General features: G+C 56.2%; 123 protein-coding genes and 1 tRNA gene (1 of these 124 cut by a window edge). 75 read left to right on the forward strand and 49 right to left on the reverse strand.

Features of this window, described 5'->3' with window-relative positions:
* Positions 1-83 precede the first annotated feature (83 nt).
* The 14 genes from tssH to CYR52_RS07160 all read left to right on the forward strand — a co-directional run bounded on the left by tssH (position 84) and on the right by CYR52_RS07160 (position 21,658).
* Positions 84-2,744, forward strand: a complete 2,661-nt coding sequence (tssH, locus tag CYR52_RS07095; protein ID WP_101828277.1) for a type VI secretion system ATPase TssH — start codon at positions 84-86, stop codon at positions 2,742-2,744.
* Positions 2,744-5,116, forward strand: a complete 2,373-nt coding sequence (locus CYR52_RS07100) for a type VI secretion system Vgr family protein (protein ID WP_101828278.1) — start codon at positions 2,744-2,746, stop codon at positions 5,114-5,116. The genes tssH and CYR52_RS07100 overlap by 1 nt, the downstream gene beginning before the upstream one ends.
* Positions 5,117-5,138: 22 nt before the next feature.
* Positions 5,139-5,408: a PAAR domain-containing protein gene (locus tag CYR52_RS07105; protein WP_101828279.1), complete on the forward strand. Its 270-nt coding sequence runs from the start codon at positions 5,139-5,141 to the stop codon at positions 5,406-5,408.
* Positions 5,409-5,442: 34 nt separating this feature from the next.
* Positions 5,443-8,208: a T6SS effector BTH_I2691 family protein gene (locus tag CYR52_RS07110; protein ID WP_146001326.1), complete on the forward strand. Its 2,766-nt coding sequence runs from the start codon at positions 5,443-5,445 to the stop codon at positions 8,206-8,208.
* Positions 8,205-9,227 carry a putative type VI secretion system effector gene (locus CYR52_RS07115; RefSeq protein ID WP_101828281.1) on the forward strand — a complete coding sequence of 341 codons (1,023 nt, stop codon included), beginning with the start codon at positions 8,205-8,207 and terminating at the stop codon, positions 9,225-9,227. The genes CYR52_RS07110 and CYR52_RS07115 overlap by 4 nt, the downstream gene beginning before the upstream one ends.
* A 41-nt stretch (positions 9,228-9,268) precedes the next feature.
* Positions 9,269-10,252, forward strand: coding sequence for a DUF4123 domain-containing protein (locus tag CYR52_RS07120; protein ID WP_146001327.1), 984 nt, complete (start codon positions 9,269-9,271; stop codon positions 10,250-10,252).
* A gap of 50 nt (positions 10,253-10,302) precedes the next feature.
* On the forward strand, positions 10,303-11,475 hold the full coding sequence (locus CYR52_RS07125) for a hypothetical protein (protein WP_146001328.1): 1,173 nt from the start codon (positions 10,303-10,305) through the stop codon (positions 11,473-11,475).
* A complete protein-coding gene (locus tag CYR52_RS07130; protein WP_420912792.1) occupies positions 11,454-14,876 on the forward strand; it encodes an ImcF-related family protein in 3,423 nt (1,140 codons plus the stop codon). The genes CYR52_RS07125 and CYR52_RS07130 overlap by 22 nt, the downstream gene beginning before the upstream one ends.
* Positions 14,877-14,879: 3 nt before the next feature.
* Positions 14,880-16,478 carry a type VI secretion system protein TssA gene (gene tssA / locus CYR52_RS07135; protein WP_101828285.1) on the forward strand — a complete coding sequence of 533 codons (1,599 nt, stop codon included), beginning with the start codon at positions 14,880-14,882 and terminating at the stop codon, positions 16,476-16,478.
* 130 nt (positions 16,479-16,608) lie between these two features.
* Complete coding sequence (gene tssF, locus CYR52_RS07140; protein ID WP_101828368.1) at positions 16,609-18,372, forward strand: type VI secretion system baseplate subunit TssF; 1,764 nt, start codon at positions 16,609-16,611, stop codon at positions 18,370-18,372.
* On the forward strand, positions 18,336-19,418 hold the full coding sequence (tssG, locus tag CYR52_RS07145; RefSeq protein WP_101828286.1) for a type VI secretion system baseplate subunit TssG: 1,083 nt from the start codon (positions 18,336-18,338) through the stop codon (positions 19,416-19,418). The genes tssF and tssG overlap by 37 nt, the downstream gene beginning before the upstream one ends.
* Positions 19,396-19,932: a type VI secretion system lipoprotein TssJ gene (tssJ, locus tag CYR52_RS07150; protein ID WP_101828287.1), complete on the forward strand. Its 537-nt coding sequence runs from the start codon at positions 19,396-19,398 to the stop codon at positions 19,930-19,932. The genes tssG and tssJ overlap by 23 nt, the downstream gene beginning before the upstream one ends.
* Positions 19,932-20,366: a type VI secretion system baseplate subunit TssE gene (gene tssE, locus CYR52_RS07155; RefSeq protein WP_101828288.1), complete on the forward strand. Its 435-nt coding sequence runs from the start codon at positions 19,932-19,934 to the stop codon at positions 20,364-20,366. The genes tssJ and tssE overlap by 1 nt, the downstream gene beginning before the upstream one ends.
* Before the next feature lie 41 nt (positions 20,367-20,407).
* On the forward strand, positions 20,408-21,658 hold the full coding sequence (locus CYR52_RS07160; RefSeq protein ID WP_101828289.1) for a VasL domain-containing protein: 1,251 nt from the start codon (positions 20,408-20,410) through the stop codon (positions 21,656-21,658).
* Positions 21,659-21,910: 252 nt separating this feature from the next.
* Here the strand turns inward: CYR52_RS07160 and CYR52_RS07165 are convergent.
* The 3 genes from CYR52_RS07165 to CYR52_RS07175 form a co-directional block, all read right to left on the reverse strand.
* Positions 21,911-21,987 (reverse strand) — tRNA-Pro (locus CYR52_RS07165).
* A gap of 78 nt (positions 21,988-22,065) precedes the next feature.
* Positions 22,066-23,847, reverse strand: coding sequence for an LPS biosynthesis-modulating metalloenzyme YejM (gene yejM, locus CYR52_RS07170; RefSeq protein WP_101828290.1), 1,782 nt, complete (start codon positions 23,845-23,847; stop codon positions 22,066-22,068).
* A gap of 24 nt (positions 23,848-23,871) precedes the next feature.
* A complete protein-coding gene (locus CYR52_RS07175; protein WP_072933631.1) occupies positions 23,872-24,099 on the reverse strand; it encodes a YejL family protein in 228 nt (75 codons plus the stop codon).
* 198 nt (positions 24,100-24,297) lie between these two features.
* Between CYR52_RS07175 and yejK the strand changes: the two genes are divergently transcribed.
* Positions 24,298-25,308, forward strand: a complete 1,011-nt coding sequence (gene yejK, locus CYR52_RS07180; RefSeq protein ID WP_072933634.1) for a nucleoid-associated protein YejK — start codon at positions 24,298-24,300, stop codon at positions 25,306-25,308.
* Between the two features lie 96 nt (positions 25,309-25,404).
* Here the strand turns inward: yejK and rplY are convergent, their stop codons facing one another.
* Positions 25,405-25,689, reverse strand: a complete 285-nt coding sequence (gene rplY / locus CYR52_RS07185) for a 50S ribosomal protein L25 (protein ID WP_072933636.1) — start codon at positions 25,687-25,689, stop codon at positions 25,405-25,407.
* A gap of 171 nt (positions 25,690-25,860) precedes the next feature.
* Entirely contained in the window at positions 25,861-27,621 is a 1,761-nt protein-coding gene (gene radD / locus CYR52_RS07190) for a DNA repair helicase RadD (RefSeq protein ID WP_101828291.1), read from the reverse strand.
* A 249-nt stretch (positions 27,622-27,870) separates the two neighbouring features.
* Between radD and rsuA the strand changes: the two genes are divergently transcribed.
* The 3 genes from rsuA to CYR52_RS07210 all read left to right on the forward strand — a co-directional run bounded on the left by rsuA (position 27,871) and on the right by CYR52_RS07210 (position 30,636).
* Positions 27,871-28,575: a 16S rRNA pseudouridine(516) synthase RsuA gene (rsuA, locus tag CYR52_RS07200; protein WP_072933642.1), complete on the forward strand. Its 705-nt coding sequence runs from the start codon at positions 27,871-27,873 to the stop codon at positions 28,573-28,575.
* Positions 28,576-28,633: 58 nt separating this feature from the next.
* Positions 28,634-29,842: a Bcr/CflA family multidrug efflux MFS transporter gene (locus tag CYR52_RS07205; protein ID WP_072933644.1), complete on the forward strand. Its 1,209-nt coding sequence runs from the start codon at positions 28,634-28,636 to the stop codon at positions 29,840-29,842.
* 449 nt (positions 29,843-30,291) lie between these two features.
* A complete protein-coding gene (locus tag CYR52_RS07210; RefSeq protein WP_072933657.1) occupies positions 30,292-30,636 on the forward strand; it encodes a YejG family protein in 345 nt (114 codons plus the stop codon).
* A gap of 60 nt (positions 30,637-30,696) precedes the next feature.
* Here the strand turns inward: CYR52_RS07210 and CYR52_RS07215 are convergent, their stop codons facing one another.
* The 10 genes from CYR52_RS07215 to CYR52_RS07260 all read right to left on the reverse strand — a co-directional run bounded on the left by CYR52_RS07215 (position 30,697) and on the right by CYR52_RS07260 (position 41,376).
* Positions 30,697-32,265, reverse strand: a complete 1,569-nt coding sequence (locus CYR52_RS07215; RefSeq protein WP_101828293.1) for a cyclic di-GMP phosphodiesterase — start codon at positions 32,263-32,265, stop codon at positions 30,697-30,699.
* A gap of 241 nt (positions 32,266-32,506) precedes the next feature.
* Complete coding sequence (gene mepS / locus CYR52_RS07220) at positions 32,507-33,082, reverse strand: bifunctional murein DD-endopeptidase/murein LD-carboxypeptidase (RefSeq protein WP_072933648.1); 576 nt, start codon at positions 33,080-33,082, stop codon at positions 32,507-32,509.
* Between the two features lie 439 nt (positions 33,083-33,521).
* Complete coding sequence (locus tag CYR52_RS07225) at positions 33,522-34,229, reverse strand: phosphatase PAP2 family protein (protein WP_101828294.1); 708 nt, start codon at positions 34,227-34,229, stop codon at positions 33,522-33,524.
* 61 nt (positions 34,230-34,290) lie between these two features.
* A complete protein-coding gene (locus CYR52_RS07230) occupies positions 34,291-35,274 on the reverse strand; it encodes a CobW family GTP-binding protein (protein WP_101828295.1) in 984 nt (327 codons plus the stop codon).
* 304 nt (positions 35,275-35,578) lie between these two features.
* The gene (locus CYR52_RS07235) at positions 35,579-36,823 is read right to left on the reverse strand and encodes a biotin carboxylase (protein WP_101828296.1); all 1,245 of its coding nucleotides are present in this window, start codon (positions 36,821-36,823) and stop codon (positions 35,579-35,581) included.
* Entirely contained in the window at positions 36,820-37,983 is a 1,164-nt protein-coding gene (locus tag CYR52_RS07240; protein ID WP_072932900.1) for an ATP-grasp domain-containing protein, read from the reverse strand. The genes CYR52_RS07235 and CYR52_RS07240 overlap by 4 nt, the downstream gene beginning before the upstream one ends.
* Complete coding sequence (locus tag CYR52_RS07245; RefSeq protein WP_072932898.1) at positions 37,980-39,227, reverse strand: ATP-grasp domain-containing protein; 1,248 nt, start codon at positions 39,225-39,227, stop codon at positions 37,980-37,982. The genes CYR52_RS07240 and CYR52_RS07245 overlap by 4 nt, the downstream gene beginning before the upstream one ends.
* Positions 39,228-39,253: 26 nt before the next feature.
* A complete protein-coding gene (locus CYR52_RS07250; RefSeq protein ID WP_072932896.1) occupies positions 39,254-39,988 on the reverse strand; it encodes an iron-containing redox enzyme family protein in 735 nt (244 codons plus the stop codon).
* A gap of 4 nt (positions 39,989-39,992) precedes the next feature.
* A complete protein-coding gene (locus CYR52_RS07255) occupies positions 39,993-40,271 on the reverse strand; it encodes a 2Fe-2S iron-sulfur cluster-binding protein (protein ID WP_072932895.1) in 279 nt (92 codons plus the stop codon).
* Complete coding sequence (locus tag CYR52_RS07260) at positions 40,243-41,376, reverse strand: hypothetical protein (RefSeq protein WP_139300368.1); 1,134 nt, start codon at positions 41,374-41,376, stop codon at positions 40,243-40,245. The genes CYR52_RS07255 and CYR52_RS07260 overlap by 29 nt, the downstream gene beginning before the upstream one ends.
* A gap of 139 nt (positions 41,377-41,515) precedes the next feature.
* Between CYR52_RS07260 and CYR52_RS07265 the strand changes: the two genes are divergently transcribed.
* Positions 41,516-42,904 carry an aminotransferase-like domain-containing protein gene (locus CYR52_RS07265; protein ID WP_072932893.1) on the forward strand — a complete coding sequence of 463 codons (1,389 nt, stop codon included), beginning with the start codon at positions 41,516-41,518 and terminating at the stop codon, positions 42,902-42,904.
* A 64-nt stretch (positions 42,905-42,968) separates the two neighbouring features.
* Here the strand turns inward: CYR52_RS07265 and CYR52_RS07270 are convergent, their stop codons facing one another.
* The gene (locus tag CYR52_RS07270; RefSeq protein WP_072932892.1) at positions 42,969-44,441 is read right to left on the reverse strand and encodes a mannitol dehydrogenase family protein; all 1,473 of its coding nucleotides are present in this window, start codon (positions 44,439-44,441) and stop codon (positions 42,969-42,971) included.
* A 376-nt stretch (positions 44,442-44,817) separates the two neighbouring features.
* Here CYR52_RS07270 and uxuA point away from each other — a divergent pair, with 376 nt between their 5' ends.
* Positions 44,818-46,014 carry a mannonate dehydratase gene (gene uxuA, locus CYR52_RS07275; RefSeq protein WP_101828297.1) on the forward strand — a complete coding sequence of 399 codons (1,197 nt, stop codon included), beginning with the start codon at positions 44,818-44,820 and terminating at the stop codon, positions 46,012-46,014.
* Between the two features lie 68 nt (positions 46,015-46,082).
* Here uxuA and yeiP read toward each other — a convergent pair whose 3' ends face one another.
* Entirely contained in the window at positions 46,083-46,658 is a 576-nt protein-coding gene (gene yeiP / locus CYR52_RS07280; protein WP_101828298.1) for an elongation factor P-like protein YeiP, read from the reverse strand.
* 127 nt (positions 46,659-46,785) lie between these two features.
* A complete protein-coding gene (gene mtr / locus CYR52_RS07285; RefSeq protein WP_101828299.1) occupies positions 46,786-48,024 on the reverse strand; it encodes a tryptophan permease in 1,239 nt (412 codons plus the stop codon).
* Between the two features lie 299 nt (positions 48,025-48,323).
* Here mtr and CYR52_RS07290 point away from each other — a divergent pair, with 299 nt between their 5' ends.
* Positions 48,324-48,578: a YkgJ family cysteine cluster protein gene (locus CYR52_RS07290; RefSeq protein WP_072932916.1), complete on the forward strand. Its 255-nt coding sequence runs from the start codon at positions 48,324-48,326 to the stop codon at positions 48,576-48,578.
* Positions 48,579-48,584: 6 nt separating this feature from the next.
* On the opposite strand, the gene CYR52_RS07295 is transcribed toward CYR52_RS07290, so the two are convergent.
* Together CYR52_RS07295 and CYR52_RS07300 are read right to left on the reverse strand one after the other, a co-directional pair.
* Complete coding sequence (locus CYR52_RS07295) at positions 48,585-49,841, reverse strand: sugar efflux transporter (RefSeq protein WP_101828300.1); 1,257 nt, start codon at positions 49,839-49,841, stop codon at positions 48,585-48,587.
* A gap of 187 nt (positions 49,842-50,028) precedes the next feature.
* Complete coding sequence (locus CYR52_RS07300; RefSeq protein WP_072932888.1) at positions 50,029-50,454, reverse strand: nucleotide triphosphate diphosphatase NUDT15; 426 nt, start codon at positions 50,452-50,454, stop codon at positions 50,029-50,031.
* A gap of 247 nt (positions 50,455-50,701) precedes the next feature.
* Here CYR52_RS07300 and fruB point away from each other — a divergent pair, with 247 nt between their 5' ends.
* From fruB to fruA, 3 genes are read left to right on the forward strand one after another with little or no spacing between them, the layout of a single operon-like run.
* Complete coding sequence (gene fruB / locus CYR52_RS07305) at positions 50,702-51,832, forward strand: fused PTS fructose transporter subunit IIA/HPr protein (protein WP_101828301.1); 1,131 nt, start codon at positions 50,702-50,704, stop codon at positions 51,830-51,832.
* The gene (gene fruK, locus CYR52_RS07310; protein WP_101828302.1) at positions 51,829-52,767 is read left to right on the forward strand and encodes a 1-phosphofructokinase; all 939 of its coding nucleotides are present in this window, start codon (positions 51,829-51,831) and stop codon (positions 52,765-52,767) included. Before fruB ends, fruK begins: the two co-directional genes overlap by 4 nt.
* 14 nt (positions 52,768-52,781) lie before the next feature.
* Positions 52,782-54,503: a PTS fructose transporter subunit IIBC gene (gene fruA, locus CYR52_RS07315; protein ID WP_072932883.1), complete on the forward strand. Its 1,722-nt coding sequence runs from the start codon at positions 52,782-52,784 to the stop codon at positions 54,501-54,503.
* A gap of 64 nt (positions 54,504-54,567) precedes the next feature.
* Here fruA and nfo read toward each other — a convergent pair whose 3' ends face one another.
* Together nfo and CYR52_RS07325 are read right to left on the reverse strand one after the other, a co-directional pair.
* Positions 54,568-55,431 (reverse strand): deoxyribonuclease IV, encoded by an 864-nt coding sequence (gene nfo / locus CYR52_RS07320; protein WP_101828303.1) that lies wholly within the window; start codon positions 55,429-55,431, stop codon positions 54,568-54,570.
* 79 nt (positions 55,432-55,510) lie between these two features.
* A complete protein-coding gene (locus CYR52_RS07325) occupies positions 55,511-56,593 on the reverse strand; it encodes a YeiH family protein (protein WP_101828304.1) in 1,083 nt (360 codons plus the stop codon).
* Positions 56,594-56,904: 311 nt separating this feature from the next.
* On the opposite strand from CYR52_RS07325, the gene yieE reads away from it, so the two are divergent.
* From yieE to CYR52_RS07345, 4 genes are all read left to right on the forward strand, one after another.
* A complete protein-coding gene (gene yieE, locus CYR52_RS07330) occupies positions 56,905-57,792 on the forward strand; it encodes a DNA-binding transcriptional regulator YeiE (protein ID WP_072932912.1) in 888 nt (295 codons plus the stop codon).
* 188 nt (positions 57,793-57,980) lie between these two features.
* Entirely contained in the window at positions 57,981-59,453 is a 1,473-nt protein-coding gene (locus CYR52_RS07335; protein ID WP_072932878.1) for an amino acid permease, read from the forward strand.
* 293 nt (positions 59,454-59,746) lie between these two features.
* Entirely contained in the window at positions 59,747-60,829 is a 1,083-nt protein-coding gene (locus tag CYR52_RS07340) for a FecCD family ABC transporter permease (protein WP_072932876.1), read from the forward strand.
* Complete coding sequence (locus CYR52_RS07345) at positions 60,826-61,617, forward strand: ABC transporter ATP-binding protein (protein WP_072932873.1); 792 nt, start codon at positions 60,826-60,828, stop codon at positions 61,615-61,617. Before CYR52_RS07340 ends, CYR52_RS07345 begins: the two co-directional genes overlap by 4 nt.
* A gap of 1 nt (position 61,618) precedes the next feature.
* Here CYR52_RS07345 and CYR52_RS07350 read toward each other — a convergent pair whose 3' ends face one another.
* The 4 genes from CYR52_RS07350 to puuD all read right to left on the reverse strand — a co-directional run bounded on the left by CYR52_RS07350 (position 61,619) and on the right by puuD (position 64,922).
* Positions 61,619-62,101, reverse strand: a complete 483-nt coding sequence (locus tag CYR52_RS07350) for a GNAT family N-acetyltransferase (RefSeq protein ID WP_241522400.1) — start codon at positions 62,099-62,101, stop codon at positions 61,619-61,621.
* Between the two features lie 44 nt (positions 62,102-62,145).
* Positions 62,146-63,423, reverse strand: coding sequence for an NAD(P)/FAD-dependent oxidoreductase (locus CYR52_RS07355; protein WP_072932855.1), 1,278 nt, complete (start codon positions 63,421-63,423; stop codon positions 62,146-62,148).
* Positions 63,424-63,568: 145 nt separating this feature from the next.
* Positions 63,569-64,126: an HTH-type transcriptional regulator PuuR gene (gene puuR / locus CYR52_RS07360; RefSeq protein WP_072932852.1), complete on the reverse strand. Its 558-nt coding sequence runs from the start codon at positions 64,124-64,126 to the stop codon at positions 63,569-63,571.
* A gap of 13 nt (positions 64,127-64,139) precedes the next feature.
* The gene (gene puuD / locus CYR52_RS07365; RefSeq protein ID WP_072932850.1) at positions 64,140-64,922 is read right to left on the reverse strand and encodes a gamma-glutamyl-gamma-aminobutyrate hydrolase; all 783 of its coding nucleotides are present in this window, start codon (positions 64,920-64,922) and stop codon (positions 64,140-64,142) included.
* Positions 64,923-65,203: 281 nt separating this feature from the next.
* Between puuD and CYR52_RS07370 the strand changes: the two genes are divergently transcribed.
* On the forward strand, positions 65,204-66,622 hold the full coding sequence (locus CYR52_RS07370; RefSeq protein ID WP_072932848.1) for a glutamine synthetase family protein: 1,419 nt from the start codon (positions 65,204-65,206) through the stop codon (positions 66,620-66,622).
* Between the two features lie 493 nt (positions 66,623-67,115).
* Positions 67,116-68,498: an APC family permease gene (locus CYR52_RS07375; RefSeq protein WP_072932846.1), complete on the forward strand. Its 1,383-nt coding sequence runs from the start codon at positions 67,116-67,118 to the stop codon at positions 68,496-68,498.
* 179 nt (positions 68,499-68,677) lie between these two features.
* On the opposite strand, the gene sbcB is transcribed toward CYR52_RS07375, so the two are convergent.
* Complete coding sequence (sbcB, locus tag CYR52_RS07380; protein ID WP_101828305.1) at positions 68,678-70,108, reverse strand: exodeoxyribonuclease I; 1,431 nt, start codon at positions 70,106-70,108, stop codon at positions 68,678-68,680.
* Between the two features lie 180 nt (positions 70,109-70,288).
* Here sbcB and CYR52_RS07385 point away from each other — a divergent pair, with 180 nt between their 5' ends.
* On the forward strand, positions 70,289-71,470 hold the full coding sequence (locus tag CYR52_RS07385; RefSeq protein WP_101828306.1) for a tyrosine-type recombinase/integrase: 1,182 nt from the start codon (positions 70,289-70,291) through the stop codon (positions 71,468-71,470).
* Here CYR52_RS07385 and CYR52_RS07390 read toward each other — a convergent pair.
* From CYR52_RS07390 to CYR52_RS07445, 15 genes are all read right to left on the reverse strand, one after another.
* Positions 71,451-71,642, reverse strand: coding sequence for a helix-turn-helix transcriptional regulator (locus CYR52_RS07390; RefSeq protein ID WP_101828307.1), 192 nt, complete (start codon positions 71,640-71,642; stop codon positions 71,451-71,453). The two genes, CYR52_RS07385 and CYR52_RS07390, sit on opposite strands and share 20 nt — an antisense overlap.
* Positions 71,643-71,745: 103 nt before the next feature.
* The gene (locus CYR52_RS07395; RefSeq protein WP_072930011.1) at positions 71,746-72,042 is read right to left on the reverse strand and encodes a hypothetical protein; all 297 of its coding nucleotides are present in this window, start codon (positions 72,040-72,042) and stop codon (positions 71,746-71,748) included.
* 281 nt (positions 72,043-72,323) lie between these two features.
* Positions 72,324-72,524: a DUF551 domain-containing protein gene (locus CYR52_RS07400; protein ID WP_241522401.1), complete on the reverse strand. Its 201-nt coding sequence runs from the start codon at positions 72,522-72,524 to the stop codon at positions 72,324-72,326.
* A complete protein-coding gene (locus tag CYR52_RS07405; protein WP_101828308.1) occupies positions 72,521-72,754 on the reverse strand; it encodes a DUF4060 family protein in 234 nt (77 codons plus the stop codon). Before CYR52_RS07405 ends, CYR52_RS07400 begins: the two co-directional genes overlap by 4 nt.
* Complete coding sequence (locus CYR52_RS07410; RefSeq protein WP_101828309.1) at positions 72,738-73,016, reverse strand: DUF5405 family protein; 279 nt, start codon at positions 73,014-73,016, stop codon at positions 72,738-72,740. Before CYR52_RS07410 ends, CYR52_RS07405 begins: the two co-directional genes overlap by 17 nt.
* A gap of 87 nt (positions 73,017-73,103) precedes the next feature.
* Positions 73,104-73,346, reverse strand: coding sequence for a hypothetical protein (locus CYR52_RS22355; protein ID WP_146001329.1), 243 nt, complete (start codon positions 73,344-73,346; stop codon positions 73,104-73,106).
* Positions 73,346-73,588, reverse strand: coding sequence for a DNA polymerase III subunit theta (locus CYR52_RS07415; protein ID WP_101828310.1), 243 nt, complete (start codon positions 73,586-73,588; stop codon positions 73,346-73,348). The genes CYR52_RS22355 and CYR52_RS07415 overlap by 1 nt, the downstream gene beginning before the upstream one ends.
* Before the next feature lie 44 nt (positions 73,589-73,632).
* Positions 73,633-74,157 (reverse strand): hypothetical protein, encoded by a 525-nt coding sequence (locus CYR52_RS07420; RefSeq protein ID WP_146001330.1) that lies wholly within the window; start codon positions 74,155-74,157, stop codon positions 73,633-73,635.
* Between the two features lie 17 nt (positions 74,158-74,174).
* Positions 74,175-74,516: a hypothetical protein gene (locus CYR52_RS07425; RefSeq protein ID WP_101828312.1), complete on the reverse strand. Its 342-nt coding sequence runs from the start codon at positions 74,514-74,516 to the stop codon at positions 74,175-74,177.
* A 19-nt stretch (positions 74,517-74,535) separates the two neighbouring features.
* Positions 74,536-74,997 carry a single-stranded DNA-binding protein gene (locus CYR52_RS07430; RefSeq protein ID WP_101828313.1) on the reverse strand — a complete coding sequence of 154 codons (462 nt, stop codon included), beginning with the start codon at positions 74,995-74,997 and terminating at the stop codon, positions 74,536-74,538.
* A complete protein-coding gene (locus CYR52_RS07435) occupies positions 74,998-75,621 on the reverse strand; it encodes an ERF family protein (protein ID WP_101828314.1) in 624 nt (207 codons plus the stop codon).
* Positions 75,618-75,767 (reverse strand): hypothetical protein, encoded by a 150-nt coding sequence (locus CYR52_RS22610; protein WP_165699074.1) that lies wholly within the window; start codon positions 75,765-75,767, stop codon positions 75,618-75,620. Before CYR52_RS22610 ends, CYR52_RS07435 begins: the two co-directional genes overlap by 4 nt.
* Positions 75,764-75,967, reverse strand: a complete 204-nt coding sequence (locus CYR52_RS07440; protein ID WP_101828315.1) for a thioredoxin reductase — start codon at positions 75,965-75,967, stop codon at positions 75,764-75,766. Before CYR52_RS07440 ends, CYR52_RS22610 begins: the two co-directional genes overlap by 4 nt.
* A complete protein-coding gene (locus tag CYR52_RS23000; RefSeq protein ID WP_277622362.1) occupies positions 75,964-76,095 on the reverse strand; it encodes a hypothetical protein in 132 nt (43 codons plus the stop codon). The genes CYR52_RS07440 and CYR52_RS23000 overlap by 4 nt, the downstream gene beginning before the upstream one ends.
* Positions 76,092-76,220 (reverse strand): protease FtsH-inhibitory lysogeny factor CIII, encoded by a 129-nt coding sequence (locus CYR52_RS07445; RefSeq protein WP_101828316.1) that lies wholly within the window; start codon positions 76,218-76,220, stop codon positions 76,092-76,094. Before CYR52_RS07445 ends, CYR52_RS23000 begins: the two co-directional genes overlap by 4 nt.
* Before the next feature lie 247 nt (positions 76,221-76,467).
* On the opposite strand from CYR52_RS07445, the gene CYR52_RS07450 reads away from it, so the two are divergent.
* Positions 76,468-76,674, forward strand: a complete 207-nt coding sequence (locus tag CYR52_RS07450) for a hypothetical protein (RefSeq protein WP_101828317.1) — start codon at positions 76,468-76,470, stop codon at positions 76,672-76,674.
* Between the two features lie 44 nt (positions 76,675-76,718).
* Here the strand turns inward: CYR52_RS07450 and CYR52_RS23075 are convergent, their stop codons facing one another.
* The 4 genes from CYR52_RS23075 to CYR52_RS07470 all read right to left on the reverse strand — a co-directional run bounded on the left by CYR52_RS23075 (position 76,719) and on the right by CYR52_RS07470 (position 79,035).
* Positions 76,719-76,895: a DUF551 domain-containing protein gene (locus tag CYR52_RS23075; protein ID WP_101828318.1), complete on the reverse strand. Its 177-nt coding sequence runs from the start codon at positions 76,893-76,895 to the stop codon at positions 76,719-76,721.
* 19 nt (positions 76,896-76,914) lie between these two features.
* A complete protein-coding gene (locus CYR52_RS07460) occupies positions 76,915-77,169 on the reverse strand; it encodes a hypothetical protein (RefSeq protein WP_101828319.1) in 255 nt (84 codons plus the stop codon).
* A 200-nt stretch (positions 77,170-77,369) separates the two neighbouring features.
* On the reverse strand, positions 77,370-77,717 hold the full coding sequence (locus tag CYR52_RS07465) for a hypothetical protein (RefSeq protein ID WP_165699073.1): 348 nt from the start codon (positions 77,715-77,717) through the stop codon (positions 77,370-77,372).
* Positions 77,718-78,381: 664 nt separating this feature from the next.
* Positions 78,382-79,035: a LexA family protein gene (locus CYR52_RS07470; protein WP_101815163.1), complete on the reverse strand. Its 654-nt coding sequence runs from the start codon at positions 79,033-79,035 to the stop codon at positions 78,382-78,384.
* An 81-nt stretch (positions 79,036-79,116) separates the two neighbouring features.
* Between CYR52_RS07470 and CYR52_RS07475 the strand changes: the two genes are divergently transcribed.
* From CYR52_RS07475 to CYR52_RS07550, 17 genes are all read left to right on the forward strand, one after another.
* On the forward strand, positions 79,117-79,302 hold the full coding sequence (locus CYR52_RS07475) for a Cro/CI family transcriptional regulator (RefSeq protein ID WP_101828321.1): 186 nt from the start codon (positions 79,117-79,119) through the stop codon (positions 79,300-79,302).
* Between the two features lie 118 nt (positions 79,303-79,420).
* Entirely contained in the window at positions 79,421-79,759 is a 339-nt protein-coding gene (locus tag CYR52_RS07480) for a hypothetical protein (RefSeq protein ID WP_101828322.1), read from the forward strand.
* A gap of 181 nt (positions 79,760-79,940) precedes the next feature.
* Complete coding sequence (locus CYR52_RS07485; RefSeq protein ID WP_101828323.1) at positions 79,941-80,753, forward strand: replication protein; 813 nt, start codon at positions 79,941-79,943, stop codon at positions 80,751-80,753.
* A complete protein-coding gene (locus CYR52_RS07490; protein ID WP_101828324.1) occupies positions 80,753-82,129 on the forward strand; it encodes a replicative DNA helicase in 1,377 nt (458 codons plus the stop codon). The genes CYR52_RS07485 and CYR52_RS07490 overlap by 1 nt, the downstream gene beginning before the upstream one ends.
* Entirely contained in the window at positions 82,126-82,386 is a 261-nt protein-coding gene (locus tag CYR52_RS07495; RefSeq protein WP_101828325.1) for a hypothetical protein, read from the forward strand. The genes CYR52_RS07490 and CYR52_RS07495 overlap by 4 nt, the downstream gene beginning before the upstream one ends.
* 108 nt (positions 82,387-82,494) lie before the next feature.
* On the forward strand, positions 82,495-82,641 hold the full coding sequence (locus CYR52_RS22615; RefSeq protein WP_165699075.1) for a hypothetical protein: 147 nt from the start codon (positions 82,495-82,497) through the stop codon (positions 82,639-82,641).
* The gene (locus CYR52_RS07500; RefSeq protein WP_101828326.1) at positions 82,638-82,817 is read left to right on the forward strand and encodes a hypothetical protein; all 180 of its coding nucleotides are present in this window, start codon (positions 82,638-82,640) and stop codon (positions 82,815-82,817) included. Before CYR52_RS22615 ends, CYR52_RS07500 begins: the two co-directional genes overlap by 4 nt.
* 2 nt (positions 82,818-82,819) lie before the next feature.
* On the forward strand, positions 82,820-83,254 hold the full coding sequence (locus CYR52_RS07505) for a recombination protein NinB (RefSeq protein WP_101828327.1): 435 nt from the start codon (positions 82,820-82,822) through the stop codon (positions 83,252-83,254).
* On the forward strand, positions 83,251-83,802 hold the full coding sequence (locus tag CYR52_RS07510; RefSeq protein ID WP_101828328.1) for a phage N-6-adenine-methyltransferase: 552 nt from the start codon (positions 83,251-83,253) through the stop codon (positions 83,800-83,802). Before CYR52_RS07505 ends, CYR52_RS07510 begins: the two co-directional genes overlap by 4 nt.
* A complete protein-coding gene (locus CYR52_RS07515; RefSeq protein ID WP_101828329.1) occupies positions 83,799-84,014 on the forward strand; it encodes a protein ninH in 216 nt (71 codons plus the stop codon). Before CYR52_RS07510 ends, CYR52_RS07515 begins: the two co-directional genes overlap by 4 nt.
* The gene (locus tag CYR52_RS07520) at positions 83,999-84,166 is read left to right on the forward strand and encodes a NinE family protein (protein ID WP_101828330.1); all 168 of its coding nucleotides are present in this window, start codon (positions 83,999-84,001) and stop codon (positions 84,164-84,166) included. Before CYR52_RS07515 ends, CYR52_RS07520 begins: the two co-directional genes overlap by 16 nt.
* Positions 84,163-84,546, forward strand: coding sequence for a phage protein NinX family protein (locus CYR52_RS07525; protein WP_165699076.1), 384 nt, complete (start codon positions 84,163-84,165; stop codon positions 84,544-84,546). The genes CYR52_RS07520 and CYR52_RS07525 overlap by 4 nt, the downstream gene beginning before the upstream one ends.
* Complete coding sequence (locus tag CYR52_RS23145; protein WP_101828332.1) at positions 84,530-84,673, forward strand: protein NinF; 144 nt, start codon at positions 84,530-84,532, stop codon at positions 84,671-84,673. Before CYR52_RS07525 ends, CYR52_RS23145 begins: the two co-directional genes overlap by 17 nt.
* A complete protein-coding gene (locus tag CYR52_RS07535) occupies positions 84,663-84,863 on the forward strand; it encodes a hypothetical protein (protein WP_101828333.1) in 201 nt (66 codons plus the stop codon). Before CYR52_RS23145 ends, CYR52_RS07535 begins: the two co-directional genes overlap by 11 nt.
* Positions 84,856-85,146, forward strand: coding sequence for a DUF1364 domain-containing protein (locus CYR52_RS07540; protein ID WP_101828334.1), 291 nt, complete (start codon positions 84,856-84,858; stop codon positions 85,144-85,146). The genes CYR52_RS07535 and CYR52_RS07540 overlap by 8 nt, the downstream gene beginning before the upstream one ends.
* Positions 85,143-85,505 carry a RusA family crossover junction endodeoxyribonuclease gene (locus tag CYR52_RS07545; protein WP_101828335.1) on the forward strand — a complete coding sequence of 121 codons (363 nt, stop codon included), beginning with the start codon at positions 85,143-85,145 and terminating at the stop codon, positions 85,503-85,505. The genes CYR52_RS07540 and CYR52_RS07545 overlap by 4 nt, the downstream gene beginning before the upstream one ends.
* Complete coding sequence (locus CYR52_RS07550; RefSeq protein ID WP_101828336.1) at positions 85,502-86,269, forward strand: antitermination protein; 768 nt, start codon at positions 85,502-85,504, stop codon at positions 86,267-86,269. The genes CYR52_RS07545 and CYR52_RS07550 overlap by 4 nt, the downstream gene beginning before the upstream one ends.
* A 260-nt stretch (positions 86,270-86,529) precedes the next feature.
* On the opposite strand, the gene CYR52_RS23150 is transcribed toward CYR52_RS07550, so the two are convergent.
* Positions 86,530-86,649: a ribbon-helix-helix domain-containing protein gene (locus CYR52_RS23150; protein WP_479415233.1), complete on the reverse strand. Its 120-nt coding sequence runs from the start codon at positions 86,647-86,649 to the stop codon at positions 86,530-86,532.
* A 127-nt stretch (positions 86,650-86,776) separates the two neighbouring features.
* Positions 86,777-86,836, reverse strand: a complete 60-nt coding sequence (locus CYR52_RS23080) for a type I toxin-antitoxin system Ibs family toxin (RefSeq protein WP_112041632.1) — start codon at positions 86,834-86,836, stop codon at positions 86,777-86,779.
* Positions 86,837-87,153: 317 nt separating this feature from the next.
* Between CYR52_RS23080 and CYR52_RS07560 the strand changes: the two genes are divergently transcribed.
* The 7 genes from CYR52_RS07560 (at position 87,154) to CYR52_RS07585 (ending at position 89,607) form a co-directional block, all read left to right on the forward strand.
* Positions 87,154-87,546 (forward strand): hypothetical protein, encoded by a 393-nt coding sequence (locus CYR52_RS07560; protein WP_101828338.1) that lies wholly within the window; start codon positions 87,154-87,156, stop codon positions 87,544-87,546.
* Positions 87,530-87,841, forward strand: a complete 312-nt coding sequence (locus CYR52_RS07565) for a hypothetical protein (protein ID WP_241522402.1) — start codon at positions 87,530-87,532, stop codon at positions 87,839-87,841. Before CYR52_RS07560 ends, CYR52_RS07565 begins: the two co-directional genes overlap by 17 nt.
* Entirely contained in the window at positions 87,838-88,305 is a 468-nt protein-coding gene (locus tag CYR52_RS07570) for a lysozyme family protein (protein WP_101828340.1), read from the forward strand. The genes CYR52_RS07565 and CYR52_RS07570 overlap by 4 nt, the downstream gene beginning before the upstream one ends.
* Positions 88,302-88,646 (forward strand): DUF7940 domain-containing protein, encoded by a 345-nt coding sequence (locus CYR52_RS07575; RefSeq protein ID WP_101828341.1) that lies wholly within the window; start codon positions 88,302-88,304, stop codon positions 88,644-88,646. Before CYR52_RS07570 ends, CYR52_RS07575 begins: the two co-directional genes overlap by 4 nt.
* Complete coding sequence (locus CYR52_RS07580; protein WP_101828342.1) at positions 88,643-88,930, forward strand: hypothetical protein; 288 nt, start codon at positions 88,643-88,645, stop codon at positions 88,928-88,930. Before CYR52_RS07575 ends, CYR52_RS07580 begins: the two co-directional genes overlap by 4 nt.
* A gap of 144 nt (positions 88,931-89,074) precedes the next feature.
* A complete protein-coding gene (locus tag CYR52_RS22365; protein WP_146001332.1) occupies positions 89,075-89,356 on the forward strand; it encodes a hypothetical protein in 282 nt (93 codons plus the stop codon).
* 11 nt (positions 89,357-89,367) lie between these two features.
* Positions 89,368-89,607, forward strand: coding sequence for a hypothetical protein (locus CYR52_RS07585; RefSeq protein WP_101828343.1), 240 nt, complete (start codon positions 89,368-89,370; stop codon positions 89,605-89,607).
* Positions 89,608-89,651: 44 nt separating this feature from the next.
* Here CYR52_RS07585 and CYR52_RS22370 read toward each other — a convergent pair whose 3' ends face one another.
* On the reverse strand, positions 89,652-89,846 hold the full coding sequence (locus CYR52_RS22370) for a hypothetical protein (protein ID WP_146001333.1): 195 nt from the start codon (positions 89,844-89,846) through the stop codon (positions 89,652-89,654).
* Between the two features lie 216 nt (positions 89,847-90,062).
* Here CYR52_RS22370 and CYR52_RS07590 point away from each other — a divergent pair, with 216 nt between their 5' ends.
* From CYR52_RS07590 to CYR52_RS07675, 19 genes are all read left to right on the forward strand, one after another.
* A complete protein-coding gene (locus CYR52_RS07590; RefSeq protein ID WP_101828344.1) occupies positions 90,063-90,500 on the forward strand; it encodes a hypothetical protein in 438 nt (145 codons plus the stop codon).
* An 8-nt stretch (positions 90,501-90,508) separates the two neighbouring features.
* On the forward strand, positions 90,509-90,679 hold the full coding sequence (locus tag CYR52_RS22620) for a hypothetical protein (protein WP_165699077.1): 171 nt from the start codon (positions 90,509-90,511) through the stop codon (positions 90,677-90,679).
* Between the two features lie 53 nt (positions 90,680-90,732).
* Complete coding sequence (locus CYR52_RS07595; protein WP_101828345.1) at positions 90,733-91,176, forward strand: terminase; 444 nt, start codon at positions 90,733-90,735, stop codon at positions 91,174-91,176.
* Positions 91,154-92,479, forward strand: coding sequence for a terminase large subunit (locus tag CYR52_RS07600; protein WP_146001334.1), 1,326 nt, complete (start codon positions 91,154-91,156; stop codon positions 92,477-92,479). Before CYR52_RS07595 ends, CYR52_RS07600 begins: the two co-directional genes overlap by 23 nt.
* 4 nt (positions 92,480-92,483) lie before the next feature.
* Positions 92,484-92,729: a hypothetical protein gene (locus tag CYR52_RS07605; RefSeq protein WP_206605015.1), complete on the forward strand. Its 246-nt coding sequence runs from the start codon at positions 92,484-92,486 to the stop codon at positions 92,727-92,729.
* 1 nt (position 92,730) lies between these two features.
* Positions 92,731-94,383 carry a portal protein gene (locus CYR52_RS07610; protein ID WP_101828347.1) on the forward strand — a complete coding sequence of 551 codons (1,653 nt, stop codon included), beginning with the start codon at positions 92,731-92,733 and terminating at the stop codon, positions 94,381-94,383.
* Positions 94,384-94,393: 10 nt separating this feature from the next.
* Complete coding sequence (locus CYR52_RS07615) at positions 94,394-94,714, forward strand: Bbp19 family protein (RefSeq protein WP_101828348.1); 321 nt, start codon at positions 94,394-94,396, stop codon at positions 94,712-94,714.
* The gene (locus tag CYR52_RS07620) at positions 94,707-95,417 is read left to right on the forward strand and encodes a hypothetical protein (RefSeq protein ID WP_101828349.1); all 711 of its coding nucleotides are present in this window, start codon (positions 94,707-94,709) and stop codon (positions 95,415-95,417) included. The genes CYR52_RS07615 and CYR52_RS07620 overlap by 8 nt, the downstream gene beginning before the upstream one ends.
* 24 nt (positions 95,418-95,441) lie before the next feature.
* On the forward strand, positions 95,442-96,437 hold the full coding sequence (locus tag CYR52_RS07625; protein WP_101828350.1) for a major capsid protein: 996 nt from the start codon (positions 95,442-95,444) through the stop codon (positions 96,435-96,437).
* A 10-nt stretch (positions 96,438-96,447) separates the two neighbouring features.
* The gene (locus CYR52_RS07630; protein ID WP_101828351.1) at positions 96,448-96,894 is read left to right on the forward strand and encodes a Bbp16 family capsid cement protein; all 447 of its coding nucleotides are present in this window, start codon (positions 96,448-96,450) and stop codon (positions 96,892-96,894) included.
* A gap of 36 nt (positions 96,895-96,930) precedes the next feature.
* Entirely contained in the window at positions 96,931-97,527 is a 597-nt protein-coding gene (locus CYR52_RS07635) for a phage connector family protein (protein ID WP_101828352.1), read from the forward strand.
* Positions 97,528-99,804, forward strand: coding sequence for a phage tail protein (locus CYR52_RS07640; protein WP_101828353.1), 2,277 nt, complete (start codon positions 97,528-97,530; stop codon positions 99,802-99,804). It abuts the gene before it with no gap.
* Positions 99,801-100,217: a hypothetical protein gene (locus CYR52_RS07645; protein WP_101828354.1), complete on the forward strand. Its 417-nt coding sequence runs from the start codon at positions 99,801-99,803 to the stop codon at positions 100,215-100,217. Before CYR52_RS07640 ends, CYR52_RS07645 begins: the two co-directional genes overlap by 4 nt.
* A complete protein-coding gene (locus tag CYR52_RS07650) occupies positions 100,218-100,682 on the forward strand; it encodes a hypothetical protein (protein ID WP_101828355.1) in 465 nt (154 codons plus the stop codon).
* A 7-nt stretch (positions 100,683-100,689) separates the two neighbouring features.
* Entirely contained in the window at positions 100,690-103,311 is a 2,622-nt protein-coding gene (locus CYR52_RS07655) for a hypothetical protein (protein WP_146001335.1), read from the forward strand.
* Between the two features lie 3 nt (positions 103,312-103,314).
* Positions 103,315-104,973, forward strand: coding sequence for a coiled-coil domain-containing protein (locus tag CYR52_RS07660; RefSeq protein WP_101828357.1), 1,659 nt, complete (start codon positions 103,315-103,317; stop codon positions 104,971-104,973).
* Positions 104,973-107,516, forward strand: coding sequence for a hypothetical protein (locus CYR52_RS07665; protein WP_101828358.1), 2,544 nt, complete (start codon positions 104,973-104,975; stop codon positions 107,514-107,516). Before CYR52_RS07660 ends, CYR52_RS07665 begins: the two co-directional genes overlap by 1 nt.
* A 242-nt stretch (positions 107,517-107,758) precedes the next feature.
* Positions 107,759-110,722 (forward strand): tail fiber domain-containing protein, encoded by a 2,964-nt coding sequence (locus CYR52_RS07670; protein WP_101828359.1) that lies wholly within the window; start codon positions 107,759-107,761, stop codon positions 110,720-110,722.
* A 58-nt stretch (positions 110,723-110,780) separates the two neighbouring features.
* On the forward strand, positions 110,781-112,015 hold the 5' portion of the coding sequence (locus tag CYR52_RS07675) for a glycosyl hydrolase family 28-related protein (RefSeq protein WP_101828360.1). Its footprint extends 370 nt past the window's final position; 1,235 of the gene's 1,605 nt are visible here — the first part of the coding sequence; its start codon is at positions 110,781-110,783; its stop codon lies off the right edge, out of view.

Consider the following 112,015-nt stretch of genomic DNA (forward strand, 5'->3'; position numbering starts at 1 on the left):
CAGCACAACAGTCCCGGGCATCGGCCTTATGCGCTTTGGTTCACAGCGAAGGGCGGTAGCGTGTCTGAAAAGGAGAGAAAATAATGGAACATCAGCAAGCCGTATTACTTCGTCGTTTAAACCCCTATTGCGCCAGGGCGCTGGAGGCGGCGGCCATGCTGTGCCGCACCCGTGCGCACGCTGCCGTGACTGTCGAGCACTGGTTGCTCAAACTGCTGGAGCTGGGCGAGGGCGATATCACGGTGCTGGCGCGCCGTTATGAGTGGGACATGGACGCGCTGTGGCAAAGCCTGCTGGCGCACCTGGATGCGCTGCCGCGCGCGGTGCAGTCCCGTCCGCAGCTTTCGGACGAAGTACAGACGCTGATGCAGGCCGCCTGGCTGAATGCTTCGCTGCAGGACGCTGCAGACACTATCCGCAGCGTGCACCTGCTGGAGGCGCTGCTGGCGCAGCCCATGCTGCTGCGCTGTGAGGGGGCGTGGCCGCTGTTCAGCCTGAGTGCGGCCCAGATTACCCGCCTGAAACCGCTGCTGGATGCGCAGTCTGACGAGCGGCCTGAACGGCAACAGCAGGCGGCCCTGAACCAGACCGCCCCTGTGCTGGAGGATGAGAAGCAAAACGCGGCGGGCAGCACCGGCCACGGGCTGAGCGAGGCGCTGCAGGCCGCACTGGATAAATTTACCCTGGATGTCACGGCAAAAGCGAAAGCCGGGGAGATCGACCCGGTGTTCGGCCGCGACAGCGAAATCCGCCAGATGATTGACATCCTCTCAAGGCGGCGCAAAAACAACCCGATTCTGGTGGGCGAGCCGGGCGTGGGCAAAACCGCGCTGGTCGAAGGGCTGGCGCTGCGCATTGCCGAAGGTGAGGTGCCGGAGAGCCTGAAACCCGTAAGCCTGCGCACGCTGGATCTCGGCCTGTTACAGGCGGGCGCGGGGGTGAAAGGCGAATTTGAGCAGCGGCTGAAAAACGTGATTGATGCAGTGCAGCAGTCGCCGGTGCCGGTGCTGCTGTTTATTGATGAGGCGCACACCCTTATCGGTGCAGGCAATCAGGCGGGCGGCGCGGATGCGGCCAACCTGCTGAAACCGGCGCTGGCGCGGGGCGAGCTGCGCACCATCGCGGCCACCACCTGGAGCGAGTACAAGCAGTATTTTGAGCGCGACGCGGCGCTGGAGCGACGTTTCCAGCGGGTCAGCGTTGAGGAGCCGGATGATGCCGCGGCCTGTTTAATGTTACGCGGACTGAAATCGCGTTATGCGCAGCACCACGGCGTGCATATCCGGGATGCGGCCATCACCGCCGCCGTGACGCTCTCCCGCCGTTTCCTGACCGGGCGCCAGTTGCCTGACAAAGCCGTAGATCTGCTCGACACCGCAGGCGCGCGGGTGCGCATGAGCCTTGACACCCTGCCGGACGCGTTGACGGCCCTTCATGCGGAGCTGGCGGCCCTGCTGCTGGAGCAGCAGGCGATTGAACAGGACCTGCGGCTGATGCCGGACAGCGGCTCAACCCGCCTGCAGGCGATTGAGCAGCGCCGCACGCTGCTGACGACGGAGCAACAGCGGTTGCAACAGCAGTATGATGAAGAGAAAAGCCTGGCCCGGCGCATTATGGCGGCGCGGCAGGAGATAGCCGACGCGGCCCACCTGGCGGCACTGCAGGCAGAGCTGCTGCAAGTGCAGGGCAGTGCGCCGCTGCTGTCGCTGGATGTGGATGTGCGCACCGTGGCCGGCGTGATTGCCGACTGGACCGGCGTGCCGCTCTCAAGCCTGCTGAAAGATGAACAGACCGACCTGCTTCACCTCGAACAGCACCTGGGTGACCGGGTAGTGGGGCAGGATACCGCACTCAGCGGCCTGGCCCAGCGCCTGCGGGCGGCGAAGACCGGCCTGACGCCGGAGAATGGCCCGCTGGGGGTGTTCCTGCTGGTCGGCCCGAGCGGCACCGGGAAAACCGAGACCGCGCTGGCACTGGCGGACAGCCTGTTCGGCGGCGAGAAATCCCTGATTACCATTAACCTCAGCGAATATCAGGAAGCCCATACCGTTTCCCAGCTCAAGGGCTCCCCGCCGGGGTATGTCGGCTACGGCCAGGGCGGCGTGCTGACCGAGGCGGTCCGCAAACGCCCCTACAGTGTGGTGCTGCTGGATGAGGTAGAGAAGGCGCACCGCGACGTGCTGAACCTGTTCTACCAGGTGTTTGACCGCGGCTTTATGCGCGACGGCGAAGGGCGGGAAATCGATTTTCGCCACACAGTGATCCTGATGACCGCCAACCTCGGCAGCGACCTGCTGATGCAGTTGCTTGACGAACAGCCGGACGCCGGCGACGGCGAGCTGCATGAATTGCTGCGCCCGCTGTTGCGTGACCACTTCCAGCCTGCGCTGCTGGCGCGCTTCCAGACGCTGATTTACCGCCCGCTGAGCGCCGCTGCCCTGCGCACTATCGTGGCGATGAAGCTTGCGCAGGTGGCCGGCCGCCTGACCCGGCACTACGGTCTGCACTGCCATATTGAGGAGAGCCTGTATGACACGCTGGTTGCCGCCTGCCTGCTGCCGGACACCGGGGCGCGCAATATCGACAGTCTGCTCAATCAGCAAATTTTACCGGTACTGAGCCAGCAGTTGCTGCAACGCCGCGCCGCGCAGCAGCCCACTACCCACCTGACCCTGGGCTGGGAGGAAACCGAGGGCATTGTGCTGGCGTTTGATGGGGAAGGTATTGATAAGGAAGATGAATAATGAAAAAGAACCCCCCAATATTCTTCGACCACCGCCACCATCTGCTGCGCGTGCGCGGCTGTACCGCGGAGCTGGATATCCTGGGCCTGGCCGCGGAGGAGGCCCTGAGCCGGCCCTTCTGCTACACCCTCACGTTTACCTGCACCGATAAGGCCCTCGACCCCGGCGCCTTTCTGCTGCAGGACGCCACCCTGACCCTGCAGGCCCCGGTTGACCCGGGCAGCGGCATCCGCCTGATGCAGCCGGTGCGGGTAGTGCAGGGCGTGGTGACCCGTTTTACCCGGCTTGCCACCTCGAAAGATGAGAGCCTGTATGCGCTGGCGTTGCAGCCCCGGCTGGCGCTGCTGTCGCGCAGCCGCCAGAACGCCATTTATCAGGATATGTCGGTGCCGCAGATTGTGGAGAAAGTTCTGCGCGAGCGCCATGACATGCGCGGGCAGGACTTTATGTTCACCCTTTCCCACGAGTACCCGCGCCGCGAGCAGGTGATGCAGTATGGTGAGGATGACCTGACCTTTATCTCGCGCCTGCTGGCCGAGGTGGGTATCTGGTTTCACTTTACCCCGGACACCCGGCTGGGCATTGATGTGGTGGCGTTCTGTGACAGCCCGGTCCACTACCAGCCGGGCGTCACGCTGCCGGTGGTGCCGCCCTCGGGCCTGCATGATGAGGGGGTGGAGTCAGTGTGGAGCCTGGTCAGCGCCCATCAGGTGGTGGATAAGTCGGTCAGCACGCAGGACTATAACTACCGGCAGGCCGCGGAGGACCTGCGCGCGCAGGCGGAGGTGGCGTACGGCGAGGTGACGACCTACGGTGAAGCCTACCACTACGCTGATAACTACCTCACCGCCGGCAGTGCCGGACGTGACCCGGAGGCTGAGAGCGGCGCGTTTTATGCCCGTGTCCGCCATGAGCGCTACCTGAATGCCCGGACGCAGCTCACGGCGGTCACCAACTGCGCCGGTATTGCACCGGGGCAGGTACTGACGGTCACCGGCGGCATGGGCGTACCGGAGGCGTTCCGCCAGGGCGTGGTGATTACGGCCCTCACCGCCACGGCCCGCCGGGACAAAAACTTTGAGGTGGAAATCACGGCGATACCCAGCGCGGAGGCGTACGGCTTCCGGCCCCCGAGCATCCCGAAGCCGACGATGGCGGGCACCCTGCCGGCCCGCGTCACCAGCACCCAGCGCAATGACCCCTACGGCCATATCGACAAGCACGGGCGCTATAAAGTCAACCTGCTGTTTGACCGGGCCGGCTGGCCTGCGGGCGAGGAGAGCCTGTGGGTGCGCCAGTCACGCCCCTATGCGGGCGACACTTACGGCCTGCACCTGCCGCTGCTGGCGGGTACCGAGGTGGCGATAGGCTTTGAGGACGGTAACCCCGACCGGCCCTATATCGCGGGCGTCCTGCACGACTCCTCGCACCCGGACCACGTCACTATCCGCAACTACAAGCGCAACGTCTTAAGAACGCCTGCCAACAACAAACTGCGCCTCGATGACACCCGCGGGCAGGAGCACATCAAGCTCTCCACCGACTACGGCGGCAAAAGCCAGCTGAACCTCGGCCATCTGGTCGACAGCGAACGCCAGCCGCGCGGCGAGGGCTTTGAGCTCAGAACCGACAGTTACGGGGCGATACGCGCCGGAAAGGGCCTCTTCATCAGTGCCGATGCGCAACCCAGGGCGCGGGGCAAGGTGCTGGAGATGGAGGCGGCCTTAGCTGAGTTGGAGGCTGCGCGCCAGCTAACGGCAGGGTTAAGGCATGCTGCAGAAGCAGCAGAGGCTGAACTTGCTGACTTAACAAAACAGACAGAGCTGATGAAGATGACTTTAGCGAATCTGAAACAGCGGGCTTTGCTCATGTCGGCACCATCTGGAATTGCCATGGTAACACCGGCAAGTATTCAGTTATCTGCAAAAGAAAATTTAATAGCAACTGCAGGAAGTGACGCGGATTTCAGCATAGTTAAAAAATTCCGAATCGCCGTGGGTGAAGCAATAAGCCTGTTTGCTCACCGGATGGGCATCAAAATGTTTGCGACGGCTGGGAAAATAGAAATTCAGGCACAAAGTGATGCATTAGATTTACTCGCTGAAAAGCAGCTTACCATCGCCAGTCAGAAAAATAAGGTATTAGTCACAGCACAAACAGAACTTCTTCTTAATTGCGGCGGTTCTTATATTCGTCTTAGTGAAGGCGGCATTGAGTTAGGCACAGCTAAGAATGTCACAATGAAATGCATTGTTATACAACGGATGGGCGCGGATACATTGGAAAATGCCGTAAAACTTCCTACAGGATGTAAGCCAGGAATAATTAAAGCTGCACAAGCGCAAGATCCTTTTGTACCCCTATCTTCGTAATTTATCTAATTAGGAAATATTTATGCCGACCAAGAAGCTGGCAGCGTTAGGTGATAAAACCACCTATGGAAGCATTATCTCAGCAACTTCTGCATTTGTTGATGAAGGCAGAGTCATCGCACAATCAGGTGATCTTGCATCATGCAGTAAATGTAAAGGTGCATTTCCTATTAACGGCACTGCCGAAGCCTGGATAGATGAGGGCACGAAACTGGTACAGGATCAAGACCGTGTTTTATGTGGTTGTAACGACCATAACGTTTTTGCACAAACGAAATACTTCAATGGCTGAGCCAGTGGAATAAGCGATGCGTAAGGATTAACTCATGGCTTGTAATAATGAATGTACCTCAACGGGGTTGGCAATTTTACCCGTTCGTTATGCAGTTGTGCCTAAACCTATTACTGCTTCACTGCCCGGGTGGGCTCAAGACCCCACCGTGACAGAGATAAAAGTAGAAAATGATGAGCGGTATGCCTTACGTGCTTTGCGGCAAGGCTATCTGTATCTGTTTTATGAAAAGGGTGCACAGGGGAGTCAGTACTGGCAATGTTTCAGTATTGCCGAGGATGGTTCTCTATGGCGTCAGTATTCAGCAACTAATCCACTGGGAATTACCTCACCTGCTTGTTATTCACAAACGCATGACGGCAGCATGGTAGAGTTTTTTTGTATTGGTTCACCGGAAAAATGTGGTGATGTGTGGCTCGCCTACAGCCAGTTTAAATGGAGTAACACCACGCTGGATCGTTATAAAAATGACAAATCCGCACGTAGTCAACGTATGCAAAAAATTCAGCCGGCCATCTGGGCAAAAAGTCCCACCGGTAAAGGGGTGACAATAGCAACGGCAGAGTCTTTAAAAGCAGTACTGGATTATCAGGATGTCGCTTTTTCTGGCCTGATGCCGGATCAACAATCTGAAGCAAAGCACATCTTAAGTTCAGCACCTAATCTGACTCAAACCGGCTCTCCCACCAATAAATACAGTGTGAATCAGGCCCTGTTGAACAGTTGGTCGACGCTTTATCCCTGGTCTCTAGGGCGCCGGGGGAAACATAGCGTGACGGCTGAAAAGATGAAAAGTCGTTGCGGCGAAGGGTGCTCCCCTATGCTTATCCCCCTGTGGGACGCCGTAGGTATCGCTCATGAACTTAACGGCTGGGGAATGGATGTGCTGGGTCGTCAGGCACAATTTGCATTTGAACGTGATCTTGACCTGAAAACGCATCGGGATCTGGAATTAATACAGGCACTTTTAAGCGATGCAGCCCAAAATAAACTCGACAGGCTTCGCACCCGGATGGGGGAAGGGGCGTTTTATGCCAATCCGGAAACAAGCGCCTTTCGACGAGCCGCTTTGCGTCGACGTTACCAGGATGAGCCGGAACTGCTGCAACAGGCAATGAGTGACTGCGATTTGCTGGAGCAGTGGGGCGCGGAAAATGTTGATGAAGATTATGCAAATGAACTTATCCGCTCTCCTATCGAGCCTCTTGTGCAACACAGAAAAAAGGTCGCACAATTAAAAGAGCAGGTTCAACAGGAGATGGCAGCCAGGGAAAGCGGCTACCAGAAGGCGGGTGACCGGCAGAGAGCAAAAAGCTGGGAACCTTATGCTGCGCTGCTTGATACTGCCCGGCGGGAGGATTTTGTAAAATGCTATCAACAGCTCTGCACCGATATCGCGACAATCTATGAGCAACGAAGCGGCAGCCTGTTAAATTGGCTGGTTGCCCCCTTGTTGATTACCACGCTGGAAGATTTCCACTCTGAAGAGTTCAGCGATGGGCTCAATTATCAAGCTATCGTGACTAAAGCGATTTGCGGCATCGGTAATACGTTGCGTGGGCAAGCATTAATAGAGCGCTGGCGTGACGGGCTGAGCGCTGCCGATTGCACGAATCTATTATGGCGTGCGGTAGCGGCTAACGACCCGGCGATAATCAGTGAGCTGGAGCTGTTATTACAGCAGGCACAGAGTAAAAAAGATGACCATTCACCTATCATACCGGCAACATTGGCACTGGCACTTTCTCAGGCCGGGAATCTGAAGAAATACACAAGTTTTTATCAGAAAGCCAGTAAAGAGCTGGCGAAAGCATTACCTGATGACGCCCACTGGGTGGACAGGCAGCTTTATAAAATAGACGGATTTATGTCGTCAGTCGGTGACCGGGTTTTTAATCTGAAGAATTTTGGCGGCAAGCTGGACAGCTTTAATGAAATGGTGTTTAAAACGATTTTTTCCCTGCGGGCCGGCGTACCGCCTGAACATGTGACAAACCTGCTTAATGCCCAGCTGACAGAGGGGGCAGCCTATCGGGCATCGCTATTACAGGAAATAAAAGCCAGCAAAGGGTTTATGGAGGTGAATCAAGAAAAGATGGCAAAGTATCAGGAAATAACAAAAAGTTGGAATGAATTTTCGGGAAAAGAAGAGGGCAGTGCAGCTATAAAAAACTCCCGTATTGGGCTGGTGATGCTGTTTTTTAACGCCCTGGATTTTGGTTATCTTTACAGCCAAACGAAAGGGGACACTAAAAGCCAGGCGACATTGTTGGCCAGCGGCATGACAATGGTCTATCAGGTTAGTGATATCGTTCTGCCTGCGCTTGAGAAAGGAGAGAGTGCCGGCGCACGGACGATAGGGCTGGTTAAAGGATTGGGTGCTTTTATGGGCGGGGCGGCTTCAGCGATTAGTACATATTTAGATTACTCAAAGGTTAAAGAGGAGTTTAGCAAGAAAAGATTTGGAATGATCTTTTTCTATACATTAAAAACGGGAGTAGATGGATTAGGAACCGTTAAATATGTAGGTATGCTTCTGGGAGCTATAGGGCGGAAAATTATTGAGGAGCGGATTACAGCATTCCTGACCATGCGTATATTGGGAATACGTGTGTTAGCCATCCTCTTGACCTGGGAGTTCGCTGTTGTACTAATTTTTTTGCAAGTGATAATTGCCTGGGTTTCTGATAATGAATTACAAGTCTGGTGCCGGCAATGTTATTTTGGGTCAGAGCCTTTATATCTTGGTTATGATGAACAAGCGGAGCGTTTGAATGCTGCTATTAAGGAAATAGTATGAGAGGGGAGAAGCCGGTAAATTTACGTCAGTTACAGGAAGAAGTTCAAAATAAGAAGGATATGTGGGAGGGAGCACAAAATAGATATCGTAAAAATATCCCCGACGCAACTCTGGAAAGGATTGCGATGAGGGAAGCTGAGTATCAAGAAGCAGCCGCTCGCTTAATGGCACTCCCCCCACCGCCGGTATTACCACCTATTTGCGGACTCTGCAAAATAACCGGGGAACTGGAGGCCTTCAGCCGTCAGCGCTGCGAGGCTGATTTTGAAGTGGATTTCTACCGCACCAACCCTTTGCCCAATGCCGGCGATGCCCAGTGCCTGGCAGGCGGGGCCGCCGCCACGGCAGCAGGCAGCCCGGCCCTGGGGGCACTGCTGGCCTCAGAGGACAAGCCGCTGGTGAGCACCGCGGATTATATTCAGGGCCAGATAAAAGGTATGCCGTTCCGGGGCTGGGTGGGTATGACAGACCTGAAAGCAGGGGATGAGGTAGAGATGGTGGCGGAGTGGCAGACAGACCACTATGAGGTCTATGCCATAGCCTATCCGGCAGAGCGAATCATCTCTGTCTGTCCGCGCTGTGAAATGGGCCGTTATGCCTATGGCTGGTTGCGTGTTAAGTATATGTTAATTTTATTCGCGTTTTTTATGATGCTTTTTTGTCTTGGTATGTCTTCAGTAATTGATGGTGATTATATAACGGCGCTGCGTGAGTTGTTTAATATGCAATATTATGGCGAGTTATGGGTCATTGCTATTGTGGTTTATGCCCTTATTGCAATAGTCATTGCCATCTCCGCTTATAAAGCCTATGCGCCAACCACCTGTAAACTGGCAGAGGATATATTCCGCACCATGGGGTGGGCGTGTCCGGAAAAGATTAATCTAAATAAAACCACCGCAAGACATGAGCGAAAGCTGAAAAGGGCAGGGAAGTGGTATTCCCCTAAATGTAAAGACAAACCCCTGCGGCCTACCAGTAAATGGGCAGGGCAATTTGAGTATTGGTATTATTACTAGGGGTGTTTTTGCCATTATGGATTATTTAATGGAGGTGTAAGTTGTCGTTTGTTTTTTATGATTATAAAGAAGAAAGCATGAAACAACGCGCTGAGGAAATTAAACATGAATTGTCAGAAAAGATTCTCTCTGAGGGGGGGAAGTGCCTGCTGCTGGTAGATCCAACCTTAAAATTCATGTGTGAAGAGAATGAGCTATGGAATAGAATGATAGAAGGGAATGTCTGTCAGGTGAGTTTTGACCATCCTGAGTTGTTTGGTGTTCTTGAGCTCTGGTTAATTCCTGTAAATTTAAACTATAAAGAGGATATTGATTTTTTATATCTAAGTGTAGATGTTGCTCTGAATGAGATTAACCCTGATGCTCTTGAGAAAGGAAAAGGGCGGTTTATTTGTGGCTGGCTAAGCTCCCCAGGTAATATTAAATATATTGTAGAGCATATTTCATCCATCGCCATACAAAAGGTAGCAGGGGAGGGGGAATTTTTATTACGGTTTTTTGATGCCGCTATCATCGGTTTAGTGCTAAACGTACTGGATGAATGGCAGCAATCAAGACTGCTGGGTTCTATTCAACGTTGGTATTATATCGATGGTGATGGGAAGCTAAGCAGTAAAAAAGGGAGTTATACTTATTCCCAACAAATGAGTTATTCCCTTTCATTAAACCCTCAGGCCTGGAAATTGATACAACAAATTCCTAAGATTAATAGTGTGCTGCGAAGATACAGAAAAGAATATCAATATCAGGAAAGATTTAGCGAGCATAAAGCCTGTCTGATGTTACTTACTGCTTTTCATTCGACTCCTGAAGGATTGCTGTTTAACGATGATGATTCCATTCTCTTTGGAATGCATACGCTCACCAAACATCCATTTTTTTATCGGCATAAAGTGATTGAGAATATTTTTCATAAAATGAAACGAGATAAAAATGCGAGCTATTGCTTACTGGTCGATAAAATAACCTCTGATGATTGGAATGTCATTATTAATGAATGCCCGAGTGGAAAAATTAGCAAATAACCTGATATATGTTAATTCGCTTTATCTTGTACGCGAGAAAGGTGGTTTCTATGTGGCCTATTCAAAAATTAACCCTTAAAAAAGAGGTGCCCGCTATACATAAAAAACGCTGGGGGGTGTCATTTGCAATAGTTATCTCTGTAGTTTTATTTTTTTATAAACTAATAGAAGTAATGGCGCTTAGCGATGTTTTTTATGATTCCTGGTGTGCCATATCAATTTTTCTTATCGTATTTTTTTTATTGTTGTTGTCTTTGCGTTGTTATAAATATGGTCTTGACTTAGTGCATCATGAAGCATGGATGAAAGAATCAGAGTTAATTGAGAAGAAATGGAGGGCCTGGGCCAGCAAAAGCCTTTTGATGGTTGACCATGAATTATTATTACCTGGGAAGATTAATAAAACAAAAAAAGTGACAGGCGAGCATCAACCAGTAGTTAAGGGGCAGGAAGTTACATTTAATCCATCCAATATTAATTCCATTACCTACCAAAGTGTTCTGCAAGAATTGCTTTTTGCTCTGCGCGGCCGTTTTCAAGAACTTATACAGTCATTTAACTTTGAAGTGGTTTTTATAAAAAACCCAGACTTAACATCCTGGGATGATTTTAAGCAAAGCTGGAAGTTGATGGGTTTGCCTATAGAAAAATTATCGGGCTATGTTTTTACAGTAGATGCCTATCATAATCAGTTATCGCGGCTATTAGAAAGCCAGCGGTGCACTACTCTGACTATATTAATAAGTATTTGCTTGGTAAGCGAAGGTAATTTGAAGGGTATAAGGACGGAAAGTGGGTGTGTCTTTATTTTTTCTAATGAAGAGGGCGTTGATTTTAAATATAGGGTTTGTAATAGTCGAATATTCAGGCCTTTGTTTGTTAATGAAATGGATGTAAGAAAAGGGTTGAGTGATTTGATTAATTATCAACCTGCTTCAAGCGGCGTTGAAGGGTTTTATTTAAGCAATATAGACGAAGAGAGAAGCGGCGATCTTGTTGTGCAATTAAATGATGCTTTTACATCAAAAAAAACTGGCGGCAAGAGCTATGTAAAAGACATAGATCTTACATCAGGTAATCTGGATGTGTGGGCTGTTATGTCTTTATCTGCATTGTATATAGAAACTAATAAAAAAACAGGGTTGGTTTCTTATGGTGAAAAAAATGGCATCACGTTCAACATTATAACGCCATACAAAGGGTGCGAAGGAGCGGCATTATGATAGGGAAAGGTAATATATGGAGGCTCTCCGGGTTACTCCTTTTTATAACTTTGATTGGGGTGGCTACGGCTTTTTTTTGTTTTTTTTATGCTGGCAGTTGGGGATGGGCTGACGGAAAAGAAAAGCTTAAATTTTGGCTATATATAATGTTGGCTGCTTTACTATTTTTAACATTGTTTTTTACAGGCGTGTCCTTTCAGCAAAGACGCATAAAATGTGTGACTCAAAAAGTCGGTGAGGACTTACATTCCAGTACGCTAACCCATAAACAAACCGACCCTTTAACTTACGATATCAAATCCCATCTCCGCACCCGCTACCACCGGCTCTGGCGTTATAAAGTCCGTTTGCTGTGGGTGATGGGGGAGGAGGCACATATTGCCGCCATCGCCCCCGGCCTTAAGGAAAAACAGTGGCTGGAAGGCGACCGCACGGTGCTGATTTACGGCGGCAGCCCGCGAAATACACTAGATAAAGAGCGCCTGAGTGAGCTGCGCGCACTGCGCCGCAGCCGCCCGTTGGATGGGATCGTGCTGGCGCTCACGCACGACCAGGCGACGCCATCCACGCTGGACACGGCCTTGCGCACCCTGGAGCAGGTTGGTGAATCGCTGCATTACCAACCTGTCGTCTACCTGTGGCAGGTGTGTGATACACCGTGGTCCCAGGATGAACGAGAGGCACAACCCGTGGGGGCGTTGTTCCCCGCGCGCGCCACCCCGGAGATCGTCAGCGAGCAACTCACTGCAATGCTGCCGTTGCTGCGTGAGCAGGGTATGCAACAGGTATGCGACCGCCCCCCACACGATTTTTTGCTGCGTCTTGGTCAGTGCCTTAAAGAAAAACAGATTGCCCACTGGAAGATGCTGCTGACCCCCTGGCTGAAGACGCATCTGAAGCGTGTTCCGCTGCGTGGGCTGATGTTCAGCCTGCCGCTGTCGCAAAAGGAAAACGCGGAAGAGGGGGGGCATGAGCATGCCTGGGGTGCTCCGGCTATCTGGCAGGGTGTGCTGACAGACTGCACCGGTACGCGCGGTGTCTGGGTCGGGTTGCCGTGGCAGCGCACGCTCGGCTTCTCCCTGCTGGGGATAATAGCCCTGTGCGCAGCAGGCAGCCTCATCTCATTTGCGGTGAACCATCAGCAGATGATTTCTGCCGCTGCACAGGCGCAGCAACTGGTACATGCCGTCGTGCTTACTGATGAACACCTTATTGCGATGCATGCGCTGCGTAATGATATCGGGCGTCTGCAACAACGTGAAAAAGAGGGCGCGCCCTGGTATCAGCGCGTTGGCCTGAACCACAACCAGCAGCTCCTGCAGGCACTGTTGCCCTGGTACGGTGCGGCGAATAATCGCCTGATACGTGATGGGTCGGCCCAACGACTGCATGCTGAACTCGACACGCTGGCCGCTCTGCCGCCGGGCAGCCCGCAACGGGCGCAACGGGCAAAACCGGGTTATGACCAGCTTAAAGCCTATCTGATGATGACGCGTCCGGAAAAAGCAGATGCGGCATTTTACATGCAGGTAATGAAAAACGTGGATCCGGCACGTAAAGGCTTGTCGCCCGCCCTCTGGCAAAGCCTTGCCCCCGATCTGTGGGCTTTTTACATGCAGAATTTACCGTCCCAGCCAACCTGGAAAATAACCTCCGATGCCGCGCTGGTGGCCCAGGCCCGGCGGGTGCTGCTGGAACAAATTGGGCAGCGCAATGCGGAAAGCACACTGTATGAAAATATGTTGGTCTCCGTGCGCCGCAACTATGCGGACATGACGCTTGAAGCGATGGCCGGAGATACCGATGCCCGTCGTCTGTTCGCAACACAAGACGTGGTGCCCGGTATGTTTACTCGCCAGGCGTGGGAAGGGGGGATCCAGGAGGCGATTGATAAGGCGGTGGCGTCCCGCCGCGATGAGATTGACTGGGTGCTGAGTGACAACCGCAAATCCGTGTCTGTGGATATCTCGCCCGACGCGTTAAAGAACCGCCTTACCGAACGCTATTTTATTGATTTTGCGGGTGCCTGGCTGGGCTTTCTTAACAGCCTGAGCTGGAACCCGGCGCAAAACCTGTCTGATGTTACCGATCAGCTCACGCTGATGAGTGATGTGCGCCAGTCACCGCTGATTGCCCTGATGAATACACTGGCCTACCAGGGCCAGGCGGGGCGGCAACGCGAGGCACTCTCCGCGTCATTGATGAAATCGGCCAAAGACCTGCTGGGCAAAGAGGAAAAACCCGTCATTGACCAGCGTGCCGCCGGGCCGGCCGGCCCACTGGACAGCACCTTTGGCCCGCTGCTGACGCTGATGGGTAAAAACAGCACGCAAACAGTCATGGCGGCTGACAGTTCCCTCAGCTTACAGACCTACCTCACCCGCGTGACCCGTGTGCGCCTGAAACTTCAGCAGGTGGCTAACGCGCCTGATCCGCAGACAAGAATGCAGCAACTGGCGCAGACGGTGTTCCAGGGCAAAAGTGTTGACCTGACGGACACCCAGGAGTACGGCAGCCTGATTGCGGCCAGCCTTGGTGAGGAATGGAACGGTTTTGGGCAAGCCATGTTTGTTCAACCCTTGTCCCAGGCCTGGGAAACCGTCCTCCAGCCTTCGGCCGCCAGCCTTAACGACGTATGGCAGCGTGCAGTCGTCACTAACTGGGCATCGGCCTTCACCGGGCGCTATCCGTTTGCCGCCGGAAAAACGGACGTCTCGCTGCCGATGCTGGCAGAGTTTATCCGACGGGATACGGGGCGGATAGACCGCTTCCTGACGACGCAATTAGGGGGCGTGCTGCATAAAGAGGGCAGCACGTGGGTAGTGGATGAAACCAGCAGCCAGGGGCTGACCTTTAACCCGGCATTCCTGAAAGCCATCAATCAGCTAAGCCAGTTGTCTGACATTTTGTTTACTGACGGCAGCCAGGGCATCAGCTTTGAAATGCAGGGGGTAGCGATGCCGGGCATCGTGGAGACGCAGCTCACGCTCGACGGCCAGCTACTGCATTATTTTAACCAGTTGCCGGCGTGGCAAAGCCTGCGCTGGCCGGGGGTAATCAATAAACCGGGTGCCATGCTGACCTGGACTGACACCGATGCAGGCGCACGCCTGTTTGCTGATCACAGCGGGGCATGGGGGTTCATTCGCTGGCTTGAGCAAACCCGGCGGGAGAAAGTAGGAGATGGCCTGTACCGGCTGACGCTCATCACACCGGACAACCGGCAGGTGCAATGGTTGCTGCGCACTGCACTGGGCGATGGCCCGCTGGCGTTGCTGAAACTGCGTAACTTTATGCTTCCGGCGGAGATATTCCGTATAGAAACGGCCGCGCTGACGCCGGCTGAGGCAACGCCGGCGGATACGATGTTGCCGGGCATTATTGATACAGAGGAAGAATAACGTATGGCTACACTCAATACCCTGCTTACTGCCTGTCAGTCTCCGGCTGATGTTCTGTTGACGCAGGCCCGGCAACAGCTCCACCTATGGGCGCACTGGCTGAGGCCGGTCACGGCAGAGGCACCCACCGGTGATGACCCCGGCTATGATGATGACTTCCAGCAGATGCGTGAAGAAGTCAATAAACTCACCGGCGCTGATACAGCGCTGGTCTGTGAACTGGCGGAAAAACTGCTTACCACCGTAAGCAAGGATGTGCGCGTCGCGACCTATTACGTCTGGGCAAGGCTGCACCGTGACGGGGAAGCGGGTCTGGCAGAGGGGCTGATGCTGCTGGCCGGGTTAATACACCAGTTTGGTGACAGCCTGCATCCGTTACGCGCCAACAGCCGTAAAGCGGCGCTGGAGTGGCTGGCAGGCAGCAGAATGCTGGACAGCCTGTCACTCTACCCTGAAGTGACAAAAACGGACTTTGAGCGTATTACCAGCGCGTTAACCCTGCTGGAGCAAGGCGTTTCTGCCTGGGATGAGAGCACCCGCCCACGGTTAAGCAGCCTGTATGCCACGCTGGAAAACCGTCTGGCCCAGGCCGGTGGGCTGGAGGCTGTCGTGCCGCAGAACAGCGGGTCTGCTGAGAGTATTCCTGCTCCGTCCCCGGATGCGCCGGCCCTGAAACCGGTCGCATCGGGGCGTGAGTTGCTTGAGCAGGCAAAATTGCTGGCAAACTACCTGCGTGACCAGCCCCAGGGCTGGCTCTCCGGCCACCATTTAATGAAGTGCATCCGTCAGGATACCTTGCACGAATTACCGCCGCTGGATGCAAACGGCCGTACCCGGCTGGTGCCGCCTAAACCGGAGCATCGGGCGCTGCTCAAACGCCTCTGGTTGCAACAGAGTTGGCTGGAGTTACTGGAGCAGGCTGACAGCCTGTTTGCACAGGGCGTCAATCATATCTGGCTGGATTTGCAATGGTATATCCATCAGGCCCTCACCCGGGCAGGTGCGCCGTATGACGCCTGGGCCGATATCATCAAACAGGATTTGCAGGGTTTGCTGACCCGCTTGCCGGGGCTGGAGAGCCTGACCTGGAACGATGGCACTCCCTTTGCTGATGAGGTAACGCTGAACTGGATCAACCAGCATGTGATGGAGCCGCCTGCCGGCTGGGGCGAACAGCACACGGCTTCCGCTGTGGCAGCGGGGGACGACGATATCCTGCAACTGGAAGCAGAGGCGCTGCGGCTGGCCGACAGCGACGGTATTGATGTCGCGCTGAACTGGTTACAGCACCGGCCGGGCACCATCACCCCGCGCCACCGGTGGCTGCTGCGGTTACTGATGGCCCGCGTCACCGAGCAGTACGGTAAAAATGAGATGGCGCTGCACTTGCTGGGTGAGTTGGACGATAACGCGGCCACCCTCACGCTCACGCAATGGGAACCGGAACTGTTGTTCGAGGTTAAAGCCCGCCGCCTGAAACTGCTGCGCATGAAAGCCGGGCGGAATGACACAGACAAAACCCGCCTGAACACGGAAATGGAGAATTTGCTCGCCGGGCTTATCGCCCTCGATCCAGCTCGCGCGGCCGTGTTATGCCTCTGACAAATCAGGATAAAACATTGCCAAAAATGACGGTTTGCTTTACCGGGGAAAAATAGCCTGCTTCGCTACACAACATGCTTTTCTTCATCTTGATACCTCCTATATCACCACTTCGTTGAAAAATAAAAACATGGACGATTTAACCCTGCGTTATTTTGACGCTGAAATGCGCTATCTGCGCGAGGCGGGCGAGGAATTTGCCCGCGCTCATCCTGACCGGGCGGCCGGATTAAATCTGGACAAGGCCGGGGTGCCTGACCCTTATGTGGAGCGGCTGTTTGAAGGCTTTGCCTTTCTGATGGGCCGGCTGCGCGAAAAACTTGATGACGATTTACCCGAGCTTACCGAAGGGCTGGTCAGTATGCTCTGGCCGCACTATCTGCGCACTATTCCGTCACTCTCGATTGTGGAATTTACCCCGGACTGGCAGGAGATGAAGGAGCGCATGCCGGTGGCCCGCGGTTTTGAGGTGCTCTCCCGTCCGCTGGGCGAACGCCAGACCCGTTGTCGCTACACCACCACGCAGAATATCAACTTATTACCGTTGTCGCTGAGCCGGGCAAGTATCAGCACGGAGCCGGATGGCCGGTCGGTTATCCGCCTGCGCATTGAATGTGGGGAACTGGCAGACTGGGACAAAATGTTACTGGGCAACCTGCCGCTTTATCTCAATGCGGATGCACCGCTGGCCTGCGCTCTGCATGAGGCGCTCACCCTGAAGGCTGCCCGGATGTGGATACGGCTTTCGGGCGATACGGATCGCCGGCCACTTGATGGTTATTTCTCTCCGCAGGGATTTGGTGAACAGGACAGCCTGTGGCCCAGAGATGCGGGCAGCTTCAGCGGTTATCAGCTACTGCTGGAATATTTTACCTTCCGCGAAAAGTTTATGTTTGTGACGCTGCGCGGGCTGGAGAGCATTAAATTGCCGGCCGGGCTGCGCTGGTTCGACATTGATATTGTGCTGTCAGAGCGCTGGACGCATGATTTCAGCTTCTCAGAAAAACATCTGCGCCTGCACTGTGTGCCGGTAATTAACCTGTTTACGCTGGAATCTGACCCGTTGCGCCTGGACTCGTTGCAGACTGACTACCTGCTGCGCCCGATGCGGGTGCAGGACGGTCATACTGAAATTTACTCTGTGGACTCCGTGATCTCTTCACGCCAGACCGGGCATCAGGTATATGTCCCGTTTTCCAGTTTTCGCCACAAAGGCGGGATGCTGCGCCATGACGCACCGGAATACTACTACCATACCCGCGTGAAACGCGGCCCGTCCGGGCTGCATGATACCTGGCTGGTGCTGGGCGGTGAGGCCTTTGATAACCACACGGTGCCGGAGAATGAGAGCCTGAGCCTGAACCTGACCGGCACCAACGGCCAGCTGCCACGCAAAACGCTGCAAAGTGCTGTGCTGGACACGGTAGTGAAGACAATGGCGATTGATGTGCGGGTGCGTAACCTCTGCGCACCGACGCTGCCGTGTTATCCGCCAAACCGTGACCGTTTCCACTGGCGGGTACTGAGCCATCTGGGCAGCAGCTTTATGTGGATGATGGATAACGCTGAGGTATTGCGCGGCACGTTGGCTCTGTATGACTGGACAGAGAATGAAATGAACCGGCGCAGGCTGGCCGCCATTATCGACGTGAGACACAGCGAAATTGAACGCTTTGAGCAGGGGCATCTGTTACGCGGCGTGCAGATTGAGGTGACGCTCGACAGCCACGGTTTTTCCGGCCACGGTGATATCTGCCTGTTTGGTGAGATGCTCAGCCGTTTCTTTGCCCTCTATACCGATATCCACTTATTTAACCGCCTGATCATTATTCTTCAGCCAACCGGGGAGCGCCTTGAATGGGAAGAGAACCACAACCGACGTATCCCCGGCTGAACCTGCGGCTGGCGAAAGAGATCGGGCGCATCAACTTTTACCGCTTCTGCCAGTTACTGGAAAAAGGGGCACCGGCCCGGCCACCGCTCGGCAGCAGTATCCATCCGGCGGATGATCCGGTTCGCTTCCGGCCTCACCCAGGGATGGGGTTCCCGGTCAGCGAACTGAAAACGGTGGAGTACGATGATGAGCCGGATGCCCCGCCGACCGTACGTACGACCTTCCTGGGGCTGTATGGCGTGGATTCCCCGTTGCCGACCCCCTATCTCGACGACATTACGCAACGTCGGGAAGGGCATGAGGCGCTGGAGGGATTTCTCGATATCTTCAACCACCGCATCCTGACACAGTTTTACCGGATCTGGCGGAAGCACGCCTACCCGGCCAATTTCGAGGCAGGCGGAAAGGATGCGGTTTCTCAGAGCCTGTTAGGGCTTATTGGCCTGGGTATCCCCGGTACCGATAAGCATGTTGCCACGCCGGTATCCCGTTTTCTGGCGCTTCTGGGCGTTATGCGTCGCCAGGCCCGCACGGCAGAGGGTGTGCAGGCACTGGTAGCGCTGCTCGCCCCGCAAACCCGCGCAGTCGTGACCCCGCATTGCCTGCGTCCGGTCGCGATGGATCGGCCAATAGGTTTTTATGAAGGCGAGGGCTTTTTGCTGGACGGGTATACCGTGCTGGGAGAGGAGGCCACAGAGGCCAACAGCCAGTTGCTGATTGCGTTGTTGACTGAAGACGCACAGGAGGCGCGGGCCTGGCTGCCGGATGGGCCGCTCTACGGCGATTTTCAGGTATTGCTGCGGGTTTATCTGGGCTGGCGCTATAGCGCGCGGATCACGCTGACCGTGCCCACCCCGCTGCTGCCTGAGCCGGTGCTGGGGCAAGAAGATTTTTTGCTGGGGCTGACCGGTGTGCTGGGTGTTGATGATGAGCACCTGGCACATGCCATACCCAGGGAGTTTACCGTGGTGCCGGGCCATTATTGTGGGTTGCCGCGGGCCGTTACAATGAAAGGAAACCGACGTGTTACATATCGCTTCAATTAACCGATTTTCATTGCTGTTGCTGCCGGTACTGTTGACCGGTTGTGGCTTGACGCAGAGCCTTACCGAGGGGACGGCCTCCGCTGCAAACGCTATTTTCTATCAACAGGTGAACACGCTGCGCCTCGATTTTACCGCCCGGGAAGCGCTGAATACCGATGCGCGGGAAAGCGGCTCGTTGTCTGAACCCTTGATGATCCGCGTATACCAACTGAGAGACCGTAAAGCCTTTGATAAAACGGTCTACGAACAATTGGTGAGCGGCGGTGAGGGGGCATTAGGCGAAACATTGCTGGCATCCCGTGAGGTCATAGTCAAACCCGGCGGTGATGCAAACCTCACCATGCCAATGGACAAGCAGGCGCAGTATGTGGCCGTGGTGGGGCTATTCCGCCATCCCGACCGGGAGAAAAACCATTGGAAACAAGTGCTGACGCGTGATGACCTCGATCCGGATGACCCCCGTATCACTGTGCCGGGCAGTAACAGCCTGACCCTGCTGCCGGAGAAAAATTAGTGAACACATACAACGGCCCCTCACTCTATGAAACCCTGCTCGGCAATTTTTCGGGCGGGCTCGATCTTCATCAGGTCAGTGAAGAGAATCAGGTCATTCTTTCGGTGCTCGACAATATGCAGCGCATCCTGAACTGCCGCGCAGGCACATTGAGCCATCTGCCGGATTATGGCCTGCCGGATATGAGCAAAATCCTGCAGGGGATGCCGGGCACCGCGCACCAGTTGATGGATACCCTCTCAAGGGTGTTGCTGAAGTATGAACCGCGGCTGAAAAAGCTGTCGGTGTCGATGTTAACGCAGACTGTGCCCGGCCATCTGGAGTACGCCATTGACGCGGAGCTGAAAGGGCTGGGGCTTGTGCGCTACGGCACGGCGTTTATGCCGGAAGGGCGGGTGCTGATGCGTCACCTTACACAGCAGCAGTACCTTTAACCAGGGAGACTGATGACTCATCGTTCAGGGAAGGCACTTTTATGACACACAACAGTGAACGCCTGTTAAAAGCAGGCGGCGACCCGCGGGCGCTGGCGGATTTTGGCGCACTGCGTGAGGAAGTCAACAAGCTAACGCATCCGGCGCGTCCGGATGTGAACTGGGATCGGGTGGAACAACTCAGCCTGTCGCTGTTCCGGCAGAACGGGATTGAACTGCAAACCGTGGCCTGGTATACGCTGGCCCGCACTCATCTGGCCGGGATACTCGGCCTGAACGAGGGGCTGGCGATGCTGGAGGCATTAATTATCCACCAGTGGAATGTGTTATGGCCGCAACCTGCGCCTGCACGTAGACACATACTCACCGGGCTAAGCCAGCGGTTACAGACGGTCGTGCGGATGCTGAACCTGACATGCCGTGAATTGCCGCTGATTTACCGGGCAGAACAGCATCTCAAAGCACTCCAGGCGCAGCTGCAACGGCTGGCGTTGAAAGAGGCCGGCCAGTGGGGTGAATTGTCGGCTTTTATGCATAACGCCGCCGCCCGGCTGGAAGAGAGGGCGGTGTATAAAGAACCGATTGCCGAACCGTTATCGGCTCAAGCCCGCGTGATCAGGGCAGAGACACCGGCCTCTGCCTGTGCGGCCCGGCAGGTACCGGCAAGCCCCGGCTTAAAAACCGGTGCGCCGGTGAAACCTGGTTGGCCGTGGAAAAGCTTTGCGGCAGGCGCGCTGACCACATTAGTCATGGGTGGGGCGGCGCTATGGGGCTGGCACTACACGCATCCACCGATGACGCCGTTGCCGGTCGCAGCCAGTGAGCAGGCGCTGGTGGAGTTAGGGCGGCAGTCACCCTTATGGTTGCAGTATTACGGTTTTGCGTTAGCCGCGCAGGCGTTGCCGTCAGAAACCGGTGCGCTCAACGCGCAGTGGCAGCAGCATATCGCCGCCAATGCGTTACCGTTGGAGGCATTGTCTGGCTGGCATCAGGGAATGGCGGGGCTGCGGGCATTAACGGCGCGGTTGGATGCATTAGACGAACGGAAAGGGAAATACCTGACCGGATCAGAGCTGAAGTCGATGGTGTTTGCCATCACGCAGCATTTTTCGCGTGCCGTACCGGTCGAGGAACAATTGTATAACCTGGCACAGACGCCCCCGGGTGAGCCATTGCCGGCTATTCAGGCTTCGCAAACTGATATGCATCTGCATCAGTTACTTAACCGCTATATGCTGCTAAAACAGCATGCCGAGTCAGCAGGGGCAGAGTCATCAGGGACAGCGCCATAAAATGCCGGGCGTTTTTTGGCATACCAGGCACAGGGAGGGAACAGCACTGCTTTCCCATCCGCCTGTTATCGCAGGATGGGACTACGCCACGATGGGACTACGCGCGCATAGTCCCAAATGGAGTCCCAAACCATCGGGCTGAAACAGGGGCATACCGGCAAATACCGGGCAACAAAAAACCCGCAAACTCAGAGAGGATGCGGGTTTTTTGTTGGGGTTCTGTCAGTAACCGGTACTGCCAGAAGAGATTGTTGGTCGGCATGAGAGGATTCGAACCTCCGACCCCCGACACCCCATGACGGTGCGCTACCAGGCTGCGCTACATGCCGACGCTATGGGCCACTATACTACCGTTTCCCGTTCCGAATGCAAGCGCTCAGCCCAATGACTGCTTTAGTTTTAAACAGTTAGTCAGCGATAAAGCGTTTTTCGTCGGTCAGCACCTGCAACAGCAGGGCCAGTTGCGGCTTCTGATTTTTGATCTCCCGGCCGTCAACGTCATAGACCCGGTAATCGCCGCCGGCATCCAGCAACAGTGTCTGGCCAGGTGTGGTGACCCACAGATTCCCGCTGTCACCGGTAGTGACCCAGGCATGGCGGCGACGGGCAGCAAACAGATCCTCACCTTGCGAGTAGTCAGCCACCGCCGTTTGCACATGTAACAGGCGTTGCATCAGCGTCGCCATCACATCCGCATGGCTGGTGAGCTTACTGATGCTCTGCGCCGGGGTGCCCGGCCAGTGGACAATCAGCGGCACCTGCAACTGCTGGCGGTTATACCCGTTGTTCAACCGGCCTTTGTCGTTAAACGCAACGCCATGGCTGCCGGTGATCACCACCACCGTTTTAGCGAGTTCCCCGCGGCTACGCAGGCTCTCCAGCACCGCCGCGATCTGCTGATCCATCTGCAACGCCGCGTTGTGGTACTGCTGGGCGAGGGCAGGGCCGCTCAGTGGCTTACCCGCGCGGGGCGTGTTTAACGCCTGGCTGATGCCGTTAAAACTGAGGTAAGAGAACCACGGCGCATGGTCGCTGCGGCTCTCCAGCCACTGTTGCCATTGCTGGCGCGTCTGGCTGTCGCTCTGTTTTAACGCCGGGGGCAGGGAAAAGTCTGCCAGCAGCGCCTGGCGGTACAGCACGCTGTTAAAGCCATCTGACGAGAACAGGCCAAACTGGTAACCCTGGCTGCTCAGCGCATTAATCAGGGCGCTGGGTTTACGCGCTGACAGGATCCCGTCCATATAAGTGGGTGAAATCCCGTAAAACAGGCCAAACAGGCCACTGTCACTGCGGCTGCCCGCGCTGTAGTGCTGGGTAAAACGGGCGTTTTCCTGGGCGAAACGGTCAACTTCCGGCATGGTCTGCGCCAGGTCTTCTGCCCGGAAGCCGTCTACCACAATCATCAACAGATTGTAGCCGCTGCCGCTGTCACGGAAGCTCACCTCATTCAGCGGATACTCCACCGCCAGCGCCTCCGGTTTGCCCTGTTCAGCCACCCGGCGCTGATAGGCCTGCGCATCCAGCATCCCATGTTTTTCCAGGAACTTGCGCGCCGTCATCGGGTAGGAGAGCGGCAGGTTGGCCCGCTGCATGGTGATCGGCCGGTAGAAATTGGCATCCGCCCAGATATAAAGCAGGTGTGAGCTGAAGAAGCTGGCAATAAACAACGCCGCCAGCGGCTTGCCGAAACTGCGCCGGTTAAGGCTGCGCAGTTTTTGCCAGGCCCAGGTGCCGAACAGCATCTCCACCAGGAAAATCACCGGCACGCTGATAAACATCAGCTGCCAGTCACGGGCCAGCTCGCCCTGTTCCGGGTTGACCACCAGTTCCCAGACCACCGGGTTAAGGTGCAGGTGGAAACGGGTAAACACCTCGCTGTCCACCAGCAACAGCGTCATCCCGGCGGTCGCCAGCGCCGCCGAGATAAACCTCAACAGCCGCTGGGACATCACCACAAAGGTGAGCGGGAAGATAATCAGCAGGTAAGCGGCAAAGCCGATAAAGCTGAAATGGCCCAGCAGGCTGGCGAACGCGTAAACCCGGCCGGTCAGCGAGGCGGGCCAGTCAGAAACAAACAGGTAGCGGCTGCCCAGCCCCAGACAGAGCAGGATATTGAACAGCGCGAACCAGTGCCCCCAGCTGATCATCTGGGAGACTTTTTCGCGATAGCGCTGGCTATTCTTCACCATACAGGGTTCAGGGCGGCTGTAAGCTTAATGGGCTTTATCTTCGCGGACTGAAGCCTGTAACGCATCAGCAAAGGAGCGCGCCAGGTGTTTGCGCTGTGCGGGCGCCACGCTGGTATTCAGCAGGTTGGTTACCATATTGCCCAACACCATCAGGGAAAGATCGGTCGGGGCATGGTGTTTCTCAAGAACGCTTACCAGCTCGGCAAGCAGTTGTTCGACGTGTTCGTCGCTGTAACGGGATGATTGTGGCATAGTTTACTGTGCTTCTCGGCCTGACAAAGTCCAATATCTTAACGTATAGGCGCGTGACTTTCCCCACTTTTATAACATTAAGCCGCCAAAGCCGGGAAGCCCTTCTCAGGCTGCCGCTTTTAAGTTGCAGCCGGCCGCCTTCAGTGTTTGAATACGCGCCGCACGGGGGTTGCCCCGATCAAGACAGGAGAATGTACCATGAGTCTGGATATCGGCCAGATCGCCTTACACCAGTTGATCAAACGGGACGAGCAGACACTCGAGGTGGTACTGCGCGACTCCCTGCTGACCACCAACGCCGCGGTCGATGAGATGATGGCGGAACTGCACCGCGTCTACAGCGCCAAGAGCAAGGCGTATGGCCTGTTCAATGCACAAAGCGAACTGGCGGACGCGCTGCGCAGTTGCCGCAAGGGCGACGAGACGTTCCTGGCCTTTACCCGCGCGGCAACCGGCCGCCTGCGGGACGAGCTGGCCAAATACCCGTTTGCCGAGGGCGGCGTGGTGCTGTTCTGCCAGTACCGTTACCTGGCGGTGGAGTATTTACTGATTTCGGTGCTGAGCAACTGCCCGAGTATGCGGGTGAATGAGCAGCTGGACATCAGCAGCACCCACTATCTCGACATCAACCACGCGGATATCGTGGCACGCATTGACCTGACCGAATGGGAAACCAATCCGGAGTCTGCCCGTTACCTGACGTTCCTGAAAGGCCGGGTAGGGCGCAAAGTCTCGGATTTCTTTATGGATTTCCTTGGCGCAGCAGAAGGCCTGGATACCAAGGCACAAAACCGTGGCCTGTTGCAGGCGGTGGATGATTACTGTGCAGAGGGGCAGCTCGACAAGAACGAGCGCCAGGCCTATCGTCAGCAGGTGTACAGCTACTGCAACGAGCAGTTGCAGGCCGGGGAAGAGATTGCCCTGACCGAGCTGGCACAGGCGTTGCCGCCGATTGGCGAACGTGATTTCAAACAGTTCTCCAGTGAGGAAGGCTACCAGCTGGAAGAGAGTTTCCCGGCGGATCGCAGCACCTTGCGCCAGCTCACCAAATTTGCCGGCAGCGGCGGCGGCCTGAGCATCAATTTTGATGCCTTGCTGATGGGGGAGCGTATTTTCTGGGATCCGGCCACGGACACGTTGACCATCAAAGGCACACCGCCGAACCTGCGCGACCAGTTGCAGCGCCGGTTGAGCAACGGCGAGAAATAAGCCCGCCCGGCCAATGCCGGGCAATAAAAAACGCCGCAATTGCGGCGTTTTTTATTGGCGGTTGCCCCAGCGTCCCAGGGCCATCACTCGGTCGGCTTACGCGCGAACGAAGTCGATGTGAGCCAGTTTCGGCTTGAACGGGTGACGCTGTACAGCCTGAACTTTTACTTTGGTCTCTTTACCGTCGATAACCAGAGTAACGATGTCGCTATAAAATTCAGCTTTCACTTCCATGTTCTTCACGGAATCATGGTCCAGCTCGATAGCGATCGGTGCTTCAGTACCGCCGTATACGATTGCCGGGAATTTGTTAGCTGCGCGCAGGCGGCGGCTCGCACCCTTACCCTGCTCTTTACGAGTTTCTACATTGATAGTGAACATTGTTTTTTCTCTTTAAGAAAATTAACCCTGCTACAGGCGACCCAGCAACAGGTTGGATATTTCAGCTTTATGTCCGGTTATCGGAAACAAAGCGGGCGGCATTTTAACGGATTTGACCCGGCGCGGCAATGAAAACCCGGCCGCCGGCGACGTATTGTTCATAAAAATGCGTCAGCCGCGCAATTCATTGGCACGGCGGTAGCGGCCCTGATAGTCGAACACTTTTTCGCGGATCTGCCAGTAGCGGCCACGCAGGCGCGCCACCACAAAATCAGGGTGGCGGAACAGCGCCTGCTGCGCCAGCACATCCGCGGCGGTTTGCCAGCTAAAGGGCACGCCCGGCGCGCGCTGGTGCGGCCGCACAAACAGCTGCTGGAAGGCCATCCGCTGTGCCGGGGTAGTGAGGCGGAACCGTTCGCCGGCGCTGGCTCCATCCTCATCGTAATAGGTCACGTTCAGCCACTCACCTTTGTCGTCACGGCCGCTCTCCAGTGCCATGCCGCCGCAGCGCAGCACCAGCGCATCTTTCAGCTTCAGCGCGGCTTTCAGCATGTCATCCGGGTCGACCAGCACCTCGTTGCACTGATGGCAGCGCCTGGCAGCGATGTCATTTTCCGCACCGCAGTGCGGGCAACTCTTGGCACGGAAGCGGAAATCACACTGTTCGCGGTGGCCCTCATCATCCTCCATCCAGCCCTGGCAGCGGCGGCCGAAATGCTCGATTACCGTACCGTCCGGCAGGGCTTTGCCCCAGAAGAGGTTGGCGAAGCCGCAGGCCGGGCAGAACACCTGCACCGGCTGGTTATCCCCGGCAGGTTTGCTGGTGCCCACTTCCGGTGTAAAGAGGTCGTGCGGGTTACCGGCGTAATCCAGGATCAGGCAGTCGGTTTTACCGGGGTAGAGGCGCAGGCCACGGCCGACAATCTGCTGGTACAGGCTCACGGATTCCGTCGGCCGCAGAATGGCGATCAGGTCAACGTGCGGCGCGTCAAAACCGGTGGTCAGCACCGCCACATTCACCAGATAACGCAGTTCCTGCTGTTTGAACGCCTCAATCAGCCGGTCACGCTCGGCGGGCGGGGTCTGTGCGCTGACCAGGGCAGCCTCGCCTTTGGGCAACAGGCCGTGGATCTCCCCGGCGTGCTCCACGGTGGCGGCAAAAATCATCACGCCTCGCCGGTCAGTGGCGTATTCAATAATCTGGCTGATGATGTGCGGGGTAATGCGCTGTTGCTGTTTCAGCTCGCGGTTCAGCTCCGCCTCGCTGAACAGGCCATTGCTGTTGGCCTCCAGGCGGCTGAAATCGTAATGCACCACCGGCATGTCGAGCCGCTCCGGCGGCACCAGGAAACCGTGTTTAATCATATAGCGCAGCGGCAGCTCGTAAATGCAGTCGCGGAACTGGCTGTTCTCGTCGCCGCGCGTGATGCCGTGGTAGTGGTAGCGGTAAATCCAGCCTTTGCCGAGCCGGTAAGGCGTGGCGGTCAGCCCCAGCAGCCGCAGGTTGGGGTTGGCGCGCCGCAGGTGCTGGATAATCTGCTGGTACTGGCTCTCATCGTCATCGCCGATGCGGTGGCACTCATCGATGATCAACAGTGAAAAGGCACCGTCGAACAGCGGCAGGTTCCGCGCGACGGACTGCACGCTGCCGAACACCACTTTGCCGCTGCTCTCTTTCTGTTGCAGCCCGGCGGCAAAAATATCCGCCTCCAGCCCGTAGGCGCGGTATTTGGCGTGGTTCTGCGCCACCAGTTCTTTGACGTGGGCCAGCACCAATACCCGGCCGCGCGCCAGGCGCGCCAGCTCGGCAATCACCAGGCTTTTTCCTGCCCCGGTCGGCAGCACGATCACCGCCGGTTCGTGGTGACGGCGGAAGTAGCTCAGGGTGGCCTCAACGGCCTCGCGCTGATAAGGGCGAAGGGTAAACGACATGGTTGGGATTCCTGCAACAAAGAGGGGGCATAACGCCATCAGTATGCCAAAGCCGCCGCCGGATGGCGACCCTGCCGGGCAGATAAGCGCGGCACTCTCTATGACAGGACGCCAGGCACGGGTATACTGGCGGGTTCACATCGCCTTTTTGCGCATCCGGCGGAAAAGGCCACCCTGTATGACGGCGCTCGCGCCTGCCCGAAAGGCGCAGGCGGGCGGCGGTACTCCTCAAAAGGCTAAAAAGATTTAATGCGACTGGACAAGTTTTTATCTCAGCAACTGGGCGTCAGCCGGGCACTGGTTCTGCGTGAATTGCGCAACAAACGCGTCACCGTAGACGATGAGATCGTCAAAAGCGGTTCGCTGAAACTGACCCCGGAAAACGTCGTGAAGTTTGACGGCAATGTGCTGGAACAGCAGAACGGCCCACGTTACTTCATGCTGAACAAGCCGCAGGGCTATGTCTGCTCCACGGATGACCCGGATCACCCGACGGTGCTCTACTTCCTGGAAGAGCCGGTGGCGTATAAGCTGCACGCCGCGGGGCGTCTGGACATCGACACCACCGGCCTGGTGCTGATGACCGATGACGGCCAGTGGTCGCACCGCATCACCTCACCGAAACACCACTGTGAGAAAACCTACCTGGTCACGCTGGAGCACCCGCTTTCGCCGGAAACGCCGCAGCAATTCCTCGACGGTGTGCAACTGCACAATGAGAAAGATCTCACCCTGCCGGCCCAGCTGGAGCAGATCGAGCCGACGCTGGTGCGCCTGACCATCCGCGAAGGGCGTTACCATCAGGTGAAACGGATGTTTGCCGCTGTCGGCAACCGGGTGGTTGGCCTGCACCGTGAGCGCATCGGCGCGATCGTTCTGGATGACGACCTTGCGCCGGGCGACTACCGCCCGCTGACTGAAGAAGAGATTGCCAGCGTCGCGGTTCCGCGCTGATCCCCGCCTGACCGCCTGCCACCGGCAGGCGCTTTTTTCCATGACAGGAGTTGTAACGGTGCAAGAGACACGCACATCCCATACCGGGTTGGTGTTTATTCTGGGGTTGTTATCCATGCTGATGCCGCTGGCGATCGACATGTACCTGCCGAGTATGCCGGTGATTGCCAAAGAGTTCGGCGTTTCCGGCGGCAGCGTGCAGATGACGCTGAGCGCCTATGTGCTGGGCTTCGCCATCGGCCAGATATTCTACGGCCCGATGGCCGACAGCCTGGGCCGCAAGCCGGTGATCCTCGGCGGTACGCTGGTCTTTGCCCTGGCGGGCGCGGCCTGTGCGATGGCCCAATCGGTTGACCAGCTGGTGCATATGCGCTTTCTGCACGGCTTGTCTGCTGCGGCAGCCAGCGTGGTGATCAACGCCCTGATGCGTGACATGTTCACCAAGGATGAGTTCTCGCGCATGATGTCCTTTGTGGTGCTGGTGATGACTGTGGCACCGCTGCTGGCACCGATGATGGGCGGCGGGCTGATGGTGCTGTTCAGCTGGCACGCGATCTTCTGGAGCATGGCGGGCGCGGCGCTGGTGGCGGCGGTGCTGGTGATGCTGTTTATCCGGGAGACCTTGCCGAAAGAACGGCGGCAGAAATTCCACCTGCGTACCACCGTGGGTAATTTTGCCTCGCTGTTCCGCCATAAGCGGGTGTTCAGCTATATGCTGGCGAGCGGCTTCTCATTCGGCGGCATGTTCTCTTTCCTGAGCTGCGGGCCGTTTGTCTACATTGATTTGAACGGCGTCTCGACCCAGCACTTCGGCTTTTATTTCGCGCTGAATGTGGTGGTGATGGTGGTGCTGACGCTGTTCAACAGCCGCAACGTCCGCCGTACCGGCTCCGCGAAAATGTTCCGCCTTGGCCTGACCATCCAGTTTGTGATGGGGCTGTGGCTGCTGGCGTCTACGGCGCTGGGGCTGGGCTTCTGGGCGCTGGTGGCCGGCGTGGCGGGCTATGTCGGCTGTATCGCCATGGTCACTTCCAACGCCATGGCCGTGATCATGGATGACTTCCCGCACATGGCGGGCACCGCGGCCTCACTGGCCGGCACGCTGCGCTTCGGCATCGGTGCATTGGTCGGCTCAGTGCTTTCCATGCTGCCGGCGCACAGCGCGTGGCCGATGGTGTCATCGATGGCGTTCTGCATCACTGCCGCGATGCTGCTCTACCTTTATGCCAGCCGCCCGGCAAAAAGCAGTGTGCAGCCAGCTATCTGAACCCCATTAACTCCGGGGCTACTGCCCCGGTGTTTCCTGTGTAACCGTTTTTTCACCCGCCTGTTCCCACCTCTCCAGCCTCTTTTTCTGTGCGTTTTCTTCCCTCGCGGTGTTTCTGCAAGTTCGCCTGACTAATCAGTTAGTTACAGGGCGTAATTGGTTGCTGCTGCGCTTTTTGTTTCATATTTGTAAAAATATAAGGAGTTAAAAGTAACCAGATTGCACAAAAATGGTTGAGATACAGCGGGTAAAGGGTTACAAATAAGCCAAAATGAGATCTGGCTCTCATGACTCAGGGGCAACGCTTCAGGCTGCCTGGGCAGTACCAGACCAATGACAGCGCATGGCGCGCTTCACCCGGAATGTGAATAGTGGCCAACCGGCCCCGGGGGCAGCCAGACGTCAGCTGCGCTGTACCGGGTGATAACATGTTTCTCTGGGGTTCGAACGTGAATAACATCCAACTTTCGGTGGTACACCGTTTGCCACAACATTACCGCTGGTCATCAGGTTTGACCGGCGTCCAGGTCGAGCCGCTGCCGCTGACGGTCATGGCCGATGAAACCAACCTGATTGGTCTGCGGCTGCTGAGCCATGACGGTGACAGCGCCTGGCAGATCATGGAAAAGCTGCGCCTGACGCTGGCCGAAATCCAGGTGGATTCCTCCGTGCTGGAGTGGGAAGGGGAGCCGTGCCTGTTTGTGGAAGGGTGCCATGAAGGGGCGACCCTGTGCCGGCTGAAGAATGTCGGGGCGGCGATTGCCGATTCCCTGAAGGCGCTCTACCCTTTCTGAACCCTGCCTTGTCTGCCCTGTCATCCGGGATGCTGTTCGTATCACGGATGCCGCTTGTTATCAGGGGTGATAGTGTGTGACAAACTCCTTCAGCCCCGCCGGCGTCAGCGGGCGGCTGTAGAGATACCCTTGCAGGTAAGTGACGCCATGCTCCCGCAGGTAATGCGCCTGCTGCGGCGTTTCCACCCCTTCCGCCACCGTTTTCAGCCGCAGTTCACGCGTCAGGTTCAGCACGGTGTCCAGCACCGGTGCTGTCACCGTCTGCCGGCCGATCGTGGTGACAAACCCCCGATCAATCTTCAGAAAATCGAGCCGGAATTTTTCCAGATAAATTAAGGCGCTATGGCCGGTGCCGAAATCATCAATGGCGATCTCAATACCCTGGTGGCGCAACCAGTCAAACTTCTCCAGCGCATCTTCCGTTTCCACCATGCCGCGCTCGGTTATCTCAAACACCACATTGAAATAGTTCGGCGGCAGCTGGCGAATAAACTGCTGCACGTCACGCTCAAACTCCGGGTCAGTCAGGTGGCTTGGTGACAGGTTTACCGCCAGTTTTGCCCCAAGCGGCAGCACCTCACGCAACTGCGGCGCATCCTGCGCGATCAGCCCAAACAGGTGGCGGGTCAGCGGCACAATCAGCCCCTGCGCTTCGGCATAACTGATAAACACATCCGGCGGGATATTGCCCTCGCGGGGGTGTTGCCAGCGCATCAGCGCTTCGACACCGGCCACCCGCTGGGATTGGGTGTCAATCACCGGCTGGTACGCCATATGGAATTGCCGCCGCCGCATCCCAGCCAGGATCTCATGGTCAGCGCTGTGGCGCACCCGCATCAGGTAATAGCTCAGCGCGCCTACCAGTGACGACAGCAGCAGGCCCGCCAGCAGGGTGATCTGCATATCGCCCATGCTGAGGCTGTCGCCGTACAGGCGCAGGGAAATGGGCGAGCCGGGCAGCCGGACGAGGCGCGAATGCGCGGTCGGCAGGGCGGCTGCGTCCTGCACCACATCGCGGCGGGTGGTCAGCGCATGGCGGCCGATGATCAGCGCCAGGCCGCCGGTGATGTCGCGCCCCTGCGCCTGGGTAAAGAGCAGGTAAGCGCCGAAATTGATGTCCAGCGTCGCCAGCACCCCGGTACGCGGCTGCGACGGCGATGCCAGCCAGACGGCAATGGCCGGTTTTTCCGGCACCATGTAAGTGCCCTGCTGGAGCACCATATCCTGCGGCTGGTTGAGGCGGAGTTCCGGGTAGATGGCGGCAGCCGGCCTCTCCATCTCCCCGGTGGCGGAGGAGCAGTAGGCGATGCCCTCATTCACCAGCAGGTAAGTGCGCACGCCGCGGGTAAAGGCGGCGTTCTGGGTCAGCGTGTCCTGGGCAAGCGAGCAGGGAAACTGCGTCAGCGTGTTCAGGTTGGCCATGTTTTTTTGCAAATCCTGCAAATAGTGCGTGGAAAAGCGCACCACATTATCCATAAGGCGTTGCTGCTGGCGTTCATTGGCCTGGTAAATAGCCCATAAGGTGATGGCATTAAATAACAGGAAGAAAAGGGAGGCGAGAAGAATGCTGCGTTGCAAATAACGTCGCTTGGGCAAAACGGTATGCATTAATGCCGTTTTTAGCCGCATATGTCATTTCCTTTACGGTCGCCAGAGATGCTAACAGTATAACTGACCCCCACAAGGCGACGGCGGCTATTTTCCGGGGGCAGGGCGTTACGTGATTGCCCGCAAATAAAAGAGCGCCCTCAGGAGGGCGCTCTTTTATTTGTTCAGCTCAGAGCCGTTTGGCATAACTTGCGTCTGACATCACATCTTTTCAGCACAACAAACAACTTTTCAGCACAACAGACAACAAGGGAAGGGGTTGTCAGCTGTGGGACTGGCCGGTCAGCACTCGCCGCGCTTCGCGGTAACGTTTTTTCCAGTAATTATCGCTGAGGCTTGAGATCATCACGCCGCTGCTGGTGGAGGCATGTACAAACTCGTCGTTGCCGAGGTAGATACCCACATGGCGGCCGGTTGAGCCGGCACGGAACAGCACCAGGTCGCCGGGGCGCAATTTGCCTTTCTGGATCCCTTTGCCGATATCCTGCTGCTCATAGGTGGAGCGCGGCAGATCCAGGCCAAACTGTTCGCGGAAAGTCATCTGCACAAAGGCGGAGCAATCAATGCCGCGTTTGCTGGTACCGCCTAAACGGTAGCGCACGCCTTTCCAGTCGGCGTACTGGTCCATAATTTTTGACTTGATGTCAACATTACGAACCATCTCTTCAAACTCATCCTGAGAAGCTTGCAGTAGAAAGCCGTTACGGTCATTTACTGCATGCGTCTCAGTCTGCGCATGTTGGGAATTCATCGAACTACAGGCCGAAAGCATGACGGCCATCGCCACTGCGGGGATCGCCCGCACGATATATCTCAGAAAGGGTTGAGACTTGACCATTATAAATGTTTTCCCTTGATGTCCTTAACGACGACGTCGCTATAAGAAAAATGCCAAACGGAATGAGCCTACTGACCGTCGAAGTATTGAGCAATTCACCTGATTGAAAAGTGCGGCTTTACGCACAGATTTCGGTTAATTTCAGATGAAAAAACAGAATAACCTCAAAAGTGAAACCGAGATTACCGTAACCCCCCAGAGATTGCGAGTGCTTTTAAAATAATTCCGATAAGAATTTGTGATGTAAAGTCATGTAAGCAATCGATTAAAACTCACTGTTTTATTTTTAGCCACCTTCCGCGGAAAACAGCCCCTTAAGCGGCCGTTCTGTGGTTTTATTGTTGAGCAGGCGGCGGCCTTGCCCGGCAGCGGCATAAAAAAGGGAGCCAACGGCCCCCTTATGCATAATGTTTTGTTCTGTCTGGTGATGTTTGCCGCGTCAGCGCGGCTGATGGTTTTTATGCGGCAACCGTTGGCTCAGCCAGTCAATAAGCCGGTCACACGCCGGGGTCAGCAGCCACCAGCTGAGGCCCACCAACACCACCGAGAGCGAGCCGACGGCGATATCACTGAACCAGTGCGCGCCAATCATCAGGCGCGGCAGGGAGAACACCACCACAATCGCCAGGGCCAGGGCAAAGGCGGTGTGGGTGCAATAACGCCACATAAAACAAGCGAAAATAATCAGCATCATGCCGTGGTCGCCGGGGAAACTGTCTGTGGAGGCATCCTTAGTGGGAATGCCGGTCAGCTCACTGACGCGGTTAACGTGCGGGAAGAACAGGGAAGGGCTGACGTGTTTGACCGGCAACAGGTGGCCGAGCTGGTTCAGCACGATGGCCGTCAGCAGCATTACTACGCCGGTCACCACCAGGCGACGGCGGCCCTCAGCAGGCTGTTTCAGGTAGAAGGAGAGATACACCAGCCCCATCGCCAGGAGTGAGCACCCGTCGAACAGGCGGTTATTGGTCACCGCGACCCCTTTTAAAAAGGCCGGGCTGGTGGCCAGTTGCTGGTTAAAATAAAAAAAGATCGATGAATCGACAGAAAACCAAAACCCGTGCCGGGCGGGCAGGTAATAAGAAAGAAATAACGCCACACCCAGCATATTCAACAGCAGAATAGCCGGTAAGTTTTTACGCCACATAGCTGCGATGACCTGTTTATTTATTCAGATATAACAATGAAGGTTAAATTTGGCAGCTACGTTAAGCGCCATCGGCTAAACGGATCGTCAACAAATCGCGTTGAAGGGCATTCCAGTCGGTTTCACCGGGGTTAATCACCTCGATCCGGCTGTCAACCGGCGCACCCTGCTGGGTTTCAATCTGTAAGTCATGCCCCTGCCGGTTGACCCGCAGCGTGCCTTCAGGAATACGCAGCACACCTTTAACGCGCTCTACCGGGGCCAGCCGCACCCACTCCAGCAACCCAATGGTGTCAAAGATCGTTTCATCATCGAAAATCCAGCCGCAGCTGGTATAGCCCTGGCCCTGGTTCAGCGCGCGCCGCCAGCGCTGGTTGCCCGGCAGGCTCAGCGCGGCCAGCCCGCGAGGGGCCGCTGCAGGCGCATGGTGGTGCGCGCCGTCCGGCAATTCGCGCTGGTTTTCCCGCGGGCGGGTGAGCCAGCTGAACGGCACGTGGCCCTGTTGTACTGCCACCACCGGCCGCCCGCCTGCCGCCTCTGTTTCCCACGCCGCCAGCCGTTGCAGATCAGCGGCCTGGTAGGTGTCCTGTTTGTTCGCGATGATCACATCGGCCGCGGCCAGTTGATCGCGGAAATTCTCGTTGTCCGTATAGCGGGCATCAGCCAGTTGGCGCGCATCCAGCACGCACAGGGTGGCTTGCAGGGTCAGCCACGGCTGATAGGTGTCAGAGGTCAGCAGGGAGAGGATCTGCTTCGGGTGCCCCAGCCCTGTCGGCTCAATCAGCAGCCGGTCGGGTTTCTGCTTCAGCAGCATATTCAGGCCAATCTGCATCGGCAGCCCGTTCACACAGCACATGCAGCCGCCGGGGATCTCTTTCAGCACCGCACCCTGGTCAGCCAGCAGCGCGCCGTCGATCCCTATCTCGCCGAACTCATTGACCAGAATGGCCCAGTTCTCATCCGCAGGTTTTTGGCTCAGCAGATGGCGCAGGGTAGTGGTTTTCCCGCTGCCCAGAAAGCCGGTAATCACATTGACATAGGTCATAAAAGCATCCTTTGGTGGGTGACCGGCCTGTGACTCTACAGGCCTGACGCGAAGCCGCATAGTAAAGCAGGTGTGCCTGTTTGACACCCCCCGTCTATTGATTTTAAAAAACCGTTGGCAATCAGGGTGCTGCCTGTTTTGCGGTGCCGGTGTCACTGCCTGACGGCTATTTTTAAACAGACATGTCAGCCAGTGGCCGGCAGGCGGTGCAGGCAGTGGTGCAGGCAGGGAAAGGGGGAAAGTGGGGCCGCAGGGGCCGGGGTACAAAGAGCCGGCCCGGCGAATGCCGGGCGGCCGTCAGGGATCAGGCAATCTCCACCGCGGCTTCGATAGCCGCGGCCAGCGCATCCAGGTCATGGGTCAGCCGGGCATAGTCCGGGTGGCTCAGGATGATAAAACCGATAAAATCGGCGTTGCTTTGAATGGCATCACTCAGCGTATCGCCCGGCAGCACAGAAAAATGCCCCTCATGCAGCGGGATACCGCGCTCACCGGCCAGCGCGTGAATGTCCGGTAACTGAGTCAGCCGCCCGGCGCGGCGCGCACGCAACATGCGGATGCCGGAAAACGCACGCTGTTGCAGCACAGCCTGTGCCATGTTGCCGTCCGTCGCCCAGCGCAGCCAGAGCAGCCAGGGGTTAAACGCCTCATAACTGATCCGCGCCAGATCCCAGATATGCATCCCTGCCGGGCGCATATTGGTTTCCACGGCGGCCGTGGCACCCGGCAGCAGGAAAATCTCATTGTGCCAGACCCCATTTTCCACAGACACCAGCCTGCGCATATGATCCCCGGCCGCCTCGATCATCGCCTGGTCACCCTCCGGCAAACAGGCCGGCACGATTTGTTGATACTCTGCGCGGTACAGGCCTTCGGTGGTGCGTTTTTCCGTGATCCATTGCCTGCCCGCGACATAGTCCCAACTGAATTCCGAGGCCGCTTCAATCAGTGATTCCACCATGATGCCTCCGCCATGATAGGGCGTCATCTCTGCCCAGATCGCGTCACACTCCTCCCGGTGGCTGATAACCCGGCATCCCCGGCTATTGCCTTCTTGCGCCGGTTTGATAAAGGCCTTGCCGCCCAGCCGGTCAACCTCCCGCACCAGCGCTGCGGCACTGTTCACCTGTACGCTGCTGACTACCCGGTAACCGGTAGGGTGGGACGCCGCCCGGCTGTCGAGTGCACGGAACAGGCGTTTATCCAGCCCGGCCTGCGCCTGCTGCACCGCCGCCCCCGGCAGGCCGTAGTGCGCGGCCAGATGCGCGCCCATCGGCACGCCGCGATCGGAAAAGGGCAAAATGCCGATGGGGCGTAAACCGGCCTGTTCCAGCTGGTGCCGGATTGCGGCTGCCCCGGCCTCACGGGCCGGCGGTGAGAAAGAGACTTCAATCACCTGGTCGGCCGCTTGTTCATCGATGGGCTGTTTTTTTTCCGTTACCAGCACCACATGGGCATCAAAATGTTTTCTTGCCTCAGCGCGGATCTTACCGACATCGTAAATTCTGACATTGTTATAACCGGTCACGATAAAGCAGGGTGTCGTCATTTTGTCACCACCAGATTGCACTCGTTGAAAATGGCATTGATAACCCTGGGCAGATCCTGCTGTTTGCCCACCACCACGCCGCTCAGGGGAGAGTGGTCAGCGGCATAGGAGATCGGGCCTTTGGCCCTGACCGCCTGATTATGGTGATAGTGCAGCAAAAAACCGGCCCACTTTTCTGCAGAAAAAGGCACCTGGCCACCGGCATCAAGATGATGCGCCGGGTACACGAACCAGCCGTAAAACAGCGGGTTGAGCGCCTTCACCGTGGCCGGGGGGATGCCGAAGATCTGGTAGCGGAGATCGGCATGGTAGAGGTTCAGCCCGGTGCGCAGGTGGAAGGTTTCCGCCACGCCCGCCCCGCCGACGCGTGCCGCCGTCTCCAGAAACCAGAACCGGCCGCCGGCATCGCGTATCGCTTCAAAGTGGAAACTGCCGTCACGGTAGCCCAGGGCGGCCAGGGTCTCCGTGACCAGTGCCAGGTGTGCCGGATCAGTGGGGGTCTGTACGGAGCCGAGCGGGGAACCCGCCGAAAAACTCAGGCAGTCACGCAGGTACTCACTGCTGACAAAGGCGAGCGGCTTTCCTTTGGAGAGCCAGCCGTCGAAGTGGCAGACCGTGCCGTCGATAAAGGTTTCCACCATCATTTTTTCGCTGTTATCCAGCTTCAGGATGGCGTCGCGGATCGCGGCATCGTCACCGGTGATGATGCCGTTGCTGGACGCTTCTTCACGCGGTTTGAGCAGAAATTTTCCCGGCTGGGGCGGTAACTGCAAAAACTCCAGCGGATGCCAGAATGCCGGCTGGCGGATCCCCTGCTGCTTGCAGCGGTAACGCATTACCCACTTGTTGCGCAGCGGCAGAATATGGGCGGGGGTGTCGCCGGGGATGGCGAAATGTTCGCGTAAGCGGGCGGCAGCCATCAAATCATATTCTGACCGGGCAATCAGCCGGTCTGCACCGGCCAGCGTGTGGGCATGGTGTTCCGCCAGCCAGGCGGCGTCAAAACAGGGCTGCGCCAGCACAATGACCGTGGCGTTGCCGGGCAGCGGTGTCTGGGGGGCGGACAGGCAAAAATAGATAACGTCATGCGCCTGATGATCAAGGATCTGGTCATAACGGATTTTTTCAAAGGGAATGCGGTGCAGGATGACGATTTTCATGCCTGATACTCCGTGGTGATATACCCTTGTGTGCGGCTGAAAAACGCCGGTTGCTCGGCCGGCGGCATTGTGGTGATATCCCACAGCGCCATGCCCAGGAAGATTTCCCGCTCTACCTGCGGCAGGGTGTCATGGGGTTTAAACATCAGCGTATCCTTCAGGGCGGCCGGTTCCATCGGGGTACGCTGAAGGCGGGAGAGGGTCTTACCCGGCTGGCCGAAAAACACCCGGAAAAAGGTGCTGCGCTGCTCAGGGGCTTTTTCCGCCAGCGGTGCGCCGGTAATCAGCGCCAGCCAGCGTTGCAGCAGGCAAACCCCGCTGTGGAGGCGGGTGCTGTCCACAATGTAGGCCCCGCCGATGCGCGGGTTGATTTCAATCACTTCCCAGTGATCCTGCGCGCTGCATTTCATCTCAATATGGTAAACGCCGGTCTCCACACCCAGCGTCGCCATCACTTTTTCCAGCAGGGCGGTAGCGGCCGCCAGCCGGGCGGCGGAGATCGTGCGCGGCGGGCAGACACAGGCCCCCTCCAGCACCGAGAAAGCCGCCTGGCTGACATCCAGCTTTTCGTGAACCGCCAGCACCTCCAGTTGCCCCTGATGCAGGCTGACTTCGAAACTGCATTCGGTGCCGGTGATCAATCCTTCAATAATGAATGGATTGTCGGGCTGGAATACCCCGGCATAGTGGGCATCTTCCGCCGCGCGCCGTTGCAGCTGCGCCAGCTGGGCGTAAGAGGTTAACGCCGTGGCCGGAAACGTGCCCATTGACGCCAGCCCGATCCGCGGTTTGATAAAATAGTGTGCCGGTGCCGTGATGCTCTGATAAATATCCTCAGTCAATACCTGCGCCGACACACGGGATAAACCCGCCTGGTGGAGCCGGGTGCGCATGGCCCATTTGTCCCGCAGCAGGGTAACGGTTTCCTCGCGGATATCCTGGGCAGAGAAGCGCTGATTGGCATAGGCCATCAGCCCGCGATAGCCGTCCCAGACGCTGATGCAGCCGACAAAGTGATGGGTGTGCGCCGTTTCAGCCACCGTCTCATCAATATCCTGTTGCGTCAGATGCAGGCCGGCGGTGATTTTCATGTCCTCCGGGGCCGCGGTCCAGGCCGGCACCGTTAAACGGGCCGAGGCGGAGGAGAGAATAAAATAACGGTAGCCATCACGTGCCAGCAGCGTTTTGATGGGGTCAACCATCGACAGCAATTGATGGGATAAAATCAGCACAGCCTTTTTCATTTTTATTTCTCCTCCTTATTTTATGCTCAGGCCTTCAGGGTATTCTCGTGCAATTCCACAAAGAACATTTTCAGTAATTCCTGAATTTCAGAGAAATAGCGTTTTACATCGGCAATATCCTGGTCGCTTTCAATCAGCTTGCTCAGGATGTCCCACATATCCTGCGTGTGGTCCTCCACCAGATCGGTATTCAGGTGTGCTGCCTGGCCCATAATTTTGTCATCACCCAATGCGTCTGACAGGGCTTTAATCTGTTTCGGCGTAATTTTCTGCGTGGTGTATTCCACCAGATAGCTATAACAGACTACCCCCAGCGGTTTTTCATGCTCCGCGACAAAATAGAGGAAGCCGGTTAATAAGCGGGTATAAAAACTTGGCTCGGTAGCGTAAATCGTCTCTTTAGTCACCCCCAGACTCTCTGCATCCTGCATAAACAGCGTGTCGTGCAGCATCTCCTCGTCCTGATAGGCGGCGTAGAGCTGGGCGGCTTCGGCGTTGACCTGCGAAATCTTGTGCAGGGCATTGCACTGGGCGCTGCGCATCAGGCGGATACGCCAGCAGTGCTCAATCAGCGTTTGCTGATAATACGCCGGGTTGATCTCTTTACCTTCCAGGTGCCGGGCTGACGGCACAGTGTTATTCCACTCAATAATCTTGGTGTCGAGGAAATCATCCAGTTCACGTTTCACCGCCTGGCTGCGGTCACGGTCAAGGAAAGGGGCGGTACGGATAATAGAGGTGTCTTTAATACGGTTGCTCATTATATTACTCCATATAGTTTTCTATCAGGGAAACATCACCGGTAATCAGGCATTGACATGCCAGGCGAATAGCCGGATCTTCAATATTAAGGGCGTTGAATAATCTTTTTTCTTTGGGCGTTTTGCGAGTGATATTCTCTGCGCCGGAAATAATTTTCACCCGGCATATTCCGCAGTTTCCGGTTTTACACCCGAACTTCATATTTTCACGGCACTCGGTTAATGAAATAACATCCCGGAACAGGTATTCAGTCTTACTTTTCATAAAGATTATGGAGGGCATCAGAATGTTCCTTATGGCGGCGCTGATAAAGCCACAGCCAGCTAAACAGGGCGAAAATGGCAATAGCAGACAGGATCTCAGCGTTATAGGGCGCGGGCAGATAACGCATCACACACACGGTCAACCCCGCCCCGGCACTCACGGAGATTTCTTTAATCAGCAAGGCATTGTCCTGGGCGGCGCAATAATCCAGATAACTCAGCCCGCACTCCGCGATGGAGAGCAGCGTCAGCCACAGCAGCGCCCCGGTAAAGGTATGCACCCGGAAAATATCAGGCATCGCCAGCAGCACCAGCCCGCCGAGGATAATCAGCAGCGACACCCACAACGCCTTATTGCCGCTGTACGCAATCAGTTTCATGACCGGCAGCTGTAACAGGGCCACCACCGCGCTGTTCAGGATAATCATCACGCCGTACCAGGCGGGCAGCGTGCTGTGGTGGGCCAGGATCGCCTGCGGCAGCACAGAAAACACGGCGAACAGTTTGATGCCGTTCATCAGCCCGGCCAGCACCCACAGGGTGTTCCTGCCGGAGGGCACCGTCAACGCGGTGGCAGGCAGCAGCGCCGCAGAGGGGGTAAAACGCCAGGCCGCGGGCAGGCACAGCAGCAGCAACAGGCCAAGCAGCAGGTAGAAATAGAGCGGTTGCCAGTGGGGGTAGAGCAGCACGACCCCGGCGCACAGGCTGCCGACATTCAGCATAATCTTGTTATTGGCCGCCCCGGCCGGGGTGGCAGCGGCATCTTTCTTGACGATGTAGCCCAGCACGGCGATGCCGTAGCCAAACAGGAGGACGGCGACCACCTGCACGCCCGGCAGAGCGGGTACAGCGAGCAGTATGACGCCGGCCAGCGCGGCAAACACTGTGACACGCAACGCAAAAGGGCCGAACAGCAGCAACGTCAGGGGTGTCAGGATCAGCAGCAACCGGTACCCTGTTGCCAACACAATGTTGTTGGTGGCATCCAGCCAGACGTTGGCCTGCCCAAGCAGCGCAAACAGCACAATGGCCGACAGCATCCGTAACAGTAAGGCGGGGGAGCCTGTCAGGAAGGTGTGTCGCGGCGCGCTGAAATTAAATGAAATTTTACCTAAAAGTTTCACGAATCAATACCCTGGCGAAGGTCTGGATCGCTAACATAAGGCATGATGGGCATCAGCGGCAGGTAAGGCGTGATGATTTCCCGCCCGGCCTGGCTGGTAAAAACACCGGTACAGTGGCGTCAGGATGAAAAAGAAAAGTATGCTGAGCTTAATGCATTTCCAGCGGGTTGAAGGGCTGTCCAAGGTCAATCAGTTAGTGGCGTTTATCGCACAGGCGGTGGACGAAGGCACGCTGGGGCCGGGCAGCCGGTTACCTTCGCTGCGTGAATTTTGTGAGCAGTTGTCGGTCAGTAAATACACGGTGGTGGATGCGCTGGAGCGGTTGCGCGCACGCGGCCTGGTCACCTCGGTGCCGGGGCGCGGTTACTTTATCAGCCGAGACAGCGTGCCGGGCGGCCCGGCGGCGCCGGCGGCGCAGGCAGCGGCAGATCTGCACACCCGGCTGAAGCGGGCGTTTGCCACCAACAGCACCCTGCTGCGGCCGGGCTGCGGCTTTTTCCCGGAAGCCTGGCTTGATACCGGGCTGTTCCGTAAGGCGCTGCGGCACACGCTCCGCACTCCCCGCCTGCGCTTTATGGAGTATGGGCACCCGCTGGGTTACCTGCCGTTGCGCCAGACATTGCAAATGAAACTGGCCGATGCGGGCCTGCAGGTGCCGGCAGATAACCTCATCCTGACCAGCAGCACCATGAATGCCGTTGATCTGCTGCTGCGGGTGCTGGTGACACCGGGCGATACCGTGTTGCTGGACGATCTCTGCTACTTCAATTTCACCGCCAACCTGCGCCAGCACCGGGCCAACGTGGTCTTTGTGCCGCGCGGCCATCAGGGGGTGACCCCCGCCGCGCTGGAGGCGCTGCTGATCGCCCACCGGCCCAAAGTCTTTATTACCTCCGGGCTGATGCACAACCCTACCGGCCACAGCTACGCGCTGGGGGAGATGGTCGCCCTGATCACGCTGCTCAACCGCTACGGCTGCCACCTGATTGAGGACGACCTCTATCACGATCTGATGGAAGGGGCACCGCCGCCGATGGCCGCCCTGGCCGGGCTGGCGAATGCCAGTTATATCTCCGGTTTCTCCAAGCTGCTGAGCGCCAATATGCGGGTGGGTTACATTGCCGCCAACCCGGCGCTGACGCAGGCCATCACCCAGCTGAAATCCCTGACCGGCAGCGTGACCTGTGAATTTACCGAGCAGGCGCTCTGCCAGTTCTTCCGGGACGGCAGCTACTACCGCCACCAGCGGCGGCTGGTCAGCCGGTTGGCGGAATCCTCCGCGCGGGTAACCGCATGGTTACAGGCGGCGGGGTGCCGCTTCCCGGTGCGGCATACCGGGGGGCTGTTTTTATGGGCGCACTTACCCGCGCATGTGAATGCGGAGGCACTGGCAGAACAGGCGCTGGCGGAAGGGATTGCGCTGGCACCGGGCAGCCTGTTTGGCGGCGGGCAGCATGAGATGCGCTTTAATATTGCGCACAGCGATGATCCGATGGTCAGCGAGCGGGTAACGGCGCTGCTGGCATGACAACCCGGCTGCTGCCGGGCCGAAAAAAGGAGAGCTGGCCCGGCTGCTGCCGGGCCGGAAACGCTTAGCGGTTGACCCAGCGTTGCACGGTTTCACGCGCGCCGACGTCACGCAGGCTCAGCCAGGCGCGGGTCACGGCGCTGACGAACGCCGCCTGCTGCGGCAGGTCTTCGCCAAAGATCGCTTTCAGGCCCAGCAGCGCCTGCACCCGGCCTTCATCCGCCGGGGAGGCCGCCACCGTCTGTTGCAGCGTGGCGAGCATCGGGTCTTTCACCTCAATCGGCTGGCCGGCATCGTCGGTGCCGCTGACGTAACGCATCCAGCCCGCCACGCCCAGCGCCAGCAGGTTAAAATCACTGCCGTTGGCCAGGTGCCAGCGCACCGAGTCCAGCATCCGTTGCGGCAGTTTCTGGCTGCCGTCCATCGCAATCTGCCAGGTGCGGTGCTTCAGCGCCGGGTTGCCGTAGCGGGCGATCAGCTGATCGGCGTAGCCGGGCAGGTCGGTGTCGCGCACCGTCAGGGTCGGTGCCTGTTCATCCAGCATCAGGCGGTGGGCGGCGGTGCGGTAGGCCGGGTCCTCCATGCACTCATTAATGTGCTGGTAACCGGCCAGGTAGCCGAGGTAAGCCAGGAACGAGTGGCTGCCGTTCAGCATCCGCAGTTTCATCTGCTCAAACGGCAGCACGTCGTCCACCAGTTGCGCCCCGGCGCGCTCCCAGGCCGGGCGGCCGGCGACAAAATTATCCTCGATAACCCATTGCAGGAACGGCTCACAGGCGATGGCGCAGGCATCCTGCACGCCGCCCAGCGCCTCAGCGATCTCCTCCAGCGTCTCCGGCGTGGCCGCCGGGACGATGCGGTCCACCATGGTGCTGGGGAAACTGACGTGCTCAGCAATCCAGTGCGCCAGCGCCGGATCGCGCGCCTGCGCCAGCCCGATCAGCGAGTTTTTCACCACGTGGCCGTTATCCGGGATGTTGTCACAGGAGAGCACGGTAAACGGCGGCAGGTTGCGCGTATGGCGCAGGCGCAGCGCCTCGACCAGGATCGCCGGGACGGAGGTCGGCGCGGTGGGGTTGGCGAGGTCATCCATAATCGCCGGGTGGCTGAGGTCCAGTTTGCCGCTGCCCGGCTCAATGCAGTAGCCCTTTTCCGTGATGGTCAGCGTGACTATCGCCACCTGCGGTTCCGCCAGCTTTTCCAGCACCGCCGGAACGCCCTCAATTTTGCCGTGCACCGACTCATGCACCGCGCCGATCACGATAGCCTGATTGCCCTGCGCCCCTTTTTCCAGCACGGTGTAAAGATGGTCCTGCTCGCGCAACTGGCGCATCATGTCCGCACCGCCGTGCAGGCTGACTTCGCACAGCCCCCAGTCACCGCCCTCCAGGTTCAGCAGCCGGTCGGTGACCAGCGCCTGATGCGCCCGGTGGAACGCCCCGAAGCCGATATGCACAATGCGGCTCTGCAAGCGCCGGCGATCATAAGCCGGTTGCTGGACAGCGTGCGGAAGCGAAGCGGTGGCAATAGTTTTCATGAATGCTCCTGACTGAGAATGCCGGCAACGGCCGGGAAGGCGGACCCGCGGCCGGAAAGACCCGCACACGGGGAAAAAGTGGTCAGACCAATTTTTTGGCGGCGGACAGGTTTCAGCGCATTTCCCGCACCGCCAGGCAGCCCTGACCCCCGGCAGTGTACTGCCGCACCGCCTAAATTCAAACCGCCGCACCGCAGATTAACTGAGATTCGTGAAGTGCATCAACCCATTGCCCAGAGTGTTTTGACAAGGCAACGCGCCGGTGTATGGTAGTAAGATAAGTGATAACTTGATTCACTGGTATGACAGCTTTGTGCTGATTGCCCCCTTACCCGCACAGCGCTGCCCACTGCCTTCTTAATGAAAAGGATAAAGCATGGAACAAACATGGCGTTGGTATGGGCCGGCCGATCCGGTCTCATTGGATGATCTGCGTCAGGCCGGGGCGACCGGGGTAGTGACCGCGCTGCACCATATTCCTAACGGCGAAGTCTGGCCGGTCGAGGAGATCAAGGCGCGGCAGGCGATCATTGAGGCGAAAGGGCTGGTGTGGTCAGTGGTGGAAAGCATCCCGGTGCATGAGGAGATCAAAACCCGCAGTGGTGACGTGGCGCAGCATATCGCGAACTACCAGCAATCCCTGCGCAACCTCGCGGCCTGCGGCATCCGCACGGTCTGTTATAACTTCATGCCGGTGCTGGACTGGACGCGCACCGATCTGGCGTATGAACTGCCGACCGGCGCCAAAGCGCTGCGGTTTGATCAGGATGCCTTCGCCGCCTTTGAATTGCATATCCTGAAGCGGCCGGGTGCGGAACAGGATTACGACGCAGAGGCGCAGGCGCGGGCCGGGGCCTACTTCCAGGCGATGAGTGAGGCCGACGTGGCGCAGCTCACCGCGAATATCATCGCCGGGTTGCCGGGGGCGGAAGAGGGCTACACGCTGGATCAGTTCCGCGCCCGTCTGGCAACCTACGAAGGCATCGACAAGGCCGCGCTGCGGGAGAACATGGCGGCCTTTTTACGCGCCATTGTGCCGGTGGCGGAAGAGGCCGGCATCAATCTGGCGGTGCACCCGGACGATCCGCCGCGCCCGATCCTCGGCCTGCCGCGCATTATCTCCACCCAGGAGGATATGCAGTGGCTGAAAGAGACGGTAGACAGCCCGAATAACGGCTTTACCTTCTGCACCGGCTCCTATGGCGTGCGCGCCGACAACGATCTGGTCAGCATGATCGACACCTACGCTGACCGCATCCACTTTATCCACCTGCGCGCCACCTGCCGCGAGGCGAACCCGGAATCGTTCCACGAGGGCGAGCACCTGCACGGCGACGTGGACATGGTGGCGGTGATCCAGGCGTTGCTGCGTGAGGAGCAGCGCCGCCACCGCGCCGGGCGGCCGTCCGCCATCCCGATGCGCCCCGACCACGGGCACCAGATGCTCGACGACCTGCACAAGAAAACCAATCCCGGCTATTCGGCGATTGGGCGGCTGAAAGGGCTGGCGGAGTTGCGCGGCGTCGAGCTGGCGCTGAAGTGCACCCAGTTCACGGACTTGCCGCGGCGCTGAGTGGGCCGCCATACAGAAAAGACCACCATAAAAAAAGGCGCTCACTGAGCGCCTTTTTCGTGGCGGGGTTATTTGTCCGCACGGCCCATATAGCGGCGTTCCGCGATATGGATGGTGATTTTCTCACCGGCACTCAGGTATTCCGGCACGGAGATCACCAGCCCGGTGGTCATGGTCGCCGGTTTGTTACGGGCACTGGCCGATGCGCCTTTGATGCCCGGTGCGGTTTCCACAATCTCCAGATCCACGGTCTGCGGCAGTTCCAGCGCCAGGATCTGGCCGTCCAGCGTCAGTACCTGCATCCCCGGCATCCCGCCTTCCGGGATAAACAGCAGCTCATCTTCAATCTGATCTTTCTTGAAGACGTATGGGGTGTAGTCTTCGTCGTCCATGAACACGTACTCGTCGCCGTCCACGTAGGAGAAGTTAACGCTGCGGCGCGTCAGGGTCACGGTGTCCAGGATGTCGTCGCCCTTGAAGCGCTCTTCCACCTTCAAACCGGTACGCACATCGGAGAAGCGCATTTTGTACAGGGTGCTGGCACCACGGGCGCTGGGGCTTTGTACATCAATGTCTTTCACCAGCAGCAGCTTGCCGTTGTAATTGATTACAAAGCCGCGTTTAATTTCGTTCGCTCTTGGCATAAAAAGTGACCTGTCTGAGAGGATTATCAAGAAGTGGCGACAAGGTACCCGTGCCGTGCGCTTCAGGCAAGCGGGCGGCGCAAAAAGAGTGAGGCGGTACGCGTCAATCCCCCGTACCGCCTGCGCCTCAGCGGTAAACCGGCAGCAGATCGGCCAGTGACAGCAGGTGCGCCGCTGCGTTGATCACACCGAACGCCAGCACAAACCACAGCACCGCCGGGCCACCCGGCACCCGGAACCCGCCGTGAGGGTGGCGACGGCGGCTGGCGCGCGCCAGCAGCGCCGGGACAATCACCGCCCACACCGTGGCCGCCAGCCCGGCAAACCCGATGGCATACAGGAAGCCGTCCGGGAACAGCAGGGCGCACAGCGCCGGCGGCGCAAAGGTCAGCAGCGCACTGCGGGCGCGGCCGCCGCGGTCATTACTGAGGCGGAACACATCGGCCAGGTAGTCAAACAGCCCGAGCGCCACGCCCAGGAAGGAGCTGGCCAGCGCCATGTAAGAGAAGGCGTTCAGCAGGGTGGTGATCAGCGGGTTGGCGCTGACGCTGCCCATCTGTTTCAGCAGACTGCCGATATTGCCGCCCTCGGCAATCACCGTGCGGAAGGCGTCACGGCTGATATTGCCCTGGATCACATACTGCCACAGCAGGTAGATCGCCAGCGCAATCAGCGTGCCGCCCACCAGGCTGCGCACCACCGGTTTCGGCTGGTGGTGATAGTAGGTCACCAGCCCCGGCACATTGCCGTGGTAGCCAAAAGAGGCCAGCAGATAGGGCAGGGCCGCCAGTGCGTAGGGCGCATAATCGCTGCCCGGCTGGGCGCTGTTGAACAGCAGTGCCGGCTGCACCTGGGTAAACAGGTTACCGATGGAGAGCGCAAAACTGATCACCATGCCGCCGATCAGAATGGTGCTGAGGCGATCCACCGCCCGCGTCGAGAGCCACACCACCAGCGCCACCGCCACGGCAAACGCCAGCCCGGCACTTTTCTGCCCCAGCGCGCCGCCCAGTGTATGGGCAATGATCGACCCGCCGGCAGAGATATAGGCGTAGTTGAGGATGTAGAGCACAAACGCGATCGACAGCCCGTTAATCAGGCTCCAGCGCCGCCCCAGCAGGTCCCGCACCAGCGTATGAAAACTCGCCCCGGCCGGGTAATTCAGCGCCACTTCCAGGATTAACAGGCCGGAAAGCAGCATACAGAGCCAGGTATAGGCCAGCAGCAGCACGGAGCCGCTGAACCAGACGCCGGACGTCACCACCGGAATAGAAAACATCCCGGCACCGACGGCGGTACCGGCAATGATCATCGCGCCGCCAAAGGCGGAAGGGCGGGTGGCGGGCAGGGTAAGGTCAGACGACATGATGGCTCCAGGTAGGCTCATTGTGCTTATGCACTTCTTGGGACTCGCTCAACTTCTATGTACTAGCTCAATAGTACAAAAGCGGGAAAAAGAAGTAAACCGCGGTTTACTTCATGCACCTGCCGCGCGGTGGAAGAATATCCTGACAGGGTGTAAAACGGCGTGAGTAAACGCCGGTGGTGGTGGGTCGGTGCCGGGGATTGTTGTGCTGCGGGGCAGGGGCCACGTGAAACAGCGCTGGAGAAGCGGCGCGCTGCCTGTTATTGTCGCGCCTGATAACTCTGCCCTGTGAGCTGATGATGGAATGCCGTACCGACTGCGGGGCCTGCTGTATCGCACCCTCTATTTCTTCCCCTATCCCTGGAATGCCTGACGGCAAACCGGCCAACACCCGCTGTGTCCAGCTTGATGAGCAGTTGCGTTGCCGCCTGTTCCATTCGCCGTTGCGGCCGAAAGTCTGCGGTGGCCTGCAGGCCAGCCGTGAGATGTGCCACAGCCACCGGGATGATGCGCTGATCTTTCTGGCGCGGCTGGAAGCGGCCACCGCGCCCTGACACCGCTTACGGCAGGGGCAGGCCGCCGTTATCGCCTTTTTCAATCGGCAACAGTTCCGCCAGCGGGTCTGCGGTCGGTTTGGGCGCCACATCATTAATCCGCCAGACGCAATACACCGCCCCAACCACCATCGCCAGTGCGCTGTAGAACACCGCATGGTAATTCCACATCTCGGCCACCACCCCGGCGCATGACCCGGCAATAATCCAGCCGACGCGGGTTGAGTTGGTAAACAGCGTGGTGGCGGCCCCGGCCTGATTCGGCATCAAATCCTGGAAATAGAGCATGCCGATCCCGGCCAGGATGCCGATAAACACCGCATTGAGCAGTTGCAGCAGCAGCAGCGCCACCGTGCCGGTGGTAAACAGCAGGCAGAAGTAGAACAGCACTCCGGCCGCCACCGCGAGGCGCATCATGCTGCGCTTACCGAAACGCCGCGCATAATACCCGGCCACCAGCATGATAGGGATCTCAAGCCCGGCCGCCGTGCCCATCAGCACCCCCACCAGTTTCTCCGGCAGGGCCAGCTCCTGCACCAGATAGAGCGGCATATTGATCAGGTACATCCCCTTGGCCGTCCACATCAGGGTGCAGGCGGCGAACAGCAGCAGCGTATCGCGGCGGTTACGGCGCGGGGCCTGTAAGGTATCGGTGGTTTTCAGTGCCGCTTTCGGCATCGACGGCAGGAAGTAACGCACCAGCAGCCCGCACAGCAAAAAGGCCACGCCCGCCGCCATATACATAAAGGGAAAGCCGAAGCCGAGCGCCAGCGCGAAAGCCAGCGGCGGGCCGACCACCCACGCCAGCGACACCTGCGCCCGCAGGATCGAGGTAAACATCACCGCTTCGCGCCCGGTCTTTTCGGAATGCTCGCGCGCCAGCGCAAACATCTGCGGGTTGGCGGTGGAGCCGAAACTCGACAGCAGCACCCCGACCAGCAGCAGGATCAGGTAGTTGCGGTTATAGGCGAACAGCACACAGGCCAGCGCGCCGAGCAGGCAGCAGACAAAAATCAGGTTGCGGCGGTCACCGCGTTGGTCAGAACGGCTGGCCAGCATCTGGCTGACCAGAATGCCGATCACCGCGCTGCCGGTGTAGAACAGCCCGACCATAAACGGCCGTGCATGGACTTCGGTAGAGAGGAACAGACTCAGGGTCGGGGTTTGCAGCGCGCCGGCAATACCGGTCAGAAACGCCACCAGTAAAAAGGCCACCGAGGTGACATCGGGCAGGCGTCGGGCAGAGGCTATGGGAGCAGACATAATATTCGCTAACAGAACAGGAAAAGGGGGAGGTCGCGGCGGATCTTACGCCTGTTTAAAAAAAACAAAAAGACGTTTCAGTTGCTGAAAAGGTAAACAGATTTTTCTTCGCCGGCAGGCCAACGTGAAAGGGTGATCGGCGGCCGGCAGAGGAAAATTGCCCTGCCGGCAGAAGAGATTCAGCGGGTTACGCGGTATCCGGTAAACAGAACTGCCCGCGCTGCCACAAGGTTATCGCTGTTTCGCTGGCTTCAAAGTGCGGCCGGGGCAGGGCGTCCGGGGCACACCAGCGCCATTCTGCACACTTCTGAGGCTCTTTGCGCTGCGCCTCGCCGCCGGGATGGCGGGCCAGCAGGCAGACAGACACCGTGTGTTTGCCCTCCTGGCGCCAGGTTTCCAGGTTGTTGCTGATACCGATCACCTGCGGTGCAACCAGTTGCAGGCCGGTCTCTTCCGCCACCTCCCGGATTGCCGCCTCGGTGAAGCCCTCGCCCGGCTCCATATGGCCGCCGGGAATCGACCAATAAGGCGCGTGGCTGCCGCAACGTTGACCAAACAACACCTCCCCGGAGGCGTTCACAATAATTACCCCTACACCCATGACTACCGGCATGAATTCTCCTGTCAGCTATTTTCAGCAAAAAGCGCTTGCATCGTGTATGTGCTTCAGCCGCAATCAGCAAAATGTGCGTGAAGTCAAAAAACTGTGACAACAACCACAAGAAAACTTGCATAAAAGTCAGGCTGGTCAGAGACTAATTGAAACGTTTCAGCGCTGGTCAGCGTGTTCATGGCCTTACCGGGGCCGCCTTTTTCTCAAGAGAGCTGAAACGATTCAATTTCAGCAAGCGAGGAGAATTATGTTCCAGTTGTCACAGCAAGACATCCACCTCGGTGCCGCGGCTGCCAGCAAGCAAGAGGCCATCCAGCAGGTGGCGGCAGCCCTCACCGCCGCCGGTAATGTGGGCGCCGGTTATGTTGACGGCATGCAGCAACGTGAGTTGCAGACCTCCACCTACCTCGGCAACGGTATCGCCATTCCCCACGGTACCACTGACACGCGCGATCTGGTACTCAAAACCGGCGTGCAGGTCTTCCAGTTCCCGCAGGGCATCGCCTGGGGCGACGGCCAGACCGCCTATGTGGTCATCGGCATCGCCGCCCGTTCAGACGAACACCTGGCCCTGCTGCGCCAGCTGACGCACGTGCTGTCTGATGACAGCGTCGCGGCTGAAATGGCGAAAACCGACTCCAAAGAAACCCTGCGCGCCCTGCTGATGGGCGAAAAGCAGAGCGCGGAGCTGCTGTTTGACACCTCGCTGATGGCGCTGGATGTGGCCGCCGACAACCTGATCACGCTGCAGGCGCTGAACGCCGGCCGCCTGCAACAGGTCGGCGCGGTAGACAGCCGCTTCGTCAGCGATGCCGTCAGCCGTGCGCCGCTGAGCCTCGGCCAGGGCATCTGGCTGGCAGACAGCTTTGAGGGCAACCTGCGCAGTGCGGTGGCCGTGAGCCGCCCGGCCAGCGCCTTTGAGCAGGACGGCGAGAAAGTCGCCCTGCTGGTGACCGCTGCCGTGGCAGACGACCAGCCGCTGGCGGTGCTGAACTACCTGAGCGACCTGCTGCTGGCGGACAAAGCTGAACGCCTGCTGAAGGCTGACGCACCGACGCTGCTGGCGCTGCTGACCAGCGTGGTGCCCGAAGAGAGCCAGGTGCTGAGCGCCGAATTCGTGGTGCGCAATGAACACGGCCTGCACGCACGGCCGGGCACCATGCTGGTGAACACCATCAAACAATTTACCAGTGACATCACCGTGACCAACCTCGACGGCAGCGGGAAACCGGCCAACGGCCGCAGCCTGATGAAAGTGGTGGCGCTGGGCGTGAAAAAAGGCCACCGCCTGCGCTTCACCGCCAGCGGGGATGACGCCGAACAGGCGCTGCAAGCCATCGGCACCGCCATCGCCGAAGGGCTGGGGGAGGGCGTATGAGCCGCAGAGTCGCTACCATTACCTTAAACCCGGCCTACGATCTGGTGGGGTTCTGCCCGGAAGTCGAGCGCGGTGAAGTCAACCTGGTGCAAACCACCGGGCTGCACGCCGCCGGGAAAGGCATTAACGTTGCCAAAGTGCTGAAAGATCTGGGCATTGACGTTACTGTCGGCGGCTTCCTGGGCAAAGAGAACCAGGACGGTTTCCAGCAGCTGTTCAGCGAGCTGGGCATCGCCAACCGCTTCCAGGTGGTCAACGGCCGTACCCGCATCAACGTCAAACTCACCGAGAACGGCGGTGAAGTCACCGACCTGAATTTCTCCGGCTTTAACGTCACCCCGCAGGACTGGGAACGCTTCGTCACCGATTCCCTGAGCTGGCTCGGCCAGTTCGACATGGTGGCGGTGAGCGGCAGCCTGCCGGCAGGCGTCGATCCGGAGGCTTTCACCGACTGGATGACGCGCCTGCGCAGCCAGTGCCCGTGCATCATTTTCGACAGCAGCCGCGACGCGCTGGTCGCCGGGCTGAAAGCCTCGCCGTGGCTGGTCAAACCCAACCGCCGCGAGCTGGAGATCTGGGCCGGTAAAAAACTGCCGACGCTGGAATCCGTGGTGGAAGCGGCCCACGGCCTGCGCGACCAGGGCATCGCCCACGTGGTGATCTCGCTGGGTGCGGAAGGGGCGCTGTGGGTCAACGCCTCCGGGGCCTGGCTGGCGCGCCCGCCGGCCTGTGAGGTGGTCAGCACCGTGGGGGCGGGCGACTCGATGGTCGGCGGCCTGATTTACGGCCTGCTGATGCGCGAATCCAGTGAACATACCCTGCGCCTCGCCACGGCGGTTGCCGCCCTGGCCGTGAGCCAGAGCAACGTCGGTGTGACCGATCGTACCCAACTGGCGGCGATGATGGCCCGTGTTGATTTAAAACCTTTTAACTGACAGCAGGAGGCACAATGAAAACGCTGCTGATGACAGACCCGTCGCTGGGACAGGCACGAGGCTATCTGGCGAAACGTATGCTGACCGCCGCGGCCCAAAAAGCCGGGGTAACGCTGACCGACAATGTGGCGGAGGCCGAACTGGTGGCCGTCGCCGGGGAACAGGCACCGGCAGACGCCGCCCTGAACGGTAAAAAACTCTTTGTGGGCGCGCTGCAACAGGCCGTGCGCGATCCGCAGGCGTTCCTGCAACGTGCTCAGCAGGAAGCCACCGCGTATCAGGCGCCGCAACCCACCGCGACCCTGACCAACGCCCCGGCTGCCGCGGCGGCCACCGGGCCGAAACGTATTGTGGCAGTCACCGCCTGCCCGACCGGCGTGGCACACACCTTTATGGCCGCCGAAGCCATTGAGGCGGAAGCCAAAAAACGCGGCTGGTGGGTAAAAGTGGAAACCCGCGGCTCCGTGGGTGCCGGTAACGCGATCACCCCGGAAGAAGTGGCGCAAGCCGATCTGGTGGTGGTGGCGGCCGACATCGAAGTGGATCTGGAGAAGTTTGCCGGTAAGCCGATGTACCGCACCTCGACCGGGCTGGCCTTGAAGAAGACCAAACAGGAGCTGGACAAGGCAGTGGCGGAAGCGGAAGTCTACCGGCCGGCCGGTGCAGGCAGCACGGCAGCGAAAAGCACCAAAAAACAGGAAGGCGGCACCGGCCCGTACCGTCACCTGTTGACCGGCGTTTCCTACATGTTGCCGATGGTGGTGGCAGGCGGGTTGTGTATCGCGCTCTCCTTTATCTTCGGCATCAAAGCGTTTGAAGAAAAAGGCACGCTGGCCGCCGCACTGATGCAGATTGGCGGCGGCTCCGCCTTCGCCCTGATGGTGCCGGTACTGGCCGGTTACATCGCCTTCTCCATTGCTGACCGTCCCGGCCTGACGCCGGGCCTGATTGGCGGGATGCTGGCCGTGAGCACCGGTGCCGGGTTTATCGGCGGCATCATCGCCGGTTTCCTGGCCGGGTATGTGGCCCGTGCCATCAGCGGCAACCTGCGCCTGCCGGCGAGTATGGAGGCGCTGAAACCGATCCTGATCATCCCGCTGGTGGCGAGCTTGATCACCGGTCTGGTGATGATCTACATCGTCGGCACACCGGTTGCAGGCATCATGAAATGGCTGACCGACTGGCTGCAATCGCTGGGTACCGCCAACGCAGTCCTGCTGGGGGCCATCCTCGGGGCGATGATGTGTACTGACATGGGCGGCCCGGTGAACAAAGCGGCTTACGCCTTTGGTGTGGCGCTGCTGAGCTCCTCCGTGTATGCGCCGATGGCTGCCATCATGGCGGCCGGTATGGTGCCGCCGCTGGCGATGGGTGTGGCCACCCTGTTGGCCCGCCGCAAATTTGCGCAAAGTGAGCAGGAAGGCGGTAAAGCGGCGCTGGTACTGGGACTGTGCTTTATCTCTGAAGGCGCGATTCCGTTTGCTGCCCGTGACCCGATGCGTGTACTGCCGTGCTGTATCCTGGGCGGGGCGCTGACCGGTGCCCTCTCCATGGCGTTTGGTGCCAAGCTGATGGCACCGCACGGCGGGCTGTTTGTGCTGCTGATCCCTGGTGCTATCCAGCCGGTGCTGCTCTACCTGGTGGCGATTGTTGCCGGTACGGCCCTGGCAGGGATCTCTTACGCCATCGTGAAACGCAATGATGCGGAAGTGGCGGAGAAAATCGAGGCGCAGTAAGCGGTTTCCAGTTTCTCCCCTGACAAAAAGGCGCTCAGTGAGCGCCTTTTTTTATGCCGCGGCGTCAGGCTGCCGGGTTGTCTGCGGTATCCTGCTGCGACTTCAGCCAGGCGATCTCCTCGGCCCAGATGCTGCTGTCGATGGTTTCCAGAACCAGCGGGATATTATCGAACCGCGCATCCGCCATGATGTAGCTGAACGGCGTATGGCCGATGTTGCCCATGCCGAGGCTGTGATGGCGGTCAACCCGGCTGGCGAAGGCACTTTTGGCGTCGTTCAGGTGCATACCGCGCAGGTAGTTAAACCCGACAATCCGGTCAAACTCGGCGAAGGTGCGGTCACAATCCTCGCGCGTGCGCAGGTCATACCCGGCGGCAAAGGCGTGGCAGGTGTCGATACAGACGCCGACCCGGCTCTTGTCTTCCACGCCGTCAATGATGGCGGCCAGGTGCTCAAAGCGGAAACCGAGGTTGCTGCCCTGTCCGGCGGTGTTCTCAATCACTGCCGTGACGCCTTCGGTCTGGTCGAGCGCGATATTCACCGACTCCGCGATCCGCGCCAGACACGCGTCTTCATCAATCTGCTTCAGGTGGCTGCCGGGGTGGAAATTCAGCAGCGACAGCCCCAGTTGCCCGCAGCGGGTCAACTCATCGATAAAGGCCACGCGTGATTTCTCCAGCGGCTCAGCTTCCGGGTGGCCAAGGTTAATCAGGAAGCTGTCATGCGGCAAAATCTGCCCGCTGGTGTAGCCGTAACGCTCACAGTTGCGCCGGAAAGTGTCAATCACCTGGCTGCTCAACGGGGCAGCACGCCACTGGCGCTGGTTTTTGGTAAACAGGGCGAAAGCCGTCGCCCCCAGCGCATGGGCGCGTTCCGGCGTCTGATCAACCCCGCCTGTGGCGCTGACGTGCGCTCCGACAAACTTCATGTCATTCTCCTCTGGTTCTGCCTGTCAGCGCATAGTGTAATGGTTTTGTTACCACAAACGGAGCCTTTGATCGCAGCGGTTACCCCAGCAGGGCATTGACCAGCAGGTTAATCCCCGCGCCACCGGCCATCAGCCAACCGAACAGCAGGCCGCCCAACAGCAGCGGGCGCACACCAGCCTGTTTCAGGGCGCTGAAATGGGTGGTCAGCCCCAGTGCTGCCATCGCCATCGCCAGCAGCAGGTTGTCCAGCGCCAGCAGCGCCTGCACCCAGTGCACCGGCAGCAGCTGTAAGGAGTTCAGCATCGCCACCCCGATAAAGGCCAGCGCAAACCACGGCACGGTCACCGGTGCGCCGCCGCCGTTTTTCGCCGGTGCCCGCCGGGCCAGCCAGCCGGAGAGCAACAGCAGGAACGGGGCCAGCATCATTACCCGCATCATTTTGGCAATCACCGCGGCATTTTCAGCCTCCGGGCCGAGGGCGTGGCCGGCAGCCACCACCTGCGCCACCTCATGCACCGTGGAACCGGTATAGATGCCGAACGCCTGCGCGCTTACCGGCCAGGCGCTGTGCGCCTGCAACAGATGGTAGAGCCACGGGTAGGCGAAAATCGCCAGCGTGCCGTACAGCACCACGGTCGCGACCGCGATGGCGGTTTTGCCCGCATCGGCCTTCGCCACCGGCCCGGTCGCCATGACGGCTGCCGCGCCACAGATGCTGCTGCCGGCCCCGATAAGCCAGGTGGTGGCGTGATCCAGCCCAAAGACACGGCGACCAAGCCAGCAGGCCAATAAAAAAGTTGAGCTGAGTGTCAAAAAATCGATAAGCCAGCCTGTGGCTCCTACCGCCGCCACCTCCTGAAAGGTGAGGCGAAAACCATACAGGATGATCCCGAGCCGCAGCAGCCGCTGTTTGGCGAAAATCACGCCGGGATTACCGGCGGTTTGCAGCCGGGGATAGACCGTATTCCCCACCACAATACCGGCCAGAATCGCCAGTGTCAGTGCACCCAGCCCGAGGGCAGCAACGCCGTCGAAGCGGCTCACCCACAGGGCGAAGGCGGTCAGCAGGCCGGTCAGCGCCAGCCCCGGCAGCAGGGCTGCCATCTGTTTGGGATCGGGCAGCGCAGTGCGTCTGCCGGTCAATAAAGAGAGAGTATTCATCGGGATGCCTCCTTGGTCAGGCAGGCAGCTTACGGCGGGAAGGTATAAAAGAGAAATTGATTATATCGTTATAACCAACCGCTAAAAGTGGTATAAACATTAGCGCAATCAATCAATAACGTAGCTGAAACATACGGGCTGCCGGGGCCGCCTCACGAAATGCGGCAAACGTGATACCCTTAATTGTGAGGCACCTGCGCCACGCCCGGCCCTGACGCCGATCGCCGGTGCAAACCCAGAGCCGGAAGCGCCGTCGGTTATCGGCACTGGCAGCGTTTCCGGGCATGCTGCGCCAACACACAGAGATCGCTATGCATATCACACTCCGACAACTTGAAGTCTTTGCTGAAGTGCTGAAGAGCGGTTCAACCACCCAGGCCTCGGTGGTGCTCTCCCTGTCACAATCTGCCGTCAGCGCCGCGCTGGCTGACCTGGAAAACCAGCTTGGGGTACAGCTGTTTGACCGGGTCGGCAAACGGCTGGTGATCAACGAGCATGGGCGGCTGCTCTACCCGAGGGCGCTGGCGCTGCTGGAGCAGGCCGGGGAGATCGAGCGGCTGTTCAACCATGACAACGGCTCCCTGCGCATTGCTGCCAGCAGCACCATCGGTAACTACATGTTGCCGGGGATGATCGCCGAATACCGCGCCGACTACCCCAACACGCCGCTGGAGCTGAATGTCGGCAACAGCCAGGACGTGATCACCGCGGTGGCCGATTTCCGGGTGGATCTCGGCCTGATAGAAGGGCCGTGCCATATGCCGGAGCTGATCACCCAGCCGTGGCTGCAGGATGAGCTGGTGGTGTTTGCTGCGCCGCAGCGGGTCAGGGCAGGGGAGCCGCTGGCCGAGCGGCCGGTGACGCCGGACATGCTGGCGCAGGCACCGTGGATTTTGCGGGAGCGCGGTTCCGGCACCCGTGAGGTGCTGGATCACCTGTTGCTGGCGCGGCTTCCGGCGTTCAATCTGGTGATGGAACTGGGCAATTCTGAGGCGATCAAACATGCGGTGCGCCACAATATCGGCATCAGTTGCCTGTCGCGCCGGGTGATCGCAGAGCAGCTCACTGCCGGGACGCTGGCTGAAATTCCGCTGCCGGGCGAACCGCTGATGCGTACCCTGTATCTGATCCACCACCGGCAAAAACATATCTCCAGTGCGCTCCAGCGCTTCCTCGACTATTGCAAACTCCGCCAGTAATTCCCCGCGCATTGCTGCTTTTTCCGGCAATCTGCTCAGCCTTGCAACAGTTGTTGCCGGGCTGTTACTTATAATCCATAGCCTATCATGAAGCTCTCTTATAACCGCCCGATCCTGCTATACCTTAGGGGCGGGTTTGCTACAATCCGCCCTCAAATTCCCCCGGGACGAACAAAAATAGGGTAACAATGGCGGAACAACATACTAATAATTCGCAGCCGCAACCGGCCCTGCGCCGTGAGCTTAAAGCGCGTCACCTGACGATGATCGCGATTGGTGGATCGATCGGTACCGGGCTGTTTGTGGCCTCCGGCGCCACCGTGTCACAGGCCGGGCCGGGGGGCGCACTGCTCTCCTATGCGCTGATCGGCCTGATGGTTTACTTCCTGATGACCAGCCTCGGCGAACTGGCCGCGTTTATGCCGGTCTCCGGTTCCTTCGCCACCTACGGCGCAAAATATGTCGAAGAGGGCTTTGGTTTCGCCCTGGGCTGGAACTACTGGTACAACTGGGCGGTGACCATCGCCGTGGAGCTGGTGGCTTCGCAGCTGCTGATGAGCTACTGGTTCCCAGACGTACCGGGCTGGATCTGGAGCGCCCTGTTCCTGGGGCTGATGTTCCTGTTGAACTGGATCTCGGTCAAAGGGTTTGGCGAAGCGGAATACTGGTTCTCGCTGATCAAAGTGGTCACGGTCATCATCTTTATTGTGATCGGCGTGCTGATGATTTTCGGCATTATGAAGGGCGGTGAACATGCGGGCTGGCAGAACTGGACCATCGGCGACGCGCCGTTTGCCGGGGGCTTCTCCGCAATGATTGGCGTGGCGATGATTGCCGGTTTCTCTTTCCAGGGCACCGAGCTTATCGGCATCGCGGCCGGGGAGTCAGAAGACCCGGCGAAAAATATCCCGCGCGCGGTGCGTCAGGTGTTCTGGCGGATCATGCTGTTCTACATCTTCGCCATCCTGATCATCAGCCTGATCATTCCTTATACCGACCCAAGCCTGCTGCGTAACGACGTGACCGACATCAGCGTCAGCCCGTTCACGCTGGTCTTCAAAAACGCCGGGCTGCTTTCGGCGGCGGCCGTGATGAATGCGGTGATCCTGACGGCGGTGCTCTCTGCGGGTAACTCCGGCATGTACGCCTCCACCCGTATGCTGTTTACGCTGGCATCGGAAGGCCGCGCGCCGCGCATTTTCGCCCGCCTTTCCAAAGGCGGTGTGCCGCGTAACGCGCTCTATGCCACCACGGTGGTGGCGGCGCTCTGCTTCCTGACCTCCATGTTTGGTAACCAGACCGTGTACCTGTGGCTGCTGAACACCTCCGGCATGACCGGCTTTATCGCCTGGCTCGGCATTGCCATCAGCCATTACCGCTTCCGCCGCGGGTATGTGAAGCAGGGGCTGCCGCTGTCGGCGTTGCCGTACCGTTCCGGCTTCTTCCCGTTGGGGCCGATGTTCGCCTTTGCGCTCTGTCTGGTGATTACACTTGGGCAGAACTATCAGGCGTTTCTGGAAGACCAGATCGACTGGACGTCGGTAGCCGCCACCTACATCGGCATTCCGCTGTTCCTGCTGATCTGGTTCGGCTACAAGCTGACCAAAGGCACCAAAGTGGTGAAATACCACGAGATGGACTTCCCGGAATACAAAGCGTAACGGCGTCCGGGTAAACGCAGGGCGGGTCAGCAGACCCGCCCTTTTTTATGCGGAAGAGCCGGCCGGGCAGGCAGGAACCGAGCAGAAACAACCTGTTACCTTTCTGAAAACCCTGTCGCGCCCATCAATGATATTGATAAGAATTCTCGTTTGCTTTAAGGTTGGCTCCGCGTTGCCCGGCCTCCGGCCGCACGCACTCAGCGCACCGTCTTTGCTGTTCCCGTCAGGCCCCGGCGTTACCGCGATGTGCCGGCCGCACGGGAAAAGAATCACCCGCAACAGGTAATCACAACATGAGCATCACCACTGACCCGTCACGCCTGGCGGCCGCTGCGCCACAGGCCGGCGTAATGGGGCACTACCGGCGTATTGTCCGGCACCGTCTGTTAATTATGGCGCTGCTGGTTGTGGCCATTTTCGGCTCGCTGGTTCTTGATTTCACCCTCGGCCCGGCCGGGCTGTCACTGCCGACCCTCTGGCATACGCTGCTGTCCCCGGACACCGCCGACGCCGGAACCCGGGTTATCGTCTGGGACATCCGGCTGCCCTATGCGCTGATGGCGGTGGTGGTGGGGCTGGCGCTCGGCCTCGCCGGGTCAGAGATGCAGACCATCCTTAACAACCCGCTGGCCAGCCCCTTTACCCTCGGGGTGTCGTCGGCCGCCGCCTTTGGTGCGGCGCTGGCGATTGTGCTCGGCATCGGCGTGCCCGGCATTCCGGCGCAGTGGTTTATCTCGGCCAACGCGTTTATCTTTGCGCTGCTGGCGGCGCTGATGCTGGACGGCGTCACGCGCTGGACGCGGGTGGCCACCTCCGGCGTGGTGCTGTTCGGCATCGCGCTGGTGTTCACCTTCAACGCGCTGGTGTCGATGATGCAGTTCATCGCCACCGAGGATACGTTACAGGGGCTGGTGTTCTGGACGATGGGCAGCCTGGCGCGCGCCAACTGGACCAAGCTCGGCATCCTGCTGGCGGTGGTGGCACTGCTGCTGCCGTTCTCGATGGGGAGCGCGTGGAAACTCACGGCGCTGCGCCTGGGGGAAGACCGTGCGGTAAGCTTCGGCATCGACGTGCGGCGTTTGCGGCTGGCGACGCTTTTACGCATCAGCATTCTGTCGGCGCTGGCGGTGGCGTTTGTCGGGCCCATTGGCTTTATCGGGCTGGTGGCTCCGCACATGGCGCGGCTGATGTTCGGGGAAGATCACCGCTTCTACCTGCCCGCCAGTGCACTGATGGGCGCGCTGGTGCTGTCGATGGCCTCCGTGGCCTCGAAAAACCTGATCCCCGGCGTGATTATTCCGGTCGGTATCGTCACCTCGCTGGTCGGCGTGCCGTTCTTCCTCAGCATTATTTTACGCCACCGGGGGAATGTATGACCGCAGGGCTTGAGATTCAGGCATTCCACGCCGGTTACCCGAAACGCCCGGTGATCCGTGACCTTAACGTGCCGCACCTGCCGCGCGGGCAGATCACGGTGCTGCTGGGGCCGAACGGCAGCGGCAAATCCACCCTGCTGCGTTCACTGGCCGGGCTGAACCCGGCGCAGGGCGCACTGCGGCTGGACGGGCAGGACCTGATGCAGATGCCGTTTGCCCGCCGGGCAGAGCAGGTGGTGTACCTGCCGCAGTCCCTGCCGGCCGGGGTGCACCTGCATGTGCTGGAGTCGATTATTGTGGCGCAACGTGCCGCGGGCGGGCGCAGCCATACAGCCGCCGGCGAGAGTGAGGTGATGGCGCTGCTGGAGCAACTGGGCATCGCCCATCTGGCGCTCAGCTACCTCGATCAGCTCTCCGGCGGCCAGAAACAGCTGGTGGGGCTGGCACAATCGCTGATCCGCCAGCCGTCGTTGCTGTTGCTGGATGAGCCGCTCAGCGCGCTCGATCTCAACTACCAGTTCCATGTAATGGACTTAGTGCGGCGTGAAACCCGGCGGCGCAATATGGTGACGGTGGTGGTGGTGCATGACATCAACATTGCGCTGCGCCACGGCGACCACGTATTGATGCTGCAAAACGGTAACCTGATCGCGGACGGCGCACCGGAAACGGTGATCACCCCGGCGAGCCTGGCGAAGGTGTACGGGGTGCGCGGGCGTATTGAACGCTGCTCACAAGGGACGCCGCAGGTAATGATTGACGGGCTGGTGGCCCAGCCGTCACTGTAACTCAGCGCGTGCCGGTATAGATATCCGGCTGCACCTGCTGCCAGACGAAATTCTCGCGGTTTACCGGCGTGTAGCCGAGTTTTTCATACAGCCAGGGCGCAGTAGAGGTGACCAGCATCACCCGTCGCAGCCGGTTCCACAGCGGGTGGGCCTGGCAGCACGCCATCAGCCAGCGGCCCAGCCCGGCCTGCTGGTACGCCTCCAGCACGTAAACGTCACACAGGTAGCCGAAGGTGGCATAATCCGTCACCAGCCGCGCGAAGCCTATCTGCGTCTCCCCGTGGTACAAGCCAAAGTTCAGGCTGTGTGCCACCGACTGCTGCACCGTCCCGCGATCAATCCCCGCCGCCCAGCTGGAGCGGGTCAGGAAAGCGTGGATCGCCGTAATGTCCAGCTGGGCTGGGTCGGTGGAGATGCGGTACGGCGGGCGAAGCCATTCCACCGGCGGATCCACGGTTTCTTTCATCATTGGGGCGTGTTCCATCTCATCGTGCTCCTTAACTATAGCGGGGCTGCCGCCCCTAAACGCTACCCCAGCCGGTCGCGCAGCGCGTAGTAGACCGCGCCGATGGCGGTGAACGGCACCTGCAGGCTGCGGCCGCCGAAGAACGGCATGTGCGGCAGGTTGGCGAAGGCGTCGAAACGTTCGGCATCACCGCGCATCACTTCAGAAATCAGTTTGCCGGCCAGGTGGGTGAGGGTGACGCCGTGGCCGCTGTCGCCCTGCATATAGTAGACATTTTTCTCCAGCCGGCCGAACTGCGGCATCCGTGACAGCGTCAGCAGGAAGTTACCGCTCCAGCGGTAGTCAATTTTCACGCCTTTCAGTTGTGGGAACGTTTTATACAGCTTCGGCAGGATCAGCGGGTCAATATCGGCCGGGTCGCGCGCGCCGTAGATCACGCCGCCGCCAAACAGCAGCCGCCGGTCCGCGGTCAGGCGGAAGTAATCCAGCAGGTAGTTGCAGTCTTCCACGCAGTAGTTGTTCGGCAACAGCGACCGGGCCACCGCCTCAGACAGCGGCTCGGTGGCCACAATCTGTGAACCGCACGGCATACTGAGGCGCGACAGGCGCGGCTCGAGCCTGTCGCCCAGGTAGGCGTTACCGGCCATGATCACAAACCGTGCCCTGACTTCGCCCTGCGCGGTGTGCACCCGCGCCGGGGTGCCGTGGTCAATGTGGGTGACGGCCGAGTGTTCGTAGATGCGCCCGCCGTGGCGGCGGATCGCCTCGGCTTCGCCCAGCGCCAGATTGAGCGGATGAAGGTGGCCCCCGCGCGGGTCGAGCATACCGCCCACGTAGCGCCGGGTGCCGATTTCATGCCGGATGCCGCTCTCATCCAGCATGATCAGACTGTGATGCCCATACTTCTCCCACAGCGCTTTCTGCTGGTGAAGGTGGGCCACCTGTTTATAGTTGAGGGCGGCGAAGATGCCGCCGGGGCGATAGTCACAATCAATGGCGTACTGATCGATGCGCTGGCGGATGATGTCCGCCCCTTCAAAGATCATGCTGCCCAATGCCTGGGCAGTGTCGTGGCCGTAACGCGCCTCGATCACATCCACATCCCGGCTGAAAGAGTTCACCACCTGGCCGCCGTTGCGCCCGGTGGCTCCCCAGCCGACACGCACCGCCTCCAGCAGCACCACATCGTACCCGGCTTCCGTCAGGTAGAGGGCGGAAGAGAGGCCGGTAAAGCCGCCGCCCACAATACAGACGTCACACTCCACCTGGCCGGCCAGCTGCGGCCACGGCTCATGCGGGTTGGCTGTTGCCGCATAGTAACTGGTAATATGCTCGGTCATATCCTTCTCCTTATACAGGCCCGGTGTGCTTCTTGCCCACAGGGGAACGCGGCGACCTCAGGCCGGGGTTCCCACGCTGCGGAACAGACACCGTAGATGGCAACAAAATGAAGCAATTACTGTGCCATTGCCTGCGGATTGACCGCTAAAACGTCGTCGGGGTGTGGGCGCTGATAATGCGGCACACCTGCGCCGACAGGTTGGTAAAGCTGTGCGCCATGCCGGTATTGATGGTGTAACTCTGCCCGGCATGGAGCGGGAATTGCTGGCCGTTCACCGTCAGGACAATTTCCCCTTCCAGCAGGGTGCCGACCTCCTCACCCTGATGGCGGATCTTCTCGCCGGTGCTGCTGCCCGGCTCATAGGTTTCCAGCAGCATCGCCAGCGTGCGCATCGGGTTGCCGTTATGGACCAGCTTCATCGATACGCCCTGGCTGCCAATCTCAATCAGGTTCTCCGGTTCAATCACCACCTGCGGCGTTTTCAGGCGATCCTCATCGGTGAAAAACTCTGCCATCGACAGCCCGTATACCGTCAGCAGCTTTTGCAGCGTGCTGATCGCCGGGCTGACCTTGTCCTGCTCAATGGTACTGATGGCGCTGTGGGTCAGGCCGGCCAGTTCGGCCGCCCGGCGCTGTGATAACCCCAGTTGCTGGCGCAGCTGTGACAGCCGTCGCCCCGGTGCCAGGCTGACTTCACTCATAGGACGTTTTCGCTCATAGGACGTTTTCCTGCACCGCGCGCTCCTCAACCATCGCGTCGCGGCATGCGCAAATAAAGGCCTCAAACAACTGGCGCGATACCGGGTTTTCCTCGATGCGCCATTCCGGATGCCACTGCACCCCCAGGGCGAACGGGTGGTCACGCACGCTGACCGCCTCCACCAGGCCGTCCGGCGCGCTGGCTTCCACGCGCAGTGACGGGCTGAGCCGCCGTGTGCCCTGGCCGTGCAGCGAATTCACCTCAAACAACGGTGTGCCCGGCAGCAAAGATTCGAGTAATCCGCCCGGTTCCACAATCACCGGGTGTGCCGGGCCGTACTGAATATCCGCCGACTGTGAGAGATCCTCGCGGTGGTCCATAAAGCCCGGCTCGTTATGCACCTGCCGGTGCAGCGCGCCGCCGGTGGCCACCACCAGCTCCTGCATCCCGCGGCAGGCGGCAAACAACGGCAACCGCTGGTCGAGGACGCTGCGGATCAGCGTCAGCGCCAGTTTGTCGCGCCCCGGATCGATCCACTCTTCAATCCCCTCTTCACCATAATGGTGCGGCTCAATATTGCTCGGGCTGCCGGTCAGGAAGATCCCGTCAAGCCGGGCGATCACGCTGTCGAGCGCATAGGGCTGAGACGCCAGCACCTGCGGCAATGCCACCGGTAACCCCCCGGCTGCGAACACCGCATCCAGGTATTTTTCTTCAACGGTTTGTGTGTAATGCCCCTCAATACATTCCCGGCACATAACCACGCCAACAATCGGTCTGTTAAATATATTGCCCATTATTTGACCTCGCAGACTGGACTAAATTTTTGCCAAAAAACGCTGCTTTTTTGACATCCTGGTCATTATTTTATCAATTTAGCAGTCCGGTGGTTAATATTCAAACCAGCTCGTAACATTTGCAAAACATAAGTGATGGGGCTATGTTTCTAGCAGACGGTGTATATTTTGAGCGCACAACGCAGCGCCCCCAGACAGGACCCAGGTTTTGAAAACAATCAGTTAACGGTGCAGTCAGCCCTCTGTGGGCCGCGCCGGACCCTCACAACGGCAGGTGATTTATGCAAACCAATCTGGTAGAAGTTGAAAAATTCGCGCAGCATAGCGAAGAGAGACGAAGTAGCGCGTTCCAACGTGAAGTCGAACAATACTTGGAACGCCATCCCTTAACCCAGCACGTCGACGTCCTCCTCACCGATCTTAACGGTAGTTTTCGCGGTAAACGCATCCCTGTCTCTGCATTGAAACGCCTCGAAAAAGGCTGCTACTTCCCTTCATCCGTCTTCGCGATGGACATCCTCGGCAATGTGGTGGAAGAGGCCGGTCTCGGCCAGGAGCTGGGCGAGCCTGACAACGTCTGTATGCCTATCCCCGGTACGCTGGTGCCCTCCGCCGCTGACCCGGAGCACATCGGCCAGTTACTGCTTACCATGATGGACGAAGATGGTACTCCCTTTGACGTTGAACCCCGTAATGTCCTGAATAATGTATGGCAAGCATTGCGCCGACGCGGACTCTTCCCGGTGGTAGCGGTAGAGCTGGAGTTCTATCTGATCGACCGTCAGCGTGACAGTGAGGGCTACCTGCAACCCCCGTGCGCCCCCGGCACCCAGGAGCGCAACATCCAGACCCAGGTCTACTCGGTGGATAACCTGAACCATTTCGGCAACGTGCTGAGCGATATTGACGCGCTGGCACAGATGCAGCACCTGCCTGCCGACGGCGCGGTGGCGGAATCCTCGCCCGGCCAGTTTGAGATCAACCTCAACCATACCGACAACGTGTTGCGCGCCTGCGATGATGCGCTGGCGCTGAAACGCCTGGTACGCCAGGTGGCAGAAAACCACAACCTGCACGCCACCTTTATGGCGAAACCCTATGAAGAGTATGCGGGCAGCGGGATGCACATCCACGTCAGCATGGTGGATGCCCAAGGCAAAAACCTGTTTGCTGATGCCGACGGTGAAGACTCCGCGCTGTTGAAACGCGTGCTGGCCGGGATGATTGACCTGATGCCGGCATCCATGGCGCTGCTGGCACCGAACGTCAACGCGTTCCGCCGTTTCCAGCCGGGCAAATATGTGGCGAACCAGGCCTCCTGGGGCCACAATAACCGTACCGTGGCACTGCGTATTCCCTGCGGGGACGCCAACAGTCACCGTGTGGAGTACCGGGTCGCGGGTGCGGATGCCAACCCCTATCTGGTGGTGGCTGCGGTGCTGGCCGGGATGCTGCACGGGCTGGACAACGAGTTGCCGCTGCCGGAGCCGGTGACCGGCAACGGGCTGGAACAAGAGGGCGTGCCGCTGCCGATCCGCCAGAGTGACGCGCTGTATGAATTTGAAGAGCAGTCGCCGCTGAAACACTATTTAGGTGAGCGCTTCTGCCACGTGTACCACACCTGTAAATCAGATGAGCTGCTGCAATTTGAGCGGCTTATCACGGAAACTGAGATTGACTGGATGCTGAAAAACGCCTGACCGGCAGAAAAACAGCGGATCGGCGCCTGCGCAGGATTGGCTGTTTTTTACACGAATTGAAAGAATGTGTGTCAGGGCGTCTCTGGATCTTGTCATCTTTGCCCCCCTCGGGCAGAATACGCGGCTTGCAAATAACCGGCGCTCACAGGCGTCGGTTATTTTTTTGCATTCAAGGCTGTACAAACCATTTACGCGCGCTGGAAACAGGGCGTTTTTACATATCAAGAGGCCGGGCTTCGATCCGGATAGATAATCAAACCAGTCCGTGTGCGACCCCAAACTCTACCGGTCGCCACTATGAGGAAATGAACGATGGGGCAAAGTAAAGTGTTCGTGCCGGTGCCCGCCGGCGTCTGTGGTCATAGCCAGGAAAAAAGTACCAGGTTGTGCCGGACCCGCGCCGCGGTGTCCCCCCAGTTTCCTCTGTATGAATACCCCAGGCCGGTAATGCCGAGCCTTACCCTTTCCCCGCGCGCGCTGGGAGGGCTGAGCCATGTCTGCTGATGTGATGGCGGCCGCACCGGCGGCGCAGCGCGTGAAGCTGCATAAAACCCTGACGCTGGTTCAGGTGGTGATGATGGGCCTGGCCTATCTGCAGCCAATGACCATTTTTGATACCTTCGGCATCGTGACCGGCCTGACGGACGGCCATGTCGCGACCGCCTACGCCTTTGCGCTGATCGCCGTGCTGTTCACCGCTGTCAGCTACGGCAAACTGGTGCAGCGTTTCTCCTCTGCCGGTTCGGCCTATACCTATGCCCAGAAAGCCATCAGCCCGCACGTCGGCTTTATGGTGGGCTGGTCGTCGCTGCTGGACTACCTGTTCATGCCGATGATCAACATCCTGCTGGCGAAAATCTACCTGGAAGCGATCTTCCCAGGCGTGCCGTCCTGGATCTTCGTGGTGGCGCTGGTAAGCCTGATGACCTTCTTCAACCTGCGCGGCATCAAGCTGGTGGCGAACCTCAACAGCTTTATCGTGGTGGTGCAGGTGGCGATCATGGTGGTGTTCCTGGGCCTGCTGATCCACGGCGTGTATCAGGGCGAGGGCACCGGCCAGCTGGTGAGCAGCAAGCCGTTCTGGTCTGAGAATGCGCACGTGGTGCCGATGATTACCGGCGCAACCATCCTCTGCTTCTCGTTCCTGGGCTTTGACGGCATCAGCTCGCTGTCAGAAGAGACGCCGAACGCGGCGAAAGTGATCCCGCGTGCGATTTTCCTGACGGCGCTGATTGGCGGCATCATCTTTATCGTGGTGTCGTACTTCCTGCAACTCTACTTCCCGGACATCTCGCGCTTCCAGGACCCGGATGCGTCGCAGCCGGAGATCATGCTGTATGTGGCCGGTAAGTTCTTCCAGTCGGTTATCCTCTGCTTCTCCTGTGTGACGGTGCTGGCGTCCGGCATGGCCGCGCACGCCGGTGTGTCGCGCCTGCTGTATGTGATGGGCCGTGACGGCGTCTTCTCGCAGAAGATCTTTGGTTACGTCCACCCGAAATGGCGTACCCCGACCTTTAACGTGGTGCTGGTAGGTGTGGTGGCGCTGTCTGCCGTCTGCTTCGACCTGGTCACTGCCACGGCGCTGATTAACTTCGGTGCACTGGTGGCGTTCACCTTTGTGAACCTGTCGGTGATCTCGCAGTTCTTTATCCGCGAGAAGCGCAATAAAACCGCGAAAGAGGTGCTGCACTACCTGGTGCTGCCGGTGATCGGCGCGCTGACGGTCGGGGCGCTGTGGCTGAACCTGGAAGCCAGCTCGATGTACCTGGGCCTGGCATGGGGCGCGGTTGGCCTGGCTTACCTGGCTTACATCACCCGCTTCTTCAGCAGAACCCCGCCGCAGATGGAAGAGGATGCCGCCGACGAGATGGCGTAATCCCCGCGCAGCGGCCGCAGCAATACAGTAATAAAAAAGCCAGACTCCGGTCTGGCTTTTTTGCGTGTGCAGCCTGGTGCGGCGGTTCAGCCTGCCGGTTCGCGGCCCCCTGGCGGTTCAGTCTGCCGGTTCGCGGCCCCCTGGCGGTTCAGTCTGCCGGTTCACGGCCCCCTGGCGGCTTAGCCCGCCAGTTCACGACCATAGTCGTACAGGGCTTTCAGCAGCACCAGTTTCTCTTTATCCCCTTCGTGCAGGTTATACAACTCCTCCAGTTCCTGAAGGTAGCGCTGCACGCGCTCGGCACTCAGCGCCTCACGCCGGTGCTGCAACCAGCGCTGCTGCTCGGCGTCATCCAGCGTGGCCGGGTAGTTGCGGGCGCGGAAGCGGAACAGCAGCGCCTCCATACGCGGATCCTGGAAAGTCAGATCCAGCGCCGGCAGGTTCTGTGGGGCGGTCTGGCGGATAATGGTCATGGTGGTGCGGTCAGCCTCACTGAAAAAGCCGTCATAGAGCTTGCCGTCAACATCGTCACTGCCGCTGAACGGCTCCGCTTCGGCATACAGCGCCACGACCTTTTCCCGCACCTGCGGGTTATCCCGCAGCAGTTTCAGGTTAGCGAGGCAGCGTTCACGGTCGATGCCCAGCCGGTCGGCGGTTTCCGGTAACAGGGTTTTGGCCGGGGCCAGCACTGGGCATTTGTTGATGTGCACCAGCTTCAGAGGCACGGCAGCCTGATCGCCCGCCAGCTGGTCGCGGCGGGTATAGAGCCGCTCGCGCAGTGCGTCCGCGTCAAGCGTGAGCAGCGGCGTCATGTCGCCGGCCAGATCGCAGACAATCAGCGCATTTTTGTTGTCCGGGTGCCAGGCCAGCGGCGCAATCCAGCTGGTGTTGCCGCGTGCTGCGCCGAACATGCCGGACACATGCACCAGCGGCGCCATCTGCGGGATGTCAATCAGCGTCATCAGTTTGTGTTTGCTGCGGTGGGTCAGCAGGAAATTAAACAGCCGCGGCTGCGCCTGCTTCACCAATTTCGCCATCGCAATGGTGGCATACACGTCGGACATCGCGTCATGGGCGTGGGTGTGCTCCACACCGTTGGCTTTCGTCAGGTGCTCCAGTTTAAAGCTGGGGAAGCCTTCCTCATTTTCCGGCCATTCGATCCCTTCGGGGCGCAACGCATAGCAGGCGCGCATCACGTCGAGCAAATCCCAGCGGGAGTTACCGTTCTGCCAGCTGTAGGCGTACGGATCGTAGAAGTTGCGGTAAAGCAGGTTGCGCGTCACCTCATCATCAAAGCGGATATTGTTATACCCCATGATGCAGGTCTCCGGCACGCTGAAGGCCTCATGGATCCGGCGGATAAACTCCGCTTCCGGCAGCCCCTGCGCCCTGGCATGTTGCGGGGTGATGCCGGTGATCATCACGGCTTCCGGCTCCGGCAGGTAGTCATCGGCCGGGCGGCAGTAAATCACCAGCGGCTCTTCGATGATGTTGAAATCCATGTCGGTACGTACCCCGGCAAACTGCGCGGCGCGGTCGCGCCACGGGCTTTTGCCGAAGGTTTCGTAATCGTGAATAAGGAAGGTAGGTTGTTCGCTTTTGTTTGCCAAGATTTTTATCCGTTCACTTCTGTTTGCTAACATACTGTTTGAGCAGTGACAATCCCGCCAAACATCCTCGCTCTTGCCCGCACATGTTCACATCAGTTCATTGATGTTCTCTTTAGTCCATGCAATATTGCGTACACAGTTGGTACAGAACTTCATTTTCACTGCGTACAGAAAATAATTATGGCTTTGAGCGACACTAAACTCCGTTCATTACATGGTAAACCATATTCTGGTTCTCCAGAAGTTTCAGATGTAGATGGCCTCAGCGCTCGCATCTCTCCGAAAGGGGTGATCACCTTTCAATATCGTTATCGCTGGAAAGGTAAGGCCCAGCGCCTTGGCTTGGGACGATATCCAGCACTGAGCCTGAAAGATGCCCGAGCACTTACCGGAGAGCTGCGCCTTCTTTATGACGGCGGCACAGACCCCCGTACTTACTTTGAAGAAACCTCAGGCGGTGACTCCATGACTGTCGGCGACTGCCTGCGCTACTGGAAAGAGCATTACGTCGATGTAGCCCTGCGCCCAAAAACGCAGGCTTTGTACACATCGACCGTGCTTAAGCACTTAGAAGGCGCATTCTCGGGCAGGCCCATTGCCGATATAACTGTAAAGCAGTGGGTAGATTTCTTCTCAAAAGAGGAAAAAGAGAACCCCCGGCGCGCTCGGCAGTTGCTGTCCCAAGCCAGGACGGCCATTAATTGGTGCATAAGGCGTCAGGTGATTGATAGCTCCTCAATTATGCGCATCAGCCCGAAGGATGTTGGCGTGCGTTCAGAAACTGGGAGTAGAGTGCTGACATACAGTGAGCTGGCTCGTATCTGGGTGGCGATTGAAAGAAGCAGAGCAGCTACATCTAATAAACTGCTTCACCAGATGCTGATGCTATGGGGGGCTAGGGTATCAGAGCTTCGACTTGCAGAAAGAAAAGAGTTTGATCTGAGCGAATGGGTCTGGACGGTTCCGAAAGAGCACAGCAAGATGCATAACGTCATCAGGCGGCCCATCTTTGAACAGATGAAGCCGCTACTGGAACGGGCAATGGAAACCTATGACCAAATATTGTTCCCAGGAAATGATGTAGGCCAGCCAATAACCATTGCCGCCGCGAACCGCTACATTTTGCGTATTCGCGAGGGAATGGATATTGGTTACTGGCGCGCTCATGACTTTAGGCGAACTATTGTCACGCGTCTTTCGGAGGAAGGGGTAGCACCTCACGTTACCGAAAGGATGCTTGGGCATGAGTTGGGCGGGGTAATGGCGGTATATAACAAGCATGACTGGATAGAGGATCAGAGAAAGGCATATGAGATACATGCCGATAAGCTGTTCTGGCACATCAGGAAGCTTTCTGATTAACACCTCCGTTTAGTATCCATTCTTCAACCGCGCTCTTGAGAAATGCTTTTGGGCGCGTTCTGACGGGCTTGGGAAAATTATGCGACTCACAATACTTCCACATGGTTGTGCGTGAGGTAATCTGCAATTTTTCCATGACTTCTTTTTCTTGGATCAGGGTAATGTCAGACATAGCTACTCCTTTGGTGGCTTACTGATGAAGCTGTCGATGATGAAAAGGGTGACGATGGCGAGCCAGGTGATTAGCTCGCCCGGGGAGATGTCGGGGATGGTGGTCACAGGTCTTTTACTTCTTTCTCACCATTTACCCAGCCATCCTCATAATCCGTTTCACCTTCGCTAATCAGGCGGGCGTGCTCGACTACATCGCTCCAGTTCATGTTATTGGCAGCCCAATCCTCAACCTCAAATGGGTCATGCTCAAAAAGTGGCATAGTGTCTTCAGCAAGGCTTTTCTCAACGTCACCACCACACTCACCTGCGTAATAAGTTGCGCGGTGCGTTGCAATAATACTGACGGGTACAGCCCATACGCTTTCATCTGGCATAGTTACAAACAGGTGTTTGGACATAGTGATTCCTCACGCATAGCGCGATAGTAAAAGGTTAGGGGCGTTAGCCCATCAGGACGTAATAGATAGCCAGGGCGGCGATAGTGATAAGCAGGTGAAGTGGTGTAAGCATTCTTAGCGGCGCACCTCCGCACATTCCAAAATAACCCGCGGGCGAACCATCCTGATGCGCTCAGCCATCTGCTGGCATTCGGTCAGGGTGGGGAAGATGGTTTCTGATACGGGGACGGTGCGGCAATCAGTAGTGCATGAGGTGAGTAAGAGAACGAAGCCGGCGAGCATTAGCTAACCTCCGGTGGCTCTGGTAGTGGCATCCAGTGGGTTACTTTGCCAAAGAATCCTTCTCCTCCCCAGCAATCACCATTCCAGGAGCAATTCCACTGATAATGGCTTTTTCCCAAGCTGTTTTGCTCTTCGACGTAGCACCAATAGCGACCGCCTTCATTTGGTACTCGTTCGCTACATTTAATCCACTCGCTCATGCAACCTCCAACACCTTAGTTAACGTTCTGACACCAGTAATCACCGTCGCTGCCATAGTCTTGCGCCGGGTGACGACCTCTATCTGATAGAACCTGCCGCGATATGCGACTGAGTAAATCCGGGGATGAAACTTGTTGCCCTCGCCATACTTGGCTTTATGCGTTTCCAATGCCTTCATGGCTGCGACGATGTGAACAGGCTCTTTATCTCCCTTAATGACTTCCTTCACGTGCCACCTCAAAAGCCTTTACGCACTCCAGGGCGGTGAGTTCGATGTGCTTTTGCATGGCTTGCAATGACTGCACATCCTCTTTCTTCACATCATGAACAATGAGTGCATTGATCAGCTGCTCCAGCTTGTTGTAATAGCCAAGTCGTGACAGCACTTCACTACCAGCACTCTTCCCGCTTTTGGCGACTTTCTTCTCACACAGGACAAAGTCATGAGATGACACTTCAATAACGTATTTATCGCCGATGTTAATCTTCATAGTGGTTTCCTTCAGGCGTAAAAAAACCGCTCAAGGCGGCTTGTGATGGGTGATAAAAACCCCGCAGAGGCGGGGTCATTTATGGTCTTATTTAGTTGAAGTAGGCTTAGGATTGAATTGCTTTACTGCATGATCAAGCTCCGACTGATGTGGAGGGGTAAACTCAGATGCAGCGTTGTAAAATTCATCACCTGACTTCATTCGGTAAACGGTAAGACTCCGCCAAATCCTTGGATTCTCACTTTCTAAGATAGATACTTTTGGTAGACCTGATACGTACTGTAATGGCTCCCCAGAATACCCGGTTGCAAAGATTAAATAATCATCCATTACTTTCCCTCCTCCCTAAAGTAGACCGGATCAATCCCACGCGGGAACTGCTGACTTACCTCCCTGTAGTGCTGCAGCCTCTCCCTGAAATAATCCCTGTATTCCTCCGGCTGCTCCGCTTCCACATGCTGCGGGATAACCGGCTGATTCATCCTTTCCTTGTATGCGACTGATGACGCCGCAAGGTCAACGTTCACCTTGTCACGTTCTTCTCTGCTGCGTTCTGCGATATTGAAAGACATAGGCATACCTCCTGAATGGAGTATACGCCGGAAAGAGAAGGGTGCTATACCTGGCTGTTCAGGCGGAGCACTTCGGCGCGGCAGGAGTTCCAGCCATAATTTTCAATGTTATCGCAGAGCGCGTTGTCATTGCTCACGGCCTTTTCATCTGGCACCTGCACCACCGGCGCTGGCGGGGCGGTGTAGAGAATGCGCGTTTTGACGCCATAGCGTTTGCACTCTTCATAATGCGACTTTGTGACAGAAGACATGAAGCCGTTCATCTCCGCCTCATACACGGCCGGTTCGGGTCGCTTATTCAGCTCATCCGCCAGCGCATCACGCTCTGCCTTAAGCTCAGCATTCTGCCGCAACAGGCTAAGCATGACGCTCGGTGTGCTCACCTCAAGATAGGCTTCCATTGCCTTGGATAGCGCTTCCTGCTGCTTCCCTGCGCACTCTATGCTTGCGCTAACCAGTGCTTCCTGAAGCCGTTTAGCCACCGCTTCAAACTGACTAAATTCCTCCGGCACAACCGCTTTCCCTACGATGTGGCAATCCCCAATCGGGGCGGGCTGTTTGTCTGTCATGATGAGTCCTTACGTGATTAACCCTGACGGACAGCGCCGCCAAAGCCCCTGATTGGGTTAGTGTAGTCGAGGTAAATATCAGTGTTAGCAGGCTGCTCTCTGGTGAACATCTGCCTGTCTTTAGCGAGAATATGCTCAGGGCATAGTGGGTAGAACGCCGCTTCCTTGTTGAGCGCGTTGAGCCTCATCCTGTTGAGGCGCTCATGCTGCAATCCCTGTCTGGCGCACTCCACTGCCTTGAGCGCACCAGCAACGATGAGAGCATCCCTTTCTTTGATTCGGCGGAGCTTGTCCAGGTATTTTGGACGCAGCTCAACCGGCAGGTTGTCGTAGACATCCTGCTCGTGGCTGGTGAGCATGTGGGGTTACCTGTGAAGGTTAGAAGGGGGTATCGTCGTCAAAATCCATTGGCGGCTCTTCCTGCTGAGCCGGGCGTTGCGCTTGCTGCTGGCGCTGAGGTGCCGGCCGTTGCTGCTGGCCATCATCACCCTGGCGACCGCCAAGCATTTGCATTACTCCGCCAACGTTGACGTGAATCTCTGTTGTGTACTTCTCGACACCTGCTTGGTCTGTCCACTTTCGCGTGGCCAGCTTGCCTTCGATGTATACCTGCGAACCCTTACGCAGATATTCACCGGCCACTTCTGCCAGCTTCCCGAACAGCACCACCCGGTGCCATTCGGTTTTTTCTTTCTGCTCACCGGTTGCTTTGTCACGCCATGATTCTGACGTGGCCAGCGTAATGTTGGCCACAGCACCGCCACTGGGCATGTAACGCACCTCGGGGTCTTGCCCCAGATTACCAACGAGAATTACCTTGTTAATGCCTTTGCTTGCCATTTATGCCGCCTGCTTTAGTTCTGAACCGCGTGTCTTAAAGACTTCCACGCACTTCTGTTGATGTTCGGGATGCTTGGCCAGGGAGTTCCATGCCGGTTTGTATATCGCCTTCAACTCTTCAACCGTGTTACTTGCCCCAGCTTGAGCCGTGAATTCAGCCAGGATTTCATCAGGTGTTCTGCTGGCCACCTCATGAACCTCTGAGTCAGGATCAACAGCAGTCTCTTCTGTGGGAATGCAGAACGCCTGAAACGCAGCGTACTTGTAGGCGATAGACATAGCCTTATTCGTGGCCTTGTCGCCGCTATCCATAGCCTCGCCGTAGGTGGTGACTGTATGGGTGCTGCTGTCTTCTGTAGACACGAAATCGAACTCTGCCCTGACCACGACATAGAACAACACGCCACCTTTCTGTGTGGCTCGCTCGGTCACTGTGCGCTCTGTGATGCGCGGCAGAATGACCAGGTTGTGCTTGGCCAGCATGGGTGCCAGTGCGTTATACACCTGGTCGATGCCACGGAAGTTGAAGCCCTGCTGCTGGTTGCGGCGGTCTTTGCTGATACCAACCGCCGCCATGTCCTTGGCCACCGCGCTGATGGCCTGATAAACCTTCTTCACTGTCATTGATAGTTCCCCGCAAACTCATCCCAGCTAATCTCTGGGTTCTGCCGTTCCGCAGCCAGGTTAACCGGCTCGCCAATATCAACCGGCTCATCAGCCAGCACGTCTTTCACCAACGCGATGAAAGCGTCATCACTCCATTCATTCATGCTGCATACTCCTGTGGTGCGGTAACGCTGTAACCCTGTCCTGTAAGCCACTCAACTACCGCTGCGATATCCAGGTTATTGAGGATTTCTTTTTCATCAGCGATGCCATATAGGGCTGCATCAATAGCTTCCACTTTGTATTCACCAGGCCGGGCTGCCGGCCTAATGTGAAAGTCCCGGCATTCAAATTTCAGGTTCATGGTAATAGCCCCTTGCTTTGGCAGAACTCGCGAGCCATCAGCTGATAGCCAGCGGCGTTGTTTGGATATTCACGACTACTCCCGCTTATCGTGATGATGAGAAGCTGACCGGCGATGGTGAACTTCATGGATGCCTCACTGAACGAGTGAATGAACGCCAGCCAGAACGGAGGCGCTCGGTAATAATGTCGAGTAAAGAGTTATTGAAGCTATTGGCACCCATGATGGTGCCGCCTGCGATAGCTAAATCCATCACGGGTGGTTCCTTAAGTTGATTGTTTACATAGCAGAGCAGTCTCAAATGAAGCTGTTTTGATATGCAGTAAAAGGTGTGCGAATTTAATTAATTCCTGGGGGACTGATTAAATATATTTAAGGCTTAATTTATGGCTATAAATACCAATAAAAACAGCGGGTTCAAAGTGTGATGCGCTGCTCTTTATTTATACCACCGAGAAGTGCTAGGGTGTTTTTTTCGCAATCTTGATAAGGGGCTACTGATGTCAGATTTAATTATCAATCCGAAAACTAATCCTCAATTAGCAGCCCAGCAACTTGTCATTGAGCTAATTAGAGCAGGGCGGTTGCATGAATTCACGCAAGATGGCGATGCTTCTTATTTGATTAATTTGTTTGACCAAATAGAGAAACATTTCACTGAGAAATATGCGGTCTCAGAAGGTGCCAGCCTAAGCCGGATTAAGTAGCCAGTGGCACCGTCGAGCTGACTCAGTGAATCAGCTCTGCGGTGTCACTCATTGGGTGCCAGCACGTACCTCCAGTGAGTTGCTTGAGTACATACGCGTTTGAATAGGTCGGCCGATATGAGGCGGAATTCTAAGTCTGGTTGCTTATTGGGCGTATAAGCTAAGACCCTATAAGGTGATTCAGGGTCGGGCATGGCATCGCTGCATTTAATCCACTTCATCTCACTCTCCTGTTAGCGGTTACTGGCCCAATGCTTGGGAAATCGCTTCTCTTGCGTCCCTTTCAGCAGTCCGAAGTCCGACTGAACTGCCGTATTCCATGGCTTTCATTAAGTTTTGAAGAGCAAAAAGAAGTTTTGGAGACGCTGATATAAGCGCGGCATCACGGCAATCATTTACGGTTGCTACTTGCACGTTATCAACGCCGCTACCTGCATATATTTCATCTCCGAACTGCACATTCCACGGCCCCGGCGTTCCCTTAAACTCACTCATCTCTTTCTCCTGTTAGCAGGCATAAAAAAACCGCCTCGTGGGCGGCTATATGTACACAGGCCAGAACACCTTTCGCGCTGGCACTTCCCCGAACCTCAGCTCCTTGCTGCACTTAGCCTTCCACTGGCGACCGTATAACTTCTGGCAGAACGCCTGACGCTGTACGGAGTTGAATGATGTTGTTCTCATGGTTACCTCACTCAAATTAACGGGATGCTTTTGCCGCGCATCTTCTGACGGGCGTTAACCTGCTGCCCTAGGGGATTGCGCACCTTCATGTGTTCACGGCGCTGCTTCTCTTCGCGCTTCTGAGCGATTGGCTCGTGATGGCCGATAGCCTTCTGTAGCTGCCGGCCATACCCTTCAGCACTGGATACTGCTTTCACTACGCGCTCAAACGGCTTTCTCACCGCCTGAGTGGTAGCCTTTGGCTTCGACCCCAAGGTCGCGCATTTGATGCCTCCAGTGCTTTCACGCTCTGCTGCACGGCGTGCTCTGCGGCGATTCTTGGCATTGTCAGAGGCCAAGAGAGTGATAACTACAGTCATGTTTACCTCCGGTAATTGGCTTAGGTGATTGGATGGCCGGTGCTCCTCGCCGTTCACGTGCGCTGGTTTTGCCACCGTTCAAGACGGATTTGTTATCCCGCGACTTCAGCCGACGCCGGGTACCCACTTCTTATCCCCAGCCATGCGCTTGCATTCATCCAATCCCAAAGCCAACTTCACTTTGAGCCACACTCTCGCAGTGGCTGCGCTCATGCCCTTGAGATACTGTCGCAATGTGCCGCTAATAACCGGTGTGCGTCTGGCGTTCGCACTGCTTTACCGGAGCTACTTTTTATTAGAAACCTTGACCCGCTGCTAAGCAGGCTCACTCAATGGTGACTCAGGGCAGCATCACTACTGCTGAATTGCCTTTCGGCTGCGGTCTAACCCGCATGAACGCTACATATAGCCTCCTGTTTGGTTAAACTCGTTCCCCGCATTACTGCGGAGAAAAACCCCATCAATGTTAAAGAGCGCCACCGTCCTGGTGTGTACTGCGTCCTGCTGATGGAGCTAAATTTAAGACAACTTAAATCTATGGTCAAGTGGCATTTTAAAGAAAACTTAAATTATTTGGCGTGATTTAAGAAAGTGATTGGATTTTAGAGGGATTTTTTAAGCAGAGATAATAAAAAACCCGCACGATGGCGGGTTGATTTTGTGATCAGGATCTTCTTTTTCGGTATCTGCGGTGCTCAACCATTGTTCCTACGATGCGGATTGGAACTTGGTCAGAGCGAAGGGTGGGGTAGTCTTCATTAAGAGGCACCAACTCATATACGTCCGCGCCATCGATAACTCCGCGTGGTCGATACTTTTTAAAGAGGGCTTCTTCCTCTCCATTTTTCGCCACAACAAAGTCGCCAGGTAGAGGAGCGATGTCTGGATCAATCACAACGGCATCCCCCTCCCGGAAGTCAGGTTCCATGGAGTCGCCTTTGATAATTAGGGTGAAGGCTGAATCAGATAAGTCCATATTCGTATGCAAAAACTCTATATCACCCTCTATAGAGCGAATGGTGCATTCGGCTGTCCAGTATCCAGCTTGTACATAACTGATGATAGGAACTGCGCGAAAGTCTATAGACGCTGGGGCGACGTTGCTGGCCGAGCCATCTCCGTTATTAAGGTATGAGGCATCGCACCCCAGCGCTTGCGATAGCCGTAGCAAGTTATCACCCCGTGGTGCGGTGTCATCTTTCTCCCACTGAGAGATAGCGACATGAGATACACCAACTCTGGATGCTAAATCCTTTTGAGTCAACTTAAGCTCTTTGCGTCTCGCACGGATGCGATCGCCGACCGTTTGCATTTTCATAGTTAAGACATCTTAAATCTTGTTGACTTAAGTTTCCTTTAGAATGATAATTTAAGTGTTCTTTAATTTCGGAGCGAGTCCATGTACAAGAAAGATGTAATCGACCACTTCGGAACTCAGCGCGCGGTAGCCAGAGCGTTAGGTTTGACCGACGCAGCTGTATCTCAGTGGAAGGAAGTTATTCCTGAGAAAGATGCTTACCGACTGGAAGTCGTCACCGCTGGCGTTCTGAAGTACCAGGGCCAAATCTACCGCCCAGCTGCATAAACAGCACCGCTCTTTATCAATCTGAACCGCTCCCGCCGAAATGCTGGAGCACCATCGTGGAAGCCTTAACCGGTTTACCACTTAATCAACTACTTATTCAATACGGAAAGTATCTCAAATGGAAAACGCAACAACACGCAAATCGAGCACCGTCGTATTTATCGGTCGTCATCTCCTGGCCACCGCGCACCAGGCGCTATCGAATACACGTCAAACCGTGGTTGCAAAGCTGCTCAACGTAGCGGATTCAACAGTCCTTCGCAGAACCGAAAAATTCCCAGAACTCATGGAAACTCTCGCCGCAAGTGGCGTAGAGGATTTTGTCATGCGTGGAGAAAAGAAAATATCTCTGGAGGAATACCGCTGGCTGATGTCAACGGCGATGAACTTCGCAAAGCTGCAGTTGGAGATAACCAAAGAAAAAGCCCCGAGCTGCGCTAACAGCTTCGAGGCCTAAGCGAATTAATTGGCATCAATTCACGGGAGTAATTATATGCGAAAACGCAGAATATTCAAAGCACAAGAAGAGAGGCGACACCAAGATTCACCAGACGGGCTGGTTGTTGCAGCTGCTAACAACAAGGCGTTCGCAGAGCGTCTGATTGGCGTTTTCAGGCTGGCTAAGGCGGGGGTGAAGAATGGGAGTCGTTAAGTTATCAGATTACCAGAGGCCGTCTGTAGAGGCCGTGGAGCGTAGAGTGGCGCAGCTTGAAGATGGGTTCACTCGCTTAGCTAACGAACTGCTCGATGCAACGATGGCTTCTGGGCTGAGCGAAACTGAACTCTGTATCGTCATCGCAGTGTGGCGGAAGACATACGGCTTCAGCAAGAAGATGGACTGGATCAGCAATGAGCAGCTTGAGGAGATGATAGGCAAGCATCACACTCACTGCTCAACGGCTAAGAACCTGCTTATCAGGAAGAAAGTCCTGCTTCAGGAAGGCCGGAAAATCGGCATGAATACCAACGTATCTGAGTGGGAAACAAAGAATAACGGATTCTGCAAAACATTAGCTAAACCTGCTAAGAAAACCTTAGCAGAAGTCGCTAACGAACCTTCGCAGAAGTTGCTAACCACAAAAGACAATATACAAAAGAAAAAAGAAAACACCCCCAACCCCCTCACGGGTGTTGGCGCTCAGCAGGTTAAACCTGAAAGACGAAAACCCATTCGCATCGATTACGAAGCCTGCATGAGCGCCTACAACGACATCGTCGGTGACAAGCTTCCCCACGCTGTAGAGCTGAGCGATGAGCGCAAGCGCAAGATGAAAACCCTTGTCACCTCCCTGGCTACGCCAACCGCTGAAGGCTTCCGTGCTTACGTGAACGCGTTCATGCAGCAGGCGAGGCCGTTCCACTTCGGAGACAACGACCGGGAATGGGTAGCAACGCTCGATTATCTGCTGCAACGCAAGACACTGACCAAAGTACGTGAGGGAACACTCTGATGAACCAAGATATCGAAGCCAGCGTAATCGGTGGCCTGCTGATTAGCGGTTTGACCCCAGTAGCAAACGAGGTGCTCAGCACCCTAAGCCCAGAAGCATTCGCCATCAAGTTTTATCAAGATACTTATCGGGTGATCCAAGGGCAGGCAAGAACGCGGCACTTAATCGATGCGATGATGGTTGCAGAGGCCATGGGGGAAGAGCGCTTTGCTGACGTCATGGAAACCTACCGAGCTTGTCCAAGCTCTGCAAACCTCAAGGGCTATGCAGAAATCGTTGCTGATAACCATCAGCGCCGTCAGGTGCTTGCCCTGATTGAAGAGCTTAGAGCGCCCATTGCCAATGGTAACCGGGATGTCTCGACTCAGGCTGTGGATGAGCTCGTAAAGCGCCTTGGAAGCGTCAGAAAGCCGAAAAATGAGGTTAGGCCAATCCATATCAGCGAGCTGCTTGATAGCTACGCAGAACAGCTTGAGGGAAGGCTGAAGAACGGTGATCAGTCAGATACCCTTAAAACGGGAATACATGAGCTGGATGTAATCACCGGCGGCATGAATCCGGAAGACTTGGTGATTGTTGCTGCTCGTCCAGGAATGGGGAAAACAGAGCTGGCTCTCAAAATTGCAGAAGGCGTAGCGAGGAGTGAGTTACCTAACAGCGCTCAGCGCAGAGGCGTGTTGATGTTCTCGATGGAGATGAGTTCATTGCAAGTTATCGAGCGGTCAGTGGCCGGCGCTGGGAATATGTCGGTAAGTGTGCTGCGTAATCCAGCAAAAATGGACGACGAAGGATGGGGGCGGGTATCACAGGGAATTAAGCAACTTACCGGTCTGGATGTCTGGGTTGTCGACGCTTCAAAGTTGAATGTCGAGCAAATTCGGGCTGTCGCAGAACGGCACAAGCAAGAAAATCCGGCGCTGTCTCTGATCATGGTTGACTACCTTGGGCTGATTGAAAAGCCGAAGGCAGAGCGTAATGATTTATCAATTGCTCACATCTCTGGGTCTTTAAAAGCAATGGCAAAAGACCTGAAGACAACAGTGATTTCTTTAAGCCAGCTCTCGCGGGATGTTGAGAAACGCCCCAATAAACGCCCAGTAAACGCTGACTTGCGTGACTCTGGCAGCATTGAGCAGGATGCAGATTCTATCGTCATGCTTTACCGGGATGCCGTGTACAATGAAAACTCCCCCGCTGCACCATACGCAGAAATCATTGTCACCAAGAATAGATTTGGTTCCCTTGGTACGGTCTATCAGCGTTTTGTTAATGGGCATTTTATGGCCTGTGAACAGGATGAGGCTAGGCAGGCTTGCTCCTCCCAGCAACAGGATGAGTACGGATCAAGGAAATTCGCAAAAGGAGCGAAAGTATGACCCTGAAAAAATTAGATGTAGAAAGCTATGCAGAACGCCAAAAAGAGCTTTCAGAAATCTTCACTGTTGACGACACACACATCGTTATAAACATCCCCGATACCGACGCTCAGTATGAAATCGCACGAGATACCTGCACAAGCGGCGCACAGGTAGTTTCTTGGATTTTCCAACTGACCGAAAAAAATTGGATGACTCGCGAAATGCTACGTCACTTCATCAAGATCGCCAGTCGTGAGGCTAACATCACGCTGTAACACAGCCAGTGGGGGAAACATGCAAAACAAACACAGCGCCGCTACTACAGCGGCGTTTTTATTTGCTGCACAGCAGGAACCAACTGAAAAGGGATGGAGGTAAGCGATATGCCCTACATCCTCGCCATCATCGGCGCACCCATTACGGGTTATGGGATGGCTGCCGATAACCCTCAACAAATAATCATTGGAACCATGTGGTTATGCACTGCCTGCATCATCATGGCTATCCAGAAACATGGAGAGAAGCAATGACAGCTGAAATTATTCCCCTCCATCCTCACAGGCAACTCACAGAGGCTCAGCAGTACATCAACCAAGCCCTAAGGTTGGTGCGTGAAGGCGGGCATCAACAGCACACGCTAGACCTGCTGCTCAGCAAAGCCCACGATTTGTTACTCGACTACGTGGAGACAAGCGAAGGGAGGTAACCGTGAACAAACAGAGCTATTTCCTGATTGACTCTATCCGACGACGAAACTGCATCGAATACATCCAGACCTTACCAGCCAATCCTGAATCACCCCTCGTAGTAACCATCCAAGAACGCACTCGCAGCATTTCGCAAAACGCCAAGCTTTGGGCTTGCCTGAACGATATTTCAGAGCAGGTCAATTGGCATGGGCGCAAGCTGACCAGCGAAGAGTGGAAGTGGGTATTCACCGCGGCGCTCAAGAAGCAAGACGTGGTGCCAGGTATTGATGGCGGATTCGTGGTTTTAGGCCAATCAACCAGCCGCATGGCCGTTCGTGAAATGCGGGACTTAATCGAACTCATCAGCGCCTTTGGTGCCGAGCACAACGTCCAGTTCAGCGACGAAGCTGCACGGGCTGCTGAATGGGCGAACAGATACGGAACAACAGCATGACAGACTATACCGGCAGCAACACGCCGCCTGATATACGCGACCTCTGGCAAACTCCGCAGGAGCTTTATCTGGTACTGGAGCGCGAGTTCCATTTCGTGGCCGACATTGCCGCAAGCGACACCAACCATCTTCATCCGGTTTACTTAACCGAGGCTGATAACGCTCTGGCGCCAGCAACACGCTGGGAGATGTTTGAGAATGGTTATCTCTGGTGTAACCCGCCATACAGCAGCATCGGCCCTTGGGTAGAAAAAGCCAATGCACTGGCAGAAGGCAGTATTGGCGTGGTGATGCTTGTGCCAGCAGACACCTCAGTTGGCTGGTTTAAAGAGGCTTTGAAAGAAGTGACTGAGGTCAGATTTATTACCGGCGGGCGAATTTCATTCGTCAGGGCGGACACAGGGAAACCAGTAAGCGGCAATAACAAAGGCTCAATGCTTCTTATCTGGAACCCACTCCACCGTCGCAAAGGGATGACGAGCTACATCGATCGTAATGAGCTGATGGCTTATGGCAAGCAATTGGCATCAATCAGGAGTGCAGCATGAACGTAACAATCCAGACCATCCCTGAGCTGCTGGTACAGACTCGAGGGAATATCACTGAGGTAGCCCGGATGATTAATACCCATCGCACCACGGTGAAGAAGTATCACAAAGACACAAAGCCCGAGCGCCACGCCATCATCAACGGCGTTCTGATGGTAAATCAGGGCAATCGAGGTGCTCACAATAAGGCCAAGCCATGCAAAGAAGCCTGACCCAGCGAGCCCTCGATAACCTGATATTCATCCCCCCAAAGCGTTCCCGCAGTAACCCCAAGCCAAAACCTTCAACCTCAGAAATCAGAACCTATGACCCCGTTTGGCCGCTCATGGCTAAGCGCTGGCTGCGTGTAAGGAGCAGGAAGTGAACTACAGCGAATTATCGGACTACGAAATTAACAATGCGGTCGCCGTCGCCCTGGGCGCGAAGATGGTCAACGCCTACTCCGTGAAAGATGTCCGGGAGTCGATTCAGTACGACCTGAACGGCAAGACGCTCCTGGTGACCCGCGGTTTCGGTGATGGGCCTAACCGGTTCGACCCGTGCAACTCATGGGCTGATGCCGGGCCGATTATCCATCGTAATGGCATTGAACTGAACTACGACGGCATTAGCTGGGATGCGTCATGCAATTTGCGCGGGATTGCTCCCTATAACGACTGGAAGCGTTGCCCAGAGTCTCCATGTCGATTGGCGATGATTGTCTTCTTGATGATGAAGGAGGCCAGTTATGCAGAAGCCGCCTGAACCAGTGTGCGCCCACTGTAGCTTGAAGCTGGAAGCTGACGAAACCTACTGCTGCCAGAACTGCGCTGACTGGTTTGAGATGTCTGACCCCAACTTCAAGATTGCAGGAGAGGGCGATGAAGATTGAAGCCAAGCGTCTGGCACGGTTCCACATCATCGCGGCGATCATATGGACGGCTCTCACTCTCCCCACGTTGGTTTGGTGGAAAGAGAGCATCCTCTGGGTGTCTCTGATGAGCATCTACGCGATTGTTGTCGCTCACCTGGCTGCCTACAGCGCGGCACATGCTGAGAAGGAGCAGAAGAAGAATGGCTAATCTGCGAAAAGAGGCTCGGGGCAGGGAATGCCAGGTTAGGCTGCCGGGCATCTGCAACGGCAACCCTGAAACTGTTGTGCTCGCCCATTACCGCATGGCCGGCATGTGCGGAACGGGTATCAAGCCCGATGACTTATTTGGGGCGTGGGCGTGCTCCTGCTGCCATGATGAGATTGACCGCCGCACACGTATGGTTGAGGCGTCAGAAGCCCGCCTAGCTCATCTGGAGGGCGTTATACGCACGCAGAATGAGTTGCTGCGGGAAGGGAAGGTGCGGGCATGAATGAATATCGAATAGAACTACCCTGGCCGCCTGGAAATAACCATCTCTTCTCTGTGTTCCGCGGTAGAAAGATTAAGAGCAAAAAGGGAAGGGATTACACAGCACTCGTCAATCAGTATGTCCTCGAAGCAAATCAGCAATACCAACTGGCCGGCAGGCTCAAAGTAAAAATCCTCGCATACCCACCTACACGCGCCCGGCGTGATTTGGACAACCTCTTCAAAGCACCGCTCGATTCACTCACCCAAGCAGGCGTCATAGCTGACGATAGCCTGATTGATGACGTGCGTATGGTTCGCTGTGAAGTAGTGAAGGGCGGCAAGCTGGAAATTATCATTACCGAACTGGAGGCAGTATGAATCTCGAAAGCGCTATCAAATTCCACTCTCCGAAATCCCCAAACTACACCGCAACCACGCCAGCAACCGCTTCAGAAGCTCTGACAGGTACTGACGTAATGGCGGCAATGGGTATGGCTCAGAGTCGCGCTGAAATGGGGTACAGCGCTTTTCTGGGGAAGATGGGTATCAGTAAGCAGGACAGTGATCGGGCGATCAACCTGCTGACCAAACATTCACTCGAAACCTGCGGCCGGGTTGCAGCCCTTCGCAAGCTTGAGAGTGATATTAAACCAGTGGTGATGCAAGTTCTCGCAACTTATGCGTATCTGGATTACTGCCGCAGTGCCGCCAGCGTGAAACCGTGTGAGTGCTGCACGGGTGCCGGCTTCATTGAGGCTGAGGTATTTTCACTGAAAGCGCCTCTGTCCGGCGGAATGCAGCGCAGTGTGCGGGAGATTGTCCGGGTTCGCTGCAAGCCATGCCAGGGGCGGGGTGTAGTCTCTGCGGCATGTAACGACTGTTCCGGGCGCGGGAAGGCTCTCAACAGAAAAGAAACCGAATTACAGGGTGTGCCGGTGATGGGAGATTGCAAGCGCTGCTCTGGCCGGGGGTATGAGCGCATACCTTCCACAGAGGCCTACAGAGCCGCATTCGGTAAGAATGAATTGGTATCCGTAGCAACCTGGGAGAAAAGCGTGAAGCCATTCTATGATCAGCTGATCACTAAACTGGAAGTAGAAGAGGCTTGGGCAAACTCTGCTTTATCGAAAGTGACTGCATAGCGCAATAGGAAATAGCCTGATATTTTATCGTAAGCTATTTACTTTTCCGGAAACTGTGTTAATTTATCTCTAACGATGGGATTTCTGCCTCTCGTTAACAAATAAGCCTCGGTTACTCACCGGGGCTTTTTGCTTTTCTGCGCAACAGGCAAAGGCGCTGTAAGTAGCATTATGGGAATGCACCGAAAGGGAAGCCGTTCGAATCGGCCGCAGCGTTCTTGCCGTTGCTTATAAAAAAGCCTCCCGAAGGAGGCTTCTCGTTACATCTTTAGTTCATTGGCCAGCATCTGAAGCGCCCTGGTAACAACTGCCGATTGAGGCTCACCAGTATGGGCTGCAAGGCGCTCCAGTAACGCGATGGTTTCGACGTTGAGCTTCATGCTCTTTACCTTCAAACCACGCCGTTCATCGCTGCGTTTTTGGATGTCAGTTATTGACCGAGCCATGATAAAATCCTAAATTATGGAGTGTGGGTTGGAGGGGATTTCTCCCCTCCGCCTGACTGTCTTAGTAAGCTGGGGAGCTAATCACTAAGAGAACAATCAGGATGATGATTAACTTCATCATAACCCTTCCTCATGTTGGCCTCTGCTTCGGTAGGGGCCTTCCCGTTTCAGCGTCCGGCTGATGGGATGATTATAGGTAAACCTATGTTATAGGTCAACCTATATTTTGCATTCATACATATAAAAAATAAGGCTGCCTACGGGCGGCCTTTTTTCGTTTTAGCGCTCATGGATTTCCCCTGTTTAGTCCTGTGTCCTTTTACCGCGAGCGCCTTTTATTTCTTTCAACAGCAATAGTGCCGGTCTTGCCGGGATTGCCGGAGACGGCCATGCAAAACACTCTCACTTCACTCCTGTATCTGATCAGCGAGGTCAGGCATGGAGAATAGCTTAATCACAAGTATCAGCGCTCTGCTGCTAGGCGGCGGGGCGGTGGCAATTTTCTGGAAGCCCTTAATTGCGGGCATCGCTTCAATCGTTACCACCAACAGGGCGGGTGGAGAGATTATCTCCAGCTACAAAGAGCAGGTTGTTTTGCTGAAAGAGAGCAATGAGCTGCTCCGCAAGGAAAACGACGATCTCCGCGACAGACACGATAAGAACATTCGTCGCATCTCCACCCTGGAGACAGACCTCCGGCTGATCAAGAGTGCTCTGGGTACCCTGTTGGCGATGTCTGACGCAAGCACATCGGGTAACGACCGACTCAGGAATGAAGTCACTCGGCTGATCGCCACTCTGGAGGACGACAGCAATGCACCTACCCAATAGCGACAAGCCCACACCGCGCAAGATGGTCACTTTAGGTTACTGGCTTCTCGGCGCGTGCCTGTTCAGCATCCTGATGACCATCATCTTTGTGTACGTCAGCAACGATGCAAACCGGCGGGTTGAAGATATCCGCAAAGATTACGGCGAAGTCGCAAGTCGCCGTGATGAGAAGGTTGAGCAACTGAGCAATCAGGTAGCTGACCTTCAGAAGAAACTCGACTCCCTGCCAGACCGCACCGCCAATAAGACCGCTGACAAGGTGAAGCAGGTAGTCAAAGAGGATGAAGGGAAATGAGTCAGATTATTCAAATCCTCAATTTTGAAGAAGGCTACCGTGAGAAGCCGTATATCGACACTGAAGGATATCCCACAGTGGCTGGCGGCATTCGTATCGGGCCGAAGTATGCCAGTCTCGCGAATTACACGTTCAGTGTTCCTCGCAAGGTAGGCGACTTTTGGAAGCAGGCCATTGTGGATGGAATGGTTTATCAGATGAGCGCTACGCCATCCATTGCAGCAGCGCTTAAGCAATGCAACCCAGCCCGCGCTGATGTGCTTTACAGCATGTGCTACCAAATGGGGCTGGCTGGCCTAGCTGGCTTCAAGAACACGCTGGCGATGATTGGCGCTGGTAACTTTACCGGTGCTGCTAACGGCATGTTGAGCAGTAAATGGGCATCGCAAACGCCAGAGCGCGCCCGGCGCCATGCTGAAGTGATGCGTACCGGCACCTACGATATTTATAAGGGGCTGATATGACCTTTCTCATCTGGCTCCTGGTTGTCCTGGCGATAATTATCGGCGTTCTGCTCATCCGCAAATACACCAATTTGGAGTTTGTGGCTCATGCCAAGTTGCTATTCAAAGCGTGGTCAGTGTGGTTGGGAAGTGCAGGCGCGGCATTAAGCGCGGCGATGCAGCTGATCCCTGATGCCGCTCTCACCGGATGGAACATGCTGCCGCCAGATATTAAGTCATTCCTGCCTCCGAATTACCTGAGCATCATCGGTTCATTCCTGATGGTTATGGCAGTGTTGGCGCAGTTCATCCGTCAGCGGAAGTTACTCAACCAGAAGCAACGACTGGACACGAACCCATGACATCACTTCTCTCCGGTTGGTGGTCAGAAATCCTGACTGGCCTCGCTGTTATCGTTGGCCTCATCACTGCCTACTTCGGCGGTAAGAAGATCGGCACCACGCAGACGCAGGCTAAAGCTGACGTGGCCGCGGCTAAAGTCGAGTCTGCCCTGGTGTCAGCTGTTGCTGAAAAGCAGAAAGAAAATGCACAGGTGGCTAAAGATGCTCAAACGACTAACGCTGCTCTCAGTGACGCTGCTAGCCGCAACAAGCTGCACTCCTCACGCTACAACTCAGACGACTAGCCCCACGATTACCATTGATTCTAGCTGCACACTCTTCAGCCCTATCTACACCCACGGTAAAGATTCAGAGCTGATGGATATCCGCACCGTCCGGGCTATCAATGCTCACAACGATTTATACGACCGCCTTTGCGGAGAGAAGAAATGAACCCGCTCAAATGGCTACTCACCAAAGAGACAAAGGAACCTACCGTGACTGACGCCGCAGTAACAGACACCGCGACAACCGCACAAGCAATCCCTCCTGTGACCACCACTACAGAAACAGTGGTGCCGGCCACCACACAGACCACCACGACCAGCGTCACCTCTGATGACGCTGTGCTGGGCAAGGTGAAAGAATTGCTGATCAGCATTGGTCACGATGTCGAAAACGAATTCGATGAAGTGGTAGCCCTGGCAAAGAAACTCGTCGCTAAAGCATAAGGAAAAAGACAATGGCCGTAGAAGTAACCTCAGAAGAATTGAAAGCCGTGCTTCAGGACTCAGACGTCCAGGCACTCATCGTCAGCAAGCTGGCAGAAAAGAAAACTGAAGGGCTGGCCGCTGCTTTAACGGCACAGTACAAAAGCCTTGGCATCGAACCTGACAGCGCTGAGTCAGCCAGCACCAGTGACGCAGCAACCGACGAAAGCTCAGCGGGCGCAGAAGCCGCAAGCACTGAAGCTACAGCTTAACGGTGAGTAATTCTGCCTGCGCATAGGCAGGCTTTGTCGCCCACTCAAGGGAAGCAAGCTTTGAGCTGCTTCAATATGCTGTCGTGATCACCACCTGTGTAATCAGCTAGAATTTTGGCTAATTGTTCAATAGATAAGCCAATAATTGTCTTGCCAATATCATTTACAGGAAGGGCATTGTAAGACCCGCCTACATACTCGATATGGTAATTCTGTCTACCTGCTTTGATCACACACATATAAGAGCTCCCGTTAGTTATACGCATAAGGATGAAAATCCAACATACCTATATCCAGAACGGTATTACAAGAGTCATTCACTGAGTGGCTCTGATAATGCTGTGCAGCCAGCATTGTCGAGAATACCAGCGGGAGCCAGCGACGTTAAATAAAGCCTCAATACCCGCACCCTTTCACCACCGGGGAGAATCCTTTATTCACATGGAGGCTCACCAATGGCTATTACTGCCTGCAAGATACTTCAAGCCAATGACTATGGCGCAATGAACCAGCAGCTTACCTCAGCACTAGCCACAGGGTGGAAACCTATGGGCTATCTGCGCATTACCAGCGGGGAGCAGCAAGACTTTTATCAGATGGTGTATCAGGGAAGTAACCTGGACGTAGATGGTTATGAGTCGGTCATTGCAAATAACCAACAACTGACCGTCAAAAACAGTGCGGGCACCGTATCTGCTACTGGGACGGTAAGCATCTCTCAGAGTTCAGTAACCGCCGTCAGCCTGCCTGACTCCACTGCGATTGTCAGCAACACACAAGTTCTCTCCATCCCTGTGACAACGGGGCTGGCTCTAAGCCTGGGGACGGCAACGCGCAAAATCACCTTAACCGTGTCCGGTGGCATTGTGACCGCCGCATCTATCACATCGTGAGGTATGAAATGGCAACTGCTAAGCAACAACAAGAGAAGATCCAAGAAGCACTGCATGAAGCAGCCGTTGAACTGGCAAAGACGCCGGGCATCAACCCGGATGATCTGAGTGCTCGTGTGCAGCGCCTGAAAGAAACACTGGAAGGCACCGTCTATCCAGATAGCACCACTGACAAGTAAGCATTACAGGTGGCCTTCAATGAGGGTCACCGATAATGACAAAGGAGAACACTATGGCGAGGCCGACTAAGTACGAAGAGGCGTATGCCGAACAGGCACGCAAACTGTGCTTGCTCGGTCATACCGATGCGGAGTTAGCAGAATTCTTTGAGGTGAGTGAATCCACGATCAATAACTGGAAGCACGAGCATCCTGAATTTCTGGAGTCCATAAAAAAAGGTAAGGCCGTAGCTGATGGTGATGTGGTTGATCGCCTGTATCAGCGCGCAATGGGTTATGTAGCGCCAGACCTCGATATTCGCGTTATCGAAAACAATATCGTCGAGACGCCTTACATGAAGCATTACCCACCTGATACCACTGCCGCCATCTTCTGGTTGAAGAACCGCCAGCCCAAGGTGTGGCGTGACAAACAGGAAGTAGAGCAGAGCGGCGAAATGGGTCTGACAGTCAACATCAAGAGGTTCACGCCAGATGGAGATAAATCTTCCGAATAACTGGTCGCCTCGTTCATACCAGATACCACTGTGGGGCGCGCTCGAATCAGGCATTAAGCGTGCTGTGGTCTGCTGGCCGCGACGTGCAGGTAAGGATGATCTCTGCCTCCACTGGTCAGCCATCCAATGCATGACAAAGGTTGGAAACTACATCCACTGTCTGCCTCAAGCTAATCAGGCAAGGCGCGCCATCTGGGATGCGGTAAACCCCCACACAGGACGCCGACGCATTGATGAGGCATTTCCTGAAGCTATCCGTGCGTCGGTGCGCACTGACGAAATGAAGATCACCTTCGTCAATGGCTCAACGTGGCAAGTGGTCGGCTCTGACAACTACAGCGCGCTCATCGGCTCCGCCTACCTTGGCGTGGTCTTCTCTGAATACGCACTGAGTAACCCCAACGCTTACGCCTTCTTGCGTCCAATCCTGGCAGAGAACGGTGGCTGGGCTTTATTCATCTCAACACCACGTGGGCGCAATCACTTCCACAAGCTATTCCTTGGCGCAGAGAAGAGTGATGGCTGGTTCGCTGAGCATCTCTCTGCTGAAACTACCGGACACATCAAGCCTGAAGTGCTGGCCAATGAATTGGCAGAGATGATTGACGAACGTGGAGAGGAGGAAGGGAAGGCTCTCTATGAGCAGGAGTACCTCTGTTCGTGGGATGCAGCCATTCCCGGTGCTTACTACTCGCGAATGCTGGCAGACGCTACCAGAGACGGCAGGGTCACCCATGTGCCATATGACCCGGCATTCCCAGTCTACACAGCGTGGGATTTGGGTATTGGCGACTCAACAGCCATCTGGTTCGCGCAACTCATCGGCAAAGAGATTCGGATCATCGACTTCTACGAAGCCTCCGGCGTTGGGCTTGACCACTACGCGAAGGTCATCAAAGACAAGCCGTACAGCTACGAGCGCCACATCCTCCCGCATGACGTCATGGCTTCAGAACTTGGCACCGGAACAACGAGATTCGAAACGCTGCGCAAGCTTGGCGTGAGGGTTGAAGCACTGCCGGCCAGCCGCGTAGATGACGGTATCAACGCCGTCCGAATGATGTTGCCGCGCTGTTGGTTTGACAAGACTAAGTGCGAGAAGGGGCTGAATGCCCTGGCACAGTATCAGCGTGAATGGGATGAGAAAGCGAAAGCGTATAAGCCCCGCCCATTGCATGACTGGACATCCCACGCTTCAGATGCGTTTCGCTATCTCGCGGTAGGTACAGATAAGTATCGGCCTGAGCGACGCGCATCAGCTAAGCAGCGCATGGCAAACACCGACTATCAACTTTTCGGGTGAACTCATGAGTGAAGTAACAAAAGCAATTGGCGGCGTCATTGGCGGCGTTGGGTCGCTCGTTGGCCTGGGGAATAACGCCAGCACCACGATTCAGGCCGCCTCACCAGTCAACACAGACGATGCACTGGCTCAGGCTGATGACCAACTCCGGCGCCGGCAGCGTAAAGGCGTTAACGCTAACCTGCTGACCGGCTCTGGCGGTGACAGTTCTTCAAGCTCCACAGGGCAGAAAACACTTTTAGGCGGATAACATGGATAAAAGCCAGGAAGAACTCCTCGACCAAATCCTGCGCGACCAGAATACGATGCAAAACTCGCGTAAAACGTGGGAGCAGCACTGGGAGGAAGTCGCTGAACGATGCCTGCCCCGTGCGTCTGGCTTTACCAGTAAGAAGCAAGACGGCGCTAAGCGGTCAGAGAAGGCGATCGACTCCACACCCATTCTTGCGCTTGAGCGGTTCGCCGCGGCTGTTGAGTCAGTCGTGACACCTCGCACGCAGACATGGCACGGCCTTCAGAATGAACGGTTTGCTGAAGACAATGAAGTGCAGGAGTATTACGAAGCGGTAACTCGCATCCTGTTCCGCATCCGCTACGCGCCGCAGGCTAACTTTGCCAACCAGATGAGTGAGAACTACACGTCCATCGGCGCATTTGGTAATGGCTGCATCTTCGTTGATGAACTCCCGGGCAAGGGTACGCGTTACATCTGCTACCCGCTTCAGGAGATTTACTTCGAAGAAAACTATCAGGGCATCGTTGACCTTGTTCACCGCAAGTTCACGCTTACTGCCCGGCAGGCTGTGCAACAGTTTGGCAAAGAGAAGCTCCCGGAATTCATCCAGAACGCAGCTGAGCGTAACCCGCTTGAGCGGTTTGAGTTCATTCACCGTGTAGCACCTAACGAGAACGTCCGCTACATGAATGGTGAGCCTGTGCCCGGCCCCGATGGTATGCCGTGGACATCTCACTACATTAGCCTGTCAGGCAAGAAGATCGTCCGCAAGGGTGGCTACCACACCATGCCGTACTGCATCGCCCGCTACTACAAGTCGCCGGGTGAAACTTACGGGCGCGGGCCCGGCATGACAGCGCTGCCTGACATCAAAGTGCTCAACGAGATGAACAAGGAGACGCTGATTGGCGCGCAGCTCGCTAACCGCCCACCTGTTCTGGTCTCTGATGATGGGGCGCTTGATGCATTCTCACTGGTGCCGGGCAGCATTAACGCCGGCGCAGTCACCGCCCAGGGTAATGCACTGGCTATCCCGTTCAGTACGGGCGCCCAGCCGCAGCTTGGCCTTGAGATGATGGAGCAGAAGCGCCAGCTCATTAACGATGTGTTTCTGGTGACGCTGTTCCAGATTCTGGTGCAGAACCCGAACATGACCGCGACTGAGGCTATGTTGCGTGCTCAGGAGAAAGGGCAGCTACTAGCTCCGACGATGGGGCGCATCATGTCTGAACAACTCGGCCCGATGATTGAACGCGAGGTGGATATCTGCGCCCGCATGGGTCTGTTCCCGCCTCCGCCGCAGCAACTGGTTGATGCTGGCATGGAGTTCGATATCGACTACAAGTCACCGCTGGTACGAATGCAGCGTGCAGATGAAGGCAGCGGCATAGCTCAGACGCTTCAGGTGGCTGCATCACTGGCTCAGTCTAAGCCTGACATCATGAGCCTGTTTAAAATGGGCGACATCCTGCGCGAGTTTGGTGACATCAATGGGATGCCTCGCTCGCTGATTATGGATGCTGATGAAGAGGCGCAGATGCAGGCGCAACAGATTCAACAGCAACAATTGCAGAACGTGCTCCAGACAGCCCAGCCATTAGCTCAAGCGGCCGATAGCCTGGCATCAGCTCAGCAGAAATTTAACTCCCCGCTCCCAGCCCCACAGTAAGAGATAACGCATGGCATCACTGAAAGAACGTCTGTTCGCTAACAGGCGCGACCTCCTATTGTCCCGCGCTTACCGGTCGGTGTTTGGCGAGAGAGGAAAAAGAACGAAAGACCAGGAGATGGTCGTGGCTGACCTGATGAACTTCAGCAAGCTGCTGCAAAGCTCCGTCGCCATTTCGAAAGCAACCGGCAGCGTAGACCCACTGGCAACCATGCTGGCCGAGGGTCGGCGCGAGGTTGCACACCGGATCATCAACTTCACAACCCTGGATGACGCTCAAATCATTTTGGCTATCCAGCAGCTTAACGAGGCATTGAACAACGATGTTTAAGCTATCCGACTTCTTTAACGTCAAGCGTGAACTCGCAGAAGGCTCTGCCGCAGCCGGTGGCGAGTCAGCACCAGCTCCGGCGACTGAGGCGGCACCTGCCGCTGCACAGGCTGAGCAGACAACCTCTCTGCTTGGCGGAAACCAACAGCAGCCTACAGAAGCCGCTCCAGAGCCATTTCTCGCCGCTTTGCCGGAAGAGGGGGATGCCGATGGGTGGAATGCTTTGTACGCAAAACTGGGGCGCCCTGAGAGTGCAGAAGGCTATGAGCTGCCGCTGCCAGAAGGTGACGCTGGCGAGTTTGCCAAAACCACTGCCGAGTGGATGCATCAAGCTGGCCTGAACAAGCAGCAGGCGCAGGCGCTCGCTACTCAGTGGAATGCACACCAGGCACAGCAGGCAGAAGCTCAGCAGGCTGCCTTGCAAAAGCAGGTAGAGACTGACCTGTCGACCATCAAGCAGGAATGGGGCGCGCAGTTCGACGAGAACAAGGCGTTGATGTCCAAAGCCGTCAGCACGTTCGCCCCACCTGAATTCATTGAGATGCTGGACAAGTCCGGCCTTATCAACAGTCCCGTTATCGCAAAGATGTTCCTGAAGATCGGCGCGGCCATTAACGAAGACAAATCAGTTGCAACACCTAAGACACCTCCGCAAGGCGGTGAGATGACACTCGCTCAACGCCTCTGGCCGAGCATGAACTAATAGAAATAATTGGAGAATTATTGAATGGCTACACTATCCGGAAAGTACACTTTGCTCGACGTGGCAAAGACTCTCGATCCGAATGGCGGCACGGCAGCAGTTGCGGAACTCTTAAACCAGTCCAATGAAATGCTGCAGGACATGCCGTGGTACGAAGGCAACCTGCCAACCGGCCACCGAATCACCACCCGCACCGGCCTGCCGGATGTCGTGTTCCGTAAGATCAACGGCGGTGTGCCGCCAAGCAAGGCAACCACCGCTCAAATCGATGAAGCGTGCGGCATCCTCGAAGCCCGCTCGGAAATCGACAAAGATCTGGCAATGCTGAACGGTAACACCGGCTCCTTCCGCCTGCTGCAGGCTACTTCCTTCCTGGAAGCGATGAACCAGCGCATGCAGAACACCGTTCTGTACGGCAATGTGGATAGCACTCCTGAAGCATTTACCGGACTCGGCCCGCGCTTCGGCGCAATTGCCGCTGGCGGTGCAAACAAAGCAAACATCATCGATGCAGGCGGCACCGGTTCTAACCTGACCTCTATCTGGCTGGTCGGCTGGGGTGCCAACACCATTCACGGTATTTACCCGAAAGGCTCACAAGCTGGTCTGGTTCACAGAGATCTGGGTGAAGGTGATGCGTTCGACGCCAACCAGAACCGCTATCGCGCCTATATGGACCAGTACCAATGGAAATGCGGCATCGCGCTGCACGACTGGCGCTACGTGGTTCGTATCGCGAATATCGATGCCACAGCCCTCACCAAAAATGCCGCCTCTGGCGCCGACATCATCGACCTGATGACCCAGGCTACGGAGAAAATCCACAGCCTGAGCGGCGTAAACCCTGTGTTCTACGGCAACCGTACCATCGGCTCTTTCCTGCGCCGCCAGACAGTTAACAAAGTTGCTTCAGGCACCTTGTCTTATGACGAAGTGGGTGGCCGGCCAGCAACGCTGTTCAGTGGCATCCCTTACCGTCGCATTGACGCGCTGAACACCACTGAAGCCCGCATCGTATAAGGAGCGAAAGATGTACGTTGATAAGCAACTCGAATTCTCTGACAGCCAGACGGTGACGGCCACGGCCATCTCCACGAACGTTGTCGACCTGAACCCGGCGTTCAACTACAACACCGGCGTTGATATCGGTACGGGTGAAGATGTCTATCTGGTGCTCCAGGTGGATACCGCAGCAACTGCCGCAGGTGCTGCTACCGTGCAGATCACCCTCGAATCGTCTGCTGCTGCCGGCCTCACCAGCTCCACTGTCCATTTCACCAGCCCGACCTATCAACTGGCTGACCTGACCGCAGGTAAGACGCTGACCGCAGTTAAACTGCCTACCGGCACCTACCTGCGCTATGTCGGCGTGCGCTACACCGTTTCTACCGGCCCGCTTACTGCCGGCGCATTCTCTGCCTTCATCGTGAAAGATGTAGCGGCATGGCGCGCCTACGCACGTAACTACACCGCCTGATAGCAGGGGCTTCGGCCCCTTTTTTTATGGTGAGACATGGCTACCAAAATCGTCATCATTAACCGCGCACTGACCAAGCTCGGCTCCGAGCGGCTCATGAGCGAAACGGACAACAACGCAGCGTCACGCGCTATCGAGGCTGTATATGATGGCGTTCTTGATAATCTGCTTCGCATCTATCGCTGGTCGTTCGCCATTAAGCGGGCAGAACTGGCGACACTTACTGAGAATCCGGCGTTCGGGTATCAATATCAGTATCAACTTCCTGCGGACTGTCTGCGCATCGACGTGGTGACAGACATGACGCATCAGGAATGGCATTTCGGTTACACGCTGCCCATTCCGCGTTATCAGGTCGAGGGGCGCAAAATCCTCACCGACATGGAATCACCAATCTATCTGCGCTACGGCGCCAGGATGGATGACCCCACGCTTTACGACTCTGCTTTCACCGAAGCGTTTGCCTGCGCGCTGGCTGTCGAGGTGTGCGAGTCGATCACACAGTCATCCACCAAAAAACAGGCCGCGCTTCAGGATTACGAGATGGCTATCCGCCAGGCTCGACAAGCAAGCGCTATAGAGCGGCCACCTATTCAGCAACAGGAAACATCCTGGGTCACATCGAGGTTGTAAATGCCATCTGCTACCCCTGCCATCAACAGCTTCAATGCTGGCGAATTCTCCCCGCTGATGATGGGGCAGACCGACTTCCAGAAGTGGAAGAGCGGTTGCAAAAAGATGCTCAACTTCATCCCTCGATCACAGGGGCCGGCAGAGCGCCGCGGCGGCACCTATTTTGTCAGTGAAGTGAAGTATTCCGGCCAGCGTGTGTGGATAGCCAAGTTTGAATACAACACCACTCAGGCTTTCATTCTTGAGTTCGGCCCCGGCTATATCCGCTTTTATTCTGACCATGGCGTAGCGCTGGATGGCTCCGGTAACGTGCTGGAAATTGCCTCACCCTATACAGATGATGACCTCACAAATGATGATGGCGGGTTTGGCCTGTCTATGGTTCAAAGCGGTGATGTGATTTATATCTGTTGCTACACCGGGCAAAAACCTCCGTACAAGCTAAGCCGCAATAGCAATACAAACTGGACGCTGAACGCGATGGATTACGCATCCTCAGCCGGGCCATTCGATGACATAAACTCCAACCGGGCGGTAACGGTTTATACCGACCAGTTCCGTATCTGGTCATCGGATGGGGCAACGCGGCCAGACGGCACCCCCACAACAACGAGCCTATGCACCATCACTGCCAACTCAGCCATATTTGAATCTGGTCATGTTGGCGGCTTGTTTTATATCGAGGCCAGTACTGACGCTGTCACGGATGGAACAGGGCATAACGGTTACATACCTTGCTGGCAGGCGCAAACGACAGAGACATTTTCACCAGGCGTATTCTGCCGGAGTGACGGTAAATATTACGAAAGCATGGATGGCACCAAAACTGGGTCAACCCAACCAACATGGACGGCGGGCGCTCATCAGGACGGGTATACGCTCTGGCGATATTCAAACGGTGGATGGGGTGTAATCCAAATCACCTCCGTCACCAGCGCGAATGTCGCTGTTGGTAAAATCCTGACTGAGCTTCCGCCAAGTGTACGAACAGCCACCGGGAAAACCTTTAAGTGGGCGTTCGGTGACTGGTCTGATGCAATGGGCTATCCGACAAAAGTCGGCTTCTACAAAAGCCGCCTCTGCTTTGCTGGCAGTAACAAACTTTGGTTCTCCGTTGCTGCTGACTACGAAAACTTCACGCCTATGAGTGATGGGTATGAGGTTCAGTCTGATGATGCGATCAACGTGCAACTTGAGGCAGACTCAACCAACACAATTCAATGGATGGCTGCCAGTAGCTCACTGATTATCGGTACTGCCAGTAGCGAGCTTACCTGCTCGCCATCGACCACAACCAATGCCTTTGGCCCCGATAACATTCAGATTGTCCAGGAGTCAAAATATGGCTCCAAAGGCATAAATGCGGTGGTAGTGGGCAATACAGTGCTGTTCGTTCAGCGCGCAGGCAGGAAAGTCAGGGCGGTGACCGCTGATTACCAAAGCGGGTCATATAGCTCAACAGACCTATCTGTGCTGGCTGAGCATATTACCTCGACTGGCATTGTCGATTTCGCCTGGCAACAGGAGCCAGACAATGTGGTGTGGGTTGCACTAGCAAATGGTGATCTGGTTGCCCTGACTTACAATTCCGAGCAGGAAGTGATTGGGTGGCATCGACATGATGTAGGCGGTTTTGTTGAGGCAGTCTCGACAATCCCAGACCCAGACGGGAACCGTGATGACTTATGGCTTGTTGTTCGTCGCACTATTAATGGGGCTGTAAAGCGCTATGTTGAGTTTTTAAAACCTTCATGGGATGCAGATACCCAGTCTCTTTCTGAAGCGTTCTACGTTGATTGTGGGCTGACATACAACGGTGCGGCAGTCACCTCTGTCAGTGGTCTGTCTCACCTTGAAGGGCAAACCGTATCTGTTACGACAGATGGCGCGGCTCACCCTGATGCGGTGGTAAGTGGTGGCGCTATTAGTTTGCAGTGGCCTTCATCAGTCGTAAACGTAGGCCTTCCGTTTAGCTCTGAATTGGTCACACTGCCATTCCAGGACACGAAGATTAAGCGCGTGAATAAAGCGGCAATTCTATTCGTTAGCTCTCTTGGCGGAAAAGTCTCTGATGAAAGTGGGCGCAATACCGACATCATAGAAACCCGCGATTACAGTGACCTGATGGACAAGGTTCCGGGCGCTTACACGGAAATCAAAGAGATCACCTGGCCGGGTGATTACAACAAGAACGGCAGTCTGCGGATCATCCAAGACCAGCCTCTCCCCATGACAATCTGCGCAATCTATCCGCGAATGTGGACGACCGGCGAATGAAAATCATCGACTTTGAACCAGAGCACATCCTGCTCATTGAGCCTCAGCAATGCCAGCAGTACATCATTCGCACTATTGAATACGGACAGCAACTCGCTCAGGGCGACTGCTTTACCGGCGTTCAGGATGGTCGAGTGGTGGCAATTGGCGGCATTCTGCCGGTATGTGAGGGCAGGGGATACCTGCACATGATTGTGGCTGAGAATATGCCGCATCAGTGGATAAAGCTTTACCGGGCGGCGCGACGGCTCATTGATGCTGTTGAAAATGATTACATCCGCCTGGAAACGCTCAGTGCCTTTGGTGAGGCTGACCGCTGGCTGGAGATGCTCGGGTTTGAATTCGAGGGTGTGCTTCGCTGCATCCTCCCCAACGGTAAAGACGCTAAGTCATACAGCATAGTGAGGAAGTAAATGGCGGAATATCTCGCGGCCGGCGCAGCAGGGTTAGGTGCGTTGAGCAATATCAATAGCGCCAGGGATGCATCCAAGCAAAGCAACCTTAACGCTAAATTGCTTGACCAGCAGACGCGCAATGTCGCACTGCAAACTGGCTCTCAAGTGTCGCAAATTCGTCGCCAAGGTGATCAAGTGCTGGCTCAGCAGTCAGCTGGTTTTGCTGATAACGGCACGGGGACTGGCGGTTCAAATGCTTTGATTCAGCGTTCTACTGCCATCGATACAGAAATGGACGCGGCTAACGCGGATTACAATGGGCGCCTGCAAGTGTCCGACTTACAAAATCAGGCCAGTGCGTTACGGGCGCAAGCAAAAGCCCAGAAGCCAGGGTTGCTTAGCTATCTTGGCGGAGCTGTAAGCACCCTTTCAGCGTATAGCAAGGCTGGCGGAACCTTTGGTGGATCATCTTCAAAGAAATAGGTGAAAAATGGCGCGCATCCCCACGTACACAAGCCAGGTAGGCGTTCGTGCGCCATCTGCATCACAAATCAACACTCCAGTAGAAACCACTGATCAGAAGATGCTTCAGTCTGGGCTAAATAGCTTTGCTGATGCAGCATACAAGTTAGGCCAGCAACAACAAGCCGTGAAGAATACACAGCGCATGACAGATTACGTCAACGCGCAGAATGGCCTGAATCAATCACTCAATGAAGCACAGCAGCAGTCGAAGACCGGCATTGACTACATCCCTGCGGCACAGCAGATCATCAAACAGCATGAGCAAGATTTCTTCTCTGCCCATCCTGACATGTCTGAAGAAGAAAAGCAGGATTACACTCTCCGGTGGGCTCAGTCTCGAGGGCAGGTAGAAAATCAGGCCATTAACTGGGGTCAGAACCAAGCCAAGCAAATTCAGGTGGCTAACCTGAGTGATAGCGCATCTGCTATCGGCAACATGATTCTGCAAGATCCGAATACAGCCAAATCTATGGCGGCCAGCCATCTGCAGGCTATTGAGCAAAGTGACCTCGACCCAGCGGCAAAAGCTGAACTGGCTAGCCGCTCCCGCAATCAGTGGGCGCTATCCGCTGCACAGTACGGCATTAACACTGATGCCCAGCATGTTATCGATCAGCACGGCACTTTCCAGGCTGTTCAGGCAGCAGGCTCAGGCGATGGCATGGCAGCGCCTTCAGGATCTCCTGGCACTCTGGCAACGCGTAATAATAACCCTCTGAATGTCCGCTTCTCGTCCAGCAACCAGTGGGCGGGCAAGGGAGACGATAACGGCAGTGGTTTTGAGCAGTTTGATACAGCAGACCACGGATTCCGTGCCGGCCTGAAGTTGATGCGCAACCATATCAACAATGGCAATGACACGCTGGCATCCCTTATCAACAAGTGGGCGCCGGCAGCTGACAACAACAACCCCACGCAGTACGCCCAAGCGGTAAGTCAGCAGACCGGCATCCCGGTTGATGCCAAGCTCAATCCGAATGACCCACAGCAAATGACCGCTGTTGCTAAGGCGATGGCGAAGCAGGAAGGCTACGGCGCACCGGTAAGCGACAGCCAGCTTAACCGTGCGTGGTCATCACTGAACGACCCTAACCAGCTCGCGCCAGGCGTTCCGTGGGGGCAACTAACGCCACAGCAGACTAACGCCGTGATTAATCAGGCTCAGGCTAAAGTCGATCAGCAGAACACTCAGCGCCGCCTTCTGATGCAGCAGCAAATGCAGAATGACTCCGCGCTGATTGAGTCCGGCAACCCTGTTAGCAATCCTATCTCGCGTGAGCAGTGGATGAGTACCGCGCCGCATGATTCCACGCCGGAGCAGCTCACCATGCTGGATAAGCAATATCAGCAGTACGCGATGCTCAACGAGCTGCAGCCCATTTACTCTGACATCAACACCAAATCAGCATCTGCTGCACTGCAATCTGTACAGTCCATCAGGCCGCAAGGCAATGAGGATGATTTCTCTTTCCGCCAACAGCGTTACGCTCAGGCCGTACAGAAATATCAGCAGGTGCAGAAGGCGCGTGAAGATGATCCGGGCGGCTGGCTGTCACAGAACTCACCAGATGTTCAGGCGGCATTCCGGGCGTTTCAGCAAGACCCATCGCAGGGAGCAACGCTTGCCCAGGCCATCATGGTCGAGAAGTCTCGCCTTGGGATAAAAAGCAAAGACATCCTGCCCACTTCGCTGGCTGACGGTATCTTGCAGCAAATCGATACCAGCAAAGAGCAAAGCGTAACAGCCATCCAGTCAGTAGCTCAGCAGTTTGGCCCCTACGCGCAACAGGTAATGCAGCAGGTGCAGAAAAAAGCCGGCCCCGCGCTGCAGGTCGTGATGGCAACGGAGAACCCGCGGGCAGCAAACGCCCTCTGGCAAAACCGTAATGTGAAAACCGCAGACCTCAAAGATGCGATCAACACTGCAACACAGGGTGCATCTGATAGCGCCGATGGCGAATGGGCATCTCAATCAAAAGACTTTGCCGCGACAATGGTCGGCCAACCAGGCGGAATTCCTGTCTGGAACAATTTCAATGAGCAGGGTAGGCGACTTACCTACCTGAACATCCAGAAAGGCCTTAACCCCAGCGATGCGGCAAAGCAGGCTTATCAGGACATTCTGGGAAGCCAGTATCAAACCAAGGGTACATGGCGCTTGCCGGTTCGTTCTGGGCTGAATGTCGATGAGGTCTCTGACGGCGTTAATCACCTGACGGAGAATCTCAAACCCTCCGACATCACGCCACTGATTGGCGACCCCCGCATCAGTGATGAAGACAACCGGCAGCAGAGCCTTGATCGCATCCGTGATAATGGCGAGTGGGTGACAAACTCTGACGAGACGGGGCTAATGCTCACACTCAACGGTTTGGTAGTGAGTGGCTCTGATGGCCGACCCGTTACAGCCAGTTTCACTGACCTGGCAAAACTCGGCCAGCAGAACCGCAGCACCTGGAACAGCATCATGAATACGCTCAGCAAGCCTATGACCTACACGCCCGGCCAATCGAAGGGGTACTCGATTGAGAGCCAGCGCGACGCAATCTTGAAATCATTCCAGAACGGACAATCAACCGGAAGGTAATCGATGCCAATTTATACCGATGATCCCGGACAGGGGATTAACCAGCCTATCGGCAATGCCCCGGCCGGACTGGGTGAATCATTGGCGGCATCCTTCGGCCAGGGGTTCAGAGATGGCCCACTCATGTCAGGCATCCGTTTCGCGGAAGCTGATGCTTTTGCTAACGACACTGCTTCCCCAGTGGTCAGCAAAGCAGAGGCTGATGCGAAGCTCAAAGAGCTGGGCGTCAGGAGCATCAATATCCCGGAGGCGGGCGTAACGCAGTCATTCCTTGACCACGTTACAGAGTCACGCAAGGAGGCGTTGGCTAAACAGCAAATAGCAGCAGCGGCACCATCCGGGTTTATCGCTTCACCATTAAATGTTCTCGCGGGCATGGCCGGCTTTATGGCTGACCCTGCCAACCTGGCATTAAGTCTGGTTCCATTTGCCGGGGAAGCGCGTGCTGCAACATTCCTTGGCCGGGCTGGAGAGCGCTTTGTTCAGGGTGCCGTCATGGGTGGCGCCCAGACGGCGGTGACACTTCCTTTCACTGCTCAAGCGTCTGCAGCTGAGGGGGAAGATTTCACTATGGCAGCTGCTATGGAAAACCTCTTCTACGGCACTGTTGGCGGCGGGATTCTCCATGCAGGCGGTGGCGTTATCGCTGATGTAGTGCGAGGCCGCCGACCAGCCGCCCGGGGGGAAGAGGCTCCGCCAGTAGCGGCTGACAATATTGAATCTGCGCCACGGCGCTCAGGTGATCCCTCTGATTCAGCCACTCCGCCATTCCTGGATGATGCAATTGCGCGTGAGGCTGATAGCTACGCATACAGCCGGGCATACGATGAAGTGTTGCCGGACTACAGAAGTAACCTTGAGTCTGCACAGTCAGGACGGGTAGAGAACGTTGCTGATCTGCGGGCGGAGATTGCCAGCAATGGGTATCAGGCCTCACGGCTGGATGAAACGCTGTCAGACCGCGTTGCTCAGTATCAACAACAACGAGTGAAATACCGGGAAGCACGGCAGCGGGCGCAACGTGATATCGAGCAAGAGAAGCAGGCTTTGCAGGGGCGGAATGATGAAATCAACCAAACCCTAGAGCGTAACGCGGCCGCAGAGCGTGCCACCGGCGAGCAAGCAGCAATCTCACGTGGTGAAATCCCTGAAGGGCTTAAGCGCAGAATTGAGGAGCGTGCCGGGCAGATCAAAGGGGCATTGCAGAAAACACCGCTTGCTCAGGGTGTGCGCACGGCTGCGCAAAAAATCGATGCAGCCCACTGGTCACAGCGGCATAGCGCATTCCGCGCCGGCATCTCCCATATGCTCCAGGGCCGTTCGCCAGACGTTGAACCCATCTTTGATTTAACGGCACCAGAGCTTCGCGAATCCGCAGTGCGTCAGATTCAGCGGGGGCCACGCCCGGATGAGGATGCGGCAACCGCAAGATCAAGCGCTGAGGCCGAGATAGATTACCAGCGCGCATCTCGTGAAAACGCAGAATTGGTGAATGCTCAGGAAGACCTTGCGGCAGAGCTTGAGCTTGCCCGCAACATGACAGATGACCTTGATTCGCCAGAGCTTAGGCAGGCGCTGGATGACCTTACACGCGAAGCCAATGACGAAAGCATTATCAAAGGCCTGCAGGCTTATGCCGCCTGTATGCTCAGGAGAATTTAATGGCTAACCAGTTTCTCACTCAGTGTGAACATGTAGTTAATAAGGCCGCCGGCCGTGACCTATCTGAAGAGGAAATGGAAAATCTGGTCAATAGCATGGAAACTACGGTTCGCCGCATCCGCGCTGAAAATGAGTCAATCTCACTGGAAGAGGCGGCGCGTCGTGCTGCTGAAGATTTGGGTAATGCCGAGAAACTGGCGAAAGTGATTGAAGCCAGGAATAAAGCACTCAATACCCGCATAGCCGCTCAGCGGCTGGCCTTCCTGCGTGACAGCTTCCCAGACCGGCCAGATATTGGCTTGTCAGCCATTTTGGTTGGGCGGAATGAGTCACGAACAGGAAGCCGAGCCTCTGCCTCAGCGGAGCAGCATCAGCTGCGGTCGAAGTATCTTTCCGGGCTGAACCTCGACCTTGAGCAGGCTGGCGTGCTGAAGTTTCTGGCAAGCGGCAGTAATGATGCAGAAGTCGCTGATGCGATGTGGCGATTGGGGAAGGGCGAGCCTACGGATGGGTTAATGCCTGAGTCTGTGAAAATCGCGCAGATCATCACAAAATGGCAGGAAGCTGCGCGAATGGATGCCAACAAAGCAGGGGCGTGGATTCGCAAGATGCCCGGCTACATTGCCCGTCAGGGGCATGACATGATGAAAATCCGGGCTGCCGGCTATGAAGCGTGGCGCAATGCGATCTTGCCTCGACTGGCAAATGAGACTTTCGAAGGGGTTGAGAACACGGATGGGTTCTTGCGCAGCGTCTATGATGGTCTGGCTTCCGGTGTTCATCTCTCAGCTGAAAAACCGGATTGGATGAAAGGCTTCAAAGGCTCTCAGAACATCGCCAAACGAGCCAGCCAGGAGCGCGTGCTGCACTTTAAAGATGGTGTGGCATGGCATGAGTACAATCAGCAATTCGGCGTGGGGAGTCTGCGGGAAGCGATCTACGGCGGATTAGACGCATCCTCCAGAAGCACCGGGTTGATGCGTGTTCTTGGCACCAACCCAGAGAATATGGTGGATTATCTGGCTGACACTATTTCTAAAGACCTGAAAGGCAATGAGCGCGCTTTGAGGGCGTTTGCGGATGCGCGCCGCAGCCAGATCAAAAGCCAGCTTGCTGAAGTAACAGGCAAGACAAATATCCCCGGCTCAACGTCTCTCGCTCGCTTCGGTTCAACGGTACGAGCCGTGGACTCCATGATTAAGTTAGGAGGGGCTACTGTCAGCTCTTTTAATGACTTGGCCAGTAACGCCCTGGAATTGCGATACCAGGGAAAAAATATGTTACAGGCACTCAGCGAGTCTATTCAGGGAAGGCTTAAGAGATTCAATTCAGATGATCAGAAGCGCATCCTCAGCTCTCTCGGCGTTTACTCAGACAGTATGCGGGATGAAATCCTTCAACGATTCTCAGGCGATGTCACCATGCCAGGGAAAGTGGCGCGCCTGCAGCGTCAGTTCTTTCGCCTGAATCTGCTTAATTGGTGGACTGAGGCGTCACGTAAAACTACAGCAACGATGGTTTCTCATTGGCTGGCAGATAACGCCCATTCGCCTCACGCCACGTTAAATGGCGACCTGAAGCGTGCACTGGATTTGCACGGCATTGGTGAGCCCGAGTGGAATATCTATCGTCAGATGGATTTGCGGGGGTCTGAAGGCCGTAATTTCATGACGCCGGATGGCATCGACTCCATCCCTGATGAAGTGATCGGTAAATACCTTTCCGATAAAAGCATCAAGGTGAATGACCGAAGTCTTCAGGGTGCCCGCGAGCAACTTGCAGACAAGCTGCGTGGTTATGTTCTTGACCGTGTAATGGTTGGCATGACCGAACCCACGGCAAGAACGCGGGCGTTTATGAAGCAAGGGACGCAGCCAGGCACCGTTGAAGGGGAGTTGCTGCGCTTTATCGGCCAATACAAGTCTTTCACTGCATCGTTCATGCAACAGGCATTAGGCAGGGAAGTGTTTGGCCGAGGTTATACGCCAGCGCCGCTGGGACAAAGCCGCTGGGGCAGCACCTGGAATGCACTGTCTAAAAGCGGGAAAGGGGAGTTTGCCAGTATGGCTCAGCTGTTCCTGTGGATGACCACCTTCGGCTACCTGTCCATGCAAACCAAGTTGCTGCTTAAGGGGCAAACGCCACGGCCGGCAGATAACCCGAAAACATTTCTTGCCGCAGCTGTGCAGGGCGGGGGGATTGGAATATTCGGTGATTATTTGTTTGGTGAGGCCAACCGCTTTGGCAATGGGCCGATCACATCAATGGCGGGGCCTGTGGCCGGCAACCTTGATGACGTGATCACTCTATTTCAGAAAGCTCGTTCTGGCGATGCGAAGGCCGGGGATGCATTCAGGTTTACTGTCGATCACACCCCCTTTATCAACCTCTTTTATGCGCGACCGGTGCTGAATTATCTGTTTCTGAATCAGTTGCAGGAAGCTATGTCGCCAGGCTCACTGCATCGTTATGAGCAGAATATCAGGAAGAACCAAGGCAATGACTTCATCTTCCCGCCGTCTCAAACGATGCTCGGGCGCTAATGGCTTCTGAATAGCCCCATGACCCAGCCGCAAAAAGCCATAGAGTAATAAGCCCAGACGAACATAAGAACCATCGTTGGGCCTACTAATAACCCCCACCAGTCAAGATACGGCAAAGAGACAAGCGAAAGCACGACCGCAACAATAGCGGTTATCTCTATGTCTGATGACTGAATATCACGCATTACACCTCTTACCGCAGGTCAGCCCTGTGGGGATTACACACGCCCGGAGAAAGGCAGATGACTGTAGCATCTACGCAAAGTTTCATTGAGTATACCGGAGACGGGGCGAGCACAACATTTGCCGTTCCGTTTTATTTTTTGCAAAACAGCGATATATCGGCGCTTATTGCTGACGCAAGTGGAAATGTACAAGAGCTGACATATGGCGCCGATTACTCTGTTACCGGCGCTCGTGAAGATGCGGGCGGCATGGCTACCCTAAACAATTCGCTCGCCATCGGATCGACTCTGCTTTTTTTCCGTTCTCCGCCAGTCACACAGGAAACGAAGTACTACGAGAACGGCAAATTCCCGGCTAAATCACACGAAACCGCCCTGGATAAACTGACAATGCTGATTCAGGATCGGGGATGGCGGTTTGACGCTCTGGCGCTGACTAAGCCGAATAAGTACGCCAGATATTTTGACGCCAAAGATAATCGGATTTCCAATCTCGGTGCACCGGTTGATTCAGATGATGCGGCGACTAAGAGATATGCTGATGATCAAGACGAAGAAAATCGCAGCTTCACTCAGTCGCAGATTACAGCAGAAGCCGAGGCACGAAGAGAAGCTGATGCGCTTGAGCGCGATGCTCGTGCAGAAGCTGATGCCAATATTCAAAAGCAACTAACTGGAAACGTGCCTCTTGAGGCGAGCGCGTTCTCACCTATTTCATGGCATAAGCAGACTATCGATAATAGCGTCGATATTCCTGAAAGCATGAATGCGTGGTCATTCGGTCCAAAAGTGACTATTCAAGAAGGTCAGGTAATTACAATCCCGGGAGACTCTGCCTGGACAATTGCTAATGGGGAAAGCGTCCATAGCGGAGATGGGGTTTCTCTTGCCGAACTGCCCGGGGCTGATAGCACCGGTGTTATCCTGCAGGATTCGGTAATTTCCATGGCGGAAGGTAAATCAGATATTATTTATGTCCCGTCAGGGGTGTGGAGGATTTCCACTCCTATGGCTATGGGGTATAAAAAATATTATTACGGCCCGGGGGTTTTGAAGTTCGATAATGCGGAATGGTGGCGCAAGGGGGGTAGTGCAGGAACTGGGGTCGAAGAGAATTACACTCTTTTTTATAATTATGAAAACCAGTCTGATGTAACTGTAACTTTCAATGATATTGTCCAACCTATAACTTGGATTGATGCTTATACGGTAAGCGCTCCTGCATCCACAACCTATGACGCAGTTAAAATAAATATAGCCAATGGCACCTTAAACCTTGGCACCGTACCTGAATCTGTTAGGTCGTATAATGTGCTAGCAAATGGAGGAGGGAGCATTTCTCCGGCGCTGCCCGATCCAGTAACAAGCCCGGCAGGCATGATGAATACCGGCATGGGTGCAAGAAGCCTAAAGAATATTACTACGGGCGAAAATAACACGGCTTACGGTGGTAGGTCATTGATGACGCTTACTAGCGCCGTCAACCAGACTGCCATTGGCTTCCAGGCTCTTTATCGTTCTTCTGGTAATGGCAACACAGCAGTCGGTTCTATCGCAGGTGAGTGGCTAACCAGCGGGGAGTACAACTCTCTATTCGGTCTCTCTGCCGGTGCAAAACTAAAAACAGGTGGCTACAACGTAGCCGCAGGTTATGGTGCTTTGGGTGAATCGCCATCTTGCTCTTACACAGTTGCTATAGGTCATCGCGCCCTGGGTAACAGTGGAGACAACGAACCATCTTATGTTACGAGCATTGGCACCTTCGCCGGTGACTTTGCGTATGGCAGTAACAATACATGGGTAGGGTATAGGGCTGGATGTGGTGCAGCACTGAGCGACGGCCTTGAAAACGTTGCCGTAGGGTATCAGGCAATGCGAAACCAGTCTGGCGCAGACTATAACGTTTCCGTTGGGGTAATAAGCCTACAATCGCTGACATCAGGGCAGTATAACGTAGCTATCGGTCATAGCGCCCTCAATATTCTTACAACTGCGAGCTCAAATACAGCTGTAGGATATAAATCATTAAGCGCTTCCACAGCGGCATCTTTGACTGCGGTTGGGTTTCAGTCGCAAATGGCTAATACCACAGGGACGGGGAATACATCCCTTGGAAATAACACCCTGAAAGCAAACCAGACGGGGATTGATAACACCGCGGTAGGTGAATCTGTAATGTTGGTAGCTACAGGATCAAATAGCACAGCAGTAGGCGCCAGATCTCTAAACGCTCAGACTACTGGCAGCAACAACACTGCAATGGGTTATGAGGCCGGCAGGTTTACTACCACTTCAGCAAACAACGTCTCCGTGGGGTTCCGGGCTGGTCGTGCGCTTACCACAGGCGGGGAAAATACGGCTGTTGGCGCTGATGCTTTGCAGCTTGAAACCACGGGGACTCAAAACACAGCTCTGGGTAGATTAGCAATGCGAGTATTGCAGGACGGAACAACTCCTGTTGCTATAACAAATTCGACTGGCATTGGCTACGGCGCCTATGTTTCAGGCTCTAACCAGGTTCAAATCGGAAACAGTGCAACTACGACCTACGTTTATGGCACTGTGCAAAACCGATCTGATTCGCGAGACAAGGCTGATGTAGAAGACATTGATTTAGGGATTGATTTCATAAACGGCCTTCGCCCGGTGTCTGGCCGCTGGAATATGCGCGACGATTATTACACGTTCACTGAGGTGGAAACCGGCGAAACTGATAAGGAAGGAAACCCAGTAACCAAAACCGAAGTCTCTTTTGATGAGGAAGGTTATAAGGCAGAAACCAAAAAAAGGAAGCGTCTCCATCAGTGGTTTATCTATCAGGAAGTGGAAGAGCTAATCCAAAGCCTCGGACTAAACCCTGACGACTATGGCTTCCTGCAGAACGCAAAAGTGAATGGAGGTGTTGATGTCGGTTCGCTTGGTTATGACGAATTTATTCCCCCTGTGGTAAAAGCGATCCAGTCATGCTGGTCACGCATAGATGAGTTAGAAAAAAGAATATCCAATCTCGAATCAAAATAACCCGCTTCGGCGGGTTTTTTATTTCCCGCTATTCAGATTTACATCTAAGGATTAAATAATGAGTTTATTACGCGTAGACCAGCTATCCCCGACAGATGATTCCGTCACTATTGACGTTGAAGATATTTACTCTGCTGCTGTGGGAGTTCCGGCATCAGATGTGAAGATGGCATCGCCTGATAATCGATCACTGGCTCAATGGGCCGGTGATTTTGATAGTGTTAAGAAATATGGTGTTATTGGCGATGGCATTACAGACGATACGGCGGCATTCCAGAAGGCGCTGAACACCAGTGGTGGCGGGCTTTATATTCCAGCTAACACAACAATATACCTGAAGTCTAAAGTGACACTTCCGAATAAGAATTTTCGCCTTTTCGGTCTTGGGCCAACCAGCATCATCACCGGCACGGCTTCCACTTTGGTCGCGTTCGGTTCATCAAATGCAGACGCCAATGGCAGCTATTACACCATTGAAATTGTGGGGGTCTACTTCCAGAGCAGCACCACCTCAGCGGTTATGCTGGATATGACCAGTGTGTGGGATGCCGGCGGCAAAAAACCTCACCGAATTCGAAACTGCCGGTTTACATCAGGCGCAGCAGACATTAAATGCATCAAGATGAGAGGAGTATGGTCAGCACTGATCGAACAGAATGATTTCAATTCAACGCTTGGTAGCGGGAAAACCTCTAATGGAGGGTACGGTGTTTTCATTAACGTAAGTGACAATATGAATACGTGCGTGATGAACACGCTGATTCAAAATAACACCTTCCTTTCAGTCCCGTACCCTGTGTACGTGACAGGGCGAACCGTGCAAAACGGTGGGCGAGTGGAGGGTGTGAAGTTCCAAAACAACAACGTTATCCAGGCAGCGACTGCATGCTATTTTGACCAGGTTCTTGCACTAGCTGTGGAGGATAACCAGATCAGTGACTGCTCTCTGGGGTTGTATCTCAAAGCCTGCTTCCAATGGGTTATTGGTGGCAACACGGAGATCACTGCGGACACTTATCCAATTTATTTGGACTCCGCCTCATACGGATTCAATGAGTATGGGTCAATCATCGGAAACAACATTCAGAACCAGACAACGGGCGGCGCTGGGATTAGTATAACCAATAATGTCGGCGATCAATTAATCCGTAATTTGACTATTACCGGGAACACGATCGCAGCATCGACGGCATCTACTACGACCTTTGGCATTGCCTTAGGCGGCTCATCTGCAGTATCCAATATCAACGTTTCCGGAAACGTCTTTATTGGACATCAGATCGGTTTTAACTT

This window comes from Chimaeribacter arupi (genome assembly GCF_002858805.1).
GTDB lineage: Bacteria > Pseudomonadota > Gammaproteobacteria > Enterobacterales > Enterobacteriaceae > Chimaeribacter > Chimaeribacter arupi.

Excerpts from the sequence above, each read along its gene's own strand:
- CYR52_RS07480 (WP_101828322.1), top strand. The coding sequence starts at position 79,421 with ATGGAAAACGCAACAACACGCAAATCGAGCACCGTCGTATTTATCGGT.
- CYR52_RS07520 (WP_101828330.1), top strand. The coding sequence starts at position 83,999 with ATGCAAAGAAGCCTGACCCAGCGAGCCCTCGATAACCTGATATTCATC.
- tssA (WP_101828285.1), top strand. The coding sequence starts at position 14,880 with ATGGCTACACTCAATACCCTGCTTACTGCCTGTCAGTCTCCGGCTGAT.
- CYR52_RS07665 (WP_101828358.1), top strand. The coding sequence starts at position 104,973 with ATGGCTAACCAGTTTCTCACTCAGTGTGAACATGTAGTTAATAAGGCC.
- CYR52_RS07240 (WP_072932900.1), bottom strand. The coding sequence starts at position 37,983 with ATGAAAATCGTCATCCTGCACCGCATTCCCTTTGAAAAAATCCGTTAT.
- yeiP (WP_101828298.1), bottom strand. The coding sequence starts at position 46,658 with ATGCCAAGAGCGAACGAAATTAAACGCGGCTTTGTAATCAATTACAAC.
- CYR52_RS07115 (WP_101828281.1), top strand. The coding sequence starts at position 8,205 with ATGAGAGGGGAGAAGCCGGTAAATTTACGTCAGTTACAGGAAGAAGTT.
- CYR52_RS07420 (WP_146001330.1), bottom strand. The coding sequence starts at position 74,157 with ATGACAGACAAACAGCCCGCCCCGATTGGGGATTGCCACATCGTAGGG.
- CYR52_RS07445 (WP_101828316.1), bottom strand. The coding sequence starts at position 76,220 with ATGGATTTAGCTATCGCAGGCGGCACCATCATGGGTGCCAATAGCTTC.
- CYR52_RS07410 (WP_101828309.1), bottom strand. The coding sequence starts at position 73,016 with ATGAAGATTAACATCGGCGATAAATACGTTATTGAAGTGTCATCTCAT.
- CYR52_RS07450 (WP_101828317.1), top strand. The coding sequence starts at position 76,468 with ATGTCAGATTTAATTATCAATCCGAAAACTAATCCTCAATTAGCAGCC.
- CYR52_RS07515 (WP_101828329.1), top strand. The coding sequence starts at position 83,799 with ATGAACGTAACAATCCAGACCATCCCTGAGCTGCTGGTACAGACTCGA.
- CYR52_RS07255 (WP_072932895.1), bottom strand. The coding sequence starts at position 40,271 with ATGCCCTCCATAATCTTTATGAAAAGTAAGACTGAATACCTGTTCCGG.
- rplY (WP_072933636.1), bottom strand. The coding sequence starts at position 25,689 with ATGTTCACTATCAATGTAGAAACTCGTAAAGAGCAGGGTAAGGGTGCG.
- CYR52_RS07540 (WP_101828334.1), top strand. The coding sequence starts at position 84,856 with ATGGCTAATCTGCGAAAAGAGGCTCGGGGCAGGGAATGCCAGGTTAGG.
- CYR52_RS07290 (WP_072932916.1), top strand. The coding sequence starts at position 48,324 with ATGGAATGCCGTACCGACTGCGGGGCCTGCTGTATCGCACCCTCTATT.
- CYR52_RS07500 (WP_101828326.1), top strand. The coding sequence starts at position 82,638 with ATGACAGCTGAAATTATTCCCCTCCATCCTCACAGGCAACTCACAGAG.
- CYR52_RS07465 (WP_165699073.1), bottom strand. The coding sequence starts at position 77,717 with ATGACTGTAGTTATCACTCTCTTGGCCTCTGACAATGCCAAGAATCGC.
- CYR52_RS07545 (WP_101828335.1), top strand. The coding sequence starts at position 85,143 with ATGAATGAATATCGAATAGAACTACCCTGGCCGCCTGGAAATAACCAT.
- CYR52_RS07615 (WP_101828348.1), top strand. The coding sequence starts at position 94,394 with ATGGCATCACTGAAAGAACGTCTGTTCGCTAACAGGCGCGACCTCCTA.
- CYR52_RS22610 (WP_165699074.1), bottom strand. The coding sequence starts at position 75,767 with ATGAATGAATGGAGTGATGACGCTTTCATCGCGTTGGTGAAAGACGTG.
- fruA (WP_072932883.1), top strand. The coding sequence starts at position 52,782 with ATGAAAACGCTGCTGATGACAGACCCGTCGCTGGGACAGGCACGAGGC.
- CYR52_RS07645 (WP_101828354.1), top strand. The coding sequence starts at position 99,801 with ATGAAAATCATCGACTTTGAACCAGAGCACATCCTGCTCATTGAGCCT.
- CYR52_RS07250 (WP_072932896.1), bottom strand. The coding sequence starts at position 39,988 with ATGAGCAACCGTATTAAAGACACCTCTATTATCCGTACCGCCCCTTTC.
- CYR52_RS23150 (WP_479415233.1), bottom strand. The coding sequence starts at position 86,649 with ATGAAGCTCAACGTCGAAACCATCGCGTTACTGGAGCGCCTTGCAGCC.
- CYR52_RS07440 (WP_101828315.1), bottom strand. The coding sequence starts at position 75,967 with ATGAACCTGAAATTTGAATGCCGGGACTTTCACATTAGGCCGGCAGCC.
- yieE (WP_072932912.1), top strand. The coding sequence starts at position 56,905 with ATGCATATCACACTCCGACAACTTGAAGTCTTTGCTGAAGTGCTGAAG.
- CYR52_RS07565 (WP_241522402.1), top strand. The coding sequence starts at position 87,530 with ATGCACCTACCCAATAGCGACAAGCCCACACCGCGCAAGATGGTCACT.
- CYR52_RS07225 (WP_101828294.1), bottom strand. The coding sequence starts at position 34,229 with ATGTGGCGTAAAAACTTACCGGCTATTCTGCTGTTGAATATGCTGGGT.
- CYR52_RS07550 (WP_101828336.1), top strand. The coding sequence starts at position 85,502 with ATGAATCTCGAAAGCGCTATCAAATTCCACTCTCCGAAATCCCCAAAC.
- CYR52_RS07235 (WP_101828296.1), bottom strand. The coding sequence starts at position 36,823 with ATGACGACACCCTGCTTTATCGTGACCGGTTATAACAATGTCAGAATT.
- CYR52_RS07230 (WP_101828295.1), bottom strand. The coding sequence starts at position 35,274 with ATGACCTATGTCAATGTGATTACCGGCTTTCTGGGCAGCGGGAAAACC.
- CYR52_RS07580 (WP_101828342.1), top strand. The coding sequence starts at position 88,643 with ATGACATCACTTCTCTCCGGTTGGTGGTCAGAAATCCTGACTGGCCTC.
- CYR52_RS07340 (WP_072932876.1), top strand. The coding sequence starts at position 59,747 with ATGAGCATCACCACTGACCCGTCACGCCTGGCGGCCGCTGCGCCACAG.
- CYR52_RS07490 (WP_101828324.1), top strand. The coding sequence starts at position 80,753 with ATGAACCAAGATATCGAAGCCAGCGTAATCGGTGGCCTGCTGATTAGC.
- CYR52_RS07105 (WP_101828279.1), top strand. The coding sequence starts at position 5,139 with ATGCCGACCAAGAAGCTGGCAGCGTTAGGTGATAAAACCACCTATGGA.
- CYR52_RS07430 (WP_101828313.1), bottom strand. The coding sequence starts at position 74,997 with ATGGCAAGCAAAGGCATTAACAAGGTAATTCTCGTTGGTAATCTGGGG.
- CYR52_RS07595 (WP_101828345.1), top strand. The coding sequence starts at position 90,733 with ATGGCGAGGCCGACTAAGTACGAAGAGGCGTATGCCGAACAGGCACGC.
- CYR52_RS07470 (WP_101815163.1), bottom strand. The coding sequence starts at position 79,035 with ATGAAAATGCAAACGGTCGGCGATCGCATCCGTGCGAGACGCAAAGAG.
- CYR52_RS07585 (WP_101828343.1), top strand. The coding sequence starts at position 89,368 with ATGGCCGTAGAAGTAACCTCAGAAGAATTGAAAGCCGTGCTTCAGGAC.
- nfo (WP_101828303.1), bottom strand. The coding sequence starts at position 55,431 with ATGAAGTTTGTCGGAGCGCACGTCAGCGCCACAGGCGGGGTTGATCAG.
- tssG (WP_101828286.1), top strand. The coding sequence starts at position 18,336 with ATGGGAAGAGAACCACAACCGACGTATCCCCGGCTGAACCTGCGGCTG.
- CYR52_RS22370 (WP_146001333.1), bottom strand. The coding sequence starts at position 89,846 with ATGTGTGTGATCAAAGCAGGTAGACAGAATTACCATATCGAGTATGTA.
- CYR52_RS07400 (WP_241522401.1), bottom strand. The coding sequence starts at position 72,524 with ATGAGCGAGTGGATTAAATGTAGCGAACGAGTACCAAATGAAGGCGGT.
- yejK (WP_072933634.1), top strand. The coding sequence starts at position 24,298 with ATGAGTCTGGATATCGGCCAGATCGCCTTACACCAGTTGATCAAACGG.
- CYR52_RS07355 (WP_072932855.1), bottom strand. The coding sequence starts at position 63,423 with ATGACCGAGCATATTACCAGTTACTATGCGGCAACAGCCAACCCGCAT.
- puuD (WP_072932850.1), bottom strand. The coding sequence starts at position 64,922 with ATGGGCAATATATTTAACAGACCGATTGTTGGCGTGGTTATGTGCCGG.
- CYR52_RS07100 (WP_101828278.1), top strand. The coding sequence starts at position 2,744 with ATGAAAAAGAACCCCCCAATATTCTTCGACCACCGCCACCATCTGCTG.
- CYR52_RS22365 (WP_146001332.1), top strand. The coding sequence starts at position 89,075 with ATGAACCCGCTCAAATGGCTACTCACCAAAGAGACAAAGGAACCTACC.
- CYR52_RS07270 (WP_072932892.1), bottom strand. The coding sequence starts at position 44,441 with ATGAAAACTATTGCCACCGCTTCGCTTCCGCACGCTGTCCAGCAACCG.
- CYR52_RS22355 (WP_146001329.1), bottom strand. The coding sequence starts at position 73,346 with ATGGATGATTATTTAATCTTTGCAACCGGGTATTCTGGGGAGCCATTA.
- CYR52_RS07345 (WP_072932873.1), top strand. The coding sequence starts at position 60,826 with ATGACCGCAGGGCTTGAGATTCAGGCATTCCACGCCGGTTACCCGAAA.
- CYR52_RS07325 (WP_101828304.1), bottom strand. The coding sequence starts at position 56,593 with ATGAATACTCTCTCTTTATTGACCGGCAGACGCACTGCGCTGCCCGAT.
- CYR52_RS07560 (WP_101828338.1), top strand. The coding sequence starts at position 87,154 with ATGGAGAATAGCTTAATCACAAGTATCAGCGCTCTGCTGCTAGGCGGC.
- CYR52_RS23075 (WP_101828318.1), bottom strand. The coding sequence starts at position 76,895 with ATGAAGTGGATTAAATGCAGCGATGCCATGCCCGACCCTGAATCACCT.
- CYR52_RS07670 (WP_101828359.1), top strand. The coding sequence starts at position 107,759 with ATGACTGTAGCATCTACGCAAAGTTTCATTGAGTATACCGGAGACGGG.
- CYR52_RS07610 (WP_101828347.1), top strand. The coding sequence starts at position 92,731 with ATGGATAAAAGCCAGGAAGAACTCCTCGACCAAATCCTGCGCGACCAG.
- CYR52_RS07475 (WP_101828321.1), top strand. The coding sequence starts at position 79,117 with ATGTACAAGAAAGATGTAATCGACCACTTCGGAACTCAGCGCGCGGTA.
- CYR52_RS07575 (WP_101828341.1), top strand. The coding sequence starts at position 88,302 with ATGACCTTTCTCATCTGGCTCCTGGTTGTCCTGGCGATAATTATCGGC.
- CYR52_RS22615 (WP_165699075.1), top strand. The coding sequence starts at position 82,495 with ATGCCCTACATCCTCGCCATCATCGGCGCACCCATTACGGGTTATGGG.
- CYR52_RS07660 (WP_101828357.1), top strand. The coding sequence starts at position 103,315 with ATGCCAATTTATACCGATGATCCCGGACAGGGGATTAACCAGCCTATC.
- CYR52_RS07460 (WP_101828319.1), bottom strand. The coding sequence starts at position 77,169 with ATGAGTGAGTTTAAGGGAACGCCGGGGCCGTGGAATGTGCAGTTCGGA.
- CYR52_RS07635 (WP_101828352.1), top strand. The coding sequence starts at position 96,931 with ATGGCTACCAAAATCGTCATCATTAACCGCGCACTGACCAAGCTCGGC.
- CYR52_RS07110 (WP_146001326.1), top strand. The coding sequence starts at position 5,443 with ATGGCTTGTAATAATGAATGTACCTCAACGGGGTTGGCAATTTTACCC.
- CYR52_RS07375 (WP_072932846.1), top strand. The coding sequence starts at position 67,116 with ATGTCTGCTGATGTGATGGCGGCCGCACCGGCGGCGCAGCGCGTGAAG.
- CYR52_RS07175 (WP_072933631.1), bottom strand. The coding sequence starts at position 24,099 with ATGCCACAATCATCCCGTTACAGCGACGAACACGTCGAACAACTGCTT.
- uxuA (WP_101828297.1), top strand. The coding sequence starts at position 44,818 with ATGGAACAAACATGGCGTTGGTATGGGCCGGCCGATCCGGTCTCATTG.
- CYR52_RS07370 (WP_072932848.1), top strand. The coding sequence starts at position 65,204 with ATGCAAACCAATCTGGTAGAAGTTGAAAAATTCGCGCAGCATAGCGAA.
- CYR52_RS07510 (WP_101828328.1), top strand. The coding sequence starts at position 83,251 with ATGACAGACTATACCGGCAGCAACACGCCGCCTGATATACGCGACCTC.
- CYR52_RS07245 (WP_072932898.1), bottom strand. The coding sequence starts at position 39,227 with ATGAAAAAGGCTGTGCTGATTTTATCCCATCAATTGCTGTCGATGGTT.
- CYR52_RS07215 (WP_101828293.1), bottom strand. The coding sequence starts at position 32,265 with ATGCGGCTAAAAACGGCATTAATGCATACCGTTTTGCCCAAGCGACGT.
- CYR52_RS07625 (WP_101828350.1), top strand. The coding sequence starts at position 95,442 with ATGGCTACACTATCCGGAAAGTACACTTTGCTCGACGTGGCAAAGACT.
- CYR52_RS07655 (WP_146001335.1), top strand. The coding sequence starts at position 100,690 with ATGGCGCGCATCCCCACGTACACAAGCCAGGTAGGCGTTCGTGCGCCA.
- CYR52_RS07640 (WP_101828353.1), top strand. The coding sequence starts at position 97,528 with ATGCCATCTGCTACCCCTGCCATCAACAGCTTCAATGCTGGCGAATTC.
- CYR52_RS07485 (WP_101828323.1), top strand. The coding sequence starts at position 79,941 with ATGGGAGTCGTTAAGTTATCAGATTACCAGAGGCCGTCTGTAGAGGCC.
- CYR52_RS07570 (WP_101828340.1), top strand. The coding sequence starts at position 87,838 with ATGAGTCAGATTATTCAAATCCTCAATTTTGAAGAAGGCTACCGTGAG.
- CYR52_RS07495 (WP_101828325.1), top strand. The coding sequence starts at position 82,126 with ATGACCCTGAAAAAATTAGATGTAGAAAGCTATGCAGAACGCCAAAAA.
- CYR52_RS07265 (WP_072932893.1), top strand. The coding sequence starts at position 41,516 with ATGCTGAGCTTAATGCATTTCCAGCGGGTTGAAGGGCTGTCCAAGGTC.
- CYR52_RS07620 (WP_101828349.1), top strand. The coding sequence starts at position 94,707 with ATGTTTAAGCTATCCGACTTCTTTAACGTCAAGCGTGAACTCGCAGAA.
- mepS (WP_072933648.1), bottom strand. The coding sequence starts at position 33,082 with ATGGTCAAGTCTCAACCCTTTCTGAGATATATCGTGCGGGCGATCCCC.
- CYR52_RS07435 (WP_101828314.1), bottom strand. The coding sequence starts at position 75,621 with ATGACAGTGAAGAAGGTTTATCAGGCCATCAGCGCGGTGGCCAAGGAC.
- CYR52_RS07295 (WP_101828300.1), bottom strand. The coding sequence starts at position 49,841 with ATGTCTGCTCCCATAGCCTCTGCCCGACGCCTGCCCGATGTCACCTCG.
- mtr (WP_101828299.1), bottom strand. The coding sequence starts at position 48,024 with ATGTCGTCTGACCTTACCCTGCCCGCCACCCGCCCTTCCGCCTTTGGC.
- CYR52_RS07385 (WP_101828306.1), top strand. The coding sequence starts at position 70,289 with ATGGCTTTGAGCGACACTAAACTCCGTTCATTACATGGTAAACCATAT.
- CYR52_RS23145 (WP_101828332.1), top strand. The coding sequence starts at position 84,530 with ATGCAGAAGCCGCCTGAACCAGTGTGCGCCCACTGTAGCTTGAAGCTG.
- CYR52_RS07300 (WP_072932888.1), bottom strand. The coding sequence starts at position 50,454 with ATGCCGGTAGTCATGGGTGTAGGGGTAATTATTGTGAACGCCTCCGGG.
- CYR52_RS07390 (WP_101828307.1), bottom strand. The coding sequence starts at position 71,642 with ATGTCTGACATTACCCTGATCCAAGAAAAAGAAGTCATGGAAAAATTG.
- tssF (WP_101828368.1), top strand. The coding sequence starts at position 16,609 with ATGGACGATTTAACCCTGCGTTATTTTGACGCTGAAATGCGCTATCTG.
- CYR52_RS07160 (WP_101828289.1), top strand. The coding sequence starts at position 20,408 with ATGACACACAACAGTGAACGCCTGTTAAAAGCAGGCGGCGACCCGCGG.
- tssH (WP_101828277.1), top strand. The coding sequence starts at position 84 with ATGGAACATCAGCAAGCCGTATTACTTCGTCGTTTAAACCCCTATTGC.
- CYR52_RS07600 (WP_146001334.1), top strand. The coding sequence starts at position 91,154 with ATGGAGATAAATCTTCCGAATAACTGGTCGCCTCGTTCATACCAGATA.
- puuR (WP_072932852.1), bottom strand. The coding sequence starts at position 64,126 with ATGAGTGAAGTCAGCCTGGCACCGGGGCGACGGCTGTCACAGCTGCGC.
- radD (WP_101828291.1), bottom strand. The coding sequence starts at position 27,621 with ATGTCGTTTACCCTTCGCCCTTATCAGCGCGAGGCCGTTGAGGCCACC.
- CYR52_RS07650 (WP_101828355.1), top strand. The coding sequence starts at position 100,218 with ATGGCGGAATATCTCGCGGCCGGCGCAGCAGGGTTAGGTGCGTTGAGC.
- CYR52_RS07535 (WP_101828333.1), top strand. The coding sequence starts at position 84,663 with ATGAAGATTGAAGCCAAGCGTCTGGCACGGTTCCACATCATCGCGGCG.
- fruK (WP_101828302.1), top strand. The coding sequence starts at position 51,829 with ATGAGCCGCAGAGTCGCTACCATTACCTTAAACCCGGCCTACGATCTG.
- CYR52_RS07350 (WP_241522400.1), bottom strand. The coding sequence starts at position 62,101 with ATGGAACACGCCCCAATGATGAAAGAAACCGTGGATCCGCCGGTGGAA.
- CYR52_RS22620 (WP_165699077.1), top strand. The coding sequence starts at position 90,509 with ATGGCAACTGCTAAGCAACAACAAGAGAAGATCCAAGAAGCACTGCAT.
- CYR52_RS07605 (WP_206605015.1), top strand. The coding sequence starts at position 92,484 with ATGAGTGAAGTAACAAAAGCAATTGGCGGCGTCATTGGCGGCGTTGGG.
- CYR52_RS07425 (WP_101828312.1), bottom strand. The coding sequence starts at position 74,516 with ATGCTCACCAGCCACGAGCAGGATGTCTACGACAACCTGCCGGTTGAG.
- CYR52_RS07125 (WP_146001328.1), top strand. The coding sequence starts at position 10,303 with ATGTGGCCTATTCAAAAATTAACCCTTAAAAAAGAGGTGCCCGCTATA.
- CYR52_RS23000 (WP_277622362.1), bottom strand. The coding sequence starts at position 76,095 with ATGAAGTTCACCATCGCCGGTCAGCTTCTCATCATCACGATAAGCGGG.
- CYR52_RS07630 (WP_101828351.1), top strand. The coding sequence starts at position 96,448 with ATGTACGTTGATAAGCAACTCGAATTCTCTGACAGCCAGACGGTGACG.
- CYR52_RS07395 (WP_072930011.1), bottom strand. The coding sequence starts at position 72,042 with ATGTCCAAACACCTGTTTGTAACTATGCCAGATGAAAGCGTATGGGCT.
- yejM (WP_101828290.1), bottom strand. The coding sequence starts at position 23,847 with ATGGTGAAGAATAGCCAGCGCTATCGCGAAAAAGTCTCCCAGATGATC.
- CYR52_RS07415 (WP_101828310.1), bottom strand. The coding sequence starts at position 73,588 with ATGTCTTTCAATATCGCAGAACGCAGCAGAGAAGAACGTGACAAGGTG.
- fruB (WP_101828301.1), top strand. The coding sequence starts at position 50,702 with ATGTTCCAGTTGTCACAGCAAGACATCCACCTCGGTGCCGCGGCTGCC.
- CYR52_RS07590 (WP_101828344.1), top strand. The coding sequence starts at position 90,063 with ATGGCTATTACTGCCTGCAAGATACTTCAAGCCAATGACTATGGCGCA.
- CYR52_RS07335 (WP_072932878.1), top strand. The coding sequence starts at position 57,981 with ATGGCGGAACAACATACTAATAATTCGCAGCCGCAACCGGCCCTGCGC.
- rsuA (WP_072933642.1), top strand. The coding sequence starts at position 27,871 with ATGCGACTGGACAAGTTTTTATCTCAGCAACTGGGCGTCAGCCGGGCA.